Origin of the sequence: Streptacidiphilus sp. MAP12-33 (genome assembly GCF_041261265.1) — a bacterium.
GTDB lineage: Bacteria > Actinomycetota > Actinomycetes > Streptomycetales > Streptomycetaceae > Streptacidiphilus.
The window spans coordinates 1-113671 of sequence record NZ_JBGCCA010000005.1 but is presented as its reverse complement, the minus strand read 5'-3'; the positions used below and the strand labels follow the sequence as shown (position 1 = coordinate 113671).

Here is a 113671-nt window from a genome sequence, read left to right as displayed (position 1 = left end):
GGTTCCAGATGTCGGTGTGGCCGGGCAGCGCGTAGGTGTCGAAGGTCGGCACGATGGTCTGCATCAGCCCCTCGGACGGGGTGCCCGCGGCCGCGTTGGAGTCCCAGTTGTTGACGGCCTTCGGGTCGCCGGAGGACTCGGTCATCGCGCGGGCCTCGATCGCGGCGGCCGGCGGGACGTGGTCGCCGTCGGCGGCCAGGATGGCCTGAGCCTGGGCGATCCAGCCGCTGAGGTCGTTCGAGTAGGTCGGCGCCGCGGCGGCGCTCGCCGACGCGGCGGCGGCAGCGGCGGCCTGGGCCTTCGCGGCCGCAGCGGCCTGCGCCTGGGCGGCGGCCTGGGCTTTCGCCTTGGCCGCGGCAGCGGCAGCGGCCTGGGCCTGGGCGGCCGCCTGGAGCTTGGCCGCGGCCTCGGCCTTGGCCTTCGCCACCGCAGAAGCGGAGGCGGAGGCGGAGGCGGACGCCTGCGCCGCGGCCTGAGCGGATGCCCGCGCCGACGCCTGGGCGGCGGCGGAGGCCGAGGCCAGCGCGGTGCGCTGCTCGGAGCGGTTGGCGGTGTCCGCGGTCGGGCGGACCACCGCGGCTGCGGCAGCCGGGTCGGCCAGGTGCGTCGAGCTGCCGCCGCCGTTGAGGGCGACGGCCGTGCCGGTGGCGGCACCGGTGACGAGCAGGGCGGCGCCGACACCGGCGGTGATGCGCTTGTCGACGCGTACCACGGCGATACGGGCGAGACGGGCGAGGGAAGACGGCTTGCGATGGCGCATGGCACTCACTCCAGGTGCGAGGGAGGTCACCCGGTCCGGCCGTGGGTGCGCTCGGCTGCGGGCACGCCAAGGAGACGCAGCAGCAAGGGGTTTCGCACACCCGGCGGCTCGTGGGCGGACAGGCCCGACCGAGCAGGGAGGGTCCGGCGTGGGGACAGGTCGGCGCTGTGGACGCCGGTCGCCGGGCTCCCGGCAGGCTCTCTGCCCGCCTGCCTCGTGCACGGTCACACGGCGTTCACAGGCGTCGCAAGAATTACCGTGGGTAACGTGCGGCACGCCACAGAACCGCGACGCGGGCCCGCGACCCGCAGGTCGGCAGGGCTGTGGCAGGGCAGACTGGTGCCAGGCCCGAGGGCCGGGCGTGGCGAGTCTGCGGAGGTGGCATGGTCCGGGGGCGTGCGGGAGGGCTCGTCGGCTGGCTGCGCGGGCACGATCCGGGGCTCGCGGCGACGCGGCGGGCCGGGCGGACCGCGGTGGTGATGCCGGCGCTCTTCGCGCTGTGCACACAGGTACTGCACTCGCCGACGATGGCGAGCTTCGCCGCGTTCGGGTCGTTCTCGATGCTGCTGCTGGTCGACTTCGGCGGGCCGATGGTGGAACGGCTGCGCGCCCAGGCCGGGCTGGCGGTGGCGTGGGCGGTGCTGATCTGCGTGGGCACCCTGGCGGCCCGGCAGACCTGGCTCGCGGTGCTCGCGACGGTGGTGGTCGGCTTCGTGGTGCTGTTCTCCGGGGTGGTCAGCTCGGTGCTGGCGGGCAGCGCGACCGCGCTGCTGCTGGCCTTCGTCCTGCCGGTGAGCGCCCCGGCGCCGCTGACGCAGCTCCCGGACCGGCTGGCGGGCGCGGGGCTGGCGGCGGCCGTGGCGTTGCCCGCGGTCGCCCTGCTGTGGCCGCGTCCGGTCGCGGATCCGCTGAGCGCCCCGGCGGCCGCCGTCTGCCGCGCCGCCGCCGAGCAGCTGCGCACCGATGCCTCCCGGCTGGCCGAACCCGGGCACCCGCGTCCGCACGCCGACCGGTGCCGGGCCGTCGCGGAGCGGACGGCCCGGGCGAGCGTGGCCCTGCGCGGGGCCTTCGACGCCACTCCGTACCGCCCCACCGGGCTGTCGACGAGCTCGCGCACGCTGGTCCGCCTGGTCGACGAGCTGACCTGGCTCAGCGCGATCCTGGCGGACCACCCGGACTACGCCGACGAGGCCCCGGCCTGCGATCCCGCCGCGCGCCTGGTGCGGCTCGGCGCCGCCGACGTGCTGGACCGCGCCGCCGAGCTGCTCACGGACCTGCGCGGCGACGCAGCCCCGCTGCGCGCGGGGATCGCCGCGCTGCGAACCGCCATGGCCGGGATGCAGCAGAGCTCGACGGCACGGTTGCCCGTCGATCGGCCTGCCGGGGAGGGCACCGCGGAGGCCTACGGCTTCCTCGGCACCCTCGACCTGTCCTTCCGCGCGCAGGAGCTGGGCTTCGCCGTGCTGCAGGTGGCCGGGAACGTGGAGCTGGCCGCCACCGCCTGGCAGCGGGGCTGGCGGGACCGGCTGCTGGGCCGTGAGCCGGGCGCGCTCAGCGCGCCGCTGGCCTCGGCCAGGGAGCGGGCCGCGGCCCACCTCGGACGGCGATCGGTGTGGCTGCACAACAGCCTGCGCGGCGCCGTCGGGCTCGGTATCGCGGTGCTGCTGGCGGACCTGACGAGTGTGCAGCACTCCTTCTGGGTGCTCCTCGGGATGCTGTCCGTGCTGCGCTCCAACGCACTGAACACGGGGCAGAACGCCATGCGGGCCGTCCTCGGCACGGTGCTCGGCTCGATCGTCGGAGCCGCGCTGCTCCAGGTGATCGGCCACCACGGCACGGTGCTGTGGTTCCTGCTGCCGCTCGCGATCCTGGTCGCCGGCATCGCCCCGGCGGCGATCTCGTTCACCGCCGGGCAGGCCGCGTTCACGGTCACCCTGGTCGTGCTGTTCAACATCGGGCAGGACCCGAACTGGCACATCGTGCTGCTGCGGATCCAGGACATCGCCCTGGGCTGCGCGGTGAGCGTCGTCGTCGCCCTGTTCTTCTGGCCCAGGGGCGCGGCGGCCGCCGTCGACCGGGCGCTCGCGGAGGCGTACGAGGACAGTGCGCGCTACCTGTCGGGCGCGGTCGACTACGGGCTCGGCCACTGCGCGGCGGACGGCCCCGGGCCCGTCGCCGGGAGCCCGGAGCGGGAGGCGCGTGAGGCGGCCGCGGCGGCGCGCCGGCTCGACGACGCGTTCCGCAGCTACCTGGCCGAGCGCGGCGCCAAGCCGGTTTCCCTGTCGGCCATGACCACGCTGGTCACCGGCGTCGTCGGGCTGCGGCTGGCGGCCGACGCCGTCGTCTCGCTGTGGCGGGACTGCGGGCGGGTGCGCACCTCCGCCGACCAGACCGACGCCCACCGCGCGATCCTGGGTGCCGCGGCCCGGGTGACGGACTGGTACCGGGGGCTCGCGGCAGGCCTGGACGGCCGGGACGCCGTGCCGGAGCCGGTTCCGCGGCGGCCGGAGTCGGCGGCCCGGCTCGTCGCCTCCGTCCGCACCGACCTCGTGGACGGCAGTGGCCAGGCGACGGCGACCGCCGTCCGGGTCATCTGGACGGGCGACCACATCGACGTCGCCCGCCGCCTCCAGCCGAGCCTCGCGGCGGCGGCCGTGAGGTCGACGGCGCGGTCGGCGGCCGCACCGCCGCCGGCCGTCACCCGGCCTTCGGGGTGAGACTGCGCTCGGCCCACAGGGTCTTGCCCCGGCCCGCGGGGCGCACGCCCCACCGCTGGGTGAGCTGGGCGGTGATGAACAGGCCCCGGCCGTTCTCGTCGGTGTCGACGGCGCGCCGCAGGTGCGGGCTGGCGTTGCTGCCGTCGGTGACCTCGCACACCAGCGTGCTGCCGCGGATCAGGCGCAGCTGGATCGGGCCCTCGGCGTAGCGGACGGAGTTGGTCACGAGCTCGCTGACGACGAGCGCGGTGTCGTCGAGGACCTCCTGGTCCAGCCCCCAGGCGGCCAGCTGGTCGGTGGTCCTGGCGCGGGCGAGCGCGACGCTCCGCGGGCTGTTGGGGAGGGTCCAGGCGTTGGTGCGGTCGGCGCCGAGCGTGCGGGTGCGGGCCAGCAGCAGGTAGGCGTCGCGGGTCGGCGGTTTCGGGGCGAGCGCGGCGGCGACGGCCTCACACGTGGCCTGGAGCGAGGGGAACGGTGCGGCGAGCACCGACCGCAGGCGGTCCGGCAGGGCGTCCGACCCGGACGGGGTGCCGGCCAGCAGCGCGGCGTTGTAGATCACCAGTGTGGAGCCCTCGGGCAGGACGCACTCGGTGACCGGGTAGCGCGGGACGCCCTGGCCGAGCGGCGGACCGGCCTCCACCTCGATGCTCTCGACCTGCCCGTCGAGACGCACCAGCAGCGGTGGCGGGTGTCCCGCGCTCGCCACGGTGCAGCGCCGGGTGATCGGGTCGTAGACCAGGTGCAGGCAGGTGGCCGACGGCGCCTCGGCGCCACCGTCGACCTGCGGCCCGGCGGCGGCCGCGCCGGGGCGCCCGGCCAGGTCGTGCAGGCGCTCGAGGATCTCGTCGGGCGGCAGGTCCAGCTCGGAGAGTGCCTCGATCGCGGCGCGGAGTTCACCCATCGCGGCCGGTGCGGCGGTGCCGGTGGTGGTGTCCCCGGCGACGAGGCTGACGCGGGCGCCGGACAGCGGGAGCGCGTCGAACCAACCGCCGCCGGTCCCGGCCGGCAGGTGGGTGCGAGCCAGCTCGACGGCCGTGGCGACGGAGGTCCGCGCGGAGGAGAAGCCGCCCGCCAGGACCCGGGCGGCGGAGCGCTCGCGCCCGTACAGGCGGGCGTTGTCCAGGCACTGGCCGGCGAGCGCGACCAGTTGGCGCGCGAGCCGCAGGTCGCGGTGGTCGAACGGGACGGGGCTGCGCCAGCGGTAGAAGCAGGCCAGGCCGAGGACCACGCCCCGGGCCCGGATCGGGACCAGCATCATGGAGTGGACCCCGGACGCGATCATCCGGGCGTCGCGGCGGCGCGCGGGGTCGAGCCACGCGGCGTCCGGGCGCAGCCGGCGGACGAGCCTGGGCGCGAGGGTGTCCAGGACGTCGCGGTATGGCGTCCCGGGCGGATTGACGTGGACCTCGCCGACGACCGGGACGCCCTGCCGGTCCCGGCCGCCCGCCGAGCGGAACCCGGCGCGGCGCAGGGTCTGGTCCCGGTCGCGGGCGTCGGCGGCGGGGGCCTGGCCGCGCAGGACCGCGTCGTAGACGTCGACGGAGACGGTGTCGGCGACTGCCGGGCAGGCGAGCTCGCACAGTTCGGCGGCGGTGCAGAAGACGTCCAGGGTGGTGCCGATCCGCGAGGCCGCGTCGTTCAGCAGGCGCAGCTCGGCCTCGGCGCGGACCCGGGCGGTGACGTCGGTCAGCGCGGCGGCGAGCCCCAGCGGGCCGCCGTCGGCGTCCTTGAGCCGGAAGACGGAGACGGAGACGACGAGGTCGGCCGCCGGGGTCCGCCGCCGGCGCACCCGGACGCGGAGGTCGCGGACCGGGATCCCGGTCTCCAGGACCTGGCCGACGGCCTGCCGCACGGCGGTGGGGTCGTCGAGGTCGAGGGCGCCCAGGATCTCGTCGAGGGTCAGGCCGAGCAGGCGGTCGGCGGGCAGCTCGCGGACCAGCCGGGCGGCCGTGTTCACGCGGACCAGCCGCAGGTCCCGGTCGTAGACGTGCAGGCCCACGGGCGACTGGGAGAACAGCGCGTCCATGACGGCGTCGCCGAGCTCCCCGCGCGCGGCGCTGCCACCGGGCTGCTCCTGACCGGCCACGGCGGACCCCTGTTCCCGTCTTCGTTCCCGTGCGTTTCGGTGCGTTCGCGTACGTTTCCGGTGCGTCCCCGTGCGCGGGGGTGGTGCGACTGCGGTCCATCCAACGCCAAGTCCGCCGCGGCGGCCACTCGTGTCAGTGGCCCGCGGCCAGCTTGACCAGCACGACGAGGGAGCCGACGGCGAGGTCCAGCAGGCCGACCACGACGGCTGCGACCTTGCCGGCGCCCATCCGCAGGCCGGCCGCACAGCCCCAGACGAAGAGGGAGGCGGCGCTGAGCCAGGTCGCCGTGTACAGGGCGGTCCGCAGCTCCATCGCCCCGAGGGCGGACAGCCCGATCAGCAGCAGCGGACCTGCCGCGCTCGCCAGCAGGGGGCTGCTGACATAGAGGAGACGACGCAGCTCGGCTCCGCGGGCCACGGTGCCGTAGACGACCCGGTGGGCCTGCTGGTCGGCGACCAGGGTCGCGAGCCAGAGTCCGACGGCGGTGGCGAGCAGGGCCAGGGCGGCGGTGGCGCGCGAACCGTGGCCGGACTGGGCGAGACCGAGGGCGACCGCCATGACCGTGAGCGTCGCGTAGACCCGCTCCTTGAGACGCTCGGAGAGCACCGCGGGTGAGGGGCGCGCGTCCTCGTCGTCCAGGTGCGCGTCGGGAGTCGCGGCGTCGTCGCCCATGACGACGACTCTACGGTCCGTGACGCCGGACACCGCTCAGGCGCCGCCGTTGCGTCGCGCGCAGACCCGGGTGCGCCCTGACAAGCTGTCACGGCGGCGGCGGGATCGCGAACAGATCGTGAATGGTTGCGCATGCCCTCCATGTCGAGACCACTTCCCCTGCCGCGCCCTGCGCCGCCGCCACCTGGCCCGGCAGCGGCCGGCGTAGACCGCCCGCGACTGACGGTCCGTCACGACTTGTGCCGCCGAACGGCGGAGCCGTGCGTGGGGCCGTGCGCGGGGCCGGGGCGGGAGCGGGTACGGTTCGCGTGCAGTGGGGCGGGCGCGTACCGGCCCCGGTCCGGGAGAGAGGGCGCACGGATGACGGTCGACAGGCGCAGGTTTCTGGCCACGCTGGGCGCGGGCGGCGCAGCGGTGCTGGCGGGTGCGGGACCGGCCGCCGCGTGGGGCGGGCTCACCGCCGGGCGCCCGTCGGTCACGGCCTGGCCGCAGCGGGCGCGCGGCGGCGCCCATCTGCCGCCCGACTGGCGCAAGCTGCGCGCCCGGCTGGGCAGCCGCCTGCTCCTGCCCGGCGATCCGGGCTACAACGTGGCCCGGCTCGGCTACAACAAGCTGAACGACGGTCAGCGCCCGGCCGCCGTCGCCCGCTGCGCCTCCGCCGCCGACGTCCAGGCCTGCCTCGACGTCGCGCGCGGCCACGGCCTGCCGATCGCCGCCCGCAGCGGCGGGCACAGCTACCTCGGCTACAGCGTCCCCAACGGCGGTCTTGTGGTCGACCTGCGGCTGATGTCCCAGGTCCACGTACGCCCCGACGGCACCGCGACGGTCGGCGCCGGAGCGCGCCTGATCGAGGTCTACGCCGCGCTGGCCGGTGCCGGCCGGCTGCTCCCCGCGGGCTCCTGCCCGACCGTCGGGGTCAGCGGGCTGACCCTGGGCGGCGGGATCGGCGTGCTGGCCCGCAAGTACGGCCTGACCTGCGACCGGCTCGCGGCGGCCGAGGTGGTCACCGCCGACGCGCGCGTCCTCACCGCCTCGCCCGCCTCGGAGTCCGACCTGTACTGGGCGCTGCGCGGCGGGGGCGGCGGCAACTTCGGGATCGTCTCGCAGTTCACCTTCCGCACCGCGCCCGCACCGGGTCTGACGGTCTTCTCACTGCACTTCCCCAGCGGCTCGACCGCCGCCGTGCTGGGGGCCTGGCAGGAGTGGATCGCCCGCGCGCCGTTCGAGATGTGGGCCAGCTGCCAGATCTCCGGCGGCAGCCCGTCGACCCCGCGCCTGGTCGGCTGCTACGTCGGGGACCGCGCAGGGGCGGACCGGCTGCTGGACCGGCTGGTCTCCGCCGCCGGGGTGCGGCCGGTCTCGCGCAGCGTCGAGCCGAAGAGCTACCTGGGCGCGATGAAGTACATGGCGGGCTGCTCCAACGACACCCTCGCGCAGTGCCGGCCGATCACCGAGGGCGGCCGCCTCCCACGCGAGTCCTTCGTCGCGGTCTCCCGGATGCTGGGCCCCCGCCCCCTCGACGCCGGCCGGGTCGCCGAGCTGATGCACGGACACACGGGCGTGGACCTGCTGCTCGACTCCCTCGGCGGCGCGGTCGGGCAGCTCGCGCCGGGCGCCACCGCCTTCCCCCACCGCTCCTCGCTCGCCAGCGCCCAGGTCTACGCCAGCACCACCCCCTCCGGCCGTCAGGCGGCCACCCGGACGGTGGACTCCATCCGCGACGCCCTGGCCCGCCTGGGCGCCACCGGCGCCTACGTGAACTACATCGATGCCGGCCTGCCCGACTGGGGCCACGCCTACTACGGCTCGAACCTCCCCCGTCTGAAGCAGGTGGCCCACCACTACGACCCCGACCAGGTCTTCGCCTTCCGCCAGTCGGTCACCCGGGCCTGAGGCCAGGCCTGAGCCCACGTCACGGGCATGCCACTAGGCTCCGGGGCATGCTCTCGGACGTCCTGTTCGCCCTTGCCGCCCTGCTCGCGGCGGCCTTCCTCGTCAGTGTCCTGCGGGACAGGAGGCGGTTCCGCAACGCGGTGCTGCTCGGTCTGACCGTGGTGTTCGCGGGATTGGGCGCTCTGTTCCACCTGGCCCACGCGCACTCGCGGGTGTTCGACTGGGTGGTGGTGCTGGCCGCGTTGGCCTGCTTCCTGGGCGCCTGCCTGCTGACGGTGTTCCTGCTGTTCAACGGCGTCCAGATGGTGCGCAAGGAGGGCCGGAGCCCGGCCCATCTGCTCTCCCTGCTGACCGGCGTGGCCATCGCGGGGCTGATGGGCCTGACGTTCGTGACGCTGGCGACGGGCTCCCGGCTGCTCGCCCTGGCGCTCGGGCCACTGCTTCTGGTGACGGCCTACATCGCGTTCCTGTTCCTCAGTTTCCTCGGCTACGCGCTGCTCTACGGGGCGCTGCCGGTGCGCGGCGCCGTCGACTTCGTCGTCGTGCTCGGCTCCGGACTGGTGGGCGGGACGCGGGTGCCGCCGTTGCTGGCGAGCCGCCTGGACCGGGGGTGGGCGGTCGCGGACGCGCAGGAACGGCGGACCGGAGCGGCCGTGCGGCTGGTCACCTCCGGCGGCCAGGGCCCGGGCGAGGACGTGCCGGAGGCCGTCGCCATGGCCGGGTACCTGACCGAACGCGGTTTCCCGCCAGAGCGGCTCGTCCGCGAGGAGCGTTCGCGGACCACGGAGGAGAACCTGCGGTTCAGCCACGCCCTGATGGCACAGCACAAGCCCGACTACCGGTGCGTGGTGGTCACCAACAACTTCCACGCGTTCCGTGCGGCCATCACCGCGCGCCGGGTCGGCGTGCCCGGCCAGGTGGTCGGCTCCCACACCGCCCGCTACTTCCTGCCGAGCGCGACGCTGCGCGAGTTCGTCGCGGTGTTCGTGGCCTACCGCGCGGTCAACCTGCCGGTCTGCGGGATACTGGCCGGCCTCGGGGCACTGTTCTGGCTGCGCTGACCCACGCGTCGCCGACCCGCGCGGCCGCGCCTCAGAAGCGGATGACGTTCCGGTCCAGCGGCATCACGCCGCGGTGCGGGCCCGCGAAGGGCGACGCGACGACGGGCAGCCGGCCGCTCGGCTGAAGGCCCAGGTTGTCGTCCCAGATCCGCGGACCCACCTGGCCGAGCACCGTGAAGCTCCGGAAGGTGAACGGCGGGCTGTCGGTCGGGAAGAACTCGCGCGTCGTCATCACCTGGAAGTGCAGGTGCGGGGTGGTGGAGTTGCCGCTGTTGCCGATCAGGCCCAGTTGCTGACCGGCCGACACCCACTGGCCGACGTGCAGGTGGTCGACCGAGTGGTTCTCCAGGTGCGCGTAGAGGAGGTAGCGGCCCGGCGCGACCTGGAGCACGACGTGGTTGCCGACGGTCTCGCCGATCGGCGGGACCTTGGGCGGCACCGGCGGCTGCTGGTCGCGGAGCCCGTCCTGGACCTCGACCACGCGCCCGGCCTCCGCCGCGAGGACCGGCTGCCGGAAGCTGAGGTAGCTGGTCAGGCGCCTGGGGTCGCCCACCCAGGTCCGGTTGTCCGGCCCCACCTTGAACCAGTCGATCGCGAACCGCTGCGGTACGTCGAGCACTCCGTTGATCGGCGCCAGCCCGCGCCGGTGGTGGGTGTTGCCGCAGCAGCCCTCGCTCACGTACCACTCCCCCGCCTTGACCGGGGCGGCCAGGTCCAGGGGCGCCCGGGTCGACAGCGGGGTCCGGGCGACGGTCTCACGGAAGGTCCCCGCCCCGCTTCCGTCCGGCTTCAGCAGCGTGCCGTCGACGACGTGCTCGATCTGCCGCGGCAGGCGCGTCGACGCGTCGAGGGCGAGGTCGATCCAGACGACCCACGCCGCCGCCCCGGCGAGCACCGGATCGCGGGGCATCCTCCGGGCGACGTCCGCACCCTCGCCGGGAATCGGGCTGCCCAGCGGGTGGGCGGAGGTGGCGAGCTGGGGAGGGTCGAGTGTCGCCAGCACGCCGTGGGCGCGGGCGTCTCGGATGGTGAGGCGTTCGAGCCGGACGTTCGCCCCCGTGGCGTTGGTGAGGAACAGTTCGTAGGAGAGATGGATCTTCCCGTCCACCGCCTTCACGGGCGCGGGCGTGGTGACCAGGGAGGCGGTGAGCGGGGTGAACGCGGTTCCGGGCGGGAGCGCGCGCGGCGCCCCCGCCTGCGCGGCCGGTACGGCGAGGGCCAGCGCGGCCACGCCGCCCAGGGTCGCCTGGAACAGTCGACGGAGCAGGGGTTTCATGGCATCACACGTCCTCACGGCAAAGGGGCCTCGACTGCGTCTCAGCTCTGGTCCGAGGCCGAGGCGTAGATGTTCTTCGGGCTGATGAGCCGGGTGATCGCACGGCTCTCATCGGGCGTAGACGGCGACGAAGTCGCGGGTGGCCTGGGTGTAGTAGCGGTCCGCCGCCTCGCCGAAGTCGAGGATGTTGGTGGGCTTGGGGTCGGCGGGGTTCGCGCGCGCGTCGTAGCTCATGAACGAGGGCCAGGCGCCGTTCATGTCGAGCGGCATCGCCCGGACGGCGCCCGCGTGCTGCATCAGCTCCGCCAGGGTGCGGGCGGACAGCGCCTGGCCGACCACCATGACCACGTCGCCCGAGGCGGTGACGCCGACCCCGGACCGCTCGACGAACTTCTTGCCCTGGTAGGCCCAGCCGTACTGGTACGGCACGTCGATGTCGGACGCGATCTTGCCGCCGTCGACCATCAGCGTCAGGCACTGCCGCACGCCCACCACGTCCGAAGTCATCCGCACGTCCCGGCCCCAGACGCCGATCCTGATCGAGCCGTCCCGGTAGAAGACCTCGGAGGCCGCGCCGTCCCGCAGCGGCGCCTCGGTGCGCCCCGCGAGGTAGAAGCCGCCCTTGGAGGTGCCGTCGGTGATCCGGAAACCGCCGTTCCAGGTGGCGATCAGCCCGGTGCGCTGCCCGACGGGGATGGTGGGCGGCACCGCGAAGGTGCCGCCCGGCTCCCGGAAGCCCGGATGCAGCAGGAACCTGGCATGGGAGGCGCTGATCCAGGCGACCGCCGCCTCGTAGGAGGTGTGCTCGGTGTCGGGACGCACGTAGGTGCCCTGGACGAGCGGAAGGCCGTGCGTGGTGACCAGCGCGCGCCACACCCCCTCGCCGGGCAGGCCCGGGGTGATGGAGGTGGGCATCGGAGCCTGGATCGGCACGGCCGCGCTGCCGGGTCCGGCGCCCTGCGTCGCCCTCATCTGGGCCAGGGCGGCGGCCGAGAGCCGGCCGCCGACCCGGGGCGGGTTCAGCGCGTACTGCCAGTCCTCCAGTTGGTTGACCACCAGGCCCAGGTCGTGGTCGCGGCCCCACTCGGCGAGCCGTGCCTCGACACCGTCCCGGCCCGGGTAGGTCAGCGCCTGGCCGACGGACCAGCACAGCCAGCCCGTGCACAGCACGCCGGCCGCCAGGGCGCTGCGGGTGACCAGGCGCCGGCGTCGGCGCTGATCGGGTGTCAGCTCACGGGCCGGCTTCCACGGCAGCAGCCGCCGGCGTCGGCGTCGGGGCGTGCCGACGGGGGCGTCGGCGTCGTGGTCGGTCATGGCGGATGCATCCCATGGGCGCGGCCAGGTCACACGCCCGCGCCCGGCAATCACCCGCACGCCGCGCCGCGGACCCTACGGGCGGGGCTTCAGCACCGGGGTGGTGGCGCCGAAGACCGGATGGGCGGTGGTCTGCTGGATCCGCGCGGCCTCCCGGCGGATCGCCGGAAGCGCCGCGTAGAGGGTGGAGCCCGGACAGTAGGTGCAGTCCGCGTCGGTGTGCCCGGAGACGGCCGCGAAGGTGGCCCGGGTGCCCGCCTGGAACCGGCTGAGGGAGTCACTGCACGTCAGCGTCGTTGTGGTGGTGACGTCGACGCCGTGCAGGCTCAGCTTCCAGGCAACGAGCGCGCTGATCGCGTGCTGCATCGGCGCGGGCACCTCGGCGCCGTCGCTGAAGGTCCCGATCGCGGCGACGCCGGCGGTGCGGATGTTGAACCCGCTGACGTGGGCCCCGATCACGGGCCGGTCCACGCCGCCGTGCCGCCCCTCGTAGACGGTGCCGAACCGGTCGACGAGGAAGTTGTAGCCGATGTCGTCCCAGCCGCGCCGGCCCGTCTGGTCGTCCTGGATGCTCCAGATGATGTCCGGGACCTCGTGGATCCCGTACTCGTTCCCGCTGTCGGTGTGGTGGACGAAGACGGCCCTCACCGTGTCCGCGTAGCGCGAGGGCGGCAGCCGTCGCGTGGGTGCGACGGTGTCCCAGTCGGACCTCCGGACGATCACGGGCTGCGCGGCCGTCCACCGCAGACTCACCGGTTCGGCCCACACCCGCTCCCGCGCCGGCGCGGGAGCGGGCCCTGCCGAGGCCCGCGCCACCGCCACCGTCGCGCCCCCGACCAGGGCGGCCGCAGCCGCCCGACGCAAGATCAGACGCCGTTCGACGAACATAAGGACGACGATATGCGCGCAGACTCCGCCTACAAACGGATCCCGCGCCGCACCGGCGTGTCAGCCCACCGGCGCGTCAGCCCACCGGCGCGCGGCAGAGCTCGCTGTCCACGAGCGCGCCGATCGCCTGCTGCGTGCGCGCGTCCCCGTCGCCGGTGACCGTCACGGCCGCCGAGCGGGTCCCGTCCGCCGTGACGCCGACCCAGGTCCAGTAGCCCGGGACCTCACCCGGGTGGGTGTAGTAGAAGCCGCCGCACGACAGCGGGAGCCTGCCGATCCCGAGCCCGTAGTCCGCGCCGAGGGCGGGCGCGGGCACCGTGGTCTCCATGTCGGCGAGCTGCGCGGGCCGTAGCAGCCGACCGCCGAGCAGCGCCCGGTAGAACCGGCCGAGGTCGCCCACCGTGCTGATGACCGAGCCCGAGGCGTCCAGGGCGCTCGGGTTGAGCTCGGTGACGTCGACGGCGGTGGCGGCCCCGAAGGCGGAGTAGCCGTGCGCGTGGGGCCCCGGGACGGACGGGTCGGTGCCGGGTGTGGTGGTGGCCGTCAGTCCCAGCGGACGGATGATCCGGTCGTGGACCTCCTCGGCCCAACTCCGGCCGGTGACCGCCTTGATGATCATCCCGAGGAGGACGTAGTCGGTGTTCGAGTACGACCAGGTGCCGACCGGCACGACGGCGGGGTGCCGCAGCGCCAGGGCCACCAGTTCCGTGGGCGTGTAGCTGCGCAGGCGATCGGCCCGGTAGCCGGCGAGGGTGTCCAGGGCGGGAATGTCGCCCACGATGTCGGGGATGCCGCTGGTGTGCTGCAGCAGCTCGCGGACGGTGATCCGGCTCCCGTCGTTGCCGTTCCCGTGGACCACCCCGGGCAGCCAGTGCTCGACGCTTTCGTCGAGCGACAACCGTCCCTCGCTGACGAGTTGCAGCACGACCGTGGCCGTGAACGTCTTGGTGGCACTGCCGATCCGGAAGCGACCGTCCCACGGCACCGGCCGCCCGGTGGCGGTGTCGGCCGTGCCCGCCCGCGCCGCCCGGCGTCCGCCGGGCCAGGTCACCTCCGCCAGCACGCCGACGGTTCCGGTGTCGTGGATCGCGTCCACCTCCTGCTGGAGTCGGCCGGCGGCTGAGTTCGGCCTCGCGCTCGCCACCCCTCCCGACCCGACCGAGGCGGCCGAGGCGATCAGGACGGCGGCGAGGAGGCCGGCCGGCCCGAGCAGGACATGACGGCGCCTTGCGAACACGTGCATGGGAATCCCCGTTTCCGGTGCGAGTCGTGAGCCGCTCTCTGTCGGCCTCCATCCCAGCAGCGGCTCGGGCACCGGCCCATCCTGCCCACCCCCCGCTCCGGCTCCGGTTAACCCCCGTGCGAGCGCGCGGACGGCTCGGGGGGAGCCTCCGGCCGCAGGTCCCGCTCCCAGCGGAGCTCGTCGTCCTGCCACCGGTCGGTCGGGGTGAGACCGGCCGCGGTGGCCACGGCGGCGGAGGGCGCGTTGCCGGGGTGGATGTGGGCGACGATCCGCCGCACCCGCTGCCGCCCCAGCCAGGCGACCAGGCCCTGGGCCGCCTCGGTGGCGATGCCGCGACCCTGCCAGGCGGCGCCCACCACCCAGGCGATCTCCGCCGACGCACCGTGCGCGTCGGTGGTCACGGTCGCCTGGAGGGTGCCGGTCAGCCGGTCCTCGGCGCGGAGCCGGACCACCCAGTTGCACCAGGACTGCGCCGGGTCGGGCGAGCCGGCCATCCAGCGGGTGTAGCGGGCCCGCAGGGCCTCGGCGGTCTCCGGCGTGCCACCGATGAACGTGTGCAGGCCCGGGTCGGCCAGCACCGTCGCCATCTCCTCGGCGTGGGCGACGCACAGCGGCTCCAGGGTCAGCCGCCCGGTGCGGACGGCCTCGGGCCGGAGCTGGCTCGTGCGCGTCTCCTGGCCGTTCACGCGAGCGGACGGACCAGCAGGGCCCGGGCGGCGATGTCGACCATCCGCTGGTAACGGGTCTCGCGGGTGGCCGAGTCCATGGCCTCGCCCGTGCGGATGTGGTCGCTGACGGTCAGCAGGGTCAGCGCCTCGCCTCCCTCGGCGGCGGCCACCGCGTAGAGCCCGGCCGCCTCCATCTCCACGGCCAGGGTGCCGAGAGCGGTGAGCCGGTCGACGACCTCGGGCCGGTCGAGGTAGAAGTAGTCGGAGCTGAGCACCGGGCCCACCTGGGCCGCGTCGCCCGCCACGGAGACCGCGTCGACGAGCAGGCGCGGCGACGGCGCGAGCGAGAGGGAGACGCCTGGCACGCGCACCGTGGCCGTCGTCGCGTCGGTGTGCGCGGCCGACACCACGATCACGTCACCGAGGCCCAGCGACTCCTGCAGTGCGCCCGCGGTGCCGACCCGGACGATGCGCCGCACCCCGTAGAAGCGGAAGAGCTCGGTGGCGTAGATGCTCATCGACGGCGCGCCCATCCCGGACGCCATCACCGACAGCGGCTCGCCCCGGTAGGTGCCGGTGAACCCGAGGATGCCGCGCACATCGGTCACCTGCTTGGCATCCGTGAGCAGGTCCTCGGCGATGCGCCGGGCGCGCAGCGGGTCACCCGGCATCAGCACGCGCGGGGCGAAGTCGCCAGGTTCGGCGCTGATATGGGGGGTGGCCATCAGTCGTTCCGTCCAGGTCGCGCGGGCGTGGTGTCCATGATCACAACGATCCGGCATGAGCCCCGCCCGCGCAACAGCGCAGCAGGCTGGCGGGGCCCTCGGCGGTGGGTGTAGAACAGGCCGCCATGCAGAACTCGCGGCCCGCCGGCGGCCTCTCGCGACGTGAGCTCATACGCGCCCGACTCGGCGCCTGGCGGCTCGGCGCACTGGTCCGCCCCGGACTCTTCGCCGCCGTCGTCGCCTTCCAGATCGTCGGGGCGGAGGTGAAGGCGGACTGGAATCCGGGGCCGGTGTACTTCGTCGGGGCGGCGCTGGCCCTGTTCTACCTGCTCGCCTGGCCGTTCGGCCGCCGGTCCGAACGGCGTCCGCGCGCGCAGCGGTTCTGCCCGGAGGCTGTCGCGATCGCCCGGCGCGCGGCGGAGGAGAACGGGTTCCCGCGACCCTCCGCGGTGGCGATCGTGCCCCAGCCGGTCATCCGGCTGGGCATCCACTGGTTCCCGCGCCGCACCGTCGTGGTGCAGGTGGGTCTGCCGCTGCTCGTCTCACTGTCCGCGGACGAGCTGCGGGTGGTGCTCGCCCACGCGCTCGCGGTGACCGGGGAGCCGCACCCGGCGGCCGCGTTCGAGGTGCTGCACAAGCGCCGTCAGTTCCGTGCGGTACCGGAGCTGATCGCGGCAGGGCGGACCGCCCGGCTGTTGAGCAGGGCGTCGGTCTTCCTGCGGCGCACCGACGCGTTCGCCACCGAGATCGAGGACCGCGCCGACCAGGCGGCCGTCGTGTCCGCAGGGTCCCGGCAGTCGGCGGCCGCGGCACTGCTGGCGGCGGGCCGCACGCTGATGTCCTTCGACGAGTTCGTCTCCGGCTACCACCGTCTGGTCCGGCGGCACCGCAGGATCCCCGAGCACCTGTACAGCGGCTGGCTGGAGGCCCGCGAGGAGGGGTACGCGCTGCCGGCGGACCGCCGCGCCTTCGTGGCCACCATCGCCAGGGAACTGCGGGACGTGCACCCGTCCCTGGCCGGGGAGTTCGGCGACCTGGCCGAGCAGCAGCCCACCGCGACGGCCGCCGTGGTGCCGGTGCTGGCGGTGGTCCCGCCGGACCTGGACCGCGTCATGGCACGGGCCTACGGCGGCAGGCTGATCCCTGCCAACAGCACGCCGCGGGCCCGCGCCTGGCGGGACATCGACCCCGCGCAGGTGTTCGGGCCGCCGCCGGCCACGAGCGGCATGCACGAGGCCGCCTCGACGGTACTCGGGCGCCCCGCCACGGCCGCCGACGTACTGGACCTGCTCAGCACCGCCGACGGTCGGCAGGAGGTGACCCGGGTGATCCTCGCGGACTCGGACGAGAGGATCGTCGGTGATCTGGAGCAGGCCCTGCGCCCGGGGGTGGCCGCGAGCAACGCGGTCCTCCACGAGCTGCTGACCTACGGCTACCGGCGCCTCGACGTGCTGCACCAGATGCGCGTGACGGCCCCTGACGGCTCGGTGCTCGACGTCGCCACCGCCACGGCCGACGCCCTGCGTTCCCCGGAGGCCCGGCAGGACCTCCAGGCCCTGCTCGCCGACGCGGCGGCGAGGTCACGGGCGGCGGCGCCCATCGCCGACGCCCCGGCGTAGGACCGTCGGCGGCGCCGGCTCACTCCGTCTCCCAGCGGCGCAGCTTCTCCGGGTTCCGCACCGCCCAGATCCGGGTGATCCGCCCCGCCGCCACGTCGAACGCGTAGACCGCCGACGTCTCGTCGCCGATGCGCACCAGCAGCCCCGGCCGCCCGTTCACCAGCCGCTCGTGCAGCGTCACCACGGCGGTGGCGGTGACGTGCCGGGCGACCTCGACGACGAACCCGGCGATGCGGGCCGCACCGTGGATCGGGTGCGGGGCCGCCTGGACCACGCCGCCGCCGTCGGCGGTGAAGACGGCGTCCGGGTCGAGCAGCGCGATCAGGCCGTCGAGGTCCTGGGCGTGCCAAACCCGCTGGAAGTCCCGGACCAGCGCGGCCTGTTCGGCCGTCGACGCGCCACCGGCCACGGCACCGGCGCCGGAGCCGCCGCCGGAGCCGGGCGTGGCGCCGGGCGGGCAGGCGGCCCGGGCCCGGCGGCGCGCCACCGAGGCCAGCTCCCGGCAGGCCGCCGGAGTGCGGCCGGTGACCTCGGCCACCTCGGTGAACGGGTAGGCGAACACGTCGTGCAGGATCAGGGCCACGCGCTGCGCCGGGGTCATCGCCTCCAGCGCCACCAGGAACGCCATGCCGACCGACTCGTCCAGGGTCACCCTGTCGGCGGGGTCCGCCGCCTCGGCCGAGGCGACACCGGACCCCGGACGGCCGGTCAGCCACTCCGCCGGGCCCGGCACTGGCTCCGGCAGCCAGTCCCCCACGTACCGCTCGCGCCGGACCCGCGCCGAGGCCAGCTGGTCCAGGCAGATCCGGCCCGCCACCCGGGTCAGCCACGCGGCGGGGACCGCGATCGCGTCCTGCTCCTGCCTGGACATCGCATACCAGCGCGCGTAGGTCTCCTGCACCGCGTCCTCCGCCTCGGCGAGCGAGCCGAGCAGCCGGTAGCCGAGGTTGAGCAGGTGGCGGCGCTCGCCGGCGATCGCGTCGAGGGAGTCGGCGGGTGTGGCTGCGGGTGTGGCCGCGGGCCTGGCTGCGGGATCGGTCGCGTCGGTCATACCTACTCCGACGATCGAACCCCGGGAAGTGTCAGCAGCCGAGCGCCACGGATTCCGCCCTGACATTCCGGCGGGCTGTCTCGTCGTAGGGATCGAAGGGCTCACCACGACGGAAGAGGCAGACAGATCATGACCACGATCGGGATCGTTCTGGGCAGTGTGCGTTCCGGCCGCCGCGGTGGCCAGGTGGCGCAGTGGGTCCTGGAGCAGGCTGGACGCCGGACCGACGCCGATTTCCGGCTGATCGACCTGGCGGACCACCGGCTCCCGCTGCTGACCTCGCCGATACCGGCGATGGCGTCCCGGGGCGCGTACGAGGACGAGCGCACCGCGGCCTTCGGCGCGGCGGTGGCCGCGTGCGACGGGTTCGTCTTCGTGACCTCGGAGCACAACCTGGGCCTGCCGGGCGCGTTGAAGAACGCGCTGGACCACCTCTACGTGGAGTGGAACGACAAGGCCGCCGGGTTCGTCTCCTACGGCGTGAACGGCGGGGTCCGGGCGGTCGAGCAACTCAAGCTGGCCGCTTCGGCGTTGGGGCTGGCAGCAGTGGCCGCGCCGGTGATCCTGCCGTTCGCGGTCGAGTTCGGGGACGGCGGCACGGTCTTCCGCCCGAGCGAGGCCGCCGTCGCATCGCTCGACCGGATGCTGGACAAGGTCCTCGCCTGGACCACGGCCTTGTCGACGCTGCGTACGGGGGCGGACCCCGAGGCGGAGATCCGCGCCCTGATCGCCGCCGTCGTGGACGGCATCCACGCCAAGGACCTGGACGCGCTGCGTCGCAACTACACCACGGACGTCGTCTCCTTCGACGTCCAGCCGCCGCTCCGGCACGTGGGCATCGACGCGAAGTTGAAGAACTGGACGGAGGTCTTCGCGTTCTTCGACGAGGTGGCGTACGAGATGCGCGACCTGAGCGTGCAGGTCGGCGGCGACCTCGCGTTCGCCCACGGTTTCGGCCGGCTGAGCGGCAGGCTCGCCAACGGTGCCACCACGGACGGGATGTGGGTGCGCGCCACGTTCTGCCTGCGGCGCGTCGCCGGCACCTGGCTGATCGTCCACGACCAGGTCTCGGTGCCCTACGACGTGCTGACCGGGCGGGGCTGCGCCGACCTCGAACCGTGAACTCCCTCGATCCCTGTAACAAGATCGGCCGCCGGTGAGTCGTAGGGGGTGACGGGGCGAGGGCCCCGACAGGGAGTGACCATGATGAAGCCGACTCTCCGGGGCGCCGCCGCCACCGGAACCGCCGCCGCACTGCTCGTCCTCGGCCTGGCGGGGACCTCTGCCGGCGCGACCGGCGGGGCCGCGGCGACGTGGACGACGGCGAAGCTGCCCGGGGGTTACGCGACGCTGCTCGGTTCCGCCGCGCCGGACGCGCACACGGTGTGGGTGGTGGGCGCCGCGATCGGGGACCGGGGGCCGCAGCACACGCCGGGCTTCTCGCCCGTGCTGTACGCGCACGACTCCCGCACCGGCGGCGGCTGGCGGGCCGTGCCGACGGCGAAGGACGTGCCGGTGCGGATGAACGCCGTGGCCGCCGTGTCGGACCGGGACGGCTGGCTTGTCGGCGACCAGGCCACGGGGGCGAAGGGCGCGCCGACGGGCGGCGTCTACACCGAGCACTGGAACGGCCGGAGCTGGTCGGTGCAGCAACTGGCCGTGCCGGCCCGCACACAGGGCGCCGGACTGCTGAGCGTCTCCGCCGTGAACCGGTCGGACGCGTGGGCGGCGGGCTGGGTCCAGATCAGCGATCCGGCCACGGCCGGACAGCGGGCCGGCTCCCACGACGAGGGCCTGCTCGCGCACTGGAACGGCACGGCCTGGCAGCGCGTGGCACTGCCCCGGGTCGGCGCCGCCTGGCTGCTGAACTCGGTCACCGCCGTCTCCGGCAAGGACGTCTGGGCCGTGGGCGTCACCGTCCAGGGCGACCGCTCGGTGCCCGTCGCCCTGCACTACGACGGCCACAGCTGGACGGTGCAGCGCGACGCGGCGTTCGCCGGCTTCACGGGCGGCGCCGACGGCGCGGACGGCGCGCTGCTGGGCGTCGCCGCCCACCACGGCGACGACGTCTGGGCGGTCGGCAGCTTCCGGGCGCCCGGCGCCCGCCACAACACCGCCCTGATCGAGCACTGGAACGGCCACCGCTGGAGCCGGGTCGCCGCCCCGGCGGACGCGGGCCCGCTGACGGGCGTCGCCGCGGCGCCGGGAGGCGTCGTCGCCGTGGGCGACTCCGGCGACGCCGCGGGCGACGGCTACGCACTGCGCGTCAGCAACGGCCTGGCGGCCTCGCTGCGCCTGCCGGCGAACACCGCCACCACCCAGTACAGCCCGTGGGCGGTGGGCTACTACCAGGGGACGATCACCGTCCTCGGCGTCATCAGCAGGTCCACGCTGCCCCAGCCGTTGCCCATGGTGCTCACCACCCGGGGCTGAGCCCCGACCGACGGGGCCGTCCGTCGGGGACCGCAGCGGTCCGGTGGGCCACAGGCGGGGCCGATGTGATGGCGTCCCATCACATCGCCCGCCGAACGGCCCCGCTCCACCATGCCCCCTGAGCACCCGGCAGGGACGTCGGGCGGCGCCCAGATCGAGACCCCGATGAAACATGGTCAGCGCCCTGGGCGGCTGACGGCGGTGGCGACCTCTAACGGGACCGGACGGCCGCCAGGGCGTCACGCACGGCGGCGGGGTTCTCGATCCACGGGAAGTGCCCCGCGCCCTCGACCGTGCGGCGCACCACCTGCGGACCGGAGAAGCCCTGGTTCGAGCCGTCACCGGGCAGGTCGACCAGCCACACCGTTCCCGGCATCGCCTCCGGGTCGACCAGGCCCGCCAGCGACTCCGAGCCGAGCCCCGGCCCGCCGGGCACCAGCAGCCAGTTCCACCGCCCGGGGCTCAGCGACGCCCGCCGCAGCCGCACGCCCGAGGACGTCCACCGCTCCTCCATCGTGACCTCCGTCAGTGCGAGCCGGCGGGCCAACCGGAGATCGCCCGGTCCAGGCCCGTCAGGAACAGTTCCACACCCACCGCCGCCAGCAGCAGGCCCAGCAGTCGCGAGCACATCTCCAGCGTCGTGGTGTGGACCTTGCGCAGCAGGCCCGTCGTCGCGACCATGCAGACCGCGTCGATCGCCGCCACGGCCACGAAGGAGGCGACGACGCTGCTGCGCCAGGCCCAGCCGTCGCGGCTGATGGACTCAACCAGGACGGCGGTGACCGCCAGCGGGCTCACCACGTAGGGCAGCAGCAGCTCGCGAAAGCCGGAGATCAGCGGGTGCATCTCGTCCGCCTGCTCCTCGCTGTCGCCGCCGAAGTGGAAGCCGAGCACCAGTCCGACGGCGTAGAGGAAGAAGATGATCCCGCCGGCCAGCTCCAGCGACTCCGCGCTGATGTGGAAGAACTCCGTCACATAGGGCGCCGTCCACGCACACAGCGCGCCCAGGATCGCCGAGGCGGCCGAGGCGAGCAGCGCCACCCGTCGGGCCACGGGCGCGGAGCGCTCCCGCGCCACCTGGGCGAAGGTCAGCATCACCTTCGGCGGTCCGACGACCGCGAAGAAGGTGACGAAGGTGCTGGTGACATTGAGCGGGCCGGTGATCGACGACATGGGCCGATCATCCCGCAGGGTGACCGGCCGCCGCCTCAGCCCGCCGCCCCGCGGCGCTCCGTGTCGATCAGCCCTGGCCGATCGCGGGAGCCTCGAACAGCCGGGTCTGGCGGGGGCCCGCGGCGGGCGGCGTGCTCAGGGCGCGACAGCCCGGAGCTGCTGCTCCAGTTGCGCCAGCGTGCGGTAGCACGGCAGCACCTGGGCGATGGACGCGTTGGGCTCGCGCCCCTCGCGGATGGCGGCGACGAACTCGCGGTCCTGCAGCTCGATGCCGTCCATGGAGACGTCGACGCCGCTGACGTCGATCGGCTCGTCCTTGCCGGTGTACAGGTCGTCGTAACGGGCGAGATAGGTGCCGGTGTCGCCGATGTAGCGGAAGAAGGTGCCCAGCGGACCGTCGTTGTTGAACGACAGCGACAGCGTGCAGATGGCGCCGTTCTCGGCGCGGAGCTGGATCGACATGTCCATCGCGATGCCGAGCTCGGGGTGGATCGGGCCCTGGATCGCGTTGGCCTGCACGATGGGCGAGCCGGTCTGGTGGGCGAACAGGTCCACGGTGTGGGCGGCGTGGTGCCACAGCAGGTGGTCGGTCCAGGAACGGGCCTGGCCCAGCGCGTTGAGGTTGGTGCGGCGGAAGAAGTAGGTCTGCACGTCCAACTGCTGGATCCGGTACTCCCCCGCCGTGATGCGCCGGCGCACCCACTGGTGGCTGGGGTTGAACCGCCGGGTGTGCCCCACCATCGCGACCAGCCCGGTGCGCCGCTGCGCGGCCAGGCACGCCTCGGCGTCGGCCAGGGAGTCGGCCAGCGGGATCTCGGTCTGCACGTGCTTGCCCGCCTCCAGGCAGGCCAGCGTCTGCGCGGCGTGCAACTGGGTGGGGGTGGCCAGGATGACGGCGTCGACGTCGTCCATGGCGAGCACCTCGTCGAGGTTCGCCGCGGCGCGGTCGATGCCCTGCTCGGCGGCGAACTTCCGCGCGCTCTCCAGGCGGCTGCTGACGGCGGCGACCAGCTCGACGCCCTCGATCCGGCGCAGCGCCGCCGCGTGCTTGGCGCCGAAGGCGCCGCCTCCGGCGAGCGCGATCCGCACGGTCTTCTGCTCGGTCATGTCACTCCTCCGAGGCGGGCGCCACGGCCCGCGGGTGGTTGTCCAGGATCAGGTGGCCCACGGCGGTGTTGGACGCCGGGACATGGTAGAAGCGGTGTCTGACCTGCACCGTCCCGGTGTCGTCGACGTCGCTCATCGCGCCGCGCGCGATCAGCCACATGACGAGCTCGATCCCCTCGGAGCCCGCCTCCTCGACGTACTCCAGGTGCGGGAGCTGCGCCAGGCCGGCCGGATCCTCGATCAGCCGGTCCAGGAAGGCGTTGTCCCACACCCGGTTGATCAGCCCGGCGCGGGGGCCCTGCAGTTGGTGGCTCATGCCGCCGGTGCCCCAGATCTGCACCGTGAGCGGGCGCTCGTAGGACTCGATCGCGCGGCGCAGCGCCCGGCCGAGCTCGAAGCAGCGGGCGCCGGACGGCACCGGGTACTGCACCACGTTGACGTGGAGCGGGATCACCTTGCAGGGCCACCTCTCGACGTCGCCGAACATCAGCGACAGCGGGACGGTCAGGCCGTGGTCGACCGTCATCTCGTTGACCAGGGTCAGGTCGAAGTCGTCCCGGATCAGGGAGTGCGCGATGTGCGCGGCCAGGTCCGGATCCCCCTCGATGCCGGGGACCGGCCGGGGACCGTAGCCCTCGTCGGCGGCCGGGTAGGCGGCGCCGGTGCCGAGGGCGAACGTCGGGACGATCGACTGGTCGAACGCGGTGGCGTGGTCGTTGTAGACCAGGAAGACCACGTCGGGCAGGTTGTCCCGCTCCCACTGCTTGGAGTACGCGTAGCCCTCGAAAACGGGCTTCCAGTACGGCTCCTCGGTCTTGTGGTGGTCCAGGGCCGCGCCAATCGCCGGCACGTGCGAGGTGAAGACGGCGCCGGTGATCACGGCGTGCTCGGCCGGGGGCGCCTGGTCGGCGTGGGCGGCCTCCAGCACCGCGTGGTCGATCCGGTTGCCCTCGACGGAGCGGCCGCCGGCGACCATCATCGCCCGGTACTCCTCCTCGCTCATGCCGGTCATGGAGCCTGCCATCTGCTGGAACGAGAGCCCCAGCGCGGCACCCCACTTGGCGAGGAAGTAGATGTTGCCGCCCTCGCGCATCGCGGCGTTGAGGTCGTGGTCGAGCAGGGCCTGCTTCTGCTCCTCGCGCAGCGGCCAGGCGTCGAGGTAGGCGCGCTGGTCGGCGAGGAAGGCGGCCCGGTTCTCCGCGGTCATCAGCGACATGCAGAACTGGTTGAGGTGGTAGCCCTTGGCGGACTGCTCGGCGTCGAAGATCGTCGTTCCGGGGACGAGCTTGTAGGTCTTGTCCAATGACACGGGGTCAGCCCTCCTCGGAGGTGGTGGTCTCGGGCCAGTACAGACGCGTGGGGTTGTCGACGAGCAGCTTGCGCTGGAGCTCCGCCGTCGGTGCGATGTACGGGACGAAGTCGACGAGCAACCCGTCGTCAGGCATGTGGTCGGTCAGGTTCGGGTGCGGCCAGTCCGTCCCCCACAGCACCCGGTCGGGGAACTCCTCGACCACGCGCCGGGCGAACGGGACCACGTCGCGGTAGGCCCGCTGCTCGCCGGCGAGCGCCGCCGGACCGCTCACGGAGAGCCGCTCCGGGCAGGTCACCTTGCACCAGATGTCGTCCCTGGCCCGCATGAGGTCGAGGAAGGCCGCAAACTCCGGCCCGTCCGGGTCCTTGGTGACGTCGGGCCGGCCCATGTGGTCGACCACCAGCGGCACCGGGACGGAGAGGAAGAACTCGCGCAGGTCGGCCAGGTCGTCGGCCTCGAAGTAGACGACGACGTGCCAGCCCAGCGGCTCGATCTTCGCGGCGATGTCCAGCAGGTCCTGCTGGGGCGCGGCGTCGACGAGCCGCTTGACGAAGTTGAACCGCACGCCGCGCACGCCCGCCTCGTGCAGCTCGCGCAGCTCGGCGTCGCTGACGTCGCGCCGAACCGTGGCGACGCCGCGCGCCCGGCCGCCGGAGGCGCGCAGGGCGTCGACCATGGCGCTGTTGTCGGCGCCGTGGCAGGTCGCCTGGACGACGACGTTGCGGGCGAAGCCGAGGTGGTCGCGCAGCGCGAAGAGCTGGTCCTTGGACGCGTCGCACGGGGTGTACTTGCGCTCGGGCGCGTAGGGGAACTGCGCGCCGGGGCCGAAGACGTGGCAGTGCGCGTCGACGGCGCCCTCGGGCAGGGTGAACCGGGGGCGGCTCGGGCCCGCGTACCAGTCGAGCCAGCCGGGGGTCTTCTCGAACTCTGTGCTCATTCTTCAGTCCTCGTAACGCAGTCCGAGCTCGGCCAGCGGGCCTCGCATCCCGTACAGGTCCAGGCCCAGCTCGCCCGCGCAGAACCGCGCGCGCTTGCCCTCCTCGTTCGCCTCCCGCTTCGCGCAGGCCTCGGCCACCTCGGCGGCCCGCTCGCGCGGCACGACCACGACGCCGTCCGCGTCGGCGACGACGACGTCACCCGGACGCACCAGCGCGTTGGCGCAGACGACCGGCACGTTGACCGAGCCGAGCGTCGCCTTGATCGTGCCCTTGGCGTTGACCGCCCGGGAGAAGACGGGGAAGTCCATCTGCTCCAGCTCGGCCACGTCGCGCACACCGCCGTCGATGACCAGGCCCTTGCAGCCGCGCGCCCGGAACGAGGTGGCGAGCAACTCGCCGAAGAAGCCGTCCTCGCTCTCGGTGGTGCAGGCCGCGACGACGACATCGCCGTCCTGGATCTGCTCGGCCGCGACGTGCAGCATCCAGTTGTCGCCGGGCTGGAGCAGCACGGTGACGGCGGTGCCGCACAGGCGCGCCTTCGGGTAGACCGGCCGCAGGTAGGGGCGGGTCAGGCCGACCCGGCCCATGGCCTCGTGGATCGTTGCGACGCCGAACGCCGAGAGCGCGGCGACGGCCGCCGGGTCGGCGCGGGTGACGGCTGTGTGGACGACGCCGAGTTCGGTGTGTTCCATGGCTTCTGCTCCTCGGGTCAGCAGGGTCAGCGGGTTCAGCGGCCGGCGGCGGCGAGGCGCGCGGCCAAGCGGGGGTAGACGCGCAGGGCGTTGCCGCTGTAGACGGCGGCACGCTCGGCGTCGGAGAGGTGGGGGGTGGCCTCGACGTACCGCTTGGTGTCGTCGAAGTAGTGGCCGGTGCGCGGGTCGACGTCGCGGACCGCGCCGATCATCTCGCTGGCGAAGAGCACCGAGCGGCTGGGGATCACCTGGGTGAGCAGGTCAATGCCGGGCTGGTGGTAGACGCAGGTGTCGAAGAAGACGTTGTCCAGCAGTGTCTCCGGGTCCGGCCGGCCGAGCGCCATCGCGAGGCCCCGGAACCGGCCCCAGTGGTAGGGCGCCGCGCCGCCGCCGTGCGGGATCACGAACCGCAGGGTCGGGAAGTCGGCGAACAGGTCGCCCTGGACCAACTGCATGAACGCCGTGGTGTCGGCGTTGAGGTAGTGCGAGCCGGTGGTGTGGAAGGCCGGGTTGCACGAGGTGCTGACGTGGATCATCGCGGGGATGTCGTACTCGGCCATCGCCTCGTAGAGCGGGTACCAGCTGCGGTCGGTCAGCGGCGGCGCGGTCCACCGGCCGCCCGAGGGATCGGGGTTGAGGTTGACGGTGACCGCACCGAGCTCCTCGACCGCGCGGCGCAGCTCGGGCAGGCAGGTGGCGGGGTCGACGCCGGGCGACTGCGGCAGCATCGCGCCCATGGCGAACCGGTCGGGGTAGAGCGCGGCGACCCGGTGGACCAGGTCGTTGCAGATGCGCGCCCACACCGAGGAGACCTCGAAGTCGCCGATGTGGTGGGCCATGAAGCTGGCCCGCGGGGAGAAGATGGTCAGGTCGCTGCCGCGCTCGTCCATCAGGCGGAGCTGGTTCTCCTCGATCGCCCGGCGCAGGTCGTCGTCGGTGATGACCAGCTCGTCGGGGTCGGGGGCGTGCTGCGGCGATCCGATCGCGGCGATCTGCCGGTCCCGCCACCGGGCCAGCTGCTCCGGTGCGGTCGTGAAGTGGCCATGGCAGTCGATGATCATGTCTGGTCCTCGGGAGCTGTGGGGGTGGTCAGCCGATGCCGCGGGTGGGCCAGCCGGTGTACTGCTCGGCGAGGTAGGCGCGGCCTGCCCGGGTGCCCACCACGTTGTCCAGTTCGCCGAGTTGGCGCCGCAGGTCGAACGGCGTCGCGTCCGGCGCGGTGTGCAGCAGCCGGGTCATCCAGGAGGAGAAGTTCTGCGCCCGCCAGATCCGCTGGAGGGCCTGCGGCTGGTAGGCGTCGAGCGCTGCCGCGCCCTCCGCGCCGAGGGCGCGCACCAGCACCTCGGCGAGGACCTTCACGTCGTGCAGCGCGAGGTTCAGGCCGCGGGCGCCGGTCGGCGGCACGGTGTGCGCGGCGTCGCCCGCCAGCAGCAGCGAACCCCAGCGCATCGGCTCCTGCACGAAGGAGCGGAAACGCAGCACGGCCCTGTCGGTGATCGGCCCCTCGTGGAGCCTGAACGCGTCCTGACCCGCCACCCGGGCCTGGAGCGTCTCCCAGATCCGGGCATCGGACCAGGCGTCGACCTGTTCGTCGGGCGCGCACTGGAAGTACATCCGCTGCACCGTCTCGGTCCGTTGGCTGATCAGCGCGAAGCCGTGCTCGGAGTGCGCGTAGACCAGCTCCGGCGCGCTGGCCGGCGCCTCGGCGAGGATGCCGAACCAGGCGAAGGGGTACTCGGCGCCGACCCGCACCCGGCGGTCCTCGGGCACCAGGTCCCGGCACGTGCTGCGCGACCCGTCCGCGCCCACGACGTAGCGCGCGCGGATCTCGTGCCGCGTCCCGTCGGGCGCGGTGAAGCGGACCCGGGGTGCGTCGGTTTCGACGTCGCGCACCTCGGTGTCGCTGATGCCGAAGTGCACGGCGCCGCCGTCGCGTTCGCGGGCGTCGGCGAGATCGGTGAAGACGTCGGTCTGCGGGTAGAGCCAGACCGACGCGCCCACGAGGTCCTTGAAGTGGATGCGGTGCGCCTGACCGCCGAAGCGCAGTTCGATGCCCTCGTGCTCGTGGCCCTCGCGCAGGATCCGGTCGCTGACACCTGTCTCGACCAGGTCCCGGGCCGAGTCGGCCTCCAGGATGCCCGCGCGCTGCGTGGTCTCGATCTGGTGCCGGGTCCGGGTGTCAATCACGACGCTCTCGACACCGGCGCGCCCGAGCCGGTGCGCCAGCATCAGTCCGGCGGGGCCGGCGCCGACGACCGCGACGGGCACCGAGGTGACGGTGTCGACGGTGTCGGTGGTGGTGGCTTGGGCCATGGCGTTGCGTCTCCTGAGCGACTGCGGTCCGGAACGCATCGAACGCTCGCAGCAGGACCGGCGGCCGGTCAGCAGTGTTTCCGCCTGACGGAAGCCGAGTCGGGCTCAGGTGGTGCGGCCGGTGGTGCGGCCGATGGTTCAGCCCGTGGTGCGGCCGATGGTTCAGCCCGTGGTGCGGCCGATGGTTCAGCCCGTGGTGCGGCCGATGGTTCAGCCCGTGGTGCGGGCCCTTCGGCCGAGCTCCTCGGAGATCCCCTGCGCGGCCCGCAGCAGCGGCTCCCGCAGCCCGCGCGCCCGGCTGGCGCCGCGCGCCGCGATGACGATCCCGAGCGCGGCGCTGACCGGCCCGGTCCGCCCGATCCGCACCGGCGCGGCCACGGCAACCGTGCTCTCGGAGAGCTGCCGGTCGCTCACGATCACGTGCTCGCGGCGGATCCGGTCCAGCTGCGCCCGCAGGGTCTTCGCGTCGGTGACGGTGTGCGGAGTCCAGGCGCGCAGGGGCGCGTCCAGCACGGCCTCCTGGATGTCCGCCGGCGCGTGGGCGAGCAGCACCCGGCCCATGCCGGTGGCGCTGATCGGGAACCGGGAGCCGACCATCGTGAGCAGCTCGACGGAGCGGTGCCCGGCGATCCGCTCGACGAAGACCAGCTCGGTCCCCTCCCGCACGGCGAGCTGGATGTTCTCGTGCGTGGCCTCGTACAGGTCCTGCATGAACGGCAGTGCCACGTCCCGCAGGATCTGCGTGCGCGGGGCACCCGAGGCGATCTCCCACAGGCGCAGGCCGACGTGCCAGGAGCCGTCCTCGTCGCGTTCGAGCGCACCCCAGGCGGCCAGCTCGCCGACGACGCGGTGCGTGGTGCTCAGAGCGAGGCCGGTACGCTGAGCGATCTCCGACAGGGTCTGCGACTGGCGCTCGCGGTCGAAGGTCGACAGGATCCGGAGAACCTTTCCCGCCGCGGTGCTCTGGGTTTCGCTCACCCGCCCAGTTTCGCAGAACGCACCGTTTGAGCCGTTAAGCCGTTAAGCCGTTAAGCCGTTGAGCTGCGCAGACGCGCGTCGGACGCTTGGAGGAAGCGACGTGGAGCAAGAGATTTCCGGACTGTCCTCGATGGCAACGAGGCTGCTCCTGGCCGAGCTGTCCGAGCGCCTCCGGCTCACGCACGCGCTGCCGGTCCGCTTCGACTCCGCCGGCGGCGTCGACATCGCCCGCCGCGTCCGCGCGGGCGCGGCGGCCGACGTCCTGGTCCTCGCCGACGACGCGCTGGCCGCGCTGGCGGCGGAGGGGCACGTGCGCGCGGACACGGTCCGGCCGCTGTGGGTCTCCCAGGTCGTCGCGGCGGTACCCGCGGGGGCACCGGCCCCGGCCCTCGCCACGGAAGCCGATCTGCGGGCCGCGCTGCTGACGGCGCAGCACATCGCCTACTCCACCGGCCCCAGCGGCACCGCCGTCCTCGACCTGATCACCCGCCTCGGCCTCACCGACCAGCTGACCGACCGCCTGCTCCAGGCCCCGCCCGGGGTCCCGGTCGGCACCCTCCTCGCCTCCGGCGCGGCGGACCTGGCGTTCCAGCAGCACAGCGAACTGATGAACCTCCCGGCCGTGACCATCCTCGGCCCCCTGCCGGGCACGACGGCGATCGAATCGACCTTCAGCGGCGCCGTCCTGACAACCTCGGCCCGACCCTCCCGCGCCGCCGACCTCCTCACCCTGTTGACCTCGGCCGCGTCGGCCCGAACGGCCCACTCCCACGGCATGCGCGCCGCCGCGTAGGACGGCCTGGCTCCGTGGCGGAGGCGCGGAGACGGGACCGGACGCAGGCACCCGAAGTCCGGCTGGCCGCCCCGCCGACGGCGACTGTTCGGCCACCGCTGCGGATGTGGTCAGTCGGACGTCCGGCCATCCGACGACCGCTCGAGGCCCACCTGCACCTGCACCTGCACCTGCACCTGCAGGGCGGCCTCCGCCCGTGTCAGAGCCCAGCGCATGTGATCGGCATGTTGGCGGTCGCAGGACAAGTCCGGTGAACGGAAGCGACACCGACGCCCTCGGGGAAGATCACTCCGCCGGCAGCGCGACGGGAGTCCCGGCGGGCGCGTAGCCGGTGCGCGGCGGGGGCAGGAGACTGGTGGGCCGCAAGCACTCTCCTACAGGGAGGCGAGCCGGATGGGACTCGTGCAACGCACCACCGGACTGTTCAAGGCCAAGGCGAACAAGGCGCTGGACCACGCCGAGGACCCGCGCGAGGTCCTGGACTACGCCTACCAGCGCCAGACACAGCTGTTGCAGCAGGTCCGGCGCGGGCTGGCGGACGTGGCCACCAGCCGCAAGCGGGTCGAGCTGCAGCGCACGCAGCTCGCCCGGTCCGCCGCCACGCTTCAGGAACAGGCCGGAAAGGCCCTCTCCGCCAACCGCGAGGACCTCGCCCGCGAGGCGCTGACCAGGAGGACCGCCGTCCTCGCGCAGGACGCGGAACTGCAGGAGCAGCTCGCCGCCCTCCAGCAGGAGGAGGAGAAACTCACCGCCGCCTCGCAGCGGCTGGAGACGCAGGTCGACGCGTTCCGCACGCGCAAGGAGACCGTGAAGGCCGCCTACACGGCCGCCGAGGCGCAGACCCGCATCAGCGAGTCCGCGACCGGGATCGCAGGCGGCATGGAGGACATCGGCGCCGCGATGCAGCGGGCCCAGGACCGCACCGAGCAGCTCCAGGCCCGCGCCGCGGCACTGGACGAGCTGACAGCCTCGGGAGCCCTCGACGACCCGGCCTCCCCGCTCGCCCGGGACGAGCTGGGAGCGCAGCTGGACGCGGTCACCTCCGGCGGCGAGGTGGAGGCCGAACTGGCCGCGATGAAGGCCGAACTCGCCGCCGCAGCCCAGCCGCCCGCCTCCCTGGAACCCGCCCCGGAACGGCCCGCGCCCGCGGAGGCGGCGGAAGGCGGATCGGCCCCGGAGCCCGCAGGCGGCGGGGTGCCGGCCGAGGCCGGAGAGCCCCCGGCGCCCGCGGAGCCCGGGACGGACGCGGCGGGCCCGGGCAAGCGCGGGCCGAACGACTGAGCCCGCCACGAGGCGGGGCAGCGCCCCGGCCCTCACGCCGCAGCCTGCCCGCCCAGGTGGTCCGCCTGCGGCGTGCCGGCGCACCGGGTGACCCTGATGCCGACTCGGCCGGCCGGAGGCCGGGGGCTCAGTCCTCCTCGACCGCGTGGCGGACGCGGCGGGAGGGCTGGAAGGCGTAGAGGTCGAGGATGTCCGGCGGGTCGGCGAGGCCCGGGCCGCCCGAGGCCGTCCAGGTGGCTATGTCGGCGGTGGCGCCGGGGTCGTTGACCAGGCCGAGCCAGGTGGGGCGGCCGCCCGCGCGGCGGCCCTCGGCGGAGGGCTGGACGACGATCACGTTGGCCTGCTCGCAGGCGTCCAGGCAGTCCACCACCCGCACGCTCGCGCTGTCCGCGAGAGCCGTCCGCAGCTCACGCAGCTGCGCGGCGTGGTCCAGGCGCGGGATCTTCGGCGTGCCACAGCAGCAGCCGCGGCAGACGGTGACAGTGGGACGCGCCGCTCCCGCCCGCTCGTCGGCCTGCGCCTTCTGCGCGGCACGGCCCCCGCGACGGCTCACCGGGACACCTCCACGCCGGTCTTCCGGGCGAGGTCCGCCGCGTCGGCCGAACCCGCGCCGGCAGCGCCGGACGTTCCGGCCGTGGCCACACCGCCGGACGTTCCGGCCGTGGCCACACCGCCGGACGTTCCGGCCGTGGCCGCAGCGCCGGCCTCGGCCTCCACACCCGCCACGCCCGCCGGGGACGCCTCGCCGGCACGGCGCCAGGCAGCGTCGCGCAGCAGGCGCAGGCCGTTGAGGCCGACGAGGACGGTGGAGCCCTCGTGCCCGAGCACGCCCAGCGGCAGCGGCAGGCGGCCGGCCAGGTCCCAGACCACCAGCGCGGTGATGAACACCGAGGCGACCACGAGGTTCTGCACCACCAGCCGCCGCGCGCGCCGCGACAGGGCGATCACGGTGGGGACGGTGGCCAGCTCGTCCCGGACGACGACCGCGTCGGCCGTCTCCAGGGCGAGATCGGAGCCCGCCCGGCCCATCGCGACGCCGGTGTGCGCGGCGGCGAGCGCGGGGGCGTCGTTGACGCCGTCGCCGATCACCAGGGTGCGCAGGCCGGCCTGCTCGTGCTCGGCCACGGCCGCGACCTTGTCCTGCGGCAGCAGGCCGGCGCGGACGTCGGTGATGCCGACCTCGGCGGCGAGCCGACCCGCCGCGCGCGGGTTGTCGCCCGTGACCAGGATCGGGGTCCGCCCGGTGAGCGCGCCCAGCCGCGCGACCGTCGCGGCCGCGTCCGGGCGCAGGCGGTCCGCGATGCCGAGCACGCCGACCGGCGCGCCGTCCCGCAGGACGAGCACGGCCGTCCGGCCGCCCTCCTCCAGCCGGTCCGCGACGGCCCACGCGGCCGACGCCGCCGCGTCCGGGCCCCGGTCCAGCAGGCGCGCGGGCGCGCCCACGGCGACCACGCGTCCGCCGACCCGCGCGGTGACACCGACACCGGGGGTGGAGGTGAACTCCTCCGCCGGGACCAGGGTCAGCTCGCGGGCCCGGGCGGCGCAGACGACGGCCCGGGCGAGCGGGTGCTCACTGGGGTGCTCCACGGCCGCGGCCAGCGCCAGCAGTTGGGCGTCGCTCAGTCCGCTGCCCGGAAGCGGGCACAGGTCGGCGACGCGGGGCGTGCCCTCGGTCAGGGTGCCGGTCTTGTCGAGCGCCACGGCCTGCGTCCGGCCCAGCTGCTCCATCACGACCGCCGACTTGACCAGCACGCCGTGCCGTCCGGCGTTGGCGATGGCGGACAGCAGCGGGGGCATGGTGGCGAGGACGACCGCGCACGGGGAAGCGACGATCATGAACGTCATGGCGCGCAGCAGCGCGCCGGACAGGTCGGCGCCGAGCGCGAGCGGGATCACGAACACGGCGACGGTGGCGCAGACCATGCCGATCGAGTAGCGCTGCTCGACCTTCTCTACGAAGAGCTGCGTCGGCGCCTTGGTCTGCGACGCCTCCTCCACCATGGCGACGATGCGGGCGATGACGGACTCGCTCGCGTCGCGCTCGACGCGGACGCGCAGCGCGCCGGTCCCGTTGAGCGTGCCGGCGAAGACCTCGTCGCCCACCTGTTTCGGCACCGGCAGCGGCTCGCCGGTGATGGTCGCCTGGTCGACCTCGCTCGCGCCGTCCAGGACCCGGCCGTCGGCGCCGACGCGCTCCCCCGGGCGGACCAGGACCACGTCGCCGACCGCGAGCTCCGCGGTGGCGACGTTCTCCTCGGTGCCGTCGGCGAGCAGACGCGTGGCGGTGGCCGGGGCGAGGTCGAGCAGGCCGCGCACGGAGTCGGCGGTGCGGGCGGTGGCCAGCGCCTCCAGGGCGCCCGAGGTGGCGAAGATGACGATCAGCAGCGCGCCGTCCAGCACCTGCCCGATCGCGGCCGCACCGAGCGCGGCGACGACCATCAGCAGGTCGACGTCGAGGGTCTTCTCGCGCAGCGCGGTCAGCCCGGCCCAGCCGGGCTCCCAGCCACCCGCCGCGTAGCAGAGCGCGTACAGCGGCCCCCACGCCCACCCGGGGGCCCCGGAGAGCTGGAGCGGCAGCGCGACCAGGAACAGGACCAGCGCCGCGAGCGCCCAACGGGCCTCGGCCAGCGCCAGCACACGCGTCCTGCGCCGGGGGGCGGCGGCTGCCGCGGGCGCGGCGGGGCGTTCGAGGAGGGTGCTCGACATCAGGATGGTTCTTCCAAGCGGAGGGGCAGGTTCGGCACTCCACTATACGGGAACATGTGAACAGGTCGTCACGCGTTCTCGGTATGATGGTCGCATGGGCCATGGGATCAGCACCACCAGCACCGCGCGCGAGCGCCTCGACGCCGTGGGCGCGACCGCCGTCGCGACGACCCTGCAGGCGCTGGCCACCCCGTCACGGCTGCTGATCCTGGCCCAGCTCCAGGAAGGCCCGTGCGCGGCCACCGATCTGGCCGACGCCGTCGGCATGGAACGTTCCGCCTGCTCGCACCAGTTGCGCCTGCTGCGCAATCTCGGCCTGGTCAACGCCGAGCGGCGCGGCCGCTCGATCGTCTACTCCCTCTACGACAACCACGTCGCGGACCTGCTCGACCAGGCCCTCGGCCACGTCGAGCACCTCCGGGCCCCGGCGGCCGGCTGACGGGGCGTGAACTGTCCTCGCGCGACCCCCGTCCGCGCGAGGACACGGGCAATCTAGACAAGACCGGCATGCGCTGCCTAGTTTCGCCGTGCACAGTGCTCCCCCTCTCCCGGTGTCGGACTGCACAGTGACGACGACGAACGAGGACCGCGTGAACACTCCGGCTGCCCCCACGTCCGCTCCCGGTCGGCGCGACCGCCGGGCCGACGACGTGCTGGCGATCCAGCGCTCGGCCCGCAAGGGCGGGACCGGATCGGTGCTGCGCTGGCTCTCCGGACGCACCGGCGCGCGGATCCGCCTCGTCGGCGCCGACGGCGCGATCCTGGCCACGGGCGACGCCGAACCGGGCGACACCGGGACGCAACCGCCGGACCAGGGCCGCACCGGGCCGGCCCGCCGCGCCGCGCATGCCCTGCGCTCCCGCGCCCTGGGGACGTTGACCTTGGACGAGGAGGGCGTCACAGCCGTCGCCGTCACGTTGAGCGGTGCGGCGGCCGACAGGACCGCACCGGTGCTCACCGCCGTCGCCACCGCACCCGCGGTCGAGGGCCTGGCCCTGCTGCTCGCCGACGCCGCTCCGGCGCTGGCCCTGTGCCGGCGGGAGGAGCGCACCGCGACGCGGCTGCGCCGCGTGGAGATCGCCGAGTCCAGGAACCGCGAGGCGGTGCTGCACCTGCTGATGAACGGTCACGTCTCCACGGCACGTCAGATCGCCGACGTGCTGGGCCCGGTCCTGCCCGACGTGCTGCGCTTCCACGTGGTCGCCACGCCGCCGCGGATCAAGAATCCGCTGGCCCGCCGCTGCGCCGAGATCCTGCCGGAGGCCTGGGTCGTCCCCTGCCCCGTCTACGACGACCACATCCTGGTCCTGGTCCCGGCCGACCCCGACGCGCCGGCGGCGCACCCCTCCCCGTTCGCGACCGCCGTCACCGCCGCCACGGACGAGTGCCTGGTCGGCGTCAGCGACGCCGTCCCCGTGCGCGACACCGCCGTGGGTTACGCGCAGGCGTTCCACGCCCTGGTCGACGCACGGACCCGGACGCAGCGGTGGGCCGCCTTCACCCACCGCCCCGATCCCGCCCTGGTCACCGACGCGGTGGTCCGGCGGTGGGCCGGGCAGCTGCTCCAGCCGCTGCGGGCCCACCTCCCCCAGCGTCCCCAGGACCCCGACGGCGCCGAGCTCGCCGTGACCGCGCACGCCTGGCTCGCCTTCTCCTCCGGCGCGTCCTCCCTACTGAAGATCCACCGCAACACCCTGGCCGCCCGGCTGCACCGGATCGAGGAGCTGCTCGGCCTCGATCTCGACCGGCTCGCCGACCAGTCCCGGCTCGCCCTGGCCCTGCGCACCGAAGCCGGGCCCGCGACAGACATCGGAACCGGGCCCGGGACAGGGACCGGGCCCGGGACGGGTGTCGACGCGCCCGACGTGCCGTCGCTGGACGAGCTGCTCGCCCGGCCCGCCATGGTGGACTGGGCACAGGGACTGCTCGCCCCGCTCGACGCCGCACCCGACGCGGCCCGCACCGTGGACGTCTGGCTGCGGCACGACGCCCGGCTCACGCCCACCGCCGGGGAGCTGACGATCTCCGTCACGGCCGTCCGAAAGCGTCTGGCCCGCGCGGAGGAGCTCCTCGGCCGCTCACTGCTGCGGCCGCCCTCCCAACGGCACGAGCTGTGGCTGGCGGTCCGGACCCTCGACCTGGCGGAAGGCGGCGGGACCCACCCGCCCATCCACATGGCGGACGGGTCCGGCAGGACCGCCGGGGAGCCGTGTTAGGGTCCCGGCATGCAGCGCCCCACCAGCCCCGCCATGATGCGAATGATGCCCCCGCCACCGGAGGCGCTTCGCTAGCGAAGCCTGCGCGCACACAGACGCGAAGGACCCTCCGGAAACGGAGGGTCCTTTTTTTGTTGCCCCGCCTCTCCCGTCCAGCCCCTCCCGCCCAGCCCCTCCCGAACGAGCCGCAAGGACCCCTGCCGTGACCCACCGACCCGTCATCGCCCTCACCGACTGCGCCGACGCCAACGCCCAGGCCCGCCAGGCGGCACGGATCGCCGCCCTCTTCGGCGCCACGCCCAGCATCCTGCCCCTCGCCGGGGACGACCCCGAGGGCGCCGCGGCGCTGACGCTGCTGGACCTGCTCCGGGCCACCGACCTGATCGGCGGCACGACCGAGCCGCTGGTCGTGCTCGTCAACATCGCCCCCCGGGACGGCCACTGGCCCAACGGTGTGCCGTTCTGCTGGTTCACCTACCGCGGGCACCTGGTGGTCTCCACCCTGAGCCCGCGCGTGCTGGCCTCGGTCGGTGCCCACCTCGGGGTCACCGAGGTACATGTGACGGACGTGCGCGAGGTGGTCGAGGCGGCGGCGGGGCAGTGGGCGCAGTTCACCGCGGAGCAGGTCGAGGAGATCGTCCACACCCAGTTCCGCAGCCTGTGGTACGTGCCGCTGCTGGCCCGCTGGCTGGTGGACGGCCACCCCGTGCCGGCCGAGACGCAGCCCGTGCCGGTGCCCGCCGGGGCGCACGCGGGGGCGGAGAACCCGCGGATCGCCGTGATCGACAACTTCGGCAACTGCAAGCTGGACATCCCCGCCGCCGAGTTGCCCGGCTACGCCGAGCGGGGCGCGATCGTCGTGCGCAGCCGCCGCGACGGGCGCCCGGTCCAGGTGCGCTGTTACGACCGTCTGCCCGACGTGCCGCGCGGCGAGGCCGGGTTCACCACCGGGAGCTCCGGCGTCGGCTTCGCCGAGCTGGTGGTCCGCGGCGGCTCCGCCGCCGAGCTGTTCGCCCTGCGCCAGGGCGACCGCCTGCTCTCCCCGGCCTGACCGCCCGGCTCGTCGGCCCGCCCGTGTCCACGCCACGGCGGGCCGTATCCGGCGGGAAGGCGCCATCCTCGTGTCATGTTCCCGCCACTCACGAGGACTTCCCCACGGCCGGTGGTGACACCACGATGCGCCTGTCCCGTGTCGGCGGACCGCCGGCACCCATCGGTACGTCCTCCCACACCAGGAGAGTCATGCCCGGACCGACCAGCAAGCGCCCGTTACCCCTCGTCGGCGCCCTCGCCACGGCGCTGATCCTCACCGCACCGGCGTTCACCGGCAGCGCCGCGGCTGCCGCCACCCAGGGCCACTCCGCGCATCCCGCCACGCCGACCCTCACCAAGGTCAGCAGTGATCCGTACTCCGACTCCCAGGCACAACACGCCACCGAGGTCGAGCCGGACACGTTCAGCTACGGGAGCACCATCGTCTCCGCGTTCCAGGTCGGCCGGGTCTCCGGTGGTGGCGCGTCCAACATCGGCTGGGCGACCTCCACCGACAGCGGCCAGACCTGGACCGACGGCTTCATGCCCGCCACCACCGCCAACACCGGCGGGCCCTACGGCCAGGTCAGCGACGCGTCCGTCGCCTACGACGTCAAGGACGGCGTCTGGATGGTGTCCTGGCTGGGCATCGACGCCAGCGGCAACGTCGACGTGGACCTGAGCCGCTCCACCGACGGCGGGCACACCTGGGGCAACCCGGTCGTCATCTCCACCGGCACCTTCGACGACAAGAACTGGACCGTCTGCGACAACCACTCCGCCAGCCCGTACTACGGCCACTGCTACACCGAGTACGACGACGCCAACGCCGGGGACGCCGAGCACATGCGCACCTCGACCGACGGCGGCCAGACCTGGGGCTCGGAGCTGAGCCCGGCCGACAGCCCCAGCGGGCTCGGCGGCCAGCCGGTCGTGCAGCCCGGCGGCACCGTCATCGTGCCGTTCTCCTCGGCCAGTTCCAACGCCGAGCGCGCCTTCGTCTCCACCAACGGTGGCAGCAGTTGGGGTTCCAGCGTGCAGATCGCCACCGTCTCGCACCACACGGTGTCGGGTCTGGAGGACGCCGCCAACGACATCACCGGCCGTTCCCCGCGGGACACCCTGCGGGAGAGCCCGCTGCCCTCCGCCGAGATCGACGCCTCCGGCAAGGTCTACGCGGTCTGGTCGGACTGCCGCTTCCGCAGCGGCTGCCCGAGCAACGACATCATCATGTCGACCTCCACCAACGGCACCTCGTGGAGCACGCCGGTGCGGGTGCCGATCGACGCCGTCACCAGCACCGCCGACCACTTCACGGCCGGCATCGGCGTGGACCCCTCCAGCTCGGGGAGCACCGCCCGGATCGGTCTGACGTACTACTACTACCCGAACGCCAACTGCACGGACACGACCTGCCAGCTGGACGCCGGGTACGTCTCGTCCACCGACGGCGGCACCACCTGGAGCACGCCCGTCCAGCTGGCCGGCCCGATGACGCTGGCCTGGCTGCCGAACACCTCCCAGGGGCGGATGTTCGGCGACTACATCTCCACCTCGGTCCTGGCCGGCGGCAACGCCGTCACGGTGATCCCGATCGCGCACGCCCCGAGCGGCAGCACCTTCGACGTGGCGATGTACGCGCCCGCCGGGGGCCTGCCCGTCGGCACGTCGACCGGCGGCAACACCGTCACCGTGACCAACCCCGGCAACCAGACCGGCACCGTCGGCACGGCCGCCTCGCTCCAGATCAGCGCGACCGACTCCGGCGGCGCGTCCCTGACCTACTCCGCCACCGGTCTCCCGGCGGGCCTGATCATCTCCTCCTCCGGCCTGATCTCCGGCACCCCGACCACCGCGGGCACCTCGACCGTGACGGTCACCGCGACGGACAGCACCGGCGCCTCCGGCTCCGCGTCCTTCACCTGGACGGTCAACCCCAGCGGTGGCGGCGGCAACGGTGTGCTCAACGGCGGGTTCGAGACCGGCAGCTTCTCCAACTGGACCACCACCGGTGTCGCCACCGTGACCACGGCCGCGAAGCACTCCGGCAGCTACGGCGCGATGCTCGGCTCCACGAACCCGAGCACCACCTCGACCGCGGCACAGACCTTCACCGCGCCGACCGGCACGACCAAGCTGTCCTTCTACTACGACGTGACCTGCCCGGACACCGTCACCTACGACTGGGCCACGGTCAGCCTGAAGAACAACACCACGGGGACCACCACCACCGTGCTGGCCAAGACCTGCGTGAACCCGACCTCCGGCTGGGTGCTGAAGTCGGCGAGCATCATCGCCGGCGACAGCTACACGCTGACCTTGACCAACAAGGACGACAACTACCCGGGCGACCCGACCTACACCTACTACGACGACATCACGACGTCCTGAAGCCCCCTGACCCGGCTTAGCATGCCGGAGTGACCGACGCACCACGCCCGCCCACCATCTACGACGTCGCCAGGCTGGCGGGCGTGGCGCCCTCCACCGTCTCCCGCGCCTTCTCCCGGCCCGGCCGGGTCGGCGCGGAGACGGCCGCGCGGGTGCACGCCGCGGCCGCGGAGCTGGGTTACCGCGGCACCTCGCCGGCGCAGGCCCCGCCGCGCGGGCGCACCGGGGCGGTCGGGCTGATCGTGTCGGACGTGACCAACCCCGTGCACTTCGGCATCATCCGCGGCGTCGAGGAGGCCGCGGCGGACGCAGGGTACACGCTGCTGCTCGCGGACGCGCAGGAGTCCGAGGCGAACGAGCGCACCGCGCTGGAGCGACTGCTGCCCGGCGTGGACGGCGTGGTGCTGGCGAGTTCCCGGATGTCCGACCGGGCCGTGCGCGCCGTCGCCAAGCAGCGCCCGGTGGTGGTGCTCAACCGGGTCGTGCCGGGCATCCGCTGCGTGGTCGCCGACACCGAGGCGGGCGTCCGCGGCGCGCTCACGCACCTGCGGGAGCTGGACCACCGGGCGGTGACCTACCTGGCGGGCCCGGCGGCCTCCTGGGCGGACGGGCGGCGCTGGCGCGCCCTGCTGGACCTGGCCCCGGAGTTCGGGCTGAAGGTCGCCCGAATGGGCCCGACACCGCCGACCGTGTCGGGCGGTCTCGCCGCCGCCGCGGAGGTGCTGCGGTCGCGGCCCAGCGCAGTGGTGACCTACAACGACCTGCTGGCGATCGGGCTCCTGCGGGGCCTGGCCGAGGCGGGGGTCGAGGCACCCGGGCAGGTCAGCGTGGTGGGGTTCGACAACATCTTCGGCTCCGACTTCTGCACGCCCGCGCTGACCACCGTCGCCGCGCCGCTGCGCGCGATCGGCACCGAGGCCTTCCGGGACCTCCACCGGCAGATCCGGCACGAACCGCCGCGCGCGGAAACGGTCCTGACGCTGCCGACGCAGCTGGTCGTGCGCGGGTCGACGGCCCGGCGTCCGCGCCGGTCCCGTCCGCGCACCACGGGGCCGGACTGAGCCGGGCGGTCGGAACGAGCCGCACCGCCGGAGTGAGCCGGGCGGTCGGAACGAGCCGCACGGCCGTAGTGAGCCGCACGGCCGTCGAGGGCCACACGGGCCGTCGACGGCAACACGCGGCAACCGGTTGCCACTGCGGCGGCGCCCCGGCCTAGAGTCGCGCTGACCGTCCCCACATCGAGGAGGCACCGGGTGGTGACCGAGCCGTTGACCGTCGTGCTCGCCGGAGCGGAGGCGCGGGCCGAGGAGCGGGTGGCCGCCGCACTGCGCGGACGCGCACCGCTGGGGGTCGCCTTCTCCGGCGGCGTGGACTCCTCCGTCCTGCTCGCCCTGGCGCTGCGCGCCCTGGGCCCGGACCGGGTGGTGGCCGTGCTGGGCGTCTCACCGAGTCTGGCCGCCGACGAGCGAGCCGGGGCGCACCGCGTCGCCGCGTACCTCGGCGCCCGGCTGGTGGAGGTGACCACCGACGAGGGAGCGCTGCCCGCCTACCGGGCCAACGGCCCGGACCGCTGCTTCCACTGCAAGAACGAGCTGTTCTCGCGGATCTCGCAGTCCGTCGTCGCCGAGCACGGTCTGGCCGCCGTCGCCTACGGCGAGAACGCGGACGACGTGCTGCGCCCGGACCGGCCCGGCAGCCGGGCGGCGACGCTGCACGCCGTGCTGCGCCCCCTCGCGGACGCGGGCGTCGACAAGGCGCAGGTCCGGCGGATCGCCCGCGCACTCGCGCTGCCCTGCGCCGACAAACCGGCGGCGCCCTGCCTGGCGTCGCGCATCCCGCACTTCGAGGAGGTCACCCCGGCGAAGCTGGCCCAGGTCGAGCAGGCCGAACACGCGCTGCGGGCCCTCGGGTTCGCCGACGGGCGGGTGCGTCACCACGGCGAGGTCGCCCGCGTCGAGCTGCCCGTGGACGACCTCGCCCGCGCGGTCGGCGAGCTACGCGAGCCGCTGCTGGCGGCGGTGCGCGCGGCCGGATTCCGGATGGTCGCGGTGGACCTGGCGGGCATCCAGTCCGGCGCGTTCACGCTGCCGCTGGTGGAGGTGACCAAGCATGGCTGACGGCTGGACGCCCCCCGCGGCGCTGGAGGAGTTCGTCCGGCTCGACCACGACCGGGCCGCCCGGCGCGGTTACCCGGAGGCGGTCTACTGCGAGGGCAAGACCGCCGACCAGGTACGGGCGATCGCCACTGCCGTCGGCGAGCGGGAGACGCCGACGCTGTTCACCCGCGCCTCGGCCGAACACGCCCGCGCGGTACTGGCCGAGCTGCCGGACGCCCACCACGCGGCCGACGCGCGGCTGCTGGCCTGGCCGCCGGCACCGCCGGAGCCGTCCGGCGGGCTGGTCGTGGTGCTGGCGGCCGGAACCTCGGACCTGCCGGTCGCCCGCGAGGCGCAGCTGACCGCCGCTCATCTGGGGCGCGCCACTGAGCTCGTGGTCGACGTGGGGGTGGCGGGCCTGCACCGGGTGCTCGCCCGGCTGGAGCTGCTGCGCCGTGCGCGCGTCGTGGTCGTCGCCGCGGGCATGGACGGCGCGCTGCCGAGCGTGGTGGCGGGTCTGGTGTCCGCGCCGGTGGTGGCGGTGCCGACCTCGGTGGGCTACGGGGCCGCGTTCGGCGGGGTCGCACCGCTGCTGTCGATGCTCAACTCCTGCTCCCCCGGTGTCGCGGTCGTCAACATCGACAACGGCTACGGCGCGGGCCACCTCGCCGCCCAGATCGCCGGGCCCGCGCCCTCGTCCTGAGTGCGGCGCAGGTCCGGGGGAACCGGCGCGCCCGGGACGAGGCCGCGAGCGGCGGCCGCGTGCTCGGCCGACGCCAGCACCGTGCGGGCGGGCAGGCCGCTGCGCGCGGCGAGCCGGGCGGCGGGGTCGAACTCCGGGGTGACCTGGACGATCACGCCGTCCTGGTGGCCGATCTTGACGGGCAGCGAACCACCGTCGACCTCGACCTGCGCCCAGCCGCGCGCCAGCGCGGTCTTGTGCACCCGGTGCTCGCGCACGCCGAGCGTGCTGGTCTCGCGGAACACCACGACCCGCAGCGCGGCGGCCAGGTCGGGCCGGGCGAGCACGGAGAGGGTGTGGGCGGGACGGCCCTTCTTCATCAGGATCGGCGTCAGCCACGCGTCGGAGGCGCCCGCCTCCAGCAGGGCGGCCAGCACGCCGGGCCAGACGCGCGGGTCGAGATCGTCGACGTTGGCCTCCAGGAGCAGCGCCCCGCCCGGGTCGCCGGTGTCGTGCGGGGCCTCCTCCCGGTCTGCGGGCGCGCCGGCCAGCACGCGGACGACGTTGGGACGCCCCGGTGTGTCGCGGCTGCCCGCGCCGACGCCGGTGGTGTGCAGGCGCAGCGGCGGCAGGTCCTCGCAGGCCGCGGCGAGCGCGGTGACCAGGGCCACCCCGGTCGGGGTGGCCAGCTCGCCCGCCCCGCCCGCGAACACCCGCCAGCCCGCGGCAAGTTCGGCGACGGCGGGCACCGGCACCGGCAGTTCGCCGTGCGCGGTCCGCACCCGGCCCGAGCCGACGGCGACCGGCCCGGCCGTCACCCTCTCGATCCCGAGGGCGTGCAGGGCGGCGCAGACGCCGACCACGTCCGCGATCGAGTCCCACGCGCCGACCTCGTGGAAGTGCACCTCGTCGGCGGGGACGCCGTGGACCCGGGCCTCGGCCGCCGCGAGGCGGGTGAAGACCGCGAGCGCCCGCGAACGCACCGGCTCCGCCAACGAAGCCGCGTCGAGCAGTTCCCGGATCGTCTGCCAGGTGCGGTGGGGCTGGTCGGCGCGGAGCGGCTCGACCCGGACCCGGGTGGCGCGCAGCCCGGCGCGGGTGACCTGTTCCGCCGTCAGTCGCACGGTGGCGGGGATGACCGCCTCCACCGCCGCCTGCGCGGCGTCCAGCGGTGCGCCCGCGTCCGTGAGCGCGCCGAGCAGCATGTCCCCGGCCACGCCGGCGCCCGCGTCGATCCAGGCCGCGCGCACTCAGCTGCTCCGCAGGCGGTAGAGCACCTCGCCGGCCTGCGGCACGACGAAGGTGTCGGGGTCGGCCGCCCAGGCGTCCACGTCGACGGTGGCGGGGTCGAGGTACTCGAGGTTCGCGGCCCGGACGACCTCCTCGGGGATGCCGGTGGCGAGAGTGACCGTGACGCGGCAGCGTTCGCCGTTCTCCGGGTCCCAGGTGCCGGCGCCGCGCAGGTGGGTGGAGTGGGCGAGGACACCCCAGTGCAGGTGCGCGAAGCGGTCCCACTGGCCGGTGAACCAGTCGCGGCAGTGGTAGCCGATCTCCTCGATCTCCGGGTGCATCTCGGAGATCCGGGTGACGTGCGGGGCGTAGAGGACGACCTCGCCGCCGTCGGCGACGACCGGCTCCAGCTTGTAGAAGCCCTTGGCGGCGGTCCAGATGTCCTGGTACTTCTCCGGCATGACCGACAGCACGCGCCGCACCGGCGCGTCGAGGTAGCGCACGTGGGTCTCGGCGGAGACGTCGGCGGCGGCCGCCCAGGCGGCCTCGGGGGTGCCGTAGGCGGCTGCGTGGAGGGCGCCCGTGCCGGACTCGACGACCAGGCAGAGCGCGAGCCGGCGGCTCGGGACCAGCTGCGCGGCCTCGTTGATCAGCGCGCGGACGGGGGTGATGCCGCGGGTGCCGATGATCTCGGCGCTGGTGATCAGGGCGCCGAGCCAGTGCGACAGGTCGATGATCTCGGCCCCGGCCACGCCGGGGAAGAAGTACTTGTTGCCGCCGGAGAAGCCGACCACCTCGTGCGGGAACACCGGGCCGACGACCAGCGCGACGTCGTGCTCGACGACGGCGCGGTTGAGCCGGACGTCCACCTCCTGCCGCAGCAGGCCGCCGGAGAGCTCCGCCACCCGGTCGGCACTGACCGTCCCCACGCTCGCGAAACTGCCCGGATCCCACCAGGCGTGGTTGAGGACGGTCGTGCCGGGGAAGCGCTCGGCGAGCCGCCCCTCGTCGTAGCCGAGGTGCGCGGCGAGCTCCCGTTCCCCCATCGCCGCGTGGGTGCCGAGCGCGATCAGGACCGTCAGCCGGTTCACCCGTCCGTGCAGGGCGCCGTGGACGGCGTCGAGCAGCAGCGGCAGCGGGCAGCTGCGGGTGCCGTCGGGGACGACGAGGCAGACGCTGCGGCCGTCCAGGTCCTCCGCCGCCAACTGCTCGGCGACGAACGCGCGCACCTGCTCCTCGTCGAGCCGGACGCCGGGACCGCCGATGACGGCGGCGGGGCGGTCCGCGACGAGGGCCCCGGCGGTCGGGGTCCTGGTCGCGTGGAGCCGGCCCGTCAGGCCCTGGCCTGTGCGCGGTGGGGCACTCTCGGCACTCATGACCGCAGCGCACCATGCCCGCCCGGGCGCCGCAAGACGCTGCGGCAACTGGCGGCAACCGATTGCCGCCCCGGCCGCGGGCGCCGAGACTCCCAGCATGTCCGTCCTCCCCGCTCCGCTCCGCCCGCACCCGGACCGCCTGCTGCCACCCGATCCCGGGGTGCGGGCACTCGCCCGGCGGCTCTACGCGAGCGTGCGCGAGCTGCCGATCATCTCCCCGCACGGACATGTGGACCCGCGGCTGCTGCTGGAGGACCGGCCGTTCGCCGACCCGGCGACGCTGCTGGTCACCCCCGACCACTACGTCACCCGGCTGCTCCACGCGAGCGGCGTGCCGCTGTCGGACCTCGGCGTGGGGGCGGGCGAGCTGACGGAGAGCCAGGCCCGCGCGGTCTGGCGGCGGCTGTGCGAGCACTGGGCGGTCTACCGGGGCACACCGGTGCGCGCGTGGCTGGAGTCGGAGCTGGCGGAGATCTTCGGCGTGACCGATCGTCCGAGCGCGGAGAGCGCCGACCGAATCTACGACCGGATCGCGCAGAGCCTGACCGAGGACGCGTTCCGGCCGCGCGCGCTGTTCCGCCGCTTCGGCATCGAGGTGCTGGCCACCACCGACGACCCGTGCGACGACCTGGCCGCGCACCGGGCGCTGGCCGCCGATCCGGGCTGGGACGGGCGGGTGGTCCCGACCTTCCGGCCCGACCGCTACCTCGAACCGGCGCAGCCGGGGTGGGCCGAGGCGGTCGCCCGGCTGGGCGGGGCGGCGGACACCGACACCGGCGACTTCGACGGCTACGTCCGGGCGCTGGAGTCGCGGCGGCGGTACTTCGTGGAGCACGGCGCGACCTCCGCCGACCACAGCCACGCCGACGTCCGCACCGACCCGCTCAGCCGCGCGGAGGCGACGCGCGTCTACGCCGCCGCCCTGGCGGGCGAGGCCACCGCGGCCGAGTGCACCGCGCTGCGCCGCCACATGCTGCTGGAGATGGCCCGGATGTCCTGCGAGGACGGGCTGGTGATGACGCTCCACCCGGCCGTCGCGCGCAACCACCACACCCCCACCCTCGAGCGGTTCGGCCCCGACACCGGCCACGACATCCCGCTGCGGGCGGAGTTCACCGAGGCGCTGCGCCCGCTGCTGGAGCGGTTCGGCACCGTCGACGGCTTCCAGCTGGTGCTGTTCACCCTCGACGAGACGGTCTTCTCCCGCGAGATCGCGCCGCTGGCCGGCTTCTACCCGTCGGTCTGGGCGGGCGCGCCCTGGTGGTTCCTGGACGCCCCCGACGCGATCCGCCGCTACCGCCGCGCGGTGACCGAGACGGCGGGCTTCACCCGCACCTCGGGTTTCGTGGACGACACCCGGGCCTTCTGCTCGATCCCGGCCCGGCACGACATGTCCCGGCGGCTGGACTGCGGCATGCTCGCCGAACTGGTCGCCGAGCACCGGCTGGAGGAGGACGAGGCGTTCGACACGGCCGCCGCGCTGGTGACGGCCAACCCGCGACGGGCGTTCAAGCTGTGACGGCCACGCCTGCGCGCCGCCTGTCCCGCGCGGCGGGCGACGGCCGCCCCGCGGCTCCCGTCCGCGTCCTGCACCTGGGGCTCGGCAACTTCTTCCGTGCCCACCAGGCCTGGTACACCGAGCACGCCGGGGACGCCGCCGCGTGGGGCATCGCCGCCTTCACCGGCCGCAGCACCGGCCCCGCCGAGCGGCTGACGGCCCAACAGGGCCTGTACACCCTGCTCACCCGGGGCCCGGACGGCGACCGGGCCGAGGTGCTGGGCGCCGTGACCGCCGCGCACCCGGGCGCCGACCACGACGCGTGGCTGCGCTACTGGCGCGATCCCGCCCTCGCGGTGGTGACGCTCACCGTCACCGAGGCGGGCTACACCCGCCGCGCCGACGGCGACCTCGACACCGGCCGTCCCGACGTCGCCGCCGACCTCGCGGCCCTGCGCGAGGGTGCCCCCGTGGTCACCGCCGCCGGCCGCGTCCTCGCGGGCCTTGCCGAGCGCCGCCGGGCGGGCGGCGGGCCCGTCGCGGTGGTGCCGTGCGACAACCTGCCGGGCAACGGCGAGGTCCTGGCACGGGTGGTGTCGGAGCTGGCGCGGGCGAGCGGCTCGGCGGAGCTCGCCGAGGCCGCCGGGCACGCCTCCTGGGTGACGACCATGGTCGACCGGATCACCCCCGCCACCGAACCCGCCGACCTCGACGCGGTCCGCGCGGCCACCGGCCTGGCGGACGCTGCGCCGGTCGTCACCGAGCCGTTCACCGAGTGGGTGCTCGCGGGCGCGTTCCCCGCCGGACGGCCGCGCTGGGAGGACGCGGGAGCCCGGTTCGTCCCCGACGTCACCCCGTACGAGCGGCGCAAACTCTGGCTGCTCAACGGCGCCCACTCGCTGCTCGCCTACCTCGGTCCGCTTCACGGACACGCGACCGTCTCCGAGGCGGTCGCCGACCCGGAGTGCCGCCGCGCGCTGCTCGCGTGGTGGCGGGAGGCGACCGGTCACCTCGACCTGCCGCAGGACGAGCTGACGGCCTACCGGGACGAGCTGCTCGCCCGCTTCGCCAACCCTCGGCTGCGCCACGCGCTGGCGCAGATCGCCGCGGACGGCTCCCAGAAGCTCCCCGTCCGCGTCCTGCCGGTGCTGCGCGCCGAGCGCGCGGCCGGACGGCTGCCCGAGGGCGCGTCCACGGTCCTGGCCGCCTGGCTCCTGCACCTGCGCGGCCACGGCGCCCCCGTCCGCGACGCGGGTGCCGACCCGGCCCTCGCCACCGGCCCGCTCCCCGCCGCCACCCGCCGCGTCCTCGCCCTGCTCGACCCCGCGCTGGCCGAGGACGACGAACTCGCCGCGGGGGTGGCGGCCCTGGCGGAGGGCATGCTGCCCCGCCCAGCCACCTGACGCCCCGCACGCGGCGGCGCCCGGCCCGGCCGCAGAACGCATCGGCCGACAGCGGCCGCGAATCGACCGCACGCCACACCCGCGGCTGCGCCGAGCCGCAGTAGCCGGGCCCGGCCGGAATCCCATCGGCCGGCGGCAAGCCGCGAACCGACCCCGCGCCCGCCCCGCTGACGCCGCCCGCCGAGCGCGACCGCGCTCGGCGGCGAGACGCGGCCGACCCTCTCACCCCGGCTCGCTACACTCGGCCGCGCCGGTGCGGTCGGCCAGGTTCGCCGCGCGACACGGTGACCCGGCGGCATGCGCACGAGCGGCTCGGAGAGCGTCATGAACATCAGATCCTCCCTGTGGCCGCTGGCCGGACGCGACGAGCAACTCGCCGAGTTCGACGCCGCGTGGAGCACCTGCCGCGGGCTGGTGGTCTCGGGACCGGCCGGGGTCGGCAAGACCCGGCTCGCCGAGGAGTTCCTGGCCAGGGCGGTGCGCGCGGGGTTCCGCGGCGGCCGGGCGACGGCCACCGCCGCCGCGGCGGAGATGCCGTTGGCGGCGGTCGCCCATCTGCTCCCGCCGGGGGTGGACCTGTCCGATCCGGTGCGCGGGTTCGCCGCCGTGGCACGGCGCCTGGCCGGACCGGAACGCGACCGGCGCTGCGTGCTGCTGATCGACGACCTCCACCTGCTGGACTCCGCCTCCGCCGTGCTGCTGCGCCAGCTGACGGACGCGGGCGTGCTCCGCCTGCTGGCCACCGTCCGGACCGGGCAGCCGCTCGGCGCGGCCGTCGCGGCGCTCTGCGGCGACACCTCGGTCCACCGCGTGGACGTGGGGACCTTCACGCCCGAGCAGACCGACACCGTGCTGCGGCAGGCCCTGGGCGCACCCGCCGCGCGGCGGACCGTCTGGGAGCTGCACCGCGTCTCGGACGGCAACGCGCTGTTCCTGCGCGAGCTCGTCGCGGGGGCGTCGGCGGCAGGGCGGCTGGCCTTCGACGGCGAGCTGTGGTCGCTCACCGACCCGGAGCCCCCCGTCGCGGCGCAGCTGACGTCGCGGCTGACCGAGCTGGTCGACGCCCGGCTGAGCGCCGTTCCGGCACAGGGCCGTGCCGTGCTGGAGCTGCTCGCGCTGTGCGCACCCGTCCCGCTGGCCGACGCGCAGGCCCTGGCGGAGCTCCCGGTCCTGGCCGACCTGGAGGCCACCGGGATCATCCGGACCACGGCGGACCGGCGCCGAACCGACATCGCCCTGGCCCACCCGCTGTACGGGGAGCGACTGCGCGCGGGCCTCGCGCCGCTGCGCCGGCGCCAGCACCTGCTGGCCCAGATCGAGCGCACCGCCGCCCGCGGGGCCCGGCGCGGCGACGACCGGCGTCGGCTGGCCGCCTGGCAGCTCGCCGCGACCGGTACGGCCGATCCGGGGATGCTGCTGGAAGCCGCGGCGCTGGCCCGTCACGCCCACGACTACCCCCTGGCCGCCCGGCTGCTGCGCGCGGCCGAGGCCGAGGGGCGGCGATCGGTCGCCTCACGGCACATGCTCGGCGAGGTCCTGTTCGAGCTGGGCGAGACCGAGGAGGCCGAGGCGGTGCTCGCCGACGCCGACGCCGCCGCCACCAGTGAGGCGGAGGTGGTGGCGGTGGCCTGCGCGCGCACGATGAACCTGTTCTGGGCCTCGGGCCGCACCGAGGAGGCGCTGGTGGTGAACGCGCGGGCCCAGGCCCGGGTCACCGGGGACCACTGGCTGCGCATGCTCCGCCACAGCGAGGCCGCGGTCCGCATCCCGGCCGGTCAGCCCGCCCGCGGCCTGGAGCTGCTGCACGACCTGCGGCCCGAGGCCGACCTGCGCACCGACTCCGACGGCGCGGCGGACGCCGCCGCGTGGCTGGCCGGGGCCATGATGAAGGTGGCGGCCCTGGACATGACCGGCCGCAGCGCCGAGGCGGCCGCGTTCGCCGGGACCGTGCACCGGCACCACGAACGCCTCGACCAGTGCAGCCTGTATCCGCACCCCGCCTCCCAGCTGATCGGCCTGAGCGCGTCGCTGCGCAGCCTGGGGCCGCTGGCGCGGTCGCGCGAGGTCGGTGAGCGGGCCTTCGGAGAGCTGACGGAGGCGGACATCACCGTCCCGGCCACCTGGCTGGCGATCAACCTGGGTCTCACCGAGTGGCTGGCCGGGCGCCCGGCGACCGCCCGTCGCTGGTACGCCGAGGCCGCCGCCCGGGCGCGGGCCCAGCGCAGCACCAGCGCCCTGCACGCGGCACTGAACGGCCTCGCGGTCTGCGTCGCCGTCCTCGGCGACGGCGCGGCCGCCCGTCAGCTCCTCGCCGAGGCGGACGCGCACACGGGCCTGCCGCTGTACCGGGACACGGCCTGCCTGGCCCGCGCGTGGACCGCCGCCGCGCAGGGGGATCTGACCGGTGCCTGCCGCCTCCTGCGCGACGGCGCCGCCGCGGCCGGCGAGGCCGGCATGCTGACCACCGAGGGGCTGCTGCTGGCGGAGGCCGCGCGGCTGGGGGGCGCCCGGGACGTCGTCGGGCGGCTGGGCGAACTCGCCGCCACCTGCCAGGGGGCCTGGCCCGCCGCTCGGCTGGGCCTGGCCTCCGCGTTGGCCGGCGCGGACCCGGACCTGCTGCTGGCCACGGCGGCGCAGCTGCGGGACCTGGGCGCCGACCTGCATGCCGCCGAGGCCGCCAACAGCGCCTCGGTCGCGCTGCGGCGCGCCGGCCGCACCCGTGAGGCCACCGCGGCGGCCCGGAGCGCGGCGGCGTCGGCCGCGCGCTGCGAGGGCGCGCGCACGCCGCTGCTGATTCCGGCCGAGAGCACGACGGCGCTCAGCGGCCGCCAGCGCGAGATCGCGCTGCTGGCGGCCAACGGCGCGACCAACAAGGTGATCGCGGGGATGCTCTCGCTGTCGGTGCGCACCGTGGAGAACCAGCTCCAGCGCGCCTACGTGACGCTGGGCGTCGCGGGCCGCCAGGACCTGGCCGGTGCGCTGGGCATCGCCGACGCGTCCCGGCACCAGCTCACCTGACGGCGATCACGACCAGGACGACACCGAGCATGGTGCCCGTCGCCCACACCAGCGTCCGCGTGGACGGGTTGCGCCAGACGGCGGCCAGGAACGCGACCGCACGAAGAAGAGGGTTCCGGTTCTCGGGGAGCAAGGTCGATCTCCGATCAAGGCGTGGCAGGGCCAGGAGCTGCGGCTGTCCGGCGGAGGCCCCAACGTAGGGCGCGCCGCCACCGCCTCGCGTGAGTGATCGGTACTCACATCGGTGCCCGACCCGGCGCGGCTCGCCACCTCGGCGGCCGCCGCCCGCAGCCACGCAGGCCGGCCGAGCTCGTCCCACCACCGGTCGCACGGCCGCGCGTCACGCGGCTGCCCACCGAGCACCCTCGCATGTTTGCGCCGCTTACATCCCTCGATTAATGTAAGCGGCGTACACATCTGCGCCGAGCAACTGGAGACCCCATGGCCGACGAGCTGTTCTCACCCCTGCCCCTTCGATCCGGAGCCGTTCTGCCCAACCGGATCGCCAAGGCCGCCATGGAGGAGAACCTGGCGGGCCCGGGTCAGCTCCCCGACCGGCGGCTGGCCGACCTCTACCGGCGCTGGGCCGCCGGTGGCACCGGACTGCTGATCACCGGCAACGTGATGGTCCACGCAGAGGCGCTGACCGGCCCCGGCGGGGTCGTGCTCGACGTGACCACGCCGCTGGCGCCGTTCACCGAGTGGGCCAAGGCCGGCAAGTCCGGCGGCGGACAGATCTGGATGCAGATCAACCACCCCGGGCGGCAGATCGCCTCCGACATGCCGGGCGTCGTGTGGGGGCCGTCCGACGTCGCTGTCGACCTCGGCAGGCTCAGCAGCCGGTTCGGCAAGCCCGTCGCGATGACCCCCGACCAGATCGACGCCACCGTCGAGCGGTTCGCCGTCACCGCCCGCCGAGCCGAGGAGGCGGGCTTCGACGGCGTGGAGATCCACGCCGCGCACGGCTACCTGCTCTCGCAGTTCCTCTCCCCCCTGGTCAACCGGCGCACCGACCGGTGGGGCGGCGCGTTGGAGAACCGGGCCCGGATGCTGCTGGACGTCGTCCGCGCCGTGCGCGGCACCGTCTCGCCCGGTTTCGCGGTCGCGGTCAAGCTCAACTCCGCCGACTTCCAGCGCGGCGGCTTCGACGCCGACGACGCCCGCCAGGTGATCGAGTGGCTGGCGCCGCTCGGCGTCGACCTGGTCGAGCTGTCGGGCGGCAGCTACGAGAGCCCGGCCATGACCGGCCGGCCCGCCGACGCGCGCACCGCCGCCCGTGAGGCCTACTTCCTGGAGTTGGCCGAGGAACTGGTCGCCACCAGCCCCCTCCCGCTGATGCTCACCGGCGGCATCGCCCGCCGCGCGACCGCCGAGGCGGTGCTCGGCAGCGGCGTCCAGGTCGTCGGGATCGGCACCGCGCTGTCCGTCACCCCCGACCTGCCCGAGCGCTGGCGCGCCGACCGCGAGGCCGACCGCCGGATGCGTCCGGTGGCCTGGAAGGACAAGGCCCTCGCCTCCGCGGCGAGCATGGCGATGGTCCGCCACCAGCTGCGCCGCCTGGCCCGCGGCGCCGACCCCCGACCCGGCACCCACCCGGCCGTCGCGCTGCTGTCCGAGCAGCACCACCAGCGCCGCGCCCTGCGCGGCTACCGCGCCTGGCTGCCCGCCTCGCAGCAGCGGTCCTCCTGATCGATGATGGTGGCCAACCGCGTGAGGGAGACGACGATGACCAAGGTCCTCATGGTGGTGTCAGCCGCCGACCACTGGACGCTGCGGGACGGGGAGGAACACCCCTCGGGGTTCTGGGGCGAGGAACTGGCGCTGCCGCACAAGGCCTTCTCCGAGGCCGGCTGGGACGTCACGCTGGCGACCCCTGGCGGGAGGGTCCCGACGCTGGACAGGCTCAGCATGTCCTTCACGGCCGGCTGGCCGACCACGCTGCGCGAGGTCGCCCGCTATCTCGACTCGATCCAGGCACAGCTGAACAGTCCCAGCAGGCTGGAGGACATGGACCCGGACGACTTCGACCTGGTCTTCTACCCCGGCGGACACGGCCCGATGGAGGACCTGGCGTTCGACCCGGTCTCGGGCGCGCTGCTCACCCGCGTCCTGCGGTCCGGCCGACCGCTCGCCCTGCTCTGCCACGCGCCGGCCGCGGCACTGGCCGCCACGAACGAGGACGGCTCCTGGCCGTTCGCCGGGTACCGCATGACGGGACTGTCCAACTTCGAGGAGAGGCTGAACAGCTTCGGCTGGAAGGCCGCCTGGCTGCTGGAGGACCGGCTGAGGGAGTACGGCGCCGACTACGTGAAGGGGCACATCCCGCTGCGCCCGTTCGTGGTCGTCGACCGCAACCTCTACACCGGCCAGAACCCAGCCTCCTCCGAGCAGCTGGCCAGGCGGCTCATGGCGGACATGAGCGTGGGAGCACGGTAGTCGGCCGTTCCGCAGGACAAGCCCGCCGGCATGGGGCAGGCTACCCGCATGTAATCGCGGACGACCGGCATGTGGTGGGGAACGGCGATCGAGGCACCGGACCCCGGCGGGCTGGCCAGGTTCTACGCCGAGCTGCTCGGCTGGCACATCGGGCACGAGGAGCCCGGGACGGCCGTCGTGGCCGCCTCCCCGCAGGGACCGTTCTTCGTGTTCCAGCAGGCGGAGGGCTACCGGCCGCCCGTCTGGCCGCCGGCCGACGGGGAGCAGCGCCCGATGATGCACCTCGACTTCCAGGTCGGTGATCTGGAGTCCGCGGTGGGCGAGGCGGTCGCGCTGGGAGCCACCGTCGCGGAGCACCAGCCCCGGGGGAACGTCCGGGTGCTGCTCGACCCGGCCGGGCACCCCTTCTGCCTCTGCGTGGACTAGGATGTGTACGTCGCTTACATGAAGCGCGGACGCGTCCGCCGCAACCGCAGGAGAAGGTGAGCCATGCCGCCCGCGAGTGGCCCGTACCACCACGGCGACCTGCGCGCCGCCTGCCTGCGGGCGGCGCGGGAGCTGCTGGAGGAGGACGGCAGCTCCGGCCTTTCCCTGCGCGCGGTGGCCCGGCGGGCCGGGGTGTCGGCGACAGCCCCCTACCGCCACTACCCCGACCGCGAGGCGCTGCTGTCCGCGGTCGCGGCCGAGGGCTACCGCGAGCTGGCGGCGGCCCTGGCCGCCGCGCACCCCGCACCCACGACGCCGGACGAACTCGCCGCGGTCGCGCTCGCCTACGTGCGGTTCGCGCTGGACCACCCGCCGCTGTTCCGGGCGATGTTCGCCGAGCCGTGCGATCCCGCCAACGAGGAGCGGGTGGCCGCGACCACCGCCATCACGCAGTACGTGCGCGACATCGTCCACGGTGTCTTCCCGGACGCCGACGCCGAGGCGCTGTCGACCGCGGTGTGGGCGCTCGTCCACGGGCTGGCCTTCCTGCACCTGGATGGCAAGCTCGACGCCTCGACCCCCGAGGCGGTCGCCGCCCAGGTCCGCGGCGCGGTCCACGCGGTCCTCGCCGTCGCCGCCACCCCGGCCTCCGCCTGACGCGCGGGCCGCGCCGGCGCCACCACGGAACCCGGGACGGGCGCCGCGGCGTCACCCACTTCGGGAGCGAACGGTGTGGGGAGGTGTTCGGACGTGTCGTTGCGGACGAGCTGGTACCGGTGGGCGCTGGCGCTGTGGGCGCTGGTGTGGATGGTCGTGGAGATGCCGGGCGGGGCCTACTCGTGGCACTACTTCTCCCACGGGAGCGCTCTGCTCTTCGGCGGGGCGGGCGCGAACCCGCCCGGTGGCCTGCACCTCTACGCGAACTACCCGGGCCTGCAGATCGGCCCGTTCGCGTTCGTCTGCGCGCAGCTGCTGCGGTCGATCGGCCCGGACAACGGCGTCGTCGCCGGCCAGCTGGCCATGACGGCGGCCGGACTGCTCGTCCTGCACACCTTGGAACGCTGCGTGGTGACGGCCCGTCCGGACCTGTTGCGGCGTCCCGCCGCCCTGCGGCGAACGCTCGTGCTGGGCGGCGGCGTGTTCCTGGTGGTGTGGGAGTCGCTGGCCGTCCACTACGGGCATCTCGACGACGCGCTGGCCCTGCTCTGCGCGGTGCTCGCCGTGCGGGCGCTGCTCGCGGACGCCCCGGCGGCGGCCGGGCTCTGCCTGGGTCTGGCCGTGGACGCCAAACCGTGGGCGCTGGCCTTCCTCCCGCTGGTCCTGGCCGCGCCCCGGATCCGGCGGCGCCACGTCGCCGTCTACGCGGCCGTCACCGTGCTGCTCGCCTGGCTGCCCTTCGTGCTGGCCGACCCGGGCACGTTGTCGGCGACGCAGTACGCCATCGTCAACGAGCCCTCCTCGGCGCTGCGCGCGCTCGGGGTCGGCACCGCCGGGACGCCCTCCTGGGACCGGCTCGCCCAACTGGTCGTCGGCTGCGGTCTCGGCCTGTGGGCGGTGGTGCGGGGCCGCTGGGAGGCCGTGCTGCTGCTGGGCGTCGGCGCCCGGATCGCGCTGGACCCGGGCGTCTACGCCTACTACACCGCGGGGCTGCTGGTCGGCGCCCTGTGCTGGGAGCTGCTCGGCCTGCGGCACCCCGTCCCGATCTGGTCGCTGACCGCCTTCGCCGGCCTGCACCTGGCCCCCGGCCTCGTCGGGAACCAGGCCCTGCTCGGCGACCTGCGCCTGTGGACCGTCCTGCTGCTGGTGGCCGGGGCGATGCTCGTCCCGCGCGACTGGTGTGCGGACCGTTCACTCCCCGGTGCCACGCCTGCCGCGATCGCCGACCCGGCCCAGGTCCACGGCGACCTCCACCGCCTCCCCCGACGGCTCGAGACGACGTCACGCTGACGCCGCGCGCCGGGGGATTCGCGTTCCTCGGTGGGCTACTGGGCGCCGAGACCGGCGGCTGAGACGGTGGGCTTGCCCTCGGCGGTGAGGACCTGGTTGAGCGGGGTCAGGTCGTAGATGCCGGTGAGGTCGGGCTGCTTGATGAAGCCGGCGGTGACGGCGTGCTGGGCCTCGGCCTGGAGGGAGGCGGCGAGCGGGTCGTCGGTGACGGTGAGCTCGCTCCAGGCGGCGTCCAGGACCTTGGTGGACAGGGCCTTGCCGGTGAGGGCCTTCAGGGCGGCGTTGGCGTCGGTCCTGGCCTGGGCGGGGTTGGCCTGGATCCAGGCGTTGGTGTCGACGGAGGCCTTCAGGACGGCCTTGACGACGTCGGGATGGGCGGCCAGGAAGGTCTGGGAGACGATGACGTTGGTGGAGACGAACTGGTTGTTCGGCCACAGGGTCTTCTCGTCGAGGAGGATCCTGGCGCCTTCGGAGACGAGCTTGGAGGCGGTGGGTTCGGGGACCCAGGCGCCGTCGATCTGGCCGGCGGCGTAGGCGGCGGGGGTGAGGGAGTTGTCGGTGCGGATGACGGAGACGTCGCCGGCGCCGGTCTTGGGGTCTTCCTTGTAGCCCTTGCCCGCGAGGTAGTTGAGCAGGGCGACGTCCTGGGTGTTGCCGGCCTGCGGGGTGGCGATCTTCTTGCCCTTGAGGTCGGCCAGGGTCTTGATGGTGGCGGGGTTGACGACGAGTTCGGCGCCGCCGGAGGTGGCCCCGGAGATGATCTTCAGGGCGGCGCCGTGGGACTTGACGTAGCCGTTGATGGCGGGGGAGGGGCCGATCCAGGCGATGTCGATGGCGCCGGAGTTGAGGGCCTCGATCTCGCTGGGGCCGGCGTTGAAGATCTGCGTGGCGATCTTCGTGCCGCCCAGGGCCTGCTGGAACTTCCCGTCCTGGATGCCGATCAGCGGGGTGGCGTGCGTCAGGTTGGCGAAGTAGCCGATGTGCACGGTGCTCGCCGACAACGCCGGACCCGACGCGGCCGAGGAGGCGGAACTGTTGTCAGAGGACGAGGTGGCGGCCTGCGAGCCGTAGCTGCACGCGGTCAGCAGCCCGGCGGCGGTCACGGCGGCGACGCCGGCCAGGGCGGCTCGTCTGATCCGGGTGGTGCGGGACGAACGGGCGCGCTGAGACATGGGAGTGGTCCTCCGGTGGTGGGTCGAGGATGTGCGGACGTGCGTGGCGACGGTGACCGGCCCGAGCCGACAGCGGACAAAGCGCGTCGGACTCACCGCGAGGGCGGCGGGACGGGGCTCAGATCACCGGACAGAGGGCGCTGGACATGCCGCCGAGGTCGACATGGAGTCGACCTACCAGGGGAGTTCCGGCACCGGACATGCCCGGAAGACTCGCAGTTGCCCGCGCGCCGAGTCCAGCGATGACCGGATGTCAGGACGATTCGTCCCACATCCCGGGAGTAGCGCTTGAGGCAGGGCGACCCGGGCGCCCGGGAGGACCACGACACCGCCATGAGTCCCAGGATTCAAGACCTGGCGTCTCGCTTTGTGAACAGTAGATCGAGATTGTCGAACCTGATTGCCCCGGTCTACCTTGACCGACCACAGGGGGATCGAGAAGAAGGAGCGGGCAGTTGCGCGCATGGGGCTTCACGTCCAACGGCGGCCCGGAGGTTCTGGAGGAGTTCGAGCGCCCGAGGCCCGAGCCCGGACCGGGCCAGGTCCTGGTCCGGGTGGCGTACGCGGGCCTGAACTTCGCCGAAGTCCAGCACCGGCGCGGCGAGTTCGGCGAGCCGGACGGCCTCGGCGGCTACGACGTCCCGGGCCTGGAGATCTCCGGCGTCGTCGTCCACCTGGGATCGGACGTCGAGGGCCTCGCCGTCGGCAGCAGTGTCGCCGCGTACCTGCCCCACTTCGGCGGCTACGCCGAATTCGTGCTCGCCGAAGCCGAGTTCGTCCAGCCGGTCGGCGCGCTGCCGCTCGCCGACGCGGCGGCCGTTCCGTGCGTCTACCCGACCGCCTACGGCGTGCTCACGGACGCGGGCCGCCTCCAGGGCGGAGAGACGGTGCTGATCCACGCGGCGGCGGGCGGGGTCGGCTCGGCGGCCGCCAGGATCGCCCGCGCGCTCGGCGCGGCGCGCGTGTTCGGCACGGTCGGCTCGCCCGGAAAGCTCGCTCTGGCCGACCGACTCGGCTACGACGCGCTCTTCCTGCGGGACGAGGTGACCGGCGGCGTCCTTGAGGCGACCTCGGGCCAGGGCGTCGACCTGGTCCTCGACCCGGTCGGTGGCCCGGTCCGCCGCGCGAGCCTGGACCTGCTCGCCCCGTTCGGCCGGGTCGTCGTCTACGGCGACCTTGGACGCCACGAGGACTGGCAGGCGGACGTCCGGGACCTGTGGAAGAACAACCGCGGCCTCGCCGGCTACAACATCGGCGACGTGGCCCGGCGCTCCCCCGACACCCTCGGCACGCACCTGGCCCGCGCCCTGTCGGCGCTCGCCTCGGGTGAACTCGCACACCAGTCGCCCACGGTCCGGCCGATGCAGGACGTGGTCGCCGTCCACCGCGCGTTCGAGTCCGGCCGCACCTCCGGCAAGGTCGTCCTCGCCGTCTGGTGAGACCCCGGGCAAGGAGTCCCCGGGGAGCCGGACCGGGCCGGACCCGCCCTGCTACGTCGCGGAGGGGGCCGGCTCGGAGACGGCCACCAGCAGCAGGCGGGTGTCGGGGCGGGTGCTGCGCCAGCGGTGACGCACTCCCCCAGGCAGGTAGAGCGTGTCACCCCGGTCGAGCCGGTGCACGCGGCCGTCGGCCTCGACCTCCACCGCGCCGTCCGCGACGTACATGAGCTCGTCTCCCTCGTGCAGGAACTCCCGGTCGGCCTCGTGAGGGCCGGTGAACTCCAGGGCGTGGAGCCGACGTCGGCCCCGGACCAGGGGGCGGACGCCCGCCTCGGGCGTGAGGCCCGCGTCCTCAACGGCGAGCACGACGTCGACCGCGTCGGCGGTGGCGTCGGCGGCGGCCAGCAGTTCGACGGCGGTGGTAGCGAGCCCGTCCGCGATGCGCTGGAGCGAGCGCATGCTCGGGCGGGCGCGGTCGTTCTCGATCTGGCTGAGGAACGGGACCGACAGTCCGGTGCGGTCCGCCACCTGCGCGAGGGTCAGCTCCAGGCTCCGGCGCCGCCGCCGGACCGCGCCGCCCAGCTGCGGCGCGCGCTGTGCACGCCCGGACCCGTTCGCCCCTGCCGCCCCGTCGCTCATGGCCTCACCCTACGCAGACCCGGCCCACGTTTCGCACCGCTGCAACACGCTCTTCACACAGCGACCCTAGCCTCAAAGTGCTTTGTCTCCATCAAACAAACTTTGACGCCTTCGGAGTGCCCATGCCCCGCGTGGACCAGAACCAGCGCCGCCGCCGCGGCACCGGGCTCATCGCCCTCGACCCCGACGCCGCGTTCCCCGGCCTCACCCTGTTCGCCCCGCTGACCGGTGGCGGCGACGTCCACCTCGTGGACCTGCACGGCCGCGACGTGCACCGTTGGCGCCTGCCCTACCGGCCCGGCCGCCACGCCCGGATCGTGTGCGGCGGTGAACTCGCCTACAACGGTGTGCTGTCGGGCGAGGACGCCCTCTTCCCGATGTGGCACAAGTACCGGGGCGGGGTGATGCTGCGGGCCGCGCCCGACGGCACCGTCCTGTGGGAGCACCGCGATCCGCGCCAGCACCACGACGCCCACCACCTCGATGACGGCGGTGTGCTCTACACCGGCCTCGAACCGCTGCGCGGCGCGCAGGCTGCCGCCGTGCGCGGCGGCGTCCCGGGCTCCGAAGCCGACGGGGCCGACGGGGCGCGCGGACCGGCCGGTGCGACGGTCTGGGCCGACACCATCACCGAGGTGGGACCGGACGGGTCCACCCGCTGGTCCTGGCGCGCCGCCGAGCACCTCGACCGCGAGCAGTACCCGCTGCACCCGGACTACGCGCGCGAGCACTGGCCGCTGATCAACGGCGTCACCCCGCTCGCCGACGGAAACATCCTGGCCAGTCTGCGCAGCGTCTCGGCCGTGGTGGTGATCAGCCGCGCCACCGGCGAGATCCTGTGGCGCACCCGACCTGGCACGGTCTCCCAGCAGCACGACCCCACCGAACTGGACGACGGCCGCCTGCTCGTCTTCGACAACGGCGTGTTCCGCCCCGGCCACGACGTGCCGTACTCCCGCGTCATCGAGCTCGACCGGACGGACGGCACGGTGGCGTGGGAGTACCACGACCCGGCCAAGGAGTCGTTCTTCGCCCCCTTCATGGGCTCGGCCCAGCGGCTTCCGAACGGCAACACCCTGGTCACCGACTCCCCCGCCGGACGCCTCTTCGAGGTGACCGCCGACGGCTACCTGTGCTGGGAGTACGTCGTCCCCCACTTCGGCGCCTACACCGAGACCGAGGTCCGCTCGCTGTTCCCGGCCGAACCCAACGCCGTGTTCCGCGCCTACCGCTACGCACCGCAGGAGATCCCGTGGCTGGAGACCCGCCCGTGAGCACCCCCACCGTCGAGGACCAGGGCCTGCCGCTGCGGCGCCTGCCGCCGCTCGCCCTCCAGCACGTGCTGGCCATGGTGGCCACACCCGTGTCCACCGTCTTCCTCGTCACGGCGGGGCTGAAGCTGACGCCCGGTCAGTCCGCGGCGCTGCTGAGCGGGGCGCTCGTGCTGTCGGGGGCCGGCTCGCTGCTCCAGTCGCTCGGCCGGTGGGGCTTCGGCGCCCGGCTGCCGTTCGTGATGCTGCCCGGCGGCGCGGCCACGGCGCTCTTCCTCCAGATCGCGCACGACCACGGCGCTGCGGTCGCCTCCGGCTCGGTGCTGTTGGCAGCGGCCCTGCTGCTGGCGGTGACGCCGCTGTACGCGCGGATCGCCGGGCTGTTCCCGCCGCTGGTCACGGGTGTGACGGTGCTGCTGGTCGGGATCTCCATGGTCCGGGTGACCGCCCAACTGCTGGCCGGCCCCGGCGGCGGCGCGGCGTCAGGCGCCCTGGCGACGGCCGCCTCGACCGTCGCGGTCACGCTCGTCGCCCGGTTGCTGCTGCGCGGCGCCTGGCGGCAGTCCGCCGTCCTGGTCGGGCTGGCCGGAGGCACGGTGATCGCGGTGCTGACCGGCCTGGGCCGGCTCGTGCCGGCCACCGGCACGGGCTTCGCCCTGCCGCGGCTGCTGCCCTACGGCACGCCGCGGTTCGACCTCGCCGCCGCGCTGCCCCTGATGCTGTTCAGCCTCACCTCGCTGGCGGAGGCCACCGGTCAGACCGCGCTCAACAGCGCCACGCCGCGCCTGGGCCGGGACGTGCCGCGGGTGGCCCGCGCCGACGCGCTGGTCTCCCTGTTCGGCGGGCTGCTCGGTACGCCGCCGCTGGTGACCAGCTCCGAGAACATCGGCATCAACCGGCTGACCGGCGTGCGCAGCCGCTTCGTGACCGCGACGGCCGGAGCACTGCTGATCGCGGTCGGTCTCCTGTCCCCGCTGTCCCGCCTGGTGGCGGGCCTGCCTCCGGCGGCCGTCGCCGGATCGGCCCTGGTCGTCTACGCGCTGATCACGGCGATGGGCGTGGAGATGCTCGGCCGGTCCGCCGGGAGCGGCTCGTCCGACACCCTCGTCGTCGGTCTGGCGCTGACGGTGGGTCTGCTGCCGGTGGTGGCCCCCGCCCTCTACGGCGGTTTCCCCGACTGGCTCCGCACGGTCCTGGGCAGCGGCGTCGTCGCCGGCACGCTGACGGCGGTCGCGCTGCGGGCCCTGTTCGCCGCGGCGCGGCTCACGGCTGCGTCGCGTGCTCCTTCCTCTCCGGAACCCGCAGAAGCAGGAACGACGTGTGGCGGCGCAGGGTGAAGCCGAGGGACTCGTAGAGCCGGATGGCGCCGGTGTTCGCGGCGGACGCGTGCATGAAGGGGACGTCCCCGCGCTCCCTGATCCCCGCCGCGACGGCGCGGACCAGGCGGGTGGCCAGGCCCCGCCCCCGGTGGGCGGGGTCGGTGCAGACGGCACTGATCTCGGTCCAGCCGGGAGGGCGCAGGCGCTCGCCCGCCATGGCGACGAGCCGACCCTCGTGGCGGATGCCGAGATAGGTGCCCAGTTCCACGGTGCGGGGCAGGAAGGGACCGGGTCGGGTGCGGGCGATCAGATCGAGGATCTCGGGGACGTCGTCGGGTCCGAGGCGGACCGCCTCTGGTGCGGGCTCGGCCCGCAGCGAGGTGTCGACGAGCTGGACGCCCTCGCCCGCCTGCACGATCTCCCAGCCCTCGGCGGGCGGGACCGCGCCGCTGAACGGGGTCAGCTTGCCGGGCCCCACCAAGGCGGCGAGGTCGTCCCAGGCGCGCGGGTCCATCGGGTCGGCGAGGGCGGTGAACGGGGAGACGTCGGTGGGGTAGCGGGCAGCCCGGCCGACGCGCTCGGCGAAGCGGGCGTGCGGACCGGTGAGCGCCGCCCAGGCGGGGTTGTCGAGGACGTGCGGCGTGGCCGGACTGTGGGGCTGCGGCCGGTGGACGCTGGTGGACACGGTGCTGCGGATCTCCGTCTCTCCTCACGGGGTTCGGGCGGCGCACCCCGCAGCGGCTGCGGGGTGCGCCGACCGATGGTGCCGGGCCGTCAGGAGTCGCTGAGCGGCAGGCCGGGCGGGTTGACCTGGGAGCTGGTGACCGCCTCGTCGGACAGGTTCCAGGCGGCCAGCCACCTCGCGTACTGGCCGTTCCTGATCAGGTAGTTGATCGCGTCAGCGACCGGCTGGGCCAACCCGCTGCCCTTCTTCACCGTCGCGGCGATCAGCCCCTGGAGCGAGGCGCCGGCGCCGGAGTAGGTGCCCGCGTTGCGGGTCGGGGTGGGCGTCTTCGCGTCCTGGGCGATCTGGTAGGCGATGCCGGGGTTGGGGCCGAAGTAGGCGTCGATCTTGCCGCCGAGCAGCGCCAGGTGGACGGCGTTGTTGTCCGGGTAGTACTTGATCGTCAACTGCTTGCCCGCCGCTTTCAGCTTGGCCTGCCACTCCAGCAGGATCTTCTCCTGGTTGGTGCCGGAGCTGACGGCGACGGTCCTGCCGGCCAGGGTCGTCCAGTCGCCGCCGAAGTTCCAGGTGCTGCTCTTCACGACCTCGAAGGCGAGGTTGTCCTGGCGGTAGGAGGCGAAGTCGTACTTCTTCTTCCGCTCCTCGGTGTCGGTGATGTTGGAGAAGCCGATGTCGGTGCGGCCGCTGTCGATGCCGACGAACAGGTTCTCCCAGGTGGAGTTCTGCACGACCGGCTTGAGGCCGAGAACGGCGGCGACCAGGCGGCCGAAGTCGGGCTCGGAGCCGGTCAGGGTCTGCTGGTCGCTGCCGACGAAGGCCAGCGGCGGGAAGCCCGCCGGCAACGCCCCGACCCCGATGACCAGTTGGCCGCTCTTGGCGACCGAGGCGGGCAGCTCGGCGTGGAGCGCGGCGACCTCGGCGACCTTGATGTCGGTCTGCGTGCCGGCCCCGTTGGACAGGGCGGCCACGGTGACGGCGCCGGGCGCGACGTTGTCGGCGGAGCCGGAGGAGGCGGAAGAGGCGGCGCTCCCGCAGGCGGCGAGGCCCACGGTGAGCGCTGCGGCGACGGTGCCTGCGGACAGGCTGCGGAGGACTCTGCTGCTGCGGGAGCTGGGCATGGCTTTTCCTTGCGTGTTCGGGTGTGGGTGAAGAAGAGGAGGAGAGGAGGAGTCAGAGGACCTTGCTCAGGAACTCCCGGGTGCGCGGATGCCGCGGGTGGTCCAGCACCTGCTCCGGCGTGCCCTGCTCGACGATCCGGCCGCCGTCCATGAAGACGACGCGGTCGGCGACCTCGCGGGCGAAGCCGATCTCGTGGGTGACGACGAGCAGGGTGGTGCCGCTGGTCGCCAGGTCCTTGATGACGGCGAGCACCTCGCCGACCAGCTCCGGATCGAGCGCGGAGGTGGGTTCGTCGAAGAGGATGACGCCGGGCTTCAGCGCGAGCGCGCGGGCGATGGCCACCCGCTGCTGCTGGCCGCCGGACAGCTGGCGCGGATAGGCGCCGCTCCGGTCGGCCAGCCCCACCCGCCCGAGCAGCGTGCGGGCCAGCTCCTGTGCCTCCGGCTTGCGCAGCAGGCCGGTCGCCACGGGCGCGGCGGCCACGTTGTCCAGCACGGTCAGGTGCGGGAAGAGGTTGAAGTTCTGGAAGACGAAGCCGATCCGGCTGCGCTGGGCCAGGATCTGGCGTTCGCTCAGCTCCCTCAGCCGGCCGCGGTGGCGGCGCACGCCGATCAGCTCGCCCCCCAGACTGACCTGGCCGATCTCGGGCCGCTCCAGATGGTTGACCACCCGCAGCAGGGTGGACTTGCCCGAGCCGGACGGGCCGATGACGACCGTCACCTCACCGGCGGGCACCGTCAGGTCGATCCCGTCGAGAACCCGGTGGGCCCCGTACCACTTGTGCACGTCGCGGACCTCGACCGCGGCTGCGGTTGCGGTTGCGGTGCTCATATCGCCGTCTCCCTCCGGACGCGGGCCCGCAGCGCGGACAGGTTGGCGCGCAGCCGCTGGAGCGGCGTCGGCGGCAGGGTGCGCAACGCGCCGCGCGAGTAGTGGCGCTCCACGTAGAACTGGACGACGGAGATGACGCTGGTGAGGATCACGTACCAGGCGGTGGCGACCAGCAGCAGCGGCACGATGTCGCCGGGATAGGTGCTGCCCATGCTCTGGACCGAGCCGAACAGGTCGAGCAGTGAGACGTAGAAGACCAGCGAGGTGCTCTTGACCAGGCCGATCAGCTGGTTGACGTAGCTCGGGATGATCGCCCGCAGCGCCTGCGGGAAGACGATCCGGGCGAACTGGTAGCGCCGGGGCAGGCCGAGCGCGGCGGATGCCTCGTGCTGGCCCTGGTCGACGGAGAGGATGCCGGCCCGCACCACCTCGGCCGCGTAGGCGGCCTCGTTGAGGCTCAACCCGACGACGGCGACCACGAGGTCGGTGGCCAGCTTGGACTCGTCGAAGTGCCAGAAGGCCGGGCCGAACGGTACGCCGAGGCTCACCGTGCGGTAGAGCGCGCTGAAGTTGTAGAGGAAGAGCAGCACCACGATCAGCGGCACCGAGCGGAACAGCCAGACGTAGACCCAACTGGCCGCCCGCAGCACCAGGTTGCGCGACAGCCTGGCCAGGGCGAGCACGATCCCGCCGAGCAGCCCGAGCACGGCGCTGTAGGCGGTCACCTCCAGGGTGACGACCAGGCCGTTGGTGATGACCGGACGCAGGAACCAGTACTGGAAGCGGTCCCACTGGTAGAACGGGTTGGTGGCCAGCCCGTGCGCGATCTGCGCGACGAGGACCAAAACGACGGCGCCGGTGATCCAGCGGCCGGGGTGGCGCAGCGGAACCACGCGTTGCGCGGAGAGTGGGCGGGTCGTGTCCGGGGGCACGACAGGGACGAGCGTCTCGCTCATGGGAGAACTCCAGCGAATGCCTGCACGGCATGTTCGAGGGGGCACGCCACGCCGGGCGTGCGGTCAGAAGGCCGTCAGAGGTGACGGAGGGCGCAGCCGGAGAGCTGACACAGCGCGCTGCTGACTCGGAGGAGGTCGACGGCGCGGTTCAGGAACGCTGCGTGCATCGCCGTCGCCCTTCCGCCCGGTCCGGTCCTCTTTGGTCGGTCAAGGTAAGGAGCCTCTCCGGCGGATGTCAATGCCGGACCATCCCTTGAGATCAGCCCAAGTCGCTTGCATTGCATGGTTGTTGCGGCATGTAACGCCCCGCTCGTGGATTGTGCCGGACGCCGCCGCCGGGTTACGGTCGCTGCGAGGCACCAGGTCGATCCGGTGCACAGCACAGTCGATCAGGGACGGAGGTGACGACGACCGTGCGAGAGGCCCGCATGCTGTCCCCTGTCGTCACCGTCACCTATGCGCGCCTTCACATCGATCTGCAGCGCGTGACGACCGCGCTCTGTCCGGCGTAACCAGGCGCGCCCCACACCCCGGCCCTGTCGCCGCAGGCGGCTCGCGCTCGACGGCGCCGGCCGGCATCCCGCCGCGTGGCGGCGAGCACGGATCACGCCGCTGACCCGGCACATCGGGCTGGTGCCGACCGCCGTCGTCCCCCACACCAAGCCGTTCCACCTCTCCAAGGCGATCGCCATGCTCGACCACGTGAGGGCGGCCGGGCCGGCATCCGCGTCAAGGTGTCCGCGCGCCCGCCACGCGCCCGCCACGCGCACTGCCCCGCGCACCGCCACCACGCCCGCCGCCGCGCACCGACGAAGGACCCACCATGGCCAACACCCCGCTCACCGTCCTCGACCTCGTCCCGATCTCCTCCGGTTCGACCGCGACCCAGGCCCTGCGCAACAGCATCGACCTGGCCCGGCAGGCCGAGCGCCTCGGCTACGCCCGCTACTGGTTCGCCGAGCACCACCTCAACCCCGGCGTCGCGGGCACCTCCCCCGCCGTCGTGCTCGCCCTGACCGCCGCCGCGACCTCGACGATCCGGCTCGGTGCCGGCGCCGTCCAGCTCGGCCACCGCACCGCCCTCGCCACCGTCGAGGAGTTCGGACTGCTCGACGCGCTCCATCCGGGCCGCTTCGACCTGGGCCTCGGCCGCTCCGGCGGCAAGCCCACCGGTGGCGACCGCCAACCCGCGCTCGTGGGGGCCGCACCCGTGGTGGACGGACTGACCCCGGGCGGCCTGCGCATCCCCGCCCGGTTCTCCTACGCGCACCTGCTGCGCCACCCGCGCCTCGCCCTGCACCGCACGCTGCTCCGGCAGCCGGGCGCCGAGTCCCAGCCATACGACGAGCAGATCGCCGACATCCTGCACCTGCTGGCGGGGAGCTACACCACCGAGGACGGCGTGGAGGCGCACGTCGTGCCCGGTGAGGGCGCCGACCTCCAGGTATGGATCCTCGGCAGCAGTGCCGGGATCAGCGCCGAGGTCGCGGGCGCCCACGGGCTGCGCTTCGCCGCCAACTACCACGTCAGCCCGGCCACCGTGCTCGAGGCCGCCGAGGCCTACCGCGCGGCCTTCCGGCCGTCCGCCGAGCTGGACCGCCCCCACGTCAGCGTCTCCGCCGACGTCGTGGTCGCCGACGACGAGGCCACCGCGCGCGAGCTGGCGACCGGGTACGGCCTGTGGGTGCGCAGCATCCGCAGCGGTGACGGCGCGATCCCGTTCCCCACGCCCGACGAGGCCCGCGCCCACGCCTGGTCCAAGCAGGACCGCGCGCTGGTGGCGGACCGCACCGAGACCCAGTTCGTCGGCACGCCGCGTCAGGTCGCCGACCGGTTGGAGATCCTGCGCGACGCGACCGGCGCGGACGAGCTGATCGTCACGACCATCACCCACCGCCACGAGGACCGCGTGCGCTCCTACGCCCTGCTGGCCGAGGAGTGGGGGCAGCGCTGACCGCTCTCAGCCGATGATCCGTCAGTTCTGCTGCGGAAAGCCCCTGTTGACCTACCCGCACGCTTGGCGCAATCGTCCGGTCGAGCGGACAGACCCTGACCCCCGACCACGTCGGCGGCCCGCGGCCCGCATCCCGCATCCGGCTCACGGCTCACGGCTCACGGCTCACGGCTCACGGCTCACGGCTCACGGCAGGATCTCGACATAGCCGTCGGTCCCGTGGACGCGGATCCGCTGCCCGTCCTGGATCAGCCGGGTGGCCCCCGGCACGGCCACGACGGCCGGCAGGCCGTACTCCCGGGCGATCACCGCGCCGTGCGTCATCAGGCCGCCGACCTCCGTCACCAGGCCCGCGACCGCGACGAACAGCGGCGACCAGCTGGGATCGGTGAAGCGCGTCACCAGGATGTCGCCCGCCTCGAGATCGGCCCGCGCCAGGTCCAGGACGACGCGTGCTCTCCCCTCGACGGTCCCGGCGGAGACCGGCAGGCCGACGAGCGCGCCGGGCGGCGCGTCCTCGCGCCGGTACGACCCCGCGACGCACTCACCGTCCGAGGTGAGCACCCTCGGTGGCGTCAGCGCCTGGTGGATGCGGAAGGCCTCCTTGCGCCGCGCGATCAGCCCGTCGTCGGCCTGCCCGGTGTGCGCGACCTCGCGGAGTTCCTGGAAGCTGAGGTACTGGATGTCGTCCGCCTCGCGCAGCACGCCGTCCCGGACGAGGCGCGCGGCCTCGGCCAGCAGGGCCTGCTTGTAGACGAAGAAGCGGCTGACGATGTTGTACTTCGGGTACTCCCGGTAGCCGGCGAACGCCCGGACCTGGTCGATCATCCGCTTGGTCTCGGCCGCTCGGCGCTCCCCGTCCGGCAGGGCCCGCAGCCGGCCCAGCACCTCTTCCTCCTTCTGCCGCGCCTTCTGCCGCCCTTGCTCGAAGCGCCGTGCGGCGGCGCCCGGTTCGAAGTTCCTGACGTTGTCGAGGAGCACCGGCACGAGCGTGGCGGGGCTCTCGCGCCAGCGCGGCCTGGTGATGTCGATCTCGCCGACACAGCGCATGCCGTACCGGTCGAGGTAGTCCTCCAGCGCGTCGCGCACCTCGGCTCCGCCCGCCAGTTTCGGCAGCTCGTCCAGGAAACCCTCCTCGGCCGCCTCCCGGAGGAACGCCACCACCTCCGGGTACGGACGGATCACGTCGGCGACGTCGAGCAGAGCCAGGCCCATCTCCGAGGTGACGTTGCCGGGGGCGGACAGGGTGAGCGTGTCGGCCGCGTTCTTCTCGCCCAGCCACTCCAGCAGCCTGTCGTTGAGCCACCAGGTGGCGTCCATTCCCGCCGTGATCGCCGGCAGGTTCTGCGGGTCGGTCAGCAGACGCTTGTGCTCGTCGAAGGCCTCCAGCAGGAAGGCGAACAGCGCCGGGCCGGTCCTGGTGGCGATGTCACGCCGCAGGGCGGCGAGCGATGCCCGGCTGCGCTCGATCAGCTCGGTCACGACGCCGGGGTCGGGGGCGGCCGGGGCGGACACCGCGCCGCTGCGCCCGGCCGGGCCGGCGTCGGGACGCATCGGGATGAAGTCGTCACGGTCCAGGACGGTCTCGAGCGCGTCCCTGAACAGCGGATCGCCGCGTCCGATGAGGTCCAGGAGCGCGGCGCGGCTCGCGGGGGTGGCCAGGCGCCCGGTGGCGTCGACGAACAGCCGCCCGCCGGCCTCGTGCATCGGTGCCATGGCCGTCAGCTGCCACACGGAGATGCCCAGCGGCTTCATGGCGTCGGTCATCATCTGCTGATGGCCGACGGAGAGGTAGACGTGGTTCTGCCCGTCGTCGGTCTCGGGGACGGGAAACAGCGTGGTGATCGGCCGGCTCTGGACGATCCGGAACTCGTCGCCGGCCAGACACCACTCGATGTCCTGCGGGCGGCCGAAGTGCGCCTCGATGCGGCGCCCGAGCCGGACCAGCCGCACGACCTGGTCATCCGTCAGCGCCGGGCGCTCCTGGCGTTCCGGCTCGATCGCCACCTCCCGCGTGCCGCCACCGCCCGGGAGGGCGTACCGGGCACGCTGCTTGGCGGCGACGGTCCTGGCGACGACCGCGCCGTCGCGGACCGTGTAGACGTCCGGGCTCACCAGGCCGGAGACCAGGGCCTCGCCGAGGCCCCAGCCGGCCTCCACGGTCGCCACCTTGCGGTGGCCCGTCAGGGGGTCGGCCGTGAACAGGACGCCGGAGGCGTCGGGAAAGACCATCCGCTGCACGACGACGGCCATGTGCACCGCCCGGTGGTCGATCCCGTGGTGGTGGCGGTACGTCACGGCCCGCTCGGTGTACAGCGACGCCCAGCACCGGCGGACGTGCCGAAGGACCGCCGCGTCGCCGACGACGTTCAGGTAGGTGTCCTGCTGGCCGGCGAAGGAGGCCGTCGGCAGGTCCTCCGCGGTCGCGCTGGAGCGGACGGCGAAGGCCGCCTGCCGGCCGAACCGGCCGAGCGCCCGGGTGACCGCCGTCGCGACGTCGTCCGGGACGGCGGTCTCCTCGATGGTCCGCCGGATCCGCGTGCTGAGCGCGCGGACCGCCTCCCGGTCCTCGGGGTCGCAGCGGGCCAGCTCGTCGAGCCTTTCGCCGAGGGACGGCGCCTGCACCACGATCCGCCCGAAGGCGGCGGTGGTGACGCAGAACCCGTCCGGCACGCCGGCGCCCTCGATCCGTGAGAGCGCGCCGAGCTGCGCGCCCTTTCCGCCGACGAGGGCGGCCTCTTGCGCACCGACCTCGCCGAGATCCACCACGTACGGTTCGGTCACCGGGGCACCTCCGGGTCGGCCCTGCCGCGTCGCGCTGCCGTGCCCGATCCAACCACCGGCGCCCCGCGCGGGCGAGACCGACGCGCGGGCAAGACCGACGCGCGGGCCCGCGGCGTCGATCAGCCGACGCCGTCCTGCGCCTTCGCGCGGTCGTAGGCGTCCCGCGCCTCCTGGACCGCGTCCATCCGCTCGTGGGTCCACAGGGCCAGACCCCGGACGCGCTCGGCGGCCTCGCGGCCCAACTCGGTCAGGGAGTAGTCGACCCGTGGCGGGATCACCGGCTTGGCGTCCCGGTGGACCAGGCCGTCGCGCTCCAGGGTCTGCAGCGTCTGGATGAGCATCTTCTCGCTCACCCGCCCGATCGCCCGCCGCAGCTCGCCGAAGCGGTAGGGACGGTCCATGAGCTCGATCAGCACCAGCACGCCCCAGCGGCTGGTGACGTGCTCCAGCACGAGGCGGTAGGGGCAGAGCTGCTCACTGGTACTTACGGCCATGTGAGTACCTTACTTCAAAGACAGTACTTTCGGAACCACAGTGCTGCTCCTATGGTGGGTGTCACCGCCCCTCGACCAGGAGATCGCAGACCATGAGCATCGTCATCACCGGAGCCACCGGACACCTCGGCCGCCACGTCGTGGACCAACTGCTGGAGCGCGTTCCGGCCGAGCAGGTCACCGCCGTCGTGCGGGACGCGGCCAAGGCGGCCGACCTCGCCGCCCGCGGCGTGCGGATCGCCGTCGCCGACTACGACGCGCCGGACACCTTCGACGGCGTCTTCGCCGCCGGGGACAAGGTGCTGCTCATCTCCGGCAACGAGATCGGCGGCGACCGCGTCGGCCAGCACCGGGTCGTGATCGAGGCGGCGAAGGCCGCGGGCGTCGCCCTGCTCGCCTACACCAGCGCGCCGGGCCGGCTGAAGGCCGCGCTCGCCGACGACCACCGCGCCACCGAGGAGGTGCTCCTCGCCTCGGGCCTCCCGTACGTGCTGCTGCGCAACGGCTGGTACCACGAGAACTACACCGAGCGGCTCGACCCGGTCCTCGCGCACAGTGCGGTCGTCGCCGCGGCCGGCGAGGGCCGCGTCTCCTCCGCCTCCCGCGCCGACTACGCGGCCGCCGCCGTCGCGGTGCTGACCGGCGAGGGCCACGAGAACCGCACCTACGAGCTGGGCGGCGACGAGGCCTGGAGCCTGGCGGAGTACGCGGCCGAGCTCAGCCGGCAGACCGGCACCCGGATCGGCTACCACGAGGTCTCCGACGAGGTCCTCACCGGCATCCTCACGGACGCCGGACTCCCCGCCGCGATCGCCACCGTCCTGGCCGGCGTCGACACCTCGATCGCCCGCGGCGAGCTGGTCGTCGACAGCGGCGACCTCTCCCGCCTCACCGGCCGCCCGACCTCCCGGCTGGCCGACGCGATCACGGCGGCGCTGAGGAACTGACGCCGGACAGGTCACCGGACAGCTCCTGCTCGCACCAGATGATCTTGCCGCCGGCCGTCTGCCGGGTACCCCAGCGCTGGGTCAGCTGGGCGACGAGCAGCAGCCCACGGCCGCCCTCGTCGAACACCCTGGCGCGGCGCAGGTGGGGCGCGGTCCCGCTGCCGTCGAAGACCTCGCAGATCAGCGAGCGGTCGTGGATCAGCCGCAGCCGGACGGGCGCGCCGCCGTACCGGATGGCGTTGGTCACGAGTTCGCTGATGACCAGTTCGGTGACGAAGGAGGCCTCCTCCAGGCCCCACGCCGAAAGCCGGCGCGCGGCCTGCGCCCGGATCCCGGCCACGGCCGCGAAATCGGCAGCCACGTCCCAGGTGGCGACCCGGCCCGGGTCCAGACGCCGGACCCGGGCCACCAGCAGGGCGGCGTCGTCGGCGGGCGCGTCCGGCAGCAGTGATCCGACCACCTGCTCGCACAGGAGGTCCAGGGAACCGTCCGGGGCCGGTGAGCCGTCCGGGCCCGCGAGGGCGCGGCGCAGCAGGGCGAGCCCCGTGTCGAGCGGACGCTGCCGGGACTCGACCAGGCCGTCGGTGTAGAGCGCCAGCAGGCTCCCCTCGGGCAGCACCGTCTCGAGCGTCTCGAACGGCAGACCGCCGAGCCCGAGCGGCGGACCGGCGGGCAGATCCAGGATCTCGGCGACGCCGCCCGGACGGACCACCGCCGGTGACGGGTGTCCGGCGCGCGCCAGGCTGCACCCGCCCGACACCGGGTCGTAGACCGCGTAGACGCAGGTCGCACCGGTCTCCGCGGTGGGGGCGTCGCCCGCCGCGCCCGTGTCGGACGCCAGGCGCATGACGAGGTCGTCGAGCTGCGTGAGCAGTTCGTCCGGCGGGAGGTCGGCGTCCGCGAGGGTGCGCACGGCGGCGCGCAGTTGGCCCATGGTGGCGGAGGCCGCGATGCCGTGTCCGACGACGTCGCCGACGACCAGCGCCACGCGGGCCCCGGACAGCGGGATCACGTCGAACCAGTCGCCTCCCACGCCGAGCTCCGGATCGGCCGGCAGGTACCGGAAGGCGGCCTCCACCGCGGACTGGTCCGGCAGTCGCCGCGGCAACAGGCTGTGTTGCAAGGTGAGCGCCGTCGTGTGCTCCCGGGTGAACCGCCGGGCGTTGTCCAGGGAGAGCGAGGCCCGCGCGACGAGCTCCTCGGCCATGGTCAGGTCGTCGGCCTGGAAGGGCGTGGGCCGGCGGAACCGGAGGAACTCGACCACGCCCAGCGTCACGCCCCGGGCGATCACCGGAACCGCCATCCATGTCGGGTGCAGCTCGGAGCGGCCGGTCGCCAGACAGCGGGCCTGCGGGGAGTCGTCGGCGTGGAGCGCGACCTCGCCCACCCCGATCACGTGCTCCGGCGCGCCCTCGAGGACGGACCGGTTGGCCACGCGGCGCAGCTCGGCACCGGCCGTCGGCCGGGGGGTGGCCCCGTCCCCGCTCAGCAGGTCCTCCAGCAGGTCGACGCTGACGAAGTCCGCGAGGCGGGGCACCGCGACGCCGGTCAGTTCCTCCGCCGTCCCGACGACGTCGAGGGTGCTCCCGATGCGCAGGCCCGCGTCGTACAGCAGCTCCAGCCGCCCCCTGGCCTCCTCGGCCCGGCCCGCCACCGCGAGTAGTTCGGTGGTGTCGCGCAAGGTGGCGACGCACCCGGAGGGCCCGCTGCCCACGGCGGTGGGCCGCAGGTTCACGGCCAGCAGCCGGCCGCCGGCCGGGTGCACCTCGTCGGTGACGGTGCCCGCGGACCTCAGCAGCGCGGCAATGCCCGGGTCCAGGCCCAGCTCCTCCAGTGCCCTCCCCTCCGCGTCCGCACGCAGGCCGAGCAGGTGCCGTGCCTCGTCGTTGGCCAGCACCAGCCGCCGGTCGGCGTCGAGGATCAGGACGCCCTCGCGCACCGAGTGCAGCACCGCGTCGTGGTGCTCGTACATCCGGGTCATCTCGACCGGCCCCAGGCCGTGCGTCTGACGGCGCAGCCTCCGGCTCACCAGCGTCGCCCCACCCGCGGCCAGGACCAGCGCGCCGACCGCGGCACCGATCAGGACCGGCAGCTGCCGGTCCACCACGGCGGCGACGTCCGTGGTCTGCACCCCGGTCGAGACGAGGCCGACCACACGACCGTGCGCGTCCTGGACGGGGACCAGCGCGCGGACCGCGTTCTGCGGAGAGCCCTGGAAGATCTCCGTGAAGGACGCGCCGGCCGCCGCCCTGGCGATGTCGCCCTGGGCGCGGGTGCCGATCAGGCCCGGAATCGGGTCCGTGTAGCGAATGCCGGACGTGGAGAGCACGTCGACGAAGTCCACGCCGGCCGTCTTCTGGGCCCGCAGCGCGAGCGGCTGGAGCTCGGCCGTGGGATCGGGCGACTGCAACGCCTGCACCAGCCCGGGGGCGTGCGCGAAGCCCGCCGCGACGGCGAGCGCCCGGTGGCGGGCGTCGTTCTGCGCGTCGCTCGTGGTCTTGAGGACCAGGGCGACGGTGGCGATCGCGGCGAGGAGCAGCAGGACCGCCAGCTGCCAGACGAAAGCCTGTCCGGCGACGCTTCGCACACCGAAGCGCGAGGCCGGGCGGGACCCGCGGCCGAACCTGCCCATAGGCCATTGTTACCCGGAGTGCGTCCTGCCGTCCCGGTCCGGTGGCCGGGGCGGGCTCGCCGCCCATGCCCGGCTCGTCCGCCGCGCCGCCCACCGCCACCACCCGTAGCAGCCGACGCGCGGCTGCCCCCTCCCGTCAGGCGCGGGTTGCGCACCGGCCACCGATTGCAGTTAGGTAAGGCTTACCTAAGCACCTCACTTTCTGCCTGCCGAGGACGGTTCGCCATGCCCTTTTCCGACTCGCCCCCGCTGTCGCTCCCGACGGCCGCCGCCCCGCCGTCCACCCCACTGGGGCCGTTCCTGGACAGTGCGCTGGCCTGGGCGAGTTGGAGCACGGTCATGGCCTTCGTCGGGCTCCTCGTGCTCGCCCTGGTCGTCGACGCACCCGCCCGGCGCGCGGGAGCCACGACCGGGCGCCGGGTTCGCGGCCGGCTGGCGGCCGCGGGCGTCGTGGCCGGGGTGCTCGCGGGCCCGGCCGCGACGACCGGGCTGGCGCACGACGCCGCGGGCGGGCGGGGGGCCGGCTACGACTACACCGCCGCGTGGGGCGGGCTCTTCGACGGCAGCGGCCAGGGGCTGCTCGCCGGACTTCAGGTGGCCCTGCCAGTGCTCGGTGCCCTGCTGCTCGCGCCCGCCGCGCTGCGCCGCACCCGCGCCGGGCGGGCTCAGGGCGCGCTGCTGTGGACCGGTCTGACGGCCGGACTGGTCGCCCTGGGCGCCGCCCGGTTCCCCACCCAGATCCGCAACGGCCTCGGGCGCACCGTCTTCGAGACGGTCGTCTGGATGCTGCACCTCTTCGGTGCCGCGGTCTGGCTGGGCGGGCTGGTCGGGCTCGTGCTGCTCGCCCTGCCCGGCGCGGTGACCCCGGCCGAGCGCGGCGCGTTCTGGCCCACGGCCGTCCGGCGCTTCTCCCTCGCGGCGATGGCCTGCGTCGCGGCGATCACCCTGTCCGGTCTCTTCCTCGCCTGGGAGCACGTCGACGGACCGGGTCAGCTCGTCAGCACCATGTACGGGCGCGTGCTGGGCGTGAAGATTCTCCTCTTCGGCTCCGTGCTGGTGCTCGGTGCGTTCAACCAGTTCTGGCTCCACCCCCGGATCGAGACCCTGCGCGACGCCGGTGAGACCGGACGCAGCGGCGCGATCGCGCTGCGCCGCTTCCCCGCTGTGGTCGCGGTGGAGGTCGCGCTGGTGCTGCTCGTGCTCTTCGTCGCACCGTTCCTGCACGGCTCCGCCCGCAACCAGGCGTTCCAGGCCGAGGCGGCCCGGCACGCGACCTCGGCCACGGCGCCGCTGCCGAAGCTGCCGCCCAAGCAGACGACGGCCTCGACCTGGGCCTGGGGCAGCGTCGAGACGGCGGCGGTCGTCGGCGTCATGGCGGCCGGTTACCGCTGCTCCGGCCGCCTCGCCCGGCGCCGCGTGCTCACCGGCCGGGAGTCGACCACCGCCGGCGCCTCGGCGGCGTGAACGGGAACCGGGCACAACCGGACACACCGCCGAGGTCCTGTGCCGCTACCTCGGCCCGCTCCCGGGCCTGCCGAGGAGCAGGGCCAACTCCGCCTTGTGGGCGGGCAGTCGGTGCTCCGGCAACGCGGCAGGACCGCAGGAGGCGGAACCGAGGCCGTCCTGGGCGAGGTCGAGGTGGAGGTGGAGCAGGCCGTCCGGACGCAGCTCGTGCGGGTGGCGGGCGGCCGTGAGCGCGGCGTCGGACCAGGGGCGGGCAGCGAAGTCGAAGACCGGTTCCCCCTCGACGCGCAGCCCGGCGCCGGAGGGATCGGTGAACTCCGCCCAGCGGGCGTCGGAGCGGTTGCCGTTCTCCTGCGGCATCAGATACGGGGTCTGCAGTTCCTCCAGCGCGCCTGACCACCGTCCGACCCGGGCCGCCGCCCGGCTGTCGCGGTAGGACTCGCCGGGCCCGAGGCCGAACCAGGCGACCCGGACACCCACCAGCGGGACGGCGAGGCGCAGGCCCAGGCGCGGCAGCGTCAGTCCGGTCCAGTCGCCGTCCGGTTCGACGCTCAGGTCGAGCCGGAGCAGCCCGGCCTGCTCGCGCCAGCGGTAGGTGGCCAGCAGGGCCCGGTCGGACGCCGCCGGGGCGACACGGGTGCGGACGGTGAGGGTGTCTCCCTCGACCGCGGTGGCGACCGTCCGGTGGCGCATGCGGTGCAGGCCGGCCTGCTCCCAGGCGTGGGCGAGCGAGCGCACGCCACCGCCGCGGTCGTTGTCGGTGGGAGCACGCCAGACGTCGAGCCGCGCCTCGGTGACCGGCAGACCGCCCACGTCGAGCAGCCTGCCGTCAGCGGTGAAAACGGCCGGCCCGATCCGCAGCCGGTCGCTCTCCGCCTCCGGACGTACGCCGGCGGACGCCCGCCCGGACGGGGTCACGGACGCGGTCGCGGAGCCGGGCGCGCCGACGGGCAGCTGTGCCCAGGCGACCTCGTGGCCCGCCGGGGCCCACGGCTCGTCGTGGGCGAGGCGGGCGCGGACGGTCAGCCACGTCTCGGGCCCGGGCGGGGCGGAGCGCACGGCCTCCGGCAGCGGCAGGTCGCACGACTCCCCTGCCGCGAGGGGCGGCACCGGCAGGTCGCCGTCGGCGACGGGCTCGCCCTGCCGCTCCAGGACCCAGGAGAAGGCCAGGTGGTCGAGCGAGCGGACGTCGTGGAGGTTGGTCACGCGCAACGTCCCCTGCGACCGGTCGCCCTCGATCCGGACCGGCTCGACGACCTTGCGGTACTCGGCCAGACCCGGCGAGGGGGTCCGGTCGGGGAGGAGCAGGCCGTCGGCGACGAAGTTGCCGTCGTGCAGGGGCTCGCCGAAGTCGCCGCCGTAGGCGTACCAGCGGCGGCCGTCGGGGGTGGTGCGGGCGATGCCGTGGTCGATCCACTCCCAGACGAAGCCGCCCTGGACGCGGAGGTGCCGCTCGATCAGCCGCTGGTACTCGCTCAGCCCGCCCGGACCGTTGCCCATGGCATGGGCGTACTCGCACAGCAGGAACGGCAGCGCGCGGCGGTGGCCGTCCAGCGCCGGGTCCGTCGTGGCCGGCTCGGCGCGGCGCCCGATGGCGTCGACCTCGTCGTGGGAGGCGTACATCCGCGAGTAGAGGTCGACGTGGCCGCTGTCCCGGTCGCCCTCGTAGTGGATCGGCCGCTCGGGGTCGCGGGCGCGGCACCACTCGGCCATGGCGGCCAGGTTCGCGCCGGTGCCGGACTCGTTGCCGAGCGACCAGACGATCACGCCGGGGTGGTTCTTGTCCCGCTCGACCGTTCGCCGGATGCGGTCCAGGAGGGCCTCGCGCCACCGCGGGTCGGCGCTGGGATTGCCGCGCCAGCCGACCTGTTCGAAGCCGTGGGTCTCCAGGTCGCACTCGTCGATCACCCACAGGCCGTACTCGTCGCACAGGTCGAGGAAGTCCGGGTGCGGCGGGTAGTGGCTGGTGCGGACGGCGTTGATGTTGTGCCGCTTCATCAGCAGCACGTCCTGGAGCATCGTCTCCCGGGTGAGGGAGCGGCCGCGCTCGGGGTCCCACTCGTGGCGGTTGACCCCGCGGAAGGTGATCGGGCGGCCGTTGACGGTCAGCAGGCCGTCCGCCACGGCCACGGTGCGGAACCCCACGCGCACGCGGACCTGCTCCCGTTCGGTGCGCAGCACTGCCTCGTAGAGCCGTGGCGTCTCGGCACTCCACGGCTGGGCAGCGGGCAGGACGTGCGGACCCGCGGGGTCCACGTCGTGCAGGCCGAGCTCGGGGAGGTCGAGCCGGACCCCGGGTCCGGCCGTGGTGACGGCCAGGGTGCCCGCGCCGGCGGTGTGGTCCCAGCCGGCGTGGACGAAGAAGTCGTCGAGCGCGGGTTCGGGGCGGGCCAGCAGGGTGACCGAGCGGAAGATCCCGGACAGCCACCACATGTCCTGGTCCTCCAGGTAGCTGCCGCTGGACCACTGGTGCACCCGGACCGCGACGGTGTTGCGTCCGGCGCGCAGCAGGCCGCCGACCTCGAACTCGTGGGCGAGGCGGCTGCCCTTGGCGTCGCCGAGCGGGACGCCGTTGAGCCAGACCCGGAAGCAGGAGTCGACGCCGTCGAAGCGCAGCAGCGCCCGCTCACCGGGCTGCGGGGCGGGCCAGTCGGCCGGGAGGTCGAAGGCGCGGCGGTACTCACCGGTGGGGTTCTCGTCGGGCACGAACGGCGGGTCGACCGGGAACGGGTAGCTGACGTTGGTGTACGCGGGGGCGCCGTGGCCGTGGAGCTGCCAGTGGGCCGGCACCGGCAGCTCGCTCCAGCCCCGGGTCGCAGCCGCGGCAGGGTCCGTAGCCGAGTCGGGGCCGAAGGGCTCGGTGGCGAAGTCGTCCCCGCCGTGGTTGTCGGTGTCCGCAGCCGTGGCGTCCGGGTGGAGCCGGAACTGCCAGAGGCCGTCGAGGGAGAGCTGGGGCGCGCTGGAACGGCCGCAGGCGCGCGGCGGCACCGCGCCCCGCCCCGGCGAGGGATCCACGAAGTAGGGCAAGGACATGCTGACGAATCTGGCAGCCCGGCCCTGGTGCGTCAAGAGCGATTGATCGTACGATCACAAAGCGAAAGAAACGCTCTGACGCAAGCGACTGCGCAAGGGGAAGCACATGCCTGCCACGGCCGACGCCCGCCACCGCAAGATCCTGGAGCTGCTCCGCGACCGCCCGGCACTGCCGGTCGGGGAGCTCGCGACCGCGCTCGGCGTCTCGTCGGCGACCCTCCGGCGCGACGTCGAGGCGCTGGCTCGCGCCGGCCGACTGAGCCGGGCCCACGGACGCGTCTCGCGCCCGGACGGGCCGGGAAGGGGGCCGGGGAGCGGGCCGGTCATCGGCATGCTGGTCCCCGCCTCGACCAACTACTACGCCGAGGTGATCCGCGGCGCGCGGGCCGTCGCCGCGCAGGCCGGTGCGCGCCTGGTGCTCGGCGTCTCCGGCTACTCCGCCCGCGCCGATCCGGGGCAGCTCAAGGCGCTGCTCGACGCCGACGCGCAGGGGCTGCTGCTGACCCCGACCTGGGCCGGAGCCGGTCCGGACGCGGAGGAGGAGCAGCGCATCCTGACTCTCGACCGGCCCGCCGTGCTGGTGGAGCGGCGCACCGAGCCGGGCACCGCGCTCGCCGGGCTGGACTGCGTGCGCACCGACCACGCCCACGGCGCCGCGCTGGCTGTGCGCCATCTCGCCGCACTCGGCAGGCGCCGGATCGCCCTGCTGGCGGATCCGCTCTCGCCGACCTCGCCCCACCTGCGCGACGGCCACGCGGCCACGACGGGCGCACTGGGCCTCACCGGCCCGGTGGCCGGCTCGGCGGAGGAGGTGCTGCGCGAGGCGGCGGCCGGGCGCGTGGACGCCGCCCTGGTGCACAGCGACGTGGACGCGCTGCGCCTGCTCCAGCTCGCCCAGGCCAGGGGCCTGAAGACCCCCGACGACCTGGCGGTGGTGGCCTACGACGACGACGTGGCCGGGCTCGCCGACGTGCCACTGACCGCGGTCGCGCCGCCCAAGCAGGCACTGGGCGAGTCCGCGGTCCGGCTGCTGCTGGAGCGGCTCGGGGCGGGCGTCGGGGAGCCGGGCCCGGCCGGTGCGCAGCAGCCGCCGCGCCACCTGGAGCTGCTACCCCGGCTCTGGGTGCGGCACTCGTGCGGCGGCCGCTCGCGGTAACGATCGAGTGATCGAATGAAAGTTTTTCGATGATTCGCTCTTGACGGCGAGCGATCCGCCACCAAGGATGACCGTCATTCGCCCCACGGCCTTCGCCCAGGGCGATCCTCTCACCCACCCCCGGGACACTTCGCACACGGGTCATCTTCCGACAGGAGCATGGCAATGACGCACCGCTCGGCCTTCCCCCTCCCCGCAGGTCGTACCAGCCACCGCCTGCTGGCCATCGGCGCCTGCGCCGCGCTCTCCCTGGTCTCCCTGACCGCCTGCGGCAGCAGCGCCGCCACCACGAGCGGCGGCTCCGCCCAGAACAGCGGCAAGCCGGTCGAGATCACCTTCTGGACCTGGACCAAGAACGCCGACAAGGTCGTCGCCGAGTTCAACAAGACCCACAAGGACGTCCACGTCACGCTCTCGCAGACGGTCGGCGGCCCGACCGGCTACGCCAAGGACTTCGCCGCGATCAAGGCGGGCAACGGCCCGGACCTCTTCAACGTCGAGTACTCCGAGCTGCCGAACTTCGTCGCCCAGGGCGACGTGCAGGACATCACCTCCGCCGTCGGGAGCTCCGCGACCTCCGCCCTCGGCAACTCCATGCAGCTGACCACGCTCGGCGGCAAGACCTGGGCGGTCCCCTTCGACATCGAGCCGACGGTCTTCTACTACCGCAAGGACCTGTTCCAGAAGTACAACCTCACCGTCCCCACCACCTGGGACCAGTTCAAGACCGACGCCACGGCCCTGCAGAAGGCCGCGCCCGGCGCCCACCTGATCAACTTCCCCACCGACGACGCCTCCGTCTTCGCCTCGATGGCCTGGCAGGCCGGCGCCCAGTGGTTCGGCACCAGCGGCAACGCCTGGAAGGTGAACTTCCAGGACGCCGCCACCTTGAAGGCCGCCGCCTACTGGCAGGGCCTGATCGACGGCGGCCAGGTCAGCACCTACCTCTCCAGCAGCCCCGCGCTCACCGCCGACCTGAACAACAGCAAGGTCATCGGCATGATCAGCGGCCCGTTCGAGGGCGCCTACCTGAAGACCATGGCGACCTCCTCGGCCGGCAAGTGGGCCGTGGCCCCGCTGCCGACCTTCGACGGCACCCCGGCGACCGGCGCCGTCGGCGGCTCCAGCTACGCCGTCAGCAAGAACAGCACGCACACGGCCGCCGCGGTCGAGTTCGCCACCTGGATGTCCACCAACGCCGACGCCGTGGCCACCCGCGTCGCCGGCGGCGCCTCCAGCGCCCTGCCGGCCGACCCGGCCATGGACACCGTCGCCCAGAAGGCCTTCGACGCCTCCTTCTACGGCGGCCAGGACATCTACACGCTCAACCAGCAGGCCGCCGCCACCATCAAGACCGGCTGGACCTGGGGCCCGCTGATGGTCTCCACCTGGTCCGACTTCGCCGACCCGTGGGCCAAGCTCGGCAAGGGCGGCACGATCACCGGGGCGCTCCAGTCCGCGCAGGCCCAGACGGTCTCCCAGATCAAGGCCGCCGGCCTGAACGTCCAGGGCTGAGGCTGCTGCCCATGGCCCTCCTCACCAAGCCGGCCGCGACGCGGCGGGCGCCCCACCGGGCGCCCGCCGCGGGCGGCCGCCCCCGCAGCCGCACCCGCGGCGCCGCCGCCCTCCTGCTCGGCCCCTTCTTCCTGCTCTTCGCGGCCGCCACGCTCGCGCCGATCGGCTACGCGCTGTGGCTGAGCCTCTTCCAGGAGCACCACTCCGGGCTCGGCTTCGGCCCGGCGACCACCGTCTTCAGCGGCATCGGCAACTACCTCGACGTGCTGAAGGACTCCGCCTACCGCGACGGCTTCGTGCACGTGGCGCTGTTCGCGGTGATCTACGTGCCGCTGATGCTCGGCGGCTCCCTCGCCGTGGCGCTGCTGCTCGACTCCGCGCTCGCCCGCGCCAAGCGCTTCTTCCAGCTGACGCTCTTTCTGCCGCACGTCGTGCCCGGCATCATCGCCGCGATCGTCTGGCTCTACCTCTACACCCCGGGCGTCAGCCCGATCGTCTCCGTGCTCCAGAGCGGCGGCTTCTCCTTCGACCTCGGCTCCCCCTTCGTCGCCGTGCCCTCGCTGGTGAACGTCGCGATCTGGGAGGTGCTCGGCTACAACGTCGTCGTCTTCTACGCGGCACTGCAGGCGATCCCGCGCGAGGTGCTGGAGGCGGCCCTGATCGACGGCGCCTCGGAGCTGCGCACCTCGTGGAGCATCAAGCTGCCCTCGATCCGCAGCAGCGTGGGCCTGGTCGGGTTGTTCACCGCGATCGGCGTGCTGCAGCTGTTCCAGGAGCCGCTGCTGATGCAGCAGACCGCCCCGGCGGTGATCACCACCACCTGGACGCCCAACCTCTACAACTACGCGCAGGCCTTCAAGGACTCCAACTACGGCTACGCCGCGGCGGGTTCCATCCTGCTCGCGGTCGTCTGCGGCCTGCTCTCGTTCGGCGTCACCCGGCTCTCGAATCCCTGGAGGCGGGCATGACCACCGCTCTCGACTCCCGGCCCGCCACGCGCGGACGCGGCACCACCGAGGACGGCGCGCCGGGGGGCGCGAGCCGCACCCGCTGGATGTCGCGCGCGTCGGTCAACGCCGCCCTCGTCATCGCCGCGCTCTACACCTTCTTCCCGGCGATGTGGATGCTGCTGGCCGCCGCCAAGTCCTCCACCGGCATCATGGACGGCCACCTGCTCAGCTTCTCCGACTTCGACCTGCTGGGGAACCTGCGCGCGCTGACGCAGCAGGACGGCGGCATCTACTTCCGCTGGCTGCTCAACTCCTTCCTCTACGCCGGTTTCGGGTCCGTCTTCTCGGCGCTGGTGAGCTGCGCGGCGGGCTACGCGTTCGACAAGTACCAGTTCCGCGGCAAGGAGAAGCTGTTCGGCCTGGTGCTGCTCGGCGTGCTGGTGCCCAGCGCGGCGACCGTGCTGCCGATGTACCTGCTGGCCACCAAGGCGCACCTGGTCAACACCGTCTGGGCGGTGCTGATCCCCTCCGTGGTCAACCCCTTCGGCGTCTACCTGGCCCGGGTCTTCGCCCAGGGCTACGTGCCCGACGAGGTGGTCGAGGCGGCCCGCGTGGACGGGGCCGGCGAGCTGCGCATCTTCGGCCGGATCGGCCTGCCGATGATGCGGTCGGGCTTCGCCACGATCATGCTCTTCCAGTTCTCGGCGATCTGGAACGGCTTCTTCCTCGCGCTGGTGATGCTCTCCAACCAGAACCTCTACCCCGTCAGCCTCGGCCTCTACATCTGGGACCAGGGCGTCGCCACCGACGGCCCCTCGCTGATCTCGCTCGTGATCTGCGGCTCGGTGATCGCCGTCATCCCCGTCATCGTCCTGTTCGTCTGCCTGCAGCGCTTCTGGCGCTCCGGGCTCACCGCCGGAAGCGTCAAGTAGCCCCGCGCCGACCGGCACCGAGGAGCCGTTGCTCGCATGACCATTCCCGCCGCCCGCAGGCCGCGCACGCTGCTCGCCATGGACCCGTGGCTGCGGCCGCGGCTCCTCGGCCCGGACCAGCTGCGCCGCCTGGACGAGGTCGCCGACACCGACGCCGACGCGATCCACCGCGACCTCACCACGCCCGCCGCCCGCGCGGCACTCGCCGAGACCGAGGTGCTGCTGACCTTCTGGGGCTGCCCGCCCGTCGACGCCACCGTGCTGGCCGCCGCCCCGCACCTGAAGGCGATCGTGCACGCCGCGGGCTCGGTCAAGCAGATCGTCACCGACGCCTGCTGGGCCCGCGGCATCACCGTCTCGACCGCCGCCTGGGCCAACGCCCTGCCGGTGGCCGAGTACACCGTGGCCGCCGTGCTCGCCTCCAACAAGCGTCTGGTCCAGGCCCACCTCGAGTACCACCGCACCCGTGACCCGGAGGGCTGGCACCACCGGTTCGCCGGCGTCGGCAACTACCGCCGCGTGATCGGGATCGTCGGTGCCTCCCGGATCGGACGCCGGGTGATCGAGCTGCTGCGCCCGTACGACCTGGACCTGCTGGTCCACGACCCCTACCTGACCGAGGCGGAGGCGCACGCCCTCGGCGTCCGCGCCGTCGGTCTGGACGAGCTGTGCATGCGCGCGGACGTGGTGAGCGTGCACGCTCCGGCCCTGCCCGAGACGCGCCACATGATCGACCGCGCCAGGCTCGCGCTCATGCCGGACGGCGCGACGCTCGTCAACACCGCCCGCGGTTCGCTGATCGACCACGACGCGCTGGTGGACGAGCTGCGCGCGGGCCGACTGCATGCCGTCCTCGACGTCACCGACCCCGATCCGCTGCCCGCGGACTCGCCGCTGTTCGACGTGCCCAACCTGGTGCTCACCCCGCACATCGCCGGCTCGGTCGGCGGCGAGCTGCACCGGATGGCGGACTCGGCGCTGGCGGAGATCGAGCGGTTCGGCCGCGGCCTGCCCTTCGCCCACCCCGTGCTCAGCGGCGAGCTGCACCGCACGGCCTGACGCCGCGCCGCCCGAACCGTCACGCCGACCGAGGCGCCACGCCGCCAGAACCGCCGTTCCTCGAGAGGAGGCACCGCCCGTGCCCAGGTTCGGCTTCTCCACCCTCGGCCTGCCCGGCCGCCCGCTCGACGCCGTCCTGACCCTGGCCCAGGAGGGCGGCTGGGACGGCGTCGAGCTGCGCTGCGCCGAGGACGAGCCGCTGCACACCGGGCTCGACCGCGCCGAGCGGTCGCTCGCGGCCCGCGCGTTCGTCCGCACGGGCGTGGTGCCCCTCGCCCTCGCCGGCTACACCCGCGTCGCCGAGCCCGGCCCGGACGCGCCGGTCCTGGCCGCGCTGCGGCGCCAGATCTGGCTGGCGGCGGACGTGGGCGCGCGGTTCCTACGGGTCTTCCCCGGCGGTGGCGACGCCGATCGTGCGCGCGCCGACGCGTGCGCCGTGCGGCGACTGCGCGCCGTCGCCGGGCTCGCGCAGACCTGCGGGGTCCGGATCCTGCTGGAGACGCACGACTCCCACCGCGCCGCCGCCGACACGGCGCGCGTCCTGCGCGCGGTGAACGCGCCCGGCGCGGGAGCCCTGTGGGACGTGCTGCACACCCACCTCGCGGGGGACGCACCGGAGCGGGCGTTCGCGACGCTGCTCCCCCACCTGGGCTACATCCAGGTCAAGGACGCTCGTGACGTTCGTGACCTCCGCGCGGAGGGCGACCTCACCCCCGTCGCCCTGGGTGCGGGCTCGCTCGACCCGGCCGCTGCCGTCGCGGCCGCCCTCGACGGCGGCTACGACGGCTGGCTGGTGTGGGAGTACGAGGCGCGCTGGTACCCGCACGCCGAGCCCCTGCCGCCCCAGCTCCCCGCCGCCCGCGCCTGGCTGGCCTCAGCCGTGGCCGACCACCCCCGCGCCCTGACCCCCTGAACGCGCACCGCCTGCCGCGGTAGCGCTTCCGCTCTGCCCCCGCGTTGCGGTGCCGCGGTGCCGCTGTGCGCAGACGGCCGGGGCTCACCCCGCCCAGTCGGTGGAGGCGCGGACGCGCAGGGTGGGCAGCAGGTCCAGGTGACGGCCCGGCGCCTCGGCGTCCGGGTCCTGCGCGAGACGCTCCAGCAGGAGCTCCACGGCCGCCACCCCGAGTGCCTCCTTGGGCGGGGCCACGGCGGTGAGCGGGACGTCCGCCAGCCCGGCGGTCTCGTCGTCGTAGGCGACGATCGCCACGTCCTCGGGGACGCGCAGGCCGCGTCCGCGCAGGTGCTGCAACAGGATCAGGGCCTCGGTGTCGGGATGCACGAGGACGGCGTCCACCCGGCCGTCCGAGACCGCGTCGAGCATGTCCGCGTGCATCGCGACCTCGTCCTCGGCGGCCGGGAGCGCGGGCGCGGTGAGGCCGAGTGCCTCAAGGCCCGCCCGGTACCCGGCCGACACGAACCCCGCCGTGGGCGTGCCCTCGCGGACCAGCAGCGCGATGCGCCGGCGCCCGGTCGCGGCGAGGTGCCGCACCGCGACACTGGCGCCGTGGACGTGGTCGGTGCAGACCCGGTCCAGCCCGGCGAGGGGCGAGCCGGGGGCCGTGCGCCGTTCCACCAGGACCGTGGGCACGCTGAGGCGGAGCAGCGCCTCCTCCTCGTCGGACGACGGCAGGCCCTCGCGCCAGGTGGGCGTGAGCAGCAGGCCGCTGACGCCGGCGGACAGCATGGAGGCGATCTGGGTCTGGTCCTGGTCGGGCTGGTAGTCCGAGATCCCGAGGATCAGCCGGACGCCCGCCGCGGCGGCGGCCGCCTTCGCGCCGCGGATCACCTCGGCGTAGTAGTACGCCGCGGCGGGGACGAGCAGGCCGAGGGCCGTGTCCTCGGTCCGTGCGCGGCGGATCTGGGGGTAGGGCGAGGCGCTGGTCTCGGGCCGGGAGACGGAACCGTGCGCACGGTGGAGCAGCCCGGCCTCGGCGAGCTGCTCCACGTCGCGCCGCGCGGTGACGGTGGAGATCCCGAGGGTCTCGGCCAGGTCGGCCACGCGGATCCTGCCCTGCTCCCTGACCAGCCGCAGGATCCGCTGGTGGCGGTCGTCCACGGAAAGGCGCATGGTTCCCCCTGAATCTCGAGAAGGCCAGCCTAGCGAATGACGGGCCGCTTCTTCGGAAATCAGTCAACCGGTCATTCGCTCGTCGGCTCCGCGCGGCTCAGCCGGTCTCGGCCGGTCTCAGCCGGTCACCACCTCCAGGACCGGCGCCTTTCCGCCTGCTTGCTCCTTCGTGGAGAAGACCGCGGCCAGGCCGGCGCCCTGCTGCGAGACACCGATCGCGGCGGTGCCGTCGCTGCTTTCCTGCACCAGGACGGTGACGTCGAGGCCGACCCAGTCGTAGGCGGTGCTGACCGCGCCGGTGCCGTAGGCGGTGGTGGTGGCCGGGGCCGTGTTCCAGGTGACGCCGGTCTCGGTCCAGCTGTCGTTGGCGAGACCGTAGGCGGTGACGGTGGTCTGACTGCCGCCGCTGTCCTCGACGTTGCCGTTGAGCCACAGAACGGCCCGGCGCACCGTACTCGGGGTGATCCCGGTGAGGCCGAACTTCAGCAGCCCGACACGGTCGTAGCCGGTCCCCGAGCTGCCGACGTTCTTGACCACGAAGGTGGTGCCGGTGCCGTAGTTGGTGGTGGCGTAGGAGCCGTCGCGCACGTAGGTGTCGGCGGCGGGCGCCAGCAGGGCGGTCGTCGCCGGGGTCAGCGCGGTGCCGGTGGTGGCGAGCGTGACACTGTGCGTGCCGCCGCGGCTGCCGCCGGTCTCGACGAGGAGCTTGACCTGACCTCCGGAGCTGGACTGCACGGTGACGCTCGGGTCGGCGGACACGATCGAGGTGTAGCCGGTGGCGGAGACGGTCACCTGGAGCGTCGCCGCCGAGCGCGTCGGATCGGCGACGGCGATCGTCAGTCGTCCGCCGCCGGTCTGCGTGCTGACGGAGGCGGGCCCGTTGACGGTGATCGGCCCGGCGGTCCCGGCGCCCCAGAAGTTGGCCATGGTGACGCCGAGCGCGCTGTCGGTGACGGCCTGTACGGTCGTGGTGTTGGCGACGACGGAGACGGCGGGGCTGCTCGCGTACGAGGCCGTCTGCGCCTCGGTGTAGTTGGGCAGCAGGACGTAGGAGTAGGTGGCGGCCGACGGGTTGGCACCGTGGTCGAAGGCGATCGACAGGTAGGGGCGGGTGTCGTTCGCCAGCGTGGTGGGGGCACCGGAGTTGACGTTCGTCCAGTTGCCGGTGTTGCTGGTCTCGTTGAAGACGACGTTGTTGGCGCCCGCGGGCCACAGGAAGTAGTAGCCGCCCACCCCGCTGATGCTGGCCCAGTGCACGCCGTTGACGGTGGAGGACCATCCCGGGCTGGTGCTCTGCGCCGTGCCGTTGACGGACAGGGTGGCCGAGCCGGTGGTGTGGGTGTTGCGGTTCTCCACGGTGGTCAGGACGTGGTTGCCGCTGGTGGAGGTGATGCCGGCGCCCAGGCAGACGACGGCGTCGTCCAGGCAGAACCAGGACTTCACGGCGGTGAGGTTGGTGGAGTAGGCCTGGAGCTGCATGCCGACGGCGCCGTAGGTGCCGTTCAGGACGGAGCCGCCGACCCAGGTGGTGGACGGCTTGGTCGCCTGTCCTGCGGAGTTGGCGAGCGCGCCCTGGTCGGCGGTGGTGCCGGGGAGCTGGTACGGGTCGACGGTGTCCCAGTAGGCGTCGTTGAACTGGGCCACGTCGTTGTCGAGGTAGAGGTAGCCCATGCCGTCGCCGGTGTACCAGCCGTGCAGGTTCTCGCCGTTGATGACCTCGTAGCGCTGGATCTCGCTGGAGCACGTCGCGATCGAGTACGCCCAGCCGGGCCGCCGGTGCACGGCCCGTGCCATGTCCGGGAACTGGTGGTGCGCCACCGGCTCGGCCGCCGCGGTGACCGAGGAGTCGCCGAGCACCGACTGGGCGAGTGCGATCCCACCGACCCCGGCGGTGGAGACGGTGACGGTCGAGCCGGTGGTGAGGTTCACGATCGCCTGCGTGGTGCTGCCGACCGTGAAGACGGTGTTGCGCTGGAGCCAGCCCTTGGCCGTCGCCTTCCAGGCCGCGGCCTGGGCGGGGTCCGTGGTGGCCTGGGCGTAGCGCAGCAGCGTCAGCGCACCCGAGAAGCCGTCGGACGCGTCCGGTTGGTTGTAGCGCGAGATCGCCCGGCCGCGCACCGCGTCGAGCATCAGGCCGTTGTAGACCACCGGCGCGTAGCCGTCGGCGACGCCGGTGAAGACGTTCGCCAGGTTCGGGTCAGTGATCGCCCACTGCGAGCCCTGGAGCAGCAGGACGAGGGCGACGACGTCGCCGAAGTAGATCGAGCCGTAGGTGCCGGTGTAGGCGACGCCGGAGTGCTGCTGGTAGGACCCGTCCGCGTAGAGGCCGTCGCCGGTCATCACGAGCGGCAGCGCGGGCGACAGCGCGCTCACGCCCGTGCTGATCGGGGTGGAGCTGGAGCCGAGCGCGCCGCGCACGATCACCGCGCGGCACTCGTCCAGCCGGTTGGCGCCGGTCGAGGTGGTCGAACTGCTGGGCACGATGAGCTGCTTGGTCGGGTCGGACACGAAGGCGTCGATCGCGGCGCAGTACGCGGCGATCTGGGTCGAGGAGAGCTGCCCGTACATGAGGATCGCGGTGTCCTCCAGCAGTTGGCTGCTGCCGATCTGCCAGTCCCACCAGTTGTTGTAGGGCGTGACGCCGGATCGGTAGGGGCCGCTGCTTCCGGTCATGAAGTCCAGGCCGCCGAGGACGGTCGCGGCCAGGGAGGAACTGCCGGTGTAGTTCGTGCCCGGGGTGACGTAGGCGAGAGCGAGGGTCTTCAGCCTCGCGAAGGTGGAGCTCATGTTGGCCGAGACGGAGCCGAGCGGCAGGTCGGTCCAGAGGGAGGTGCGGCCCGATCCGGTGTTGATCGCGGCCAGGAACGCGGCCGCCTCGGCATTCAGCCCGGAGAGCGCCGGGGCGTAGACGGAGCCGGAGGTGTCGGTGACACCGCCGGTCAGGTAGGCGGTCCAGGCGCTGCGGAGCGCGGCGTAGGGATCGGTGCTCGCGGCGGCCGGACGGGCGGCGCCGAGCGGCAGCAGCAGCGCGCCGAGGCCGGCGCCGCCGAACTGGAGCAGGCGACGCCGGGAGAGACGGAGGGCGGGGTGGGGGTGTGGATCGAAGGTCATCGCGGTCCCTTCGGGTGGACGTCGTTGTCCGGGTGGGTGGGGGCAGGCCGGGGTGACGAGGCCGGGCCTGATGTGGTGCGCGCGACGAGTGGGCGGAGCGCCGGTGGGACGGCGTGCGCCGGTGGACGGCGTGCGCCGTCGGACGGAGCGACCGTCAGGCGGTGCGTTCCGGCTCGTCGTCGATCTTGTCGGGCAGCATGCCGGGCTGCGGCTCCAGCTCAGGCAGGCGGCCGTGCCCGGTGCGGTAGCCGGTCACGGAGGCGAGGGTGGCGGTGTCGGGGTCCGTGCTCGGGGCGGTCGTGAGGCGGACGGTGAGCTCGGTGACGGTGACCGGCTCGAAGACGTGGATCCGGCGGACGCCGACGGTTCCGGCGCTGAGCAGCGGGCGTCCGTCGGCGAGGATCTCGTGGGCCGTGATCAGCTGTCCGGCGGTCAGGTCCTCACGCAGTTCCAGGTGGTCGATCGTGGTCGGCGCGCCGAAGCGGGCGCGCAGCTCGGCGCCGGAGCGCGCGTCCAGGGCGACCGGGAGCGGGTGGGCGAACCGGCGGGCGATCTCGTCGGTGGTCTCCAGCAGCCGCGCGCGGTCGACGGGGTCGATCCGCCCACTGCGGTCCGGTGCCACGTTGAGCAGCAGCCCGGCGCCCAGGCCGACCGAGCGGTACCAGATGCCGAGCAGGTGCTCACGGCTCTTCAGGGTGTGCGCGTCGTCGGGCTGCCAGAACCAGTGGCCGCGGATCGGGACGTCGCACTCGGGCGGGAGGTAGGCGAGGGTGTCGAGCTCGGTGTCCTCGTGCGCGTAGACGCTGGCGCGGCTGGACGCGGTGGCGTAGTGGACGGGGTCGGCCGCGAGCCCGTCCTCGTTGCCGACCCAGCGGATGGTGGGGCGGCCCATGTTGAAGACCATGGCCTCGGGCTGGTGCGCGTCGATCACGGCCATGATCGCGTCCCAGTCGTACTGCCGGCCCTCCGAGCCGGCCCCGTCGAACCAGAGCTCCACGAGCGGGCCGTACCGGGTGCACAGCTCGGTGAGCTGGCGCAGGTAGAAGGCGTCGTACGCGGCCGGGTCGGCATAGCAGGCGGCGTTGCGGTCCCACGGGGAGAGGTAGAGCCCGAGGCCCATCCCGGCGGCCCGGCAGGCCTCGGCGAGCTCGGCCACCACGTCGCCCCGGCCGCCACGCCACGGGGTGCCGCGGACGCTGTAGTCGGTGGTCTGCGTCGGCCAGAGGCAGAAGCCGTCGTGGTGCTTGGCCGTCAGCACGACACGCCTGGCCCCTGCGGCGCGGGCGGTCTCCACCCACTGCGCGGCGTCGAGCTCGACGGGGTCGAACGCGGCCGGGTCCAGGGTACCGTCGCTCCACTCCTTGCCGTGGAAGGTGTTGATCCCGAAGTGCAGGAACAGGCCCAGCCCCGCCTCCTGCCAGCGGAGCTGGCCTGCGGTGGGCAGCGGGGTCGAGGCAGTGGCAGATGTGACGCCGGGCAAGACCACTCCTCGGGGGCGGTGCGGACGCGCCGGGTACGGATGCGCGGTTTCGCCGCCGATACTCGCCAAGGCGTCGGCGAGGTGTCAATATCCATGCGAAGAATCGACGATTAATCAATCATTCGATCGCCACAAACGATCACCAGAGCGACACTGGTCCGGTCGCCCCGCCGCCCGGCCCACGGCAGGCGTCCCGACAGCTCCGACCGCGCGTTGGCGGCGCCTGTTCTGGCGCTACACGCTGGTCTGGCACCGCCCTTGAGGCGACGGCCCGTCCCCGCAGGCGGCGCGCGGCGAGCACGGTGATCCGGCGCACGTTGACGCACCGGCCTCCGGCGCGGTGCGATGCCGTCGACATCCGCCCTCAGGAGGAGACCCGCATGCCCCGCACCGAGCCTGAAACCATCTCCGTCCTCACGGAGATCGCCGTCGCGCCGGATGCCGTCTGGGCCGCCGTTGCCGACGTGACGCGGATGGGCGAGTGGAGCCCCGAGTGCACCGGCGCCGCCTGGCGCGGCAGCCCGGCCTCCCCCGTGCTGGGCGCACGCTTCCAGGGCCGCAACCGCAAGGGTGGCATCCGCTGGAGCACCGTCTGCCGCGTGGTCGAGGCCCAGCCGGGGCGCGCCTTCGTCTGGGACGTCAGCTTCGGTCCGATCCCGGTGGCCCGCTGGGGATTCCGCCTCACCCCCGGCGACCTGAGCGGCACCGTCACGGTCGTGGAGCAGTTCTGGCAGGACCGCCGTGACCGCGTCAGCGCCTGGACCACGGAGACCGTGCTGCGCACCGGCGGCCGCGCCCAGTGGAACCGCCGGAACATGACACTGACGCTCGCCGCCCTCAAGCGCTCCCTGGAAGCCGACGCGCCGGCCGCGGGCTGAGGCGGTCCCTGAGACGCGGTCGCCCGACCGCCGCGCCGCCCGCGACCTGACGCCGGGCCGACCGGTCTGGGGCCCATTGCCCAAAGTGATCCGTATCTCTGTTGGGGTGGGCTATGTGGTCAACAGCCGGTACCGGTTGGACCGGCTGATCGGGGCGGGGAGGGATGGGCCGGGTGTGGGGTGGCCACGATGCCAGCTCGATCGGGTCGTCGCGGTCGGGGAGTTGATGCTCCCGGACGACCTGCCGCCGGATGAGCGCCGGGAGTTGGTGGAGCGCACCCTGCGCGCGGCGCGCCTCGCGGCCCGCCTGCGGCACGGGGGTCATCACGGTGGCTGTAGCGCCCGCGGCCCGCCACCCTTCATGTGCTGCCGCGCCGGCCGGACCGGCGCCGGAGGCTCGGACCGCAGTGACCCCGCCGGCCCTACCGCTGCTGCGCACGCGCGAAGTAGGCGACCAGTTCCGGGTCCAGCGGCGGGATGTCGTAGGGCCGCCCCCCGTCGCGCAGGGACATCGTCGCCATGTAGCCGGCGGCCACGCTCATCCGCGCCGCGACCGGAGAGGTGTCCGTCGGGCCGCCCTCGCGGACGAAGCGGGCGAACTCCTGCATGATCGCGACGTCGCTGCCTCCGTGCGTGCCGGAGACGTCGGGCACCCGGTAGGAGATGTCGCAGTCGGGGCGGTAGCGCGAGGGGCCGGTGTTCCAGACCCGGACCTCCGCGCCGGCCTCGTCGCCGAAGTTCTCCAGCCGTCCCTCCGTGCCGATCACGGTGTAGTTGCGGACGTAGTCGGGACTGAAGTGGCACTGCTGGTAGGCGGCGATGACGCCGTTGTCCAGCCTCATGTTCATCACCGAGACGTCCTCGACGTCGATGTGGTGGTGCAGGCCGGTCCGGGCGGTCGGCGGCCACTCGTACTCCTTGAGCCAGTTGTCCGGACGCGGTGTGCCCGGCTCGCGGCGCGGCAGGTCGCCGTGGAGCATCAACGAGCCGAAGGCGTTGACGCGTTCGGTGTAGCCGCCCGCCAGCCAGTGCACCACGTCGATGTCGTGGGCGGCCTTCTGCAGCAGCAGGCCGGTGGTGCGACGGCGGTCGGCGTGCCAGTCCTTGAAGTAGAAGTCGCCGCCGTAGGAGACGAAGTGCCGCACCCAGACCGTCTTCGGCTCGCCGATGTCGCCACGCGCGATCACCTCCCGCATCCGCCGGACCACGCCCATGTGCCGCATGTTGTGGCCGACGTAGAGGCGGGTCCCCGTCTCGTACGCGGCGCGCAGGATGGCGTCGCAGCCCTCGACGGTGATGTGCATCGGCTTCTCGAGGTAGACGGCCTTGCCGGCGCGCAGGCAGTCGACGGCGATCCGCTCGTGGGTGTCGTCCGGGGTCACCACCAGCACCGCGTCCAGGTCGTCGCGGGCGAGCAGCTCCCGGTGGTCGGTCACCGCGTCCTGCGGCTTCAGCCGGCCGAAGCGCTCCAGGCCGCGACGCAGCGCCGCGGGGTCGTTGTCGCAGACGGCCGCGACCGCGGTGCCGCGACCGGGGCGGTGGGCGGCGGCGGGCAGGGAGATGCGCAGGCCCAGACCGATGACGCCGAGGCGCACGTCTTCCACGGTCACAGAGTTCCTTTCACGAAGGGGTGCCGCTCCGGACGGGGTGTCACTTGGAGCCGGTGAAGGCGATGCCTTCGGTGACGCGGCGCTGCGCCGCGATGAACAGCAGGATCATCGGCAGGCTGGCGAGCAGCGAACCGGCCATCAGCACGGGGTAGTCGGTGCTGTGCTCGCCCTGGAGCGTGGCCAGGCCGACCGAGAGCGGCATCCGGTTGGCGTCGTTGGCGACCACCAGCGGCCAGAGCAGGTCGTTCCAGGACCAGAGCACGGTCAGCACGCCGAGCGAGATCAGTCCGGGCTTGGCCAGGGGCAGCATCACCGACCAGAAGATCCGCACCGGTCCCGCGCCGTCGAGCCGGGCCGCCTCCTCCACGTCCAACGGGAGCGAGAGGAAGAACTGCCGCAGCATGAAGGTCCCGAAGGCGCTGAAGAGGCCGGGCAGCACGATGCCGGTGAGCGTGTTGAGCAGGCCCAGGTGCATCAGGATCTGGTACTGCGGCAGCAGGTAGACCTGGCTGGGCACCATCAGCACGGCGAGCAGCAGCACGAAGATCGTGTTGCGTCCGGGGAACCGCAGCCGGGCGAAGGCGTAGGCGGCCATCGAGCAGAACAGCAGCTGCGCCGCGACCCGGACCACGGTGATCAGCACGGTGTTCAGGAACTGCCGCAGGAACGGCATGCTCGTGAACACCTCGGAGTAGTTGGACCAGCGCCAGCCGGGAACGAAGTCCGGTGGCACGCTGGTCGCCTGGGCGGGCGACTGGAGGGAGGTCAGCAGCTGCCAGAAGAACGGGGCGATCATCGCGGCCGCGCCGATCGCCAGAACGACGTGGACCGGCCAGAGCCGCTGCCCGCTGATCTGCCGACTACTCATAGTGCACCCACTTCTTCTGCAGCCGGAACTGGACGGCGGTGAGCACCAGCAGCACCGCCATCAGCACGACCGCGATCGCGCAGCCCATCCCCTGCCGGTTGTCGAGGAAGACGTCCTCGTAGAAGAGGTAGGCGATGGTCTTGCTGCCGGCCAGGGCCGGGTTGGCCCGGCCGAGCATCATCAGCACGGTGTCGAACATCTGCAGTCCGCCGATGACGGTCAGCACCGAGACGAAGAAGATGCTGGGGCTGAGCAGCGGCAGCGTGATGGAGACGAACTGCCGCACCCGGCCCGCGCCGTCGAGCTCCGCCGCCTCGTAGTAGTGGCGCGGGATGCCCTTGAGGCCGGCCGCAAAAATGATCATGTTGTAGCCGAGGCTGGACCAGATGCCGACCACGCCCATCGCGTACACGGTGAACCTGGGGTCGGAGACCCAGTGCGGGCCGTGGACGCCCACCAGCGACAGCAGGTAGTTGATCAGGCCGTAGTCGCCGTTGTAGAGCCAGCGCCAGACCATGGCCACGGCGGCGGGCATGCTGACCACCGGCAGGAAGTAGAGCGTCCGGTAGAGCCCGACGTGCCGACCCCGCAGTTGGTTGAGCAGGGCAGCGAGGACGATCGAGAACGGGATCGCCAGCAGCATCAGCAGCGAGTAGAGCACGGTGTTCCAGGCCGCCTTGGGCAGCTGCGGATCGCTGAGGAAGGCACGGTAGTTGGCGAGGCCGACCCACTGCTGGCCGCCGAAGACGCCCCAGGTGGTGAAGCTGTAGTAGCAGGACTGGACGATGGGCCAGAGATAGAAGCAGGCGAGCCCGGCGACCAGCGGCAGGATCATCAGGTAGCCCCAGATCCATTCGCGCGGGTGCCCGTGCCGCTCGCCGACCCGCACGCCGAGCCTGCGGCGAGGCCTCGCGGCCGCAGCCGCGGGGACGGCGGCGGGAGCGGCGGAGGAGGGGGCTTTGGCGAGGGCCACGGTCACCCCTTCGCCAGGTCGGCGTTCATCGTGGAGGTCAGCTGCTGCGCGCCCGCGTCCAGGCTGAGCTTGCCACCCCAGATCTGGTCGAGAAGGGCCTGGCTGTCGGTGATCCAGGGACCGCTGTTCGCCGAGACCGGGTACGGCACCGCGTACTTCAGCTGGTCGACGAAGGTCTGGAGGTGGAACTGGGGCACGGCCTTGACCCAGCCGTCGGACAGGCCCTGGTAGGCCGGGATGACCGCGCCGCTGGCCGCCTGGATCCGGTTGGCCTGCTCGCTGCCGAGGAACTTGACGAACTGCCAGGCAGCGGTGGCATGCGGGGTCTTGGCGTAGATGACGTTGGCCAGGCCGTTGATCACGGTGGCCCGGCCGGCGGGCCCGGCGGGCAGCGGCGCGACGTCGGCGTCGAGGCCCGGGGCGTTCTTGTAGGTCAGCGTGTCCCAGTCGCCGTCGGTGAACATGGCCACCTTGCCGGAGGCGAACAGCTGGGACGGGTCCGTGTCCGTCATCTGCTGGGCGGTGGGCGAGGTCTTGTACTTGGTGATGAAGTCCAGGGCGTACTGGAGCCCGGCGAGGGTCTTGGCATCGCCGAAGCCGGAGGACTTCTTGTCGGCGGAGATGACGCTTCCGCCCGCCTGGTAGATGTCGTTGTAGAGGTTCTCCTGGGTCCAGTCAGGAGAGGCGATGCCCCAGACACCCTTGGCCGGGCTGGTCAGCTTCCTCGACGCGTCGATGACGTCCTGCCAGGTCCAGGCGGCCGTGGGGTACTTGACCCCGGCGGCGTCGAAGAGCTTCTTGTTGTACCAGAGCCCGATGGTGTCGAAGTCCTTCGGCATGCCGTACTGCTTGCCGCCGACGGTGTAGATCGAGTTCAGCGAGGCCGGGAAGGGCTTGTTGTCGAAGCCCGACCGGTCGGAGAGCGGGAGCAGCTGGCCCTGGCCGGCGTAGAGACCGATCCGGGTGGTGCTCATCCAGAAGACGTCCGGGGCGGTGCCGGAGGCGGCCTCGGTCTGCAGCTTGGTCCAGTAGTTCGCGTTCGGCGTCAGCTCGACGTCGACGGTGATGTTCGGGTGCAGCTTCTCGAAGGCGTTGGCGATCTGCTGCATCGCGGGCTTCTGGTTGGGGTCCCAGATGCCGTAGGTGAGGGTGACCGGACCGCCGGCGTCGCCGCCGGATCCCGCGCCGGCCGACGAGCAGCCGGAGGCGGCAGCCACGAGCACGGCGGCGCAGAGCAGCGCCGGCACGCTTCTGGTGATCTTCGATCCCATGGTTCGGTCCCATCGGTCGGTGCGGTGAGGGTGTGACCGGGACAGTAGCCGAGCATTTATGCGGAGAACTAGCGTTAATCGAGCAAGAATGCGCAGCCGAGACCTCCCCGAGACGCTTTCGTGACCCTGTCGCGCGGGTAATATCAAAGTCATTGACGAAAGTACGGATACGGCCGAGCCGTGCCCCAGTGGCACCTCAGGACGCGAACAGGCGCCGCTCGGCCTCGTTGAGCCCGTGCCGGACCGCACCGAGGCAGACCGCGTCCGCGCCGAGCTCGGAGACCACGACCTCCGGCGGATACAGGCAGACCGCGCTCAGGTAGTCGCCGACCGGCCCGGTGATCCACTCCCCCGCCTGGGCCAGCACGCCGCCGATCACCACCAGCTCCGGATCCAACGGCGTCACCAGCGTGACCAGTGCCTCGGCCAGACCCCTCGCGAAGGACTCCAGGGCCCGCGCCGCCTCGGCCTCGCCTTCCCGGGCCCGGGTGAGGGCGAAGAGCGCCGCCTGCGCGGGAGCCCGCAGCTCCCCCGGGTCGACGGCCAGCGCGTACTCCATGACGTGCTGGAACGCCCGCCACTTGCTGTCGGGATGCCCGCCCAGCTCGCCCGCCGCCGCGTTCGACCCCCGGTACGGGACGCCACCGAGCAGCAGCCCGAGCCCGATCCGACTGCCGGTGTGCAGGTAGAGCACCTCCGACCGGCCGCGCGCGGCCCCGAGCCAGTGCTCCGCCAGCACGGCCAGCCGCATGTCGTTCTCGACCAGCACCGGCACCCCCAGCCGCCGGGCCAGCTCGCCCTGGAGCGCCACGCCGGTCCAGTCCGACAGCACCACGCTCTTGACCACCCGGCCCTCGGCGTCGATCACCCCGGTCGTGCCGACACCGGCCACGGTCAGCTGCCCGAGCCCGATCCCGGCCTCCGAACAGGCCTCGGCGACCAGCCGCGCCACCGCGTCCAGCCGCTCCGCCGCCGGAAGGTCCCGCGGCACACCGACGCTGCCGCGGGCCGCGATCCGCCCGCGCAGATCGGAGACCATCACGGTCAGGTGCGCCGCGCCGATCCCCACGCCCGCGACGTGACCCACCCCCGCCCGGAAGGCGAACCGCCGGGCCGGACGGCCGCGCAGCCCTTCCGCGCCGGCCGCGAACTCCTCGGCCTGGCCCTCCCGCAGCAGCGTCTCCATGACCGCTTCGGCGGTGGCCCGGGAGACCTGCGCCGACCGGGCCAACTCGGCCATCGTGGCGCTCTCGGTCTCGTGCAGGGCGCGCAGGATCGCCACCTGGTTCAACCGGCGCAGGAAACTCGCGTCACCGCTCTCCCGTGCCACGAACCCTCCTGCTGCCTCGCCCGGCTCGCGCCGCTCCCGGCCGCGCCTGTTGATCCTAGACGCACGCTCGCCTCAGGCCCCCGCTTCGAGGTAGGTCAGCACGGCCCGCACGCGGCGGTCGCCGCTCTCGTCCGGGGGCAGGTCCAGCTTGAGGAAGATGTTGCCGATGTGCTTGCTCACCGAGCGTTCGGTGATCCGCAGCGAAAGGGCGATGGTCGGGTTGTCCAGCCCCTGGGCCATCAGCGCGAGCACCTCGCGCTCGCGCGGGGTCAGCGCGTCGAGCGGATCCCGACGGGTCATCAGCTGGGAGACCACCTCGGGGTCGAGGGCGGTGCCACCGGCAGCGACCCGCTCGAGGGCCTCCTGGAACTCCTCGACCCGCGAGACGCGGTCCTTGAGCAGGTAGCCGACCCCGGCGGCGCCGTCGGCGAGCAGCTCGGCCGCGTAGGTCTCCTCGACGTACTGGGAGAGCACCAGGACCGGCAGTCCCGGCATCAGCTTTCGCGCCTGGATGGCCGCCCGCAGGCCCTCGTCGCGGAACCCCGGAGGCAGGCGGACGTCCAGGATCGCCGCGTCGGGGCGGCACTCCAGCAGCGTCGGCAGCACCTCGGGCCCGCTGCCGGCCACCGCCACCACCTCGTGGCCGACCGTGGTCAGCAGCAGCACCAGCCCCTCGCGCAGCAGGACGTTGTCCTCAGCGATCACAAGCCGCACGGCAGCCGCACCTCCAACGTCGTTCCCTTCTCCGCGCCGGGCGCTGTGCCCTCGCCGTCCTCGTCGTCCTCGCCCTGGAGGTCGCCCTCCTCGCGGGCACTGCTCCGGATCCTCGTCACGCCGTCGAGGGCGGCCACCCGGCGCCGGATGCCCGCCAGCCCGCTGCCGCCGTGGCCGGACCGGGCGCCGCCACGGCCGTCGTCGCGCACCACGACCCTCAGGTCCTGGCCGACGTGCCGGAGGCTGACCTCGGCGTGCCGGGCGCCGCTGTGCTTGGACACGTTCGTCAGGGCTTCCGCGACCACGAAGTAGGCCGCCGCCTCCACCGCGGCCGGGCAGCGCCGCTCCGGTTCCGGGATGTCCACGCTGACGGGCACCGCACGCCCCGCGGCGAGCGCGCGCACCGCCCCGGCCAGGCCGCGGTCGCTGAGGATCGGCGGGTAGATGCCGCGGATCACCGTCCGCAGCTCGGTCAGCGCGTTCTCCACTCCGGCGCGCGCCTCCAGCATCAGGGCCCTGGCGTCCTCGGGGCTGTCCGCGAACTTGCGGTCGGCCAGGCCGAGGCGCAGCGCGGCGGCGACGAGCTGCGCCTGCGTCCCGTCGTGCAGGTCGCGTTCGATCCGGCGCAGCTCGGCGCCGTGCGCCTCGACCGCCTCGGCGCGGGTCTCGGTCAGTGTCTCCACCCGCGCGGCCAGCGTGGCCCGTTCGCCTCGCCGGGTCGGGCCGAGCAGGAGCTGCGCGTACCAGCCCTGCACGCGCGCGAGCCCGGGTGTGAGCGGGGTCAGCACCAGCAGGGCCAGTGCGATGTACACCAGCGGCAGGGCGAGTGCCTCGGGCCAGTTGCGGATCGGGACGAAGATCGAGAGCGTCCCCTTGGGCACCGCCCACCACCAGCAGGGGATCGACAGCGCGAGCGGGACCGTCAGCCACAGGCCGGTGACGAGCACGGGGAGCACAGCGCCGAGGAAGCCGTGCACGATCACCCAGACCGCCTCGCGCCACGCCGCGGCCGAGCGGACGAAGACGCGGCGGTGGGCCGGGGCGACGGGCGCGGGGACGGGCCGGCCGAGCACCCGGGCGACGCGGCGACGCTCGTGGTTCGCCACGCTGCGCAGCGGGCTGCCCTCCTCCGGGAGGAGCGCAACGAACGGCACCAGCAGCAGCGAGGCCCAGCACAGCACCGCGGTGCCGATGCCGGTCAGCAGGAAGAGGAGCGCCCGCCACACCTCGCGCGGGGTGGGCACGGGACCTGGTCTCTCCTGCGCGCGGCTCGTCTCGTCCATGTTCGATCATCCTAGGGCGCAGGTCCGGCCGCGTCGGGCGGGCAGGGTCCACCGCGCGTGGTGTAACGCGCTACACCACGGATCGGGGAGTGTGGCCCGTGTCGGCCGCGAAGATCCAGAACTAGCGTTTTCCGGGACAGCAAGCCGATGACCTGGAGCGACGATGACAGTCTCCGTGACCCTCCCGGACACCGCGTACGCGGTGACCCTGGAGCGGGTGACCCGGACCTACGGCCCGGTGACCGCCCTCGACAACGTCAGCTGGGCCTTCCCACGCGGCTCCTTCACCGCGATCATGGGTGCCTCGGGCTCCGGGAAGAGCACCTTCCTGCACTGCGCCTCCGGTCTGGACCGGCCCACCAGCGGCACGGTGCACCTCGGCGCCACCGAGCTCGGCAGGCTCAGGGAGACCCAGCTGACCCGGCTGCGCCGGGACCGGATCGGCTTCGTCTTCCAGGGCTACAACCTCGTGCCCACGATGAACGTGCGGCGCAACGTCGCCCTGCCGATGTTCCTCGGCGGGAAGAAGCCGGACGGGCGCTGGTTCGACGAGGTCGTGCACCGGGTCGGCATCGCCGAGCGGCTCGGGCACCGGCCCGACCAGCTCTCCGGCGGACAGCAGCAGCGGGTCGCCGTGGCCAGGGCCCTGGTGACCCGACCGGAGATCGTCTTCGCCGACGAGCCGACCGCCGCCCTCGACCCGCGCACCGCCGGCCACGTGCTGCGGCTGCTGCGCGAGGCCGCGGACCGGACCGGGCAGACCGTCGTCCTGGTCACCCACGACCCGGTGGCGGCGGCCTTCGCCGACAGCGTGGTCTTCCTCAGCGCCGGCCGGATCGTCGACGAACTCGTGCAGCCGACCACGGCCGCCGTGCTGAAGCGCTGGGAGACGCTGTGAGGCGCGGGATCGCCCTCGGGGTCGCGGTGGCACTGGCCTTCGCGGCGATGTCGATCGGGGCGTTCGGGGTGCTGCTGGAGTCGGCCCTGCGGGCGCACGCGCCGGTGGACCGGTACGCGTCGGCCACGGCCGTGGTCACCGGCCGCCAGAGCGTGTCGGTGGTGCGGCTCGACGGGAAGGACCACGAGACGCAAACCAGGCCGCTCGTCGAGCGCGCCCGAGTACCGCTCGGGGATGTCGGGAAGCTTCAGGCGGTACCGGGCGTCGCGAACGTGATCGCTGACGTGTCCGTCCCGGTGGTCGCCCTCCCCACGGCAGGTGGCGAGCCCGTCACCACCGTGGGGCACGGCTGGGACTCGGCCGCGCTCACCGCCGCGGAGCCCGCCTCCGCCGAACCGGCCACAGGCCGCGCGCCTGCGGCCGCCGACGAGGTAACGCTGGATCAAGCCACCGCGCGACGCCTCGGCGCGCAGCCGGGCTCCTCGATCGAGCTGCAGGTGAACGCGGCGCCCCGGCAGTTCCGGGTCGTCGGCGTGACGGCCGGGCCGGGGGTGTACTTCTCGCAGCGGGAGGCCGAGGCGCTCTCCGGCCATCCGGGCAGCGCGGACGCCCTGGTCGTGCTCGCCACGCCGGGGCAGAGCGTGCCGGCCTCCGCCCTCGCCCACGCCGTGCCCGGGCTGGTCGTGGACACGGGCGCCGCACGCGGCGACGCGGAGGACCCGTCGGTGGCTCAGGTCCGCACGGACACCATCGGCGAGGCCGCCACGCTCGGCGGTACCGCCCTGCTCGTCACGCTCCTGGTGGTGACCGGGCTGATGGAGCTCTCCGTCCGCGGCCGCACGCGTGAACTGGCCGTGCTGCGCGCGGTCGGGGCGACGCCGCGTCAGGTGCGGCGCGTCATCGTACGCGAGATGCTGCGGATCTCGGTGCCCGCAGCCCTGCTCGGCGCACTCGCCTCCCTGGGCGTGGGCACCGCACTTCAGGCGTGGATGCGCGCGCAGGGCGCGCTGCCGCCGGGCTTCGCCCTGCGCCTCGGGCCGTTCCCGGTCCTGGCCGCCGCCCTGGCGACGGTCCTCGCCGCGGTCGGCGCCGCCTGGCTCGCCGCGCGGCGCATCTCGCGGATCCGGCCGGTGCAGGCTCTCGGGGAGAGCGCGGTCGAACCGAGGCGGATGCCGGTCTGGCGGGTGGTCACCGGGCTGGTCTTCCTCACGCTCGGCGCAGGGATGCTGGTGGTGACGTTCCTGACCGGCGGTCAGACCGCAGCCGCGGCAGTCGGCGGCCTGGTCGTCTCGCTGATCTGGGCGGTGGCGCTGCTCGGACCGTGGATCGCCCGGGCCGGCACGTTGGTCCTGGGCCTCCCGCTGCGGGCTTTCGCCCCGATCAGCGGCGGTCTGGCCGCGTCCGGCGCCCGCAGCGCCGCGCTGCGGATGGCGGCGGTGATCACCCCGGTCGCGCTGGCCCTGTCCTTCGGCGGCACCCAGCTCTTCGCCCAGACCACGACGGTGAACGCGACCACGCACCAGGCCTTGGACGGCCTGCGCGCCGACCGGGTGCTCGTCTCCTCCGGCCCCGGCATCCCCGGGGACGCCTACAGCAAGCTCCGCGCCACCCCCGGTGTCACCGCCACGGCGGCCGTCAAGCGCACGACCGTGGTGATGAACGTCTGGGCCCTCGGCGACGAGCTCCAGTCCCTCCAGGCCCAGGGCGTCGCGGGTGCCGTCTCGCGGACGCTCGACCCCAAGGTCACCGCGGGCTCGCTGGACGACCTCAACGGACCCGGCACCGTCGCGCTCAGCTCGATCGTGGCGCACGGTGCCAAGCCCGGCGACATGCGTCAACTGTGGCTGGGAGACGGCACGTCGGTGGCGCTACGGGTGGTCGCGGTGTACGACAGGGGCCTGGGCTTCGGCGACGTGCTCCTACCGCTGCCGCTGGTGGCCGCGCACGCGACCACGCCGCTGGACGACTACCTCCTCGCCGACGGCCACGCCGACCTCGGCGGCGTCACCGGCTCGTACGCCGGTCTGCACGTCGCGGACCGCGCGGCCTACGGGACGAGCCTGGCCGAGAATGCGAAGCAGCAGGGCCTCATCGGCCTGATCGCGGTCGTGGCGATCGCCGGGTTCATCCTCATCGGCATGGTCACCACGCTCGCCGTGGCCACCGCGTCCCGGCGCAGGGAACTGCTGCTGCTCCGGCTGGTGGGGGCCACCCGGCGGCAACTGCTCGGCGCGCTGCGGCTGGAGACCGGGATCATCCTGGGCACCGGCGTCCTGGTCGGGGCGACGGTCGCCGGGCTGACGCTGTTCGCCTACGCCTCCTCCACCACCGGACTGGCGATGCTCTCCCTCCCGCCGGTGTACTGCGCGGTCCTGCTCGCGGCCGTCGTGGTCCCGGGCGCGGCTGCGGTACTCCTGCCGGCCCGGGCGATCCTGCGACGCGGCGCGCCACGGATCGAGTAGCCGGGCCACGCGGGCGGGGCCCGCCGAGCCGACCGGATCCGAACCGACGCCATGGTCACGGCGCCCCTCGACCTCGCGCCCGACGCAGACCGCGTCGGGTCTCAGCGAACCGCCAGGACCTCGGAACCCGGGTTCCGGTCCCTCCTGGCCGTTGCCGAGTCCAGGCGAAGGGAGCCGGGCCACGCGGCGGCGATGACCAGGCCGAGTGCGCAGCCGGTGAGCAGGCCTGCGCCGTGGTTGTTCCTGATCGCGCAGAGGAACACCCCGGCCGCCGGGATGGCGAGTCCCAGCTGCCGGATCCGCCGGCGGTTCTCGACCGGTTCCGGGCCGATCCGGTCGGCGCGCAGCAGACAGGCCGCGGCGAGCGCGCCGACCAGTCCGCAGATCGCGACGGAGCAGCCGCCGCCGTGCCGGCTCCAGCCCTCTTCGCTCACGACGTTGGCGACCACGCCGCTGCCGAAGAAGACCAGCAACCAGCGCACGGGACCGAGAACCCACTCGGCGACCGGACCGGCCACCGCCAACGCGGCCACGTTCACCACGATCTGCACCAGTCCGGAGGACTGGATGAGCAGTGCGGTGAACATGCGCCACCACTGGCCGTCCTGGAGCGCACCGGGCTGCCGCGTCAGGTGGTCGGACAGGCCGGGCACGGTGTACTGGAGGCCGATCAGCACCAGCATCGTCACCATGGCCACTGCCGTGACCCACGGCTTGCGGCCCCAGATCGCCGAAAGGATCTGCACCGGGCTCCGCTCCTCGCGACGGGTCCCGGACAACGCCGTCAGCAACGGCCTGCCCGACGCGAACACGACCGCCGCACTCGCATAGAGCTCGATTTCATGTGTGCTGACCATCTGCGACTCCCCCGTGCCGGATCCTGCTGAGCCTGATCACCCTACTCGGCGGTGCCCCCGCGAACTCCGCGCCGGCCCACCGGCCTTGGACCGGCCGGCTCGCGCGCTGCGCCGCGTCTCTACGGCGCCCGGGTCGGCGGGTGCTCGGCGGAGGGCGCGATCCCGCTGCCGATCCAGCGCACGACGTCCTCCGCGCGGTAGTCACCCTCAGGCGCGAGGGCGGCGAGGAAGCCGAGGTCCTTGCCGAGCGTCAGCAGGGCGGGCTCCTCGCGGCCACCGGGTCGACGCTGGCCGAGGCCGACCGACGCCAGCAGCCCGTTACACAGGCACACGCGTCCCGCCGTGTCGACGGCCTGCCCGCCCTTGCGGACGTAGGCGGCGATCGGCTCGGCGGAACAGCGGTAGTCGAGTCCGCCGTCGGCGCGGCGCACGGGCGTGCGCAGGAAACCGAGGTCGCAGACGCGGGTCCGCGAGGCGGCGGCCCTCGGGTCGCTCATCGTCCCCGGCAGGTCGGCGACCTTGAACGGGAACCCGGTCGGCGAGGCGTCGGGGTCGTTGCGCACGCGCAGGGTGCCCTCGGTGGCACGGGTCCGCAGAGCGCGGCGCAGCATCGGTGCCATCCCCGACTCCTCGCAGAGCGCGAAGGCGCTGCCCACCTGCACGCCGGCCGCCCCCGCCGCACGGGCCGCGGCCAGCTGCTGCGGCCCGGCCTGTCCCCCTGCCAGCCAGAACGGCAGCCCGAGGGCGGCCACCTTGGCGAGGTCCGGCTCGTCGCGCGGCCCGTACACGGGCTCGCCCGTCGCGTCACGGCGCGCCGCTCCGCGTGGTGCGGCACTGTGGCCGCCCGCGTTGCTCATCTCGACGACGAAACCGTCGGGGCGGGTTCCCTCGTCCTTCGCCAGGTAGGCCGCGAGGACCGGGAGTGAGACGATCGCCAGCACGTCGGGCCTCCGCAGCGGCGGACGCCCCACGTCCGCGCCGAGCAGCGCGACCGGGTCGAACTCGCAGGCGAGCGGGGCCTCGTCGCCGACCACGTCGATCAGCGTGGTGGCGGTCCGGTAGCGCGACAGACGTGTGGCCAGAGTCGGGATCTGCCTCGGGAGCCCCGCACCGACCAGGACGTAGTCGACCCCGGCGAGCATCGCCCCGAACATCGCGGGCGCGGTGGCAAGCTGGATCTTCTCCAGGTAGTTGACGCCCACCGGGCCCTGATGCCCCTGCTTCGCCAGCCAGACCTGGACGAAGTTGCCCAGCACGGTGAGGACTTCGGCGTCCCGCCCGCCCTCGGCACGCAGCCGCGGCGACGGTCGGTGACGTTCGCCGGGGCCGAGACCCTGGGGCCGGAAGTACCGCAGCCGCACCTCGTGGGCCAGGCGCCGCGCGGGAAAGGCGGCGAGCGCCCGCCGGACGTGCCCTCCGGGGTCACCGAGCTGGAGCGTCCGCACGAGCACCACGTCGAGTGCGGTCCCGGACACCACGCCCAGCTGCCCCGTCCGCGCGACGGCTCGCGCCAGCGCCCAACCGGACACCCCGACGCCCATCCCGCCCTGGATCAGCCACGGCGGATCAGCCGGCACCGGGTGCAGTGCGGGCAGGGTGGATCGAAGCGGCTGGGTCGCGGCCAGGACGGGCATGACACTCCCTGAGACGGGACGAACCTACGGACCCGTAGGTTTCGCGTTCCAGTGTGAGGCTGCGAAGCCGCCGGCTCCGACGCGAAAGGTCCCGCAGCCAAAGGTCATTGGTCCCGACAAGGTCATTGGTCCCGAGCGGTCGCGCAGCCGGCCGACAGGTCCCGGTCCGCCGCTCGGCGTCCGAGGGCGGCCCGACGTCCGGGCCACGCGCCCGGTGGCGGGACGCCGGGTGCCGAACGGGCCCCACCTGCGAGCCGTGGGTCCCGCCAGGTCGGGGCTTCTGCCGGGACGCCGACGCGGCCGCGTCGGGCAGCCTGGAGGCAGCATCCAATCTGGGCCTCGGCGATCCGCGACGAGCTCAACGCCCACCCCGCCTGACGCCCCCGCGGACCGATCCCGCCACCGGGCCGGCTCGGGTCGGGCGTACGGGCAGGCTGTCAGCCGGCCAGCTCGGACAGCGAAGCCAGCGCGATGGTGTGCTGGGTGTGCTCCACCTTCGCGCGCAGGTAGCGCAGGTTGTGCGGGGTGGCGTGGACGCCGGTGGCGACGCGGTCGCGGACACCGACGCCGAGCTCGCGCAGCTGGGCCGCCTTGTCCGGGTTGTTGGAGAGCAGGTCGATCTCGTCCACGCCGAGGGCGGCGAGCATCTGCGCAGCCGCCGTGTAGTCGCGGCCGTCCTCGGGGAGGCCGAGCTCGACGTTGGCCGCGTAGGTGTCGCGGCCCTGGTCCTGCAAGGCGTAGGCGTCGAGCTTGTTGTAAAGGCCGATGCCGCGCCCCTCCTGGCGGAGGTAGAGGAGGTAGCCGCCGCGGGCGGCGATGCGCTCGACGGCCTCGCGGAGCTGGGGGCCGCAGTCGCAGCGGGCCGAGCCGAAGACGTCGCCGGTCAGGCACTCGGAGTGGAGGCGCACCAGCGGGGTGGCGGTGGCGTCCGGGTCGCCCAGGACGACGGCGAGGTGCTCCTGGCCGTCGGCGAGGCCGTGGAAGGTGACCAGCTCGGCGTCGACGCTGTACCCGTCGCCGAACCGCAGCGGGACGCGGACGCGGGTACGGACTGTCGCCTCGGGGCTGCGGCTCTCTGCAGTGGCAGTCATGGTGGGCTCCGCTCGTACAGACTTCGTTCCAATTTGAACCAAGTGACGCGCTCGACAGTACACCTCGATTCGAATTTGAACAACGCGGTATCGTCGAAGCATGACCGAACCCCGCTGGCTCGACGAGCACGAGAAGGCCGCCTGGATCGCCTTCCTCTCCGCCACCAACCTCGTCAACCGCAAGCTCGAGCAGCAGCTCAAGGACGACGCGGGGCTGTCGCACACCCAGTACGAGGTCCTCGTGCAGCTCGACGCCGCCCCCGGCGGCGCCCTGCGGATGACCGAGCTCGCCGACCGGCTGGTCACGTCCAAAAGCGGACTGACCTACCAGATCACCCAACTCGAGCGCGCGGGACTGGTATTCCGCCGGTCCTGTCCCAGCGACGTGCGCGGCGTCTTCGCCGAGATCACCGACCAGGGCCGCGAGGTGCTGCGCCTGGCCGCCCCCGGGCACGTCGAGGCCGTCCGCAACGCGCTGATCGACGTGCTCACCCCCGAGCAGCTGGGCCACGTCGCCCAGGGGCTCGGAGAGGTCGCCCGGCGCCTGCGCTGCGGCGCCAAGGGCGCCGCCGCCGGCACGGACGCCGCGGACGCGGCGGGCGCCGGGCGTTCGGGCTGAGGAATCGCCCCCGCGGCGCCGGGTGCCTGCGGCAGGATGACCATATGGACCTGACCGGGCAGTTCGCCCTGCCGCGCGGGATCACCGGAGCACTCGTCGGAGCCCTGATGGCGCGCCGCCACGGCGGGCAGATCGGCGGCTGCGTCGCCGATCTGGCCCCGCGGGCGGGCGAGCACCTCCTGGAGATCGGCTTCGGCCCCGGAACGGGCCTGGTCACCCTCGCCGCGAGCGCGGCCGGGCTCCGGCTGGCAGGAGTCGACCCCTCACCGCTGATGGTCACCACGGCCGCGCGACAGGTCCGCCGTCTGCGCGCCCTGGTCGCCCCCGTCGAGCTGCGCCAGGCGACCGCCGAGGCGCTCCCCTGGCCGGACGGCACGTTCGACGGGGTCTGCGCCACCAACAGCGTCCAACTGTGGCAGCCGCTCGACGCCTCCCTGGCGGAGGTCCGCCGGGTCCTGCGCCCCGGCGGGCGGCTCGCGCTCTCGGTGCTGGAGGAGGCGGTGCTGCCGGACGGCGGCAGTGCGGGTCCCCACTACGACGCCGTCCTGCTGCCCGCGCTCGCGGCGGCGGGCTTCACCGAGGCGCGGAGCGAGTGGCGCCCGACCAGGCGCTCCCGCGCGCTCCACGTGCACGCGCGCCGTGCGAACGTGGAGCCGACCCCGACGGCCGCCTCGGGCTGAGGCCCACCGTGCTCCGGCTACGCGAGCGGACGGTGCGCAGACCTGGTGACCGTACCCCCGGCCGTCCCGCGAGCGCGCCCGGCGGGTTCAGTGGGTGTCGGGCGGGGGCAGGCGCAGGTCCGCGCGCAGCTCCGTGACGGCGCGCTCCACCGGAACGTTGGCGGCGGTCAGGGCGGGCCGCTGCGCGTCGAGGGCGGCGGACGTGGCGTCGGCGGCCACACGGACGGTGAGATCGGCGCGCGTCTCGTTCACGCGGACCAGCGTCCGCGCCCAGCCGGCGGCGTCGGCAGGCAACGTGAGCCGGGCCAGGCCCCGGTCGAAGGCGCGCTCGGTCGCGGCGATGTCGCGCAGGTCGGCGCGGGAGGCGGCGAGGTGGCCCCGGTCGGGGCCCTCGAAGCGGTCGAAGTCGCGCTCCAGGCGCCCGTTGGCCGGGACCGCCAGAGCCAGGTAGGCGGAGGCGGCAGCCCGCAGCGCTGCCGGACCGGTCGCCGGGCCCGCTGCCGAGACTGCCGTCGGGGCCGCGCCGACCGGGCCGGCCGTTCCGGTTGCCGAGCCGGCCGCTGGGCTCCCGGCCGACCTCGCGCCGGCCGAGCCGTCCCCCGCCGAGCCCGCGCCCGGGGACGTCGAGGGGATCGGCGTCGGGGCGCGGGTCGTGGCGACGGGAGCGGCCCGCGCCGCGCATCCGCTCGCGGCGAGAGCCACGGCGGCCGCCGCCAGGACCGCGCTCCGTCCCGGCCCGCCCCTACCGAGCCACCGGAACGGGGAGCGGGGGTCAGTACCCGTGACCACCACCACCGCTGCCGCCGCTGCCGCCGCTGCTCGGGCTGTGCGGGGTCGCGCGCGGGGTCGAAGGCGGGGTCGCGGGCGTCGGGGTCGGCGTGCCGGGCCCGTGCGTCGCGGTGATCGCGGCGCCGGACGGGCTCAGGCCCGCACCGGCGGCGACGTCGAGAAGTCGGTTCATGGGGACTCCCGGGCTCCGGAGGGGATGACGGGGAGAGAGACGGGGATCGCTCCGGCTCCTCCTGCCCTACGCGCCGGACGCCGGGCCGGTTCAGCGGGGCGGACCGGTAGAGTTGATCGGGTTGCCCTCCGGCAACCCCCGTCAGGCCTCCCGGCCGATCCGGGACCGGCCCGATCCCAGAAGAGAACCAGCAGGCGATGAACGCAGGACCCGACGTGACCGAAGCCGCCGAGGCCCACCTCGGGATCGACCCAGAGCGCATGCGCCTGGTCCTCGACGCGCTCGCCGAGCTGAGCGAGCTGCCGCTGGACCACCCGCAGGCGATCGAGCTGCGGAGGGCCACCTCGGGGGTGTACCGCGAGGTCAAGCAGCGCCGTCGCCAGGACCGCCGCGCGTCCAAGACCGCCAACGACAAGGCCGTCACCGAGCGCACCGCGACCGGCGCCGCCACCCGCATCGACGACGAGACGCAGGGCCTTCAGCTCACCAGCGGCAGCAGTGGCGCCGTCGCCGGGATACTCGAGCGTCCCCGCTCCTGCTACGTCTGCAAGCAGCGCTACGTCGAGGTCGACGCGTTCTACCACCAGCTCTGCCCCACCTGCGCGACCGAGAACCGGGCCCGCCGCGACGCGCGCACGGACCTGACCGGCCGGCGCGCGCTGCTGACCGGCGGCCGCGCCAAGATCGGGATGTACATCGCGCTGCGCCTGCTGCGCGACGGCGCGCACACCACGATCACCACGCGCTTCCCGAACGACGCGATCCGCCGCTTCACGGCGATGCCGGACAGCCACGAGTGGCTGCACCGCCTGCACATCGTCGGCATCGACCTGCGCGACCCGTCCCAGGTCATCGCGCTGGCCGAGGAGGTCGCCACCGCCGGTCCGCTGGACATCCTGATCAACAACGCCGCGCAGACGGTCCGTCGCTCCCCGAACGCCTACAAGGAGCTGATCGACGCCGAGGACGCGCCGCTGCCGGCCGGCGAGCTGCCGTCCGCGACGACGCTGGGCCGGTTCGACCTCAGCCGCCAGCCGATGCTGCCGGCGCAGGGCGGCCCGCGCCGCGAGAAGCTGAGCGCCGAGGCGCTCACGGCGCTCGCGCTCACCTCCGGCTCGGCCGCGCCCGCGCTGATCGAGGCGGGCACGGCGATCGACGCGGGCGGGCTGGTCCCGGACCTGGACGACTCCAACAGCTGGAGCCAGAAGGTCGAGGAGGTGGACCCGATCGAGCTGCTGGAGGTCCAGCTCTGCAACGTGACCGCGCCGTTCATCCTGGTCAGCCGCCTGCGCGCGGCGATGGCCGCGTCGCCCGCCCGCCGCAAGTACGTCGTCAACGTCTCGGCGATGGAGGGCCAGTTCGGCCGCGGCTACAAGGGCCCCGGCCACCCGCACACCAACATGGCCAAGGCCGCGCTCAACATGCTGACCCGCACGAGCGCCCAGGAGATGCTGGACCAGGACGGCATCCTGATGACGGCCGTGGACACCGGCTGGATCACCGACGAGCGCCCGCACCCGGACAAGATGCGGCTCCACGATGTCGGCTTCCACGCCCCGCTGGACCTGGTCGACGGCGCGGCTCGCGTCTACGACCCGGTGGTGCGCGGCGAGGCGGGCGAGGACCTGTTCGGCGTCTTCCTGAAGGACTACCGCCCGCACTCGTGGTGAGCGCGGGCGCCGGTGCAGGGGCGCTCACCCGGGTGCCGTAGCCGGGGGGCGCGAGCCCGTGCTCGCGCCTACGGTCGGAGCATGAGCGTCCGAGTCACCGTCATGCCCGCCACGATCCCGCACCACCTCCGCAACCAGGAGGCCCTGCGGCTGATCCACTACAGCGACACCGAGGAGGCGGAGTACGCCTTCACGATCCTGACGAGCGGCGCGCTCGCCGTCTGGCGGCGCCGACCCGGCAGCGACGCGGCCGGCGAGCTCGAGATCATCCACGGCCCCACGACGTGGGACACCGTCCAGGGCACCGCGGACGGCGAGCTGACGTAGGCACCGGGCGCGGCACCCGCGCTCAGCCCGCGGCTTCCTCCGCAACCTCCGTGGCCTCCGCGACCTCCGCGACCTCCGTGGCCTGCGCGTCCTCTGGGTCGTCGGCTTCCAGCGCCTCCGTGGCGTCACCGGCGGCCTTCGCGTCCCCGGCCACGTCCTCGGCCAGGACTTCGGGCTCGCCCGGCTCGTCGGGCTGCTCGGGCTGCTCGGGCGCGGCCGGTTCCGGGGACGGCGGCCTGGCGTCCTCGGGGGTGGTCGCCGTGGGCTCACCGCGGAGGCGGGCGAGGTGGCGTTCGACTGCAGCGAGGCGGCGCGTGTCCGGCAGGGCCTGACGCAGGCGGACGAGGTCCGGACCGAGGCGGCGGGCTTCGGCGTCGTCCTCGATCGCGCGCCAGCAGGCCTCCGCGTTGGCCGCCGCCTGCCGGGTCTCCGGATCGTCCGCGCCTCGGGTGTCGAGGAGGCTGAGCGCCACGTCGCGGTAGAGCAGGGTCGCCTCACGTTGCAGGCCCGCCAGACGGGTGACGTGCGCGCGGACCTGGCGCAGCTTCAGCACCGGCTCGCTGTCGGTCCCGTGCGCCTTGACGGCGCTCCGCTCCAGGGCGATCGCCTCGCTGACCGCACGTGCGTGCTCGCCGCCGTCGGCGGCGGAGACGATGTCGCCGATGGCGCCACGGTAGGTCGCGAGATCGTCCTGGGCGGGCCCCGACAGATGCACGGTCGGTGCGTGCGCGGGCAGCGGCGGCATGTCGAACGGCGGGACGTCGGCGGGCAGCGCCGCGTGCGGCAGCGACGTGGTGAAGCCGGGAGGCGGCAGGGGCAGCGGCAGCTCCACGGTCACGGTCTCGGGCGAGCGCTGGAGCAGGAGGAGCGGCGCGACCGCGGCGGCAGGTGCGGGCGATGTACCGAGGACGTGAGTGGTGCCCGCTGCGGGCGTGGCGCCGGGAGCGGGGATCGCGCCGAACAGGGCCGGGCCGCCCGCGGCAGGCGGGGTGGTGCCCGCTGCGGGCGTGGCGCCGGGCACGTGGGGCGTGGCCGGGACCGGCTCGGCGCCCGGCGGCGGGGGCGCGGCGGCCGGGAGTTCCGTGTCGAGCAGGGTCGGGCCGAGGCGGCGCGAGGTGTTGCGGAAGACCTGCCAGCCCGGAGCGTGGGAGACCACGATCTGCGTCTCGGGGCGCAGCACGTGGTGGACCTGCTGTTGCAACTGCTCCGGCGTCAGCCGCTCCCCCGCGCCCGGACGTCCGCCGTGCAGCGCCTCGACCAGCGCGCGGGTGAACGTGCCCACCTGGGTCGCGTCAGGGCTGACCGCCGCCCACAGCGGCAGTCCCGCGCCGAGCGGGGAGGGCTGGACCCTCAGCTGCGGCAGCGCGTCGGTGTCCGCGCTCAGGTCGCCGATGACCAGGGTGCCGGACTGCATCGGGCGCAGCCGCAGTTCCTCCTCCAACACCCGCCAGGGCAACCGGTCGTGGTCGAGCGCCAGCGCGAGCGCGCCGGTGCCGCGGTCGCGGACGAGGTGCCCGCCGATGTGGACCAGCAGCGGCCCCTGGTGCCGGGCGGCGGCCCGCAGGTGGTCGCGGACCGTGTCCGCGTCGACGGCGGAGGGCAGCAGCACGCTGTCGACGCCGTCGGTCGCCAGCAGCACCTGCGGGGCTATCGCGGACAGGATGCGGGTGAGCGCCGGAGCGGGCCGCCCCTCGCGCGGCGGGAACCGGCGTGCGGCGCGGCCGCTGCCCCCGTCGATGACGAGAACACGCCCGCGCAGCCCGTCTCCCCCGCTCATGTGCACCCCGCTGTCGTCGCTCGCGCCGGGCGGCCCAGGTGCCCGTCCGGTCGTCCGCCACCCTACCGGCGCGACAGCGGATCGATCGCCGGGGACCGCAGCTCGTCGATCAACGCGGCGGACTCGGGCTCCAGAGCGATGCCGGTGCGCGCCGCCTTGGTCTCCAACCGGGCCACGGTGCGCTGCAGTTGCGGGCTCTCGCCCGCGTCCGCGTGGAGCAGCACGAGGTCGCGCAGGAGCAGCTCCGCGTCCGGCTCGGCCACCAGGCCGCGGTGCGCGGCGGCCTCGGCGCCCCGGTGGTCGCCCGCGCGCAGGCGACGCAGGGTCAGTTCGTGTGCGACGTCCACGACCGCGCCGGTCATCCGCGCCCGCAGCGGGTCCGCCCACGGGTAGCCGACCTCGGCGAAGGGCGCGCCGCGCACCAGCGAGAGGGCGCGCGCGAGCGCGGCGTCGCCGGCCTGGCCCTCCTCACCGAGCCCCCGGGCGCGCAGCGCCTGGAAGTCCTCCCAGTCGCACCCGAGGTTGACGGGCCGTCCGTCCGGGCCGTCACCGAGCCACGCCCGCAGCCTGCCGATCGCGTCGGCCGCGGCGTAGGCCCCCTGCGCGGGCCCCAGGGCTCGCCTGGCGGCCACCTCGACGAGCGTCGCCCGCCACTCGGCCTCGACCGGCCCGGCCGCGCCGACCAGCTCGACGGGCCCGAGCACGCGCAGCTTGGCCTCCCCCGGCACGACGCCACCGGGTGGCGCGGCGAGGAGCCCGAGCAGCCACGCCTCGGGAGCGGCCGCGTCAGGGACGAGACCGGCTCCCGCCAGGGGGACCGCCGGCCCGCGGTACGCCGCGTACGGCGCGGCTCCGCTCGCGGCGTCAACGACCGCCGCCCCAGCCCCCGGCCATGCTCCCACCGGCGGCCCGGCCGGATATCCGGCCCCGGGGACCGGCGCACTTCCGAACCGCGGGTCCACCTGCGGCACACCCGTCCCCGGTGCGGGCACCACCGCACCAGGCCCGGCACCAACCGGGCCACCGGGAACTCCCCCTGACGCCGGGAACCGCCCGCCCCCCGCCACGCCGAACCGCGGGTCCACCTGCGGCACGCCCGGCTCCGCCGGGAACTGCCCACCCGCCGAAGCACCGAACCGCGGGTCCACCCGCGGCACGGGCACCGCAGCACCAGGCCCGGCACCAACCGGGCCGCTGGGAACACCCCCTGATGCCGGGAACCGCCCGCCCCCCGCCACGCCGAACCGCGGGTCCACCTGCGGCACGCCCGGCTCCGCCGGGAACTGCCCACCCGCCGAAGCACCGAA

93 protein-coding genes and 1 pseudogene (1 of these 94 cut by a window edge) are annotated in these 113671 nt (G+C 73.9%); 43 read left to right on the top strand and 51 right to left on the bottom strand.

Features of this window, described 5'->3' with window-relative positions:
• On the bottom strand, positions 1 to 760 hold the 5' portion of the coding sequence (locus tag ABH931_RS07540) for a lytic transglycosylase (protein WP_370111151.1). The gene continues 89 nt to the left of window position 1, outside the view; the window shows 760 of its 849 coding nt (coding positions 1–760); the start codon lies at positions 758 to 760; the stop codon falls past the left edge of the window.
• A 383-nt stretch (positions 761 to 1143) separates the two neighbouring features.
• On the opposite strand from ABH931_RS07540, the gene ABH931_RS07535 reads away from it, so the two are divergent.
• Complete coding sequence (locus tag ABH931_RS07535) at positions 1144 to 3477, top strand: FUSC family protein (RefSeq protein ID WP_370111149.1); 2334 nt, start codon at positions 1144 to 1146, stop codon at positions 3475 to 3477.
• On the opposite strand, the gene ABH931_RS07530 is transcribed toward ABH931_RS07535, so the two are convergent.
• Positions 3458 to 5563 carry a SpoIIE family protein phosphatase gene (locus ABH931_RS07530; protein ID WP_370111147.1) on the bottom strand — a complete coding sequence of 702 codons (2106 nt, stop codon included), beginning with the start codon at positions 5561 to 5563 and terminating at the stop codon, positions 3458 to 3460. The two genes, ABH931_RS07535 and ABH931_RS07530, sit on opposite strands and share 20 nt — an antisense overlap.
• 133 nt (positions 5564 to 5696) lie before the next feature.
• Positions 5697 to 6236, bottom strand: a complete 540-nt coding sequence (locus ABH931_RS07525) for a hypothetical protein (protein WP_370111146.1) — start codon at positions 6234 to 6236, stop codon at positions 5697 to 5699.
• 360 nt (positions 6237 to 6596) lie between these two features.
• On the opposite strand from ABH931_RS07525, the gene ABH931_RS07520 reads away from it, so the two are divergent.
• Both ABH931_RS07520 and ABH931_RS07515 read left to right on the top strand, forming a co-directional pair.
• Positions 6597 to 8129, top strand: a complete 1533-nt coding sequence (locus tag ABH931_RS07520; RefSeq protein WP_370111144.1) for an FAD-binding oxidoreductase — start codon at positions 6597 to 6599, stop codon at positions 8127 to 8129.
• A 47-nt stretch (positions 8130 to 8176) separates the two neighbouring features.
• Positions 8177 to 9190, top strand: coding sequence for a YdcF family protein (locus ABH931_RS07515; RefSeq protein WP_370111142.1), 1014 nt, complete (start codon positions 8177 to 8179; stop codon positions 9188 to 9190).
• Between the two features lie 31 nt (positions 9191 to 9221).
• Here the strand turns inward: ABH931_RS07515 and ABH931_RS07510 are convergent, their stop codons facing one another.
• From ABH931_RS07510 to deoD, 6 genes are all read right to left on the bottom strand, one after another.
• Positions 9222 to 10466 carry a M23 family metallopeptidase gene (locus tag ABH931_RS07510; protein ID WP_370111140.1) on the bottom strand — a complete coding sequence of 415 codons (1245 nt, stop codon included), beginning with the start codon at positions 10464 to 10466 and terminating at the stop codon, positions 9222 to 9224.
• 108 nt (positions 10467 to 10574) lie between these two features.
• Positions 10575 to 11780 (bottom strand): phosphodiester glycosidase family protein, encoded by a 1206-nt coding sequence (locus tag ABH931_RS07505; protein ID WP_370111139.1) that lies wholly within the window; start codon positions 11778 to 11780, stop codon positions 10575 to 10577.
• A 75-nt stretch (positions 11781 to 11855) separates the two neighbouring features.
• Positions 11856 to 12668: an N-acetylmuramoyl-L-alanine amidase gene (locus tag ABH931_RS07500; protein WP_370111137.1), complete on the bottom strand. Its 813-nt coding sequence runs from the start codon at positions 12666 to 12668 to the stop codon at positions 11856 to 11858.
• Positions 12669 to 12744: 76 nt separating this feature from the next.
• Positions 12745 to 13911, bottom strand: a complete 1167-nt coding sequence (locus ABH931_RS07495; protein ID WP_370111136.1) for a serine hydrolase domain-containing protein — start codon at positions 13909 to 13911, stop codon at positions 12745 to 12747.
• A 107-nt stretch (positions 13912 to 14018) separates the two neighbouring features.
• Positions 14019 to 14597, bottom strand: coding sequence for a GNAT family N-acetyltransferase (locus tag ABH931_RS07490; protein ID WP_370111134.1), 579 nt, complete (start codon positions 14595 to 14597; stop codon positions 14019 to 14021).
• Positions 14594 to 15304 carry a purine-nucleoside phosphorylase gene (gene deoD / locus ABH931_RS07485; protein WP_370111132.1) on the bottom strand — a complete coding sequence of 237 codons (711 nt, stop codon included), beginning with the start codon at positions 15302 to 15304 and terminating at the stop codon, positions 14594 to 14596. Before deoD ends, ABH931_RS07490 begins: the two co-directional genes overlap by 4 nt.
• A 125-nt stretch (positions 15305 to 15429) precedes the next feature.
• Between deoD and ABH931_RS07480 the strand changes: the two genes are divergently transcribed.
• Complete coding sequence (locus ABH931_RS07480; protein ID WP_370111131.1) at positions 15430 to 16923, top strand: hypothetical protein; 1494 nt, start codon at positions 15430 to 15432, stop codon at positions 16921 to 16923.
• Positions 16924 to 16942: 19 nt separating this feature from the next.
• On the opposite strand, the gene sigJ is transcribed toward ABH931_RS07480, so the two are convergent.
• The gene (gene sigJ, locus ABH931_RS07475; protein WP_370111129.1) at positions 16943 to 17974 is read right to left on the bottom strand and encodes an RNA polymerase sigma factor SigJ; all 1032 of its coding nucleotides are present in this window, start codon (positions 17972 to 17974) and stop codon (positions 16943 to 16945) included.
• 129 nt (positions 17975 to 18103) lie between these two features.
• Between sigJ and ABH931_RS07470 the strand changes: the two genes are divergently transcribed.
• A complete protein-coding gene (locus tag ABH931_RS07470; protein ID WP_370111127.1) occupies positions 18104 to 19096 on the top strand; it encodes an NAD(P)H-dependent oxidoreductase in 993 nt (330 codons plus the stop codon).
• 81 nt (positions 19097 to 19177) lie between these two features.
• Positions 19178 to 20407 carry a hypothetical protein gene (locus tag ABH931_RS07465; protein ID WP_370111125.1) on the top strand — a complete coding sequence of 410 codons (1230 nt, stop codon included), beginning with the start codon at positions 19178 to 19180 and terminating at the stop codon, positions 20405 to 20407.
• Positions 20408 to 20618: 211 nt separating this feature from the next.
• On the opposite strand, the gene ABH931_RS07460 is transcribed toward ABH931_RS07465, so the two are convergent.
• The 9 genes from ABH931_RS07460 to ABH931_RS07420 form a co-directional block, all read right to left on the bottom strand.
• Positions 20619 to 20921 (bottom strand): hypothetical protein, encoded by a 303-nt coding sequence (locus ABH931_RS07460; RefSeq protein ID WP_370111123.1) that lies wholly within the window; start codon positions 20919 to 20921, stop codon positions 20619 to 20621.
• 11 nt (positions 20922 to 20932) lie between these two features.
• Positions 20933 to 21580, bottom strand: coding sequence for a MarC family protein (locus ABH931_RS07455; protein WP_370111122.1), 648 nt, complete (start codon positions 21578 to 21580; stop codon positions 20933 to 20935).
• A 135-nt stretch (positions 21581 to 21715) separates the two neighbouring features.
• Positions 21716 to 22687, bottom strand: coding sequence for a Gfo/Idh/MocA family oxidoreductase (locus ABH931_RS07450; protein WP_370111120.1), 972 nt, complete (start codon positions 22685 to 22687; stop codon positions 21716 to 21718).
• Between the two features lies 1 nt (position 22688).
• Complete coding sequence (gene ligA, locus ABH931_RS07445) at positions 22689 to 23996, bottom strand: protocatechuate 4,5-dioxygenase subunit alpha (RefSeq protein WP_370111118.1); 1308 nt, start codon at positions 23994 to 23996, stop codon at positions 22689 to 22691.
• A 4-nt stretch (positions 23997 to 24000) separates the two neighbouring features.
• A complete protein-coding gene (locus ABH931_RS07440) occupies positions 24001 to 24936 on the bottom strand; it encodes an amidohydrolase family protein (protein WP_370111117.1) in 936 nt (311 codons plus the stop codon).
• A 3-nt stretch (positions 24937 to 24939) separates the two neighbouring features.
• Entirely contained in the window at positions 24940 to 25629 is a 690-nt protein-coding gene (gene ligK / locus ABH931_RS07435; protein ID WP_370111115.1) for a 4-carboxy-4-hydroxy-2-oxoadipate aldolase/oxaloacetate decarboxylase, read from the bottom strand.
• Between the two features lie 35 nt (positions 25630 to 25664).
• Entirely contained in the window at positions 25665 to 26690 is a 1026-nt protein-coding gene (locus ABH931_RS07430; RefSeq protein ID WP_370111113.1) for an amidohydrolase family protein, read from the bottom strand.
• Between the two features lie 28 nt (positions 26691 to 26718).
• On the bottom strand, positions 26719 to 27942 hold the full coding sequence (locus tag ABH931_RS07425; protein WP_370111112.1) for a 4-hydroxybenzoate 3-monooxygenase: 1224 nt from the start codon (positions 27940 to 27942) through the stop codon (positions 26719 to 26721).
• Positions 27943 to 28152: 210 nt separating this feature from the next.
• Entirely contained in the window at positions 28153 to 28920 is a 768-nt protein-coding gene (locus tag ABH931_RS07420) for an IclR family transcriptional regulator (protein WP_370111111.1), read from the bottom strand.
• Between the two features lie 100 nt (positions 28921 to 29020).
• On the opposite strand from ABH931_RS07420, the gene ABH931_RS07415 reads away from it, so the two are divergent.
• Both ABH931_RS07415 and ABH931_RS07410 read left to right on the top strand, forming a co-directional pair.
• Positions 29021 to 29713 carry a substrate-binding domain-containing protein gene (locus tag ABH931_RS07415; RefSeq protein WP_370111109.1) on the top strand — a complete coding sequence of 231 codons (693 nt, stop codon included), beginning with the start codon at positions 29021 to 29023 and terminating at the stop codon, positions 29711 to 29713.
• A gap of 393 nt (positions 29714 to 30106) precedes the next feature.
• Positions 30107 to 30994 (top strand): PspA/IM30 family protein, encoded by an 888-nt coding sequence (locus ABH931_RS07410; protein WP_370111107.1) that lies wholly within the window; start codon positions 30107 to 30109, stop codon positions 30992 to 30994.
• Between the two features lie 127 nt (positions 30995 to 31121).
• Here ABH931_RS07410 and ABH931_RS07405 read toward each other — a convergent pair whose 3' ends face one another.
• Together ABH931_RS07405 and ABH931_RS07400 are read right to left on the bottom strand one after the other, a co-directional pair.
• A complete protein-coding gene (locus tag ABH931_RS07405) occupies positions 31122 to 31547 on the bottom strand; it encodes a (2Fe-2S) ferredoxin domain-containing protein (protein ID WP_370111105.1) in 426 nt (141 codons plus the stop codon).
• Positions 31544 to 33700, bottom strand: a complete 2157-nt coding sequence (locus ABH931_RS07400; protein ID WP_370111103.1) for a heavy metal translocating P-type ATPase — start codon at positions 33698 to 33700, stop codon at positions 31544 to 31546. The genes ABH931_RS07405 and ABH931_RS07400 overlap by 4 nt, the downstream gene beginning before the upstream one ends.
• A 94-nt stretch (positions 33701 to 33794) precedes the next feature.
• On the opposite strand from ABH931_RS07400, the gene ABH931_RS07395 reads away from it, so the two are divergent.
• The 7 genes from ABH931_RS07395 to larB all read left to right on the top strand — a co-directional run bounded on the left by ABH931_RS07395 (position 33795) and on the right by larB (position 42138).
• Positions 33795 to 34139, top strand: a complete 345-nt coding sequence (locus ABH931_RS07395) for an ArsR/SmtB family transcription factor (protein WP_370111101.1) — start codon at positions 33795 to 33797, stop codon at positions 34137 to 34139.
• A gap of 151 nt (positions 34140 to 34290) precedes the next feature.
• Positions 34291 to 35916 carry a helix-turn-helix domain-containing protein gene (locus ABH931_RS07390; protein WP_370111099.1) on the top strand — a complete coding sequence of 542 codons (1626 nt, stop codon included), beginning with the start codon at positions 34291 to 34293 and terminating at the stop codon, positions 35914 to 35916.
• Between the two features lie 202 nt (positions 35917 to 36118).
• Positions 36119 to 36967 carry an SAM hydroxide adenosyltransferase gene (locus tag ABH931_RS07385; RefSeq protein WP_370111097.1) on the top strand — a complete coding sequence of 283 codons (849 nt, stop codon included), beginning with the start codon at positions 36119 to 36121 and terminating at the stop codon, positions 36965 to 36967.
• Between the two features lie 191 nt (positions 36968 to 37158).
• Positions 37159 to 39339 carry a putative Ig domain-containing protein gene (locus tag ABH931_RS07380; protein WP_370111095.1) on the top strand — a complete coding sequence of 727 codons (2181 nt, stop codon included), beginning with the start codon at positions 37159 to 37161 and terminating at the stop codon, positions 39337 to 39339.
• Positions 39340 to 39368: 29 nt separating this feature from the next.
• A complete protein-coding gene (locus tag ABH931_RS07375; protein ID WP_370111093.1) occupies positions 39369 to 40400 on the top strand; it encodes a LacI family DNA-binding transcriptional regulator in 1032 nt (343 codons plus the stop codon).
• 195 nt (positions 40401 to 40595) lie between these two features.
• Positions 40596 to 41456 carry an ATP-dependent sacrificial sulfur transferase LarE gene (gene larE / locus ABH931_RS07370; RefSeq protein WP_370111091.1) on the top strand — a complete coding sequence of 287 codons (861 nt, stop codon included), beginning with the start codon at positions 40596 to 40598 and terminating at the stop codon, positions 41454 to 41456.
• Complete coding sequence (gene larB / locus ABH931_RS07365; RefSeq protein WP_370111089.1) at positions 41449 to 42138, top strand: nickel pincer cofactor biosynthesis protein LarB; 690 nt, start codon at positions 41449 to 41451, stop codon at positions 42136 to 42138. Before larE ends, larB begins: the two co-directional genes overlap by 8 nt.
• Here larB and larC read toward each other — a convergent pair.
• Both larC and ABH931_RS07355 read right to left on the bottom strand, forming a co-directional pair.
• Positions 42084 to 43367 carry a nickel pincer cofactor biosynthesis protein LarC gene (larC, locus tag ABH931_RS07360; protein ID WP_370111087.1) on the bottom strand — a complete coding sequence of 428 codons (1284 nt, stop codon included), beginning with the start codon at positions 43365 to 43367 and terminating at the stop codon, positions 42084 to 42086. The genes larB and larC overlap by 55 nt on opposite strands.
• Positions 43368 to 44723 (bottom strand): lactate racemase domain-containing protein, encoded by a 1356-nt coding sequence (locus ABH931_RS07355; protein WP_370111086.1) that lies wholly within the window; start codon positions 44721 to 44723, stop codon positions 43368 to 43370.
• Positions 44724 to 44820: 97 nt separating this feature from the next.
• On the opposite strand from ABH931_RS07355, the gene uxaC reads away from it, so the two are divergent.
• The 3 genes from uxaC (at position 44821) to ABH931_RS07340 (ending at position 50642) form a co-directional block, all read left to right on the top strand.
• A complete protein-coding gene (gene uxaC, locus ABH931_RS07350) occupies positions 44821 to 46242 on the top strand; it encodes a glucuronate isomerase (RefSeq protein WP_370111084.1) in 1422 nt (473 codons plus the stop codon).
• On the top strand, positions 46239 to 47624 hold the full coding sequence (locus tag ABH931_RS07345; RefSeq protein WP_370111082.1) for a mannitol dehydrogenase family protein: 1386 nt from the start codon (positions 46239 to 46241) through the stop codon (positions 47622 to 47624). Before uxaC ends, ABH931_RS07345 begins: the two co-directional genes overlap by 4 nt.
• Before the next feature lie 324 nt (positions 47625 to 47948).
• Positions 47949 to 50642, top strand: a complete 2694-nt coding sequence (locus ABH931_RS07340; RefSeq protein WP_370111081.1) for an AAA family ATPase — start codon at positions 47949 to 47951, stop codon at positions 50640 to 50642.
• Here ABH931_RS07340 and ABH931_RS07335 read toward each other — a convergent pair.
• Complete coding sequence (locus tag ABH931_RS07335; RefSeq protein WP_370111079.1) at positions 50635 to 50775, bottom strand: hypothetical protein; 141 nt, start codon at positions 50773 to 50775, stop codon at positions 50635 to 50637. The genes ABH931_RS07340 and ABH931_RS07335 overlap by 8 nt on opposite strands.
• A 308-nt stretch (positions 50776 to 51083) precedes the next feature.
• Here ABH931_RS07335 and ABH931_RS07330 point away from each other — a divergent pair, with 308 nt between their 5' ends.
• The 5 genes from ABH931_RS07330 (at position 51084) to ABH931_RS07310 (ending at position 55451) form a co-directional block, all read left to right on the top strand.
• Positions 51084 to 52331: an NADH:flavin oxidoreductase/NADH oxidase family protein gene (locus ABH931_RS07330; protein ID WP_370111077.1), complete on the top strand. Its 1248-nt coding sequence runs from the start codon at positions 51084 to 51086 to the stop codon at positions 52329 to 52331.
• Between the two features lie 36 nt (positions 52332 to 52367).
• On the top strand, positions 52368 to 53078 hold the full coding sequence (locus ABH931_RS07325) for a type 1 glutamine amidotransferase domain-containing protein (RefSeq protein ID WP_370111076.1): 711 nt from the start codon (positions 52368 to 52370) through the stop codon (positions 53076 to 53078).
• 69 nt (positions 53079 to 53147) lie between these two features.
• Positions 53148 to 53504, top strand: a complete 357-nt coding sequence (locus ABH931_RS07320; RefSeq protein WP_370111074.1) for a VOC family protein — start codon at positions 53148 to 53150, stop codon at positions 53502 to 53504.
• A 63-nt stretch (positions 53505 to 53567) separates the two neighbouring features.
• On the top strand, positions 53568 to 54161 hold the full coding sequence (locus tag ABH931_RS07315; RefSeq protein ID WP_370111073.1) for a TetR/AcrR family transcriptional regulator: 594 nt from the start codon (positions 53568 to 53570) through the stop codon (positions 54159 to 54161).
• 93 nt (positions 54162 to 54254) lie between these two features.
• Entirely contained in the window at positions 54255 to 55451 is a 1197-nt protein-coding gene (locus ABH931_RS07310; protein WP_370111071.1) for a hypothetical protein, read from the top strand.
• A 35-nt stretch (positions 55452 to 55486) separates the two neighbouring features.
• On the opposite strand, the gene ABH931_RS07305 is transcribed toward ABH931_RS07310, so the two are convergent.
• Positions 55487 to 56623, bottom strand: a complete 1137-nt coding sequence (locus ABH931_RS07305) for an aliphatic sulfonate ABC transporter substrate-binding protein (protein WP_370111069.1) — start codon at positions 56621 to 56623, stop codon at positions 55487 to 55489.
• 455 nt (positions 56624 to 57078) lie between these two features.
• On the opposite strand from ABH931_RS07305, the gene ABH931_RS07300 reads away from it, so the two are divergent.
• On the top strand, positions 57079 to 58062 hold the full coding sequence (locus ABH931_RS07300) for a zinc-binding alcohol dehydrogenase family protein (RefSeq protein WP_370111067.1): 984 nt from the start codon (positions 57079 to 57081) through the stop codon (positions 58060 to 58062).
• Between the two features lie 51 nt (positions 58063 to 58113).
• Here ABH931_RS07300 and ABH931_RS07295 read toward each other — a convergent pair whose 3' ends face one another.
• Entirely contained in the window at positions 58114 to 58701 is a 588-nt protein-coding gene (locus ABH931_RS07295) for a helix-turn-helix domain-containing protein (protein WP_370111065.1), read from the bottom strand.
• 122 nt (positions 58702 to 58823) lie between these two features.
• Between ABH931_RS07295 and ABH931_RS07290 the strand changes: the two genes are divergently transcribed.
• Both ABH931_RS07290 and ABH931_RS07285 read left to right on the top strand, forming a co-directional pair.
• Positions 58824 to 59975, top strand: a complete 1152-nt coding sequence (locus ABH931_RS07290) for an aryl-sulfate sulfotransferase (protein ID WP_370111063.1) — start codon at positions 58824 to 58826, stop codon at positions 59973 to 59975.
• Positions 59972 to 61309: a uracil-xanthine permease family protein gene (locus ABH931_RS07285; protein ID WP_370111061.1), complete on the top strand. Its 1338-nt coding sequence runs from the start codon at positions 59972 to 59974 to the stop codon at positions 61307 to 61309. Before ABH931_RS07290 ends, ABH931_RS07285 begins: the two co-directional genes overlap by 4 nt.
• Here ABH931_RS07285 and ABH931_RS07280 read toward each other — a convergent pair.
• The 4 genes from ABH931_RS07280 to ABH931_RS07265 all read right to left on the bottom strand — a co-directional run bounded on the left by ABH931_RS07280 (position 61236) and on the right by ABH931_RS07265 (position 64882).
• The gene (locus ABH931_RS07280) at positions 61236 to 61976 is read right to left on the bottom strand and encodes a GNAT family N-acetyltransferase (protein WP_370111059.1); all 741 of its coding nucleotides are present in this window, start codon (positions 61974 to 61976) and stop codon (positions 61236 to 61238) included. The genes ABH931_RS07285 and ABH931_RS07280 overlap by 74 nt on opposite strands.
• 89 nt (positions 61977 to 62065) lie before the next feature.
• Entirely contained in the window at positions 62066 to 63094 is a 1029-nt protein-coding gene (locus tag ABH931_RS07275; protein WP_370111057.1) for a transporter substrate-binding domain-containing protein, read from the bottom strand.
• Positions 63095 to 63146: 52 nt separating this feature from the next.
• Positions 63147 to 63926, bottom strand: a complete 780-nt coding sequence (locus ABH931_RS07270; protein WP_370111055.1) for an amino acid ABC transporter ATP-binding protein — start codon at positions 63924 to 63926, stop codon at positions 63147 to 63149.
• Positions 63923 to 64882 carry an amino acid ABC transporter permease gene (locus ABH931_RS07265; protein WP_370111053.1) on the bottom strand — a complete coding sequence of 320 codons (960 nt, stop codon included), beginning with the start codon at positions 64880 to 64882 and terminating at the stop codon, positions 63923 to 63925. The genes ABH931_RS07270 and ABH931_RS07265 overlap by 4 nt, the downstream gene beginning before the upstream one ends.
• A 570-nt stretch (positions 64883 to 65452) precedes the next feature.
• Here ABH931_RS07265 and ABH931_RS07260 point away from each other — a divergent pair.
• Positions 65453 to 65646: pseudogene (locus tag ABH931_RS07260) on the top strand (FMNH2-dependent monooxygenase); the annotation flags it as partial.
• 59 nt (positions 65647 to 65705) lie between these two features.
• Positions 65706 to 66836, top strand: a complete 1131-nt coding sequence (locus tag ABH931_RS07255) for an LLM class flavin-dependent oxidoreductase (RefSeq protein WP_370111051.1) — start codon at positions 65706 to 65708, stop codon at positions 66834 to 66836.
• Positions 66837 to 67022: 186 nt separating this feature from the next.
• Here the strand turns inward: ABH931_RS07255 and rph are convergent, their stop codons facing one another.
• Together rph and ABH931_RS07245 are read right to left on the bottom strand one after the other, a co-directional pair.
• Positions 67023 to 69620, bottom strand: a complete 2598-nt coding sequence (gene rph, locus ABH931_RS07250; RefSeq protein WP_370111049.1) for a rifamycin-inactivating phosphotransferase — start codon at positions 69618 to 69620, stop codon at positions 67023 to 67025.
• Positions 69621 to 69739: 119 nt separating this feature from the next.
• A complete protein-coding gene (locus tag ABH931_RS07245) occupies positions 69740 to 70114 on the bottom strand; it encodes a winged helix-turn-helix transcriptional regulator (protein ID WP_370111047.1) in 375 nt (124 codons plus the stop codon).
• A gap of 92 nt (positions 70115 to 70206) precedes the next feature.
• Between ABH931_RS07245 and ABH931_RS07240 the strand changes: the two genes are divergently transcribed.
• Positions 70207 to 71061, top strand: a complete 855-nt coding sequence (locus ABH931_RS07240; protein WP_370111046.1) for an NAD(P)H-binding protein — start codon at positions 70207 to 70209, stop codon at positions 71059 to 71061.
• On the opposite strand, the gene ABH931_RS07235 is transcribed toward ABH931_RS07240, so the two are convergent.
• Positions 71039 to 73693 (bottom strand): SpoIIE family protein phosphatase, encoded by a 2655-nt coding sequence (locus tag ABH931_RS07235; RefSeq protein ID WP_370111044.1) that lies wholly within the window; start codon positions 73691 to 73693, stop codon positions 71039 to 71041. The genes ABH931_RS07240 and ABH931_RS07235 overlap by 23 nt on opposite strands.
• A 225-nt stretch (positions 73694 to 73918) precedes the next feature.
• Here ABH931_RS07235 and ABH931_RS07230 point away from each other — a divergent pair, with 225 nt between their 5' ends.
• Entirely contained in the window at positions 73919 to 75157 is a 1239-nt protein-coding gene (locus ABH931_RS07230; RefSeq protein WP_370111042.1) for a CopD family protein, read from the top strand.
• A gap of 45 nt (positions 75158 to 75202) precedes the next feature.
• On the opposite strand, the gene ABH931_RS07225 is transcribed toward ABH931_RS07230, so the two are convergent.
• Positions 75203 to 78190, bottom strand: coding sequence for a glycoside hydrolase family 2 TIM barrel-domain containing protein (locus tag ABH931_RS07225; protein WP_370111040.1), 2988 nt, complete (start codon positions 78188 to 78190; stop codon positions 75203 to 75205).
• A 106-nt stretch (positions 78191 to 78296) separates the two neighbouring features.
• On the opposite strand from ABH931_RS07225, the gene ABH931_RS07220 reads away from it, so the two are divergent.
• From ABH931_RS07220 to ABH931_RS07195, 6 genes are all read left to right on the top strand, one after another.
• On the top strand, positions 78297 to 79346 hold the full coding sequence (locus ABH931_RS07220) for a substrate-binding domain-containing protein (protein ID WP_370111038.1): 1050 nt from the start codon (positions 78297 to 78299) through the stop codon (positions 79344 to 79346).
• 165 nt (positions 79347 to 79511) lie between these two features.
• A complete protein-coding gene (locus ABH931_RS07215) occupies positions 79512 to 80861 on the top strand; it encodes an ABC transporter substrate-binding protein (RefSeq protein WP_370111036.1) in 1350 nt (449 codons plus the stop codon).
• An 11-nt stretch (positions 80862 to 80872) separates the two neighbouring features.
• Entirely contained in the window at positions 80873 to 81829 is a 957-nt protein-coding gene (locus ABH931_RS07210; protein ID WP_370111034.1) for a carbohydrate ABC transporter permease, read from the top strand.
• 86 nt (positions 81830 to 81915) lie between these two features.
• The gene (locus tag ABH931_RS07205; RefSeq protein WP_370111357.1) at positions 81916 to 82743 is read left to right on the top strand and encodes a carbohydrate ABC transporter permease; all 828 of its coding nucleotides are present in this window, start codon (positions 81916 to 81918) and stop codon (positions 82741 to 82743) included.
• 36 nt (positions 82744 to 82779) lie between these two features.
• Positions 82780 to 83802 carry a hydroxyacid dehydrogenase gene (locus tag ABH931_RS07200; RefSeq protein ID WP_370111032.1) on the top strand — a complete coding sequence of 341 codons (1023 nt, stop codon included), beginning with the start codon at positions 82780 to 82782 and terminating at the stop codon, positions 83800 to 83802.
• A gap of 79 nt (positions 83803 to 83881) precedes the next feature.
• Positions 83882 to 84715 carry a sugar phosphate isomerase/epimerase family protein gene (locus tag ABH931_RS07195; RefSeq protein ID WP_370111031.1) on the top strand — a complete coding sequence of 278 codons (834 nt, stop codon included), beginning with the start codon at positions 83882 to 83884 and terminating at the stop codon, positions 84713 to 84715.
• An 84-nt stretch (positions 84716 to 84799) separates the two neighbouring features.
• Here ABH931_RS07195 and ABH931_RS07190 read toward each other — a convergent pair whose 3' ends face one another.
• The 3 genes from ABH931_RS07190 to ABH931_RS07180 form a co-directional block, all read right to left on the bottom strand.
• Complete coding sequence (locus ABH931_RS07190; protein ID WP_370111029.1) at positions 84800 to 85870, bottom strand: substrate-binding domain-containing protein; 1071 nt, start codon at positions 85868 to 85870, stop codon at positions 84800 to 84802.
• Positions 85871 to 85987: 117 nt separating this feature from the next.
• Positions 85988 to 88981: a polysaccharide lyase family 8 super-sandwich domain-containing protein gene (locus ABH931_RS07185; protein WP_370111027.1), complete on the bottom strand. Its 2994-nt coding sequence runs from the start codon at positions 88979 to 88981 to the stop codon at positions 85988 to 85990.
• Between the two features lie 154 nt (positions 88982 to 89135).
• Positions 89136 to 90461 carry an alpha-L-fucosidase gene (locus ABH931_RS07180; protein WP_370111025.1) on the bottom strand — a complete coding sequence of 442 codons (1326 nt, stop codon included), beginning with the start codon at positions 90459 to 90461 and terminating at the stop codon, positions 89136 to 89138.
• A 380-nt stretch (positions 90462 to 90841) separates the two neighbouring features.
• On the opposite strand from ABH931_RS07180, the gene ABH931_RS07175 reads away from it, so the two are divergent.
• The gene (locus ABH931_RS07175; protein ID WP_370111024.1) at positions 90842 to 91339 is read left to right on the top strand and encodes an SRPBCC family protein; all 498 of its coding nucleotides are present in this window, start codon (positions 90842 to 90844) and stop codon (positions 91337 to 91339) included.
• A gap of 422 nt (positions 91340 to 91761) precedes the next feature.
• On the opposite strand, the gene ABH931_RS07170 is transcribed toward ABH931_RS07175, so the two are convergent.
• From ABH931_RS07170 to ABH931_RS07140, 7 genes are all read right to left on the bottom strand, one after another.
• Positions 91762 to 92943 (bottom strand): Gfo/Idh/MocA family protein, encoded by a 1182-nt coding sequence (locus ABH931_RS07170; protein ID WP_370111355.1) that lies wholly within the window; start codon positions 92941 to 92943, stop codon positions 91762 to 91764.
• Between the two features lie 46 nt (positions 92944 to 92989).
• Complete coding sequence (locus ABH931_RS07165) at positions 92990 to 93817, bottom strand: carbohydrate ABC transporter permease (protein ID WP_370111022.1); 828 nt, start codon at positions 93815 to 93817, stop codon at positions 92990 to 92992.
• Complete coding sequence (locus tag ABH931_RS07160; protein WP_370111020.1) at positions 93810 to 94790, bottom strand: carbohydrate ABC transporter permease; 981 nt, start codon at positions 94788 to 94790, stop codon at positions 93810 to 93812. The genes ABH931_RS07165 and ABH931_RS07160 overlap by 8 nt, the downstream gene beginning before the upstream one ends.
• Positions 94791 to 94792: 2 nt before the next feature.
• Positions 94793 to 96061: a sugar ABC transporter substrate-binding protein gene (locus ABH931_RS07155; protein WP_370111018.1), complete on the bottom strand. Its 1269-nt coding sequence runs from the start codon at positions 96059 to 96061 to the stop codon at positions 94793 to 94795.
• 196 nt (positions 96062 to 96257) lie between these two features.
• Positions 96258 to 97391: an ROK family protein gene (locus ABH931_RS07150; protein ID WP_370111016.1), complete on the bottom strand. Its 1134-nt coding sequence runs from the start codon at positions 97389 to 97391 to the stop codon at positions 96258 to 96260.
• Between the two features lie 72 nt (positions 97392 to 97463).
• On the bottom strand, positions 97464 to 98105 hold the full coding sequence (locus ABH931_RS07145) for a LuxR C-terminal-related transcriptional regulator (protein WP_370111014.1): 642 nt from the start codon (positions 98103 to 98105) through the stop codon (positions 97464 to 97466).
• A complete protein-coding gene (locus ABH931_RS07140; protein WP_370111012.1) occupies positions 98093 to 99388 on the bottom strand; it encodes a sensor histidine kinase in 1296 nt (431 codons plus the stop codon). The genes ABH931_RS07145 and ABH931_RS07140 overlap by 13 nt, the downstream gene beginning before the upstream one ends.
• Positions 99389 to 99551: 163 nt before the next feature.
• Here ABH931_RS07140 and ABH931_RS07135 point away from each other — a divergent pair, with 163 nt between their 5' ends.
• Together ABH931_RS07135 and ABH931_RS07130 are read left to right on the top strand one after the other, a co-directional pair.
• A complete protein-coding gene (locus ABH931_RS07135; RefSeq protein ID WP_370111010.1) occupies positions 99552 to 100286 on the top strand; it encodes an ABC transporter ATP-binding protein in 735 nt (244 codons plus the stop codon).
• On the top strand, positions 100283 to 102748 hold the full coding sequence (locus ABH931_RS07130) for an FtsX-like permease family protein (protein ID WP_370111009.1): 2466 nt from the start codon (positions 100283 to 100285) through the stop codon (positions 102746 to 102748). Before ABH931_RS07135 ends, ABH931_RS07130 begins: the two co-directional genes overlap by 4 nt.
• A gap of 101 nt (positions 102749 to 102849) precedes the next feature.
• Here ABH931_RS07130 and ABH931_RS07125 read toward each other — a convergent pair whose 3' ends face one another.
• The 3 genes from ABH931_RS07125 to ribA all read right to left on the bottom strand — a co-directional run bounded on the left by ABH931_RS07125 (position 102850) and on the right by ribA (position 106330).
• Positions 102850 to 103605, bottom strand: coding sequence for a rhomboid family intramembrane serine protease (locus tag ABH931_RS07125; RefSeq protein WP_370111007.1), 756 nt, complete (start codon positions 103603 to 103605; stop codon positions 102850 to 102852).
• A 119-nt stretch (positions 103606 to 103724) separates the two neighbouring features.
• Positions 103725 to 105239 carry a nitronate monooxygenase gene (locus ABH931_RS07120; protein ID WP_370111005.1) on the bottom strand — a complete coding sequence of 505 codons (1515 nt, stop codon included), beginning with the start codon at positions 105237 to 105239 and terminating at the stop codon, positions 103725 to 103727.
• 437 nt (positions 105240 to 105676) lie between these two features.
• Positions 105677 to 106330, bottom strand: coding sequence for a GTP cyclohydrolase II (gene ribA, locus ABH931_RS07115; protein ID WP_370111003.1), 654 nt, complete (start codon positions 106328 to 106330; stop codon positions 105677 to 105679).
• A gap of 100 nt (positions 106331 to 106430) precedes the next feature.
• Between ribA and ABH931_RS07110 the strand changes: the two genes are divergently transcribed.
• Together ABH931_RS07110 and ABH931_RS07105 are read left to right on the top strand one after the other, a co-directional pair.
• Positions 106431 to 106949 (top strand): MarR family winged helix-turn-helix transcriptional regulator, encoded by a 519-nt coding sequence (locus tag ABH931_RS07110; protein ID WP_370111001.1) that lies wholly within the window; start codon positions 106431 to 106433, stop codon positions 106947 to 106949.
• A gap of 44 nt (positions 106950 to 106993) precedes the next feature.
• Positions 106994 to 107629: a class I SAM-dependent methyltransferase gene (locus ABH931_RS07105; protein WP_370110999.1), complete on the top strand. Its 636-nt coding sequence runs from the start codon at positions 106994 to 106996 to the stop codon at positions 107627 to 107629.
• Between the two features lie 87 nt (positions 107630 to 107716).
• Here the strand turns inward: ABH931_RS07105 and ABH931_RS07100 are convergent, their stop codons facing one another.
• Positions 107717 to 108331 carry a hypothetical protein gene (locus ABH931_RS07100; protein WP_370110997.1) on the bottom strand — a complete coding sequence of 205 codons (615 nt, stop codon included), beginning with the start codon at positions 108329 to 108331 and terminating at the stop codon, positions 107717 to 107719.
• A 70-nt stretch (positions 108332 to 108401) separates the two neighbouring features.
• Entirely contained in the window at positions 108402 to 108590 is a 189-nt protein-coding gene (locus ABH931_RS07095; RefSeq protein WP_370110995.1) for a hypothetical protein, read from the bottom strand.
• A gap of 197 nt (positions 108591 to 108787) precedes the next feature.
• On the opposite strand from ABH931_RS07095, the gene ABH931_RS07090 reads away from it, so the two are divergent.
• On the top strand, positions 108788 to 110260 hold the full coding sequence (locus ABH931_RS07090) for an SDR family NAD(P)-dependent oxidoreductase (RefSeq protein WP_370110993.1): 1473 nt from the start codon (positions 108788 to 108790) through the stop codon (positions 110258 to 110260).
• A gap of 81 nt (positions 110261 to 110341) precedes the next feature.
• The gene (locus tag ABH931_RS07085) at positions 110342 to 110587 is read left to right on the top strand and encodes a hypothetical protein (protein ID WP_370110991.1); all 246 of its coding nucleotides are present in this window, start codon (positions 110342 to 110344) and stop codon (positions 110585 to 110587) included.
• A gap of 22 nt (positions 110588 to 110609) precedes the next feature.
• Here the strand turns inward: ABH931_RS07085 and ABH931_RS07080 are convergent, their stop codons facing one another.
• Together ABH931_RS07080 and ABH931_RS07075 are read right to left on the bottom strand one after the other, a co-directional pair.
• Positions 110610 to 112364 (bottom strand): hypothetical protein, encoded by a 1755-nt coding sequence (locus ABH931_RS07080; RefSeq protein WP_370110989.1) that lies wholly within the window; start codon positions 112362 to 112364, stop codon positions 110610 to 110612.
• A gap of 62 nt (positions 112365 to 112426) precedes the next feature.
• Positions 112427 to 113266 (bottom strand): bacterial transcriptional activator domain-containing protein, encoded by an 840-nt coding sequence (locus ABH931_RS07075; protein ID WP_370110987.1) that lies wholly within the window; start codon positions 113264 to 113266, stop codon positions 112427 to 112429.
• Positions 113267 to 113671: the final 405 nt, after the last annotated feature.

What these genes read in the sequence shown, in the direction of transcription:
- ABH931_RS07535 (WP_370111149.1), top strand. Translation starts at nt 1,144, where the DNA reads ATGGTCCGGGGGCGTGCGGGAGGGCTCGTCGGCTGGCTGCGCGGGCAC.
- ABH931_RS07525 (WP_370111146.1), bottom strand. Translation starts at nt 6,236, where the DNA reads ATGGGCGACGACGCCGCGACTCCCGACGCGCACCTGGACGACGAGGAC.
- ABH931_RS07520 (WP_370111144.1), top strand. Translation starts at nt 6,597, where the DNA reads ATGACGGTCGACAGGCGCAGGTTTCTGGCCACGCTGGGCGCGGGCGGC.
- ABH931_RS07515 (WP_370111142.1), top strand. Translation starts at nt 8,177, where the DNA reads ATGCTCTCGGACGTCCTGTTCGCCCTTGCCGCCCTGCTCGCGGCGGCC.
- ABH931_RS07510 (WP_370111140.1), bottom strand. Translation starts at nt 10,466, where the DNA reads ATGAAACCCCTGCTCCGTCGACTGTTCCAGGCGACCCTGGGCGGCGTG.
- ABH931_RS07505 (WP_370111139.1), bottom strand. Translation starts at nt 11,780, where the DNA reads ATGACCGACCACGACGCCGACGCCCCCGTCGGCACGCCCCGACGCCGA.
- ABH931_RS07500 (WP_370111137.1), bottom strand. Translation starts at nt 12,668, where the DNA reads ATGTTCGTCGAACGGCGTCTGATCTTGCGTCGGGCGGCTGCGGCCGCC.
- ABH931_RS07495 (WP_370111136.1), bottom strand. Translation starts at nt 13,911, where the DNA reads ATGCACGTGTTCGCAAGGCGCCGTCATGTCCTGCTCGGGCCGGCCGGC.
- deoD (WP_370111132.1), bottom strand. Translation starts at nt 15,304, where the DNA reads ATGGCCACCCCCCATATCAGCGCCGAACCTGGCGACTTCGCCCCGCGC.
- ABH931_RS07480 (WP_370111131.1), top strand. Translation starts at nt 15,430, where the DNA reads ATGCAGAACTCGCGGCCCGCCGGCGGCCTCTCGCGACGTGAGCTCATA.
- sigJ (WP_370111129.1), bottom strand. Translation starts at nt 17,974, where the DNA reads ATGACCGACGCGACCGATCCCGCAGCCAGGCCCGCGGCCACACCCGCA.
- ABH931_RS07470 (WP_370111127.1), top strand. Translation starts at nt 18,104, where the DNA reads ATGACCACGATCGGGATCGTTCTGGGCAGTGTGCGTTCCGGCCGCCGC.
- ABH931_RS07465 (WP_370111125.1), top strand. Translation starts at nt 19,178, where the DNA reads ATGATGAAGCCGACTCTCCGGGGCGCCGCCGCCACCGGAACCGCCGCC.
- ABH931_RS07460 (WP_370111123.1), bottom strand. Translation starts at nt 20,921, where the DNA reads ATGGAGGAGCGGTGGACGTCCTCGGGCGTGCGGCTGCGGCGGGCGTCG.
- ABH931_RS07455 (WP_370111122.1), bottom strand. Translation starts at nt 21,580, where the DNA reads ATGTCGTCGATCACCGGCCCGCTCAATGTCACCAGCACCTTCGTCACC.
- ABH931_RS07450 (WP_370111120.1), bottom strand. Translation starts at nt 22,687, where the DNA reads ATGACCGAGCAGAAGACCGTGCGGATCGCGCTCGCCGGAGGCGGCGCC.
- ABH931_RS07440 (WP_370111117.1), bottom strand. Translation starts at nt 24,936, where the DNA reads ATGAGCACAGAGTTCGAGAAGACCCCCGGCTGGCTCGACTGGTACGCG.
- ligK (WP_370111115.1), bottom strand. Translation starts at nt 25,629, where the DNA reads ATGGAACACACCGAACTCGGCGTCGTCCACACAGCCGTCACCCGCGCC.
- ABH931_RS07430 (WP_370111113.1), bottom strand. Translation starts at nt 26,690, where the DNA reads ATGATCATCGACTGCCATGGCCACTTCACGACCGCACCGGAGCAGCTG.
- ABH931_RS07425 (WP_370111112.1), bottom strand. Translation starts at nt 27,942, where the DNA reads ATGGCCCAAGCCACCACCACCGACACCGTCGACACCGTCACCTCGGTG.
- ABH931_RS07410 (WP_370111107.1), top strand. Translation starts at nt 30,107, where the DNA reads ATGGGACTCGTGCAACGCACCACCGGACTGTTCAAGGCCAAGGCGAAC.
- ABH931_RS07400 (WP_370111103.1), bottom strand. Translation starts at nt 33,700, where the DNA reads ATGTCGAGCACCCTCCTCGAACGCCCCGCCGCGCCCGCGGCAGCCGCC.
- ABH931_RS07395 (WP_370111101.1), top strand. Translation starts at nt 33,795, where the DNA reads ATGGGCCATGGGATCAGCACCACCAGCACCGCGCGCGAGCGCCTCGAC.
- ABH931_RS07380 (WP_370111095.1), top strand. Translation starts at nt 37,159, where the DNA reads ATGCCCGGACCGACCAGCAAGCGCCCGTTACCCCTCGTCGGCGCCCTC.
- larB (WP_370111089.1), top strand. Translation starts at nt 41,449, where the DNA reads ATGGCTGACGGCTGGACGCCCCCCGCGGCGCTGGAGGAGTTCGTCCGG.
- ABH931_RS07355 (WP_370111086.1), bottom strand. Translation starts at nt 44,723, where the DNA reads ATGAGTGCCGAGAGTGCCCCACCGCGCACAGGCCAGGGCCTGACGGGC.
- uxaC (WP_370111084.1), top strand. Translation starts at nt 44,821, where the DNA reads ATGTCCGTCCTCCCCGCTCCGCTCCGCCCGCACCCGGACCGCCTGCTG.
- ABH931_RS07340 (WP_370111081.1), top strand. Translation starts at nt 47,949, where the DNA reads ATGAACATCAGATCCTCCCTGTGGCCGCTGGCCGGACGCGACGAGCAA.
- ABH931_RS07330 (WP_370111077.1), top strand. Translation starts at nt 51,084, where the DNA reads ATGGCCGACGAGCTGTTCTCACCCCTGCCCCTTCGATCCGGAGCCGTT.
- ABH931_RS07325 (WP_370111076.1), top strand. Translation starts at nt 52,368, where the DNA reads ATGACCAAGGTCCTCATGGTGGTGTCAGCCGCCGACCACTGGACGCTG.
- ABH931_RS07320 (WP_370111074.1), top strand. Translation starts at nt 53,148, where the DNA reads ATGTGGTGGGGAACGGCGATCGAGGCACCGGACCCCGGCGGGCTGGCC.
- ABH931_RS07315 (WP_370111073.1), top strand. Translation starts at nt 53,568, where the DNA reads ATGCCGCCCGCGAGTGGCCCGTACCACCACGGCGACCTGCGCGCCGCC.
- ABH931_RS07305 (WP_370111069.1), bottom strand. Translation starts at nt 56,623, where the DNA reads ATGTCTCAGCGCGCCCGTTCGTCCCGCACCACCCGGATCAGACGAGCC.
- ABH931_RS07295 (WP_370111065.1), bottom strand. Translation starts at nt 58,701, where the DNA reads ATGAGCGACGGGGCGGCAGGGGCGAACGGGTCCGGGCGTGCACAGCGC.
- ABH931_RS07290 (WP_370111063.1), top strand. Translation starts at nt 58,824, where the DNA reads ATGCCCCGCGTGGACCAGAACCAGCGCCGCCGCCGCGGCACCGGGCTC.
- ABH931_RS07275 (WP_370111057.1), bottom strand. Translation starts at nt 63,094, where the DNA reads ATGCCCAGCTCCCGCAGCAGCAGAGTCCTCCGCAGCCTGTCCGCAGGC.
- ABH931_RS07270 (WP_370111055.1), bottom strand. Translation starts at nt 63,926, where the DNA reads ATGAGCACCGCAACCGCAACCGCAGCCGCGGTCGAGGTCCGCGACGTG.
- ABH931_RS07265 (WP_370111053.1), bottom strand. Translation starts at nt 64,882, where the DNA reads ATGAGCGAGACGCTCGTCCCTGTCGTGCCCCCGGACACGACCCGCCCA.
- ABH931_RS07255 (WP_370111051.1), top strand. Translation starts at nt 65,706, where the DNA reads ATGGCCAACACCCCGCTCACCGTCCTCGACCTCGTCCCGATCTCCTCC.
- ABH931_RS07245 (WP_370111047.1), bottom strand. Translation starts at nt 70,114, where the DNA reads ATGGCCGTAAGTACCAGTGAGCAGCTCTGCCCCTACCGCCTCGTGCTG.
- ABH931_RS07240 (WP_370111046.1), top strand. Translation starts at nt 70,207, where the DNA reads ATGAGCATCGTCATCACCGGAGCCACCGGACACCTCGGCCGCCACGTC.
- ABH931_RS07235 (WP_370111044.1), bottom strand. Translation starts at nt 73,693, where the DNA reads ATGGGCAGGTTCGGCCGCGGGTCCCGCCCGGCCTCGCGCTTCGGTGTG.
- ABH931_RS07230 (WP_370111042.1), top strand. Translation starts at nt 73,919, where the DNA reads ATGCCCTTTTCCGACTCGCCCCCGCTGTCGCTCCCGACGGCCGCCGCC.
- ABH931_RS07225 (WP_370111040.1), bottom strand. Translation starts at nt 78,190, where the DNA reads ATGTCCTTGCCCTACTTCGTGGATCCCTCGCCGGGGCGGGGCGCGGTG.
- ABH931_RS07220 (WP_370111038.1), top strand. Translation starts at nt 78,297, where the DNA reads ATGCCTGCCACGGCCGACGCCCGCCACCGCAAGATCCTGGAGCTGCTC.
- ABH931_RS07215 (WP_370111036.1), top strand. Translation starts at nt 79,512, where the DNA reads ATGACGCACCGCTCGGCCTTCCCCCTCCCCGCAGGTCGTACCAGCCAC.
- ABH931_RS07210 (WP_370111034.1), top strand. Translation starts at nt 80,873, where the DNA reads ATGGCCCTCCTCACCAAGCCGGCCGCGACGCGGCGGGCGCCCCACCGG.
- ABH931_RS07205 (WP_370111357.1), top strand. Translation starts at nt 81,916, where the DNA reads ATGTCGCGCGCGTCGGTCAACGCCGCCCTCGTCATCGCCGCGCTCTAC.
- ABH931_RS07200 (WP_370111032.1), top strand. Translation starts at nt 82,780, where the DNA reads ATGACCATTCCCGCCGCCCGCAGGCCGCGCACGCTGCTCGCCATGGAC.
- ABH931_RS07190 (WP_370111029.1), bottom strand. Translation starts at nt 85,870, where the DNA reads ATGCGCCTTTCCGTGGACGACCGCCACCAGCGGATCCTGCGGCTGGTC.
- ABH931_RS07185 (WP_370111027.1), bottom strand. Translation starts at nt 88,981, where the DNA reads ATGACCTTCGATCCACACCCCCACCCCGCCCTCCGTCTCTCCCGGCGT.
- ABH931_RS07175 (WP_370111024.1), top strand. Translation starts at nt 90,842, where the DNA reads ATGCCCCGCACCGAGCCTGAAACCATCTCCGTCCTCACGGAGATCGCC.
- ABH931_RS07165 (WP_370111022.1), bottom strand. Translation starts at nt 93,817, where the DNA reads ATGAGTAGTCGGCAGATCAGCGGGCAGCGGCTCTGGCCGGTCCACGTC.
- ABH931_RS07155 (WP_370111018.1), bottom strand. Translation starts at nt 96,061, where the DNA reads ATGGGATCGAAGATCACCAGAAGCGTGCCGGCGCTGCTCTGCGCCGCC.
- ABH931_RS07140 (WP_370111012.1), bottom strand. Translation starts at nt 99,388, where the DNA reads ATGGACGAGACGAGCCGCGCGCAGGAGAGACCAGGTCCCGTGCCCACC.
- ABH931_RS07135 (WP_370111010.1), top strand. Translation starts at nt 99,552, where the DNA reads ATGACAGTCTCCGTGACCCTCCCGGACACCGCGTACGCGGTGACCCTG.
- ABH931_RS07125 (WP_370111007.1), bottom strand. Translation starts at nt 103,605, where the DNA reads ATGGTCAGCACACATGAAATCGAGCTCTATGCGAGTGCGGCGGTCGTG.
- ABH931_RS07120 (WP_370111005.1), bottom strand. Translation starts at nt 105,239, where the DNA reads ATGCCCGTCCTGGCCGCGACCCAGCCGCTTCGATCCACCCTGCCCGCA.
- ribA (WP_370111003.1), bottom strand. Translation starts at nt 106,330, where the DNA reads ATGACTGCCACTGCAGAGAGCCGCAGCCCCGAGGCGACAGTCCGTACC.
- ABH931_RS07110 (WP_370111001.1), top strand. Translation starts at nt 106,431, where the DNA reads ATGACCGAACCCCGCTGGCTCGACGAGCACGAGAAGGCCGCCTGGATC.
- ABH931_RS07105 (WP_370110999.1), top strand. Translation starts at nt 106,994, where the DNA reads ATGGACCTGACCGGGCAGTTCGCCCTGCCGCGCGGGATCACCGGAGCA.
- ABH931_RS07095 (WP_370110995.1), bottom strand. Translation starts at nt 108,590, where the DNA reads ATGAACCGACTTCTCGACGTCGCCGCCGGTGCGGGCCTGAGCCCGTCC.
- ABH931_RS07090 (WP_370110993.1), top strand. Translation starts at nt 108,788, where the DNA reads ATGAACGCAGGACCCGACGTGACCGAAGCCGCCGAGGCCCACCTCGGG.
- ABH931_RS07085 (WP_370110991.1), top strand. Translation starts at nt 110,342, where the DNA reads ATGAGCGTCCGAGTCACCGTCATGCCCGCCACGATCCCGCACCACCTC.
- ABH931_RS07080 (WP_370110989.1), bottom strand. Translation starts at nt 112,364, where the DNA reads ATGAGCGGGGGAGACGGGCTGCGCGGGCGTGTTCTCGTCATCGACGGG.